The following is a 101,224-nucleotide window of genomic DNA, read 5'->3' as shown; positions in this document are numbered from 1 at the left end:
GATATGCGAAGCGGCCGCGGATCTTCGGATCCGCGGCCGCTTTCGTATGCGCGATGTCTCGTACAGGGTTTTCCGGCCACCGCACAGGCCGCGGCACCCTGACCTGACGTGCCGAATAGGGGTCGAAATCGGACAACTTGTCCTGGTCGCGTGGCGCGCGGACAAGGTCACCTTTATTGTTATCGGCGTTGTGTCGCTGATCTCTGTCTTGCGGTCTGGTTTGCGCATCTCATACGGGGCGGTTACTTCGGTTAACCCTGAGTGCACCGGATTGTCATCCGGCGACGACACCATGATCGGGAATCGGGATGGAGAAGTTATCCCGGGCAGGCGTGAACTGGAGCAGTAGTGCGGTTGAAAAGAATAGTCGCGGCTGCGGGGGCAGCGGCGAGCGTGCTCATAACTGGAATCGTGCTGGGCAGTGGTCCCGTTACGGCGGACCCCGGATGCCCGGTCATGTACACGGTGGCCATCCCCGGCACCTGGGAGACCGGTCACGACAAGACCCCCGGCCCCGGAATGCTGTCGCAGGTTACCAACGGGCTACCCGGCGAGGTGGACTACGTGACCTACGCGGCCACCGCCTTCCCCTGGGAGGGTGACGTCTACGGCGCCTCCAAGAAGGAAGCCACCGATAACGCGCGCGGCCTGGTGCAGGCCATGGGGGCGCGCTGCCCGGGCACCAAGATCTCCATCACCGGCTACAGCCAGGGCGCGGACGCCGCGGGCGATCTGGCCGCGGAGATCGGCTCCGGACTCGGCGTGGTGCCGCCGGATCGCATTGCGGCCGTGGCGCTCATCTCCGATCCGCGCCGTTCCATCACCGATGTGCAGGTCGGCCCGATCGCGCCCGGTGCGGGTGCGGGCGGTCCGCGCATGGGCGGCTTCGGCTTCATCTCCGATCGCGTGCGCACGGTCTGCGCGGTCGGCGATCTGTACTGCTCCACCGAGGAGAGCGACTTCGTCAGCCGGTTCGCCGGATTCCTGGCGCAGACCTCCGACCCGAACCCGGCCAACCTGTGGCGGTACCAGCTCGAGGTCGGCGCGATCATCAACGATCTGATGGCACAGGGCGGTATCCCCACCCTGCAGTCGCAGCTCAGCGAGGGTGCGAACGAGCAGCGCGCCCAGCAGTTCGAGCAGTTCTTCCGCACCGGACGGCACACCAGCTATGGCAGTTACGGCGTCGGCGGCGGTCAGACCGCATTGAGCTGGATGCACAACTGGCTCGCCAACGCGGCGTAAGTCGTTCGCTCACAACCGAATACGAAAAGGCCGCTCCCACCATTCCTGGGAGCGGCCTTTTCGTTGTCTCCCAAGGTTATCCGGCGGAGCCGGTGGCGGGCGGCTGCCAGGGCGCGGGCGGCGGGGTGTTGTCGCCCGGCTGGCCGCCCTGGTTCCAGTCGCGGTCACCGGGGTGGTCGCCGCGATTGCCGCGATGGTGGTGATCGCGATCGCCGTCGTTGTTCTGGCCGGGCCAGTTCTGATCGACCTGCACGGCGGTCGGGGTGTCGGGGGTGGCGGCGGTGGCGGGCAGGGCGACCAGGGCCAGCGGTACGGCGGCCAGGACACCGGCGGCGGCGATGCGCAGCGCCATGCGGCGGCGGGACTTGCGGGGTGACGAGGAGGCGGTCACGGTGGATCCTTTCGCGGGGGCCGGGCCGCGCTTGCGGCTCGTGGTCCCCATACAAGTGGCCGGGCCTGGGAGCGTGGTCCGACGACTCTGGGAATCGACTGCGAGGCCCCCGGGCGGCTCACTCGCGCGGCTGGCGATTCCTCGGCAACAGGTCGAAGACGTGCCCGTTCTCGTTCACCGTGGCGACCGTGCGGCGGCCGGTGCGGGAGTACAGGATTCGGGTGATCGAGCAGTAGTCGATCGGGAAGGTGAGCGGTCGTTCCAGTCCGAGCACGTCCTGGAGCAGCACATTGATGACGCCGCCGTGCGCGAAGGCGACCACGGTGTCGTCATGCTCGGCGGCAGCGGCGATGGCCGCCGCACTGCCGAGGACTCGGCCGCGGAAGGCGTCGCCGTCGATTTGCTCGGGCAGGTATCCGGCCTTGATGCGGTCGTAGACGGCGCGGAATTCCTGCTGCGCGTCCTCGATCGGAATGTAGGCGGGCAACTCGCGATCGTATTCGGCGAGGCCGTCGATGATTTCGGTGTCCAGGCCCAGCTTCTCGGCGGTGGGCCGGGCGGTGTCGCGGGCCCGCAATTGCGGACTGCTGACCACGCGGGCAATGCGATGGTGGGCTAGCGCGCCGGGTACCCGGGCCGCCTGCTCGACCCCGATCTCGGTGAGATCGGGGTCCGCCGGGCCGGTGAGCCCCTGGACGCGTCGCGGCTGGGCGTGGCGGACGAGGATCAACTGCACATCCCCACTCTGCCGCACGCCGCCGACGCGTTCCGTTCGGGGCGGGGAGGGCCTACTGTCCCTGGTTCTTCTTCTTGTTCTGCATCAGGTAGACGATGCCGAGAATCAGCACCACGATGCCGATGCAGCAGACCGCGCCGAAGATCCAGAAGCTGCCGCCCTTCTTGGACGACTTCTTCTTGGCGGCGTACTCCATGGTGGAGGTCCAGGTGTCCGGATTGGTCCATACCTGGTGGTCCAGCAGGTTGGCCTGGGTCATCAAGTCCAGGTAGTGCATGTGAAACCCCATCTCATCTATTCGGTAGTCCCCTCCCCGGGACTGCTCACAAGGTTAACGGGCAGTCCCGGTTCTGGGAGTCCACTGTGAATCGGCTGTGAACATCGAAACGTTCACAAGATCGCCGAGACTCTTCGAAACGGGTTACCCCGTACGGGGTTTCACAAGCGGGAAGGGCAGGGTTTCGCGAATACTGCGCCCGGTGATCAGCATGACCACGCGGTCCACGCCGACGCCGAGGCCACCGGTGGGCGGCATGGCGTGCTCGAGGGCCTGCAGGAAGTCCTCGTCGAGTTCCATCGCCTCCGGATCGCCGCCCGCGGCCAGCATGGACTGTTCGGTGAGGCGTTTGCGCTGCTCCACCGGATCGGTCAATTCGCTGTAGGCGGTGCCCAATTCGACGCCCCACGCGACCAGGTCCCAGCGTTCGGTGACCCCGGCGATATGCCGGTGCGCACGCGTCAGCGGGGAGACCGAGGTCGGGAAATCGATGTAGAACGTGGGTTCCTCGGTGCTCGCCTCGACCAGGTGCTCGTACATCTCCAGCACGATCTGCCCGGCGTCCCAGCCCAATTGCCAAGTGATACCGGCTTTATCGCAGAGCAGACGCAGGCGTTCGGCATCGGTCTCGGGACTGATGGTCTCGCCGAGTTTCTCCGATACCGCGCCGTGCACGGTCTTGACCGGCCAGTCGCCGGAGATGTCCACCTCGGTGAGTGTGCCGTCCGGTCCGGGCCGCATGGCCACCATCTTGCCGTTGGCGGCGAGGGCGGCCTCCTGGATGAGCTGGCGGCAGGCGTGCATCATGCGCTCGTAATCGCTGTGCGCCTCATAGGCTTCCAGAATGGTGAACTCGGGATTGTGGCTGTAGTCGACGCCTTCGTTGCGGAAGACGCGGCCGAGTTCGAACACCTTCTCCATACCGCCGACGCAGAGCCGCTTCAGGTAGAGCTCGGGTGCGATGCGCAGGTACAGGTCGAGATCGTAGGCATTGATGTGCGTGGTGAACGGGGTGGCGTTCGCGCCGCCATGTACCTGCTGCAGCACCGGGGTCTCGACTTCCAGGAATCCCCAGCCGTGCAAGGTGTCTCGCAGCGACCGCACCACGGCGCTGCGCTTGGCCATCACCTCGCGGATATCGGTGTTGATGGCCATGTCGACGTAGCGCTGCCGCACGCGCGCCTCGGGATCGGCCAGGCCCTTCCACTTGTCGGGTAGCGGGTGCAGGCATTTTCCGATCATGCGCCAGTCGGCGGCGAGCAGGGATAGCTCACCGCTGCGGCTGCGCCCGATCTGACCGCTGACCTCGATGAGATCGCCGAGATCGAAGTAGGTGTCGAAGTCGGCGCTGCGTTCCGCGCCCACCCGGCCGCGGTCGATGACCAGCTGGATCTCCCCGGACCAGTCGCGCAGCAGTGCGAAGCTGACGCCGCCGTAATCGCGAATCCGCAGGAGCCGTCCGCAGACTCGCACCGTGGTGCCCTGCGGGGAGCGGCGCGCGGCGGCGACGGTGTGGGTCGGGGGATAGGCGACCGGATAGGCGTCGACGCCGGAGTCATTGAGTTTGCGCAGTTTGTCCATGCGCACCCGCACCTGTTCGGGGCGGCGCGGTCCGGATTCGGCGAGATCCTCCGGCGGCAGATCGGGCATGCTGCCGTCGGCGTGCAGTCCGGTCATGGTGTCCGGCACCGAGGAGCGCAGACCGGTGTGCGCGGAAGCGTTCTGTTCCTTGCCGATTCGCGGCAGGAAGCCCTCGGCGAGCGCACTGGCGATGGCCACCCGCGGCAACTGGCGGCGTTCCTCGAACATGGAGAAGCGCGGCACCCAGTCCGGCTGATATTTCACATTGGAGCGGTACAGCGCCTCCAGCTGATACCAGCGCGAGAAGAACATCAGCACCGAACGCCACAGTCGCAGTACGGGTCCCGCGCCGATGCGGCTGCCCTCCTCGAAGACCGCGCGGAAGACCGCGAAGTTCAACGAGATTCGGGTGATGCCGTACTGGTCGGAGGTGAGCGCCAGTTTGGAGATCATCAATTCCATGACGCCATTGGGGCTTTGGCGATCGCGGCGCATCAGATCGAGTGAGACGCCGGTGCGGCCCCACGGCACCAGGGACAGCATGCCGAGCACGCGCTCGTTCGCATCGATGGCCTCGACCAGCAGACAGTCGCCGTCCAGGGGATCGCCGAGCCGGTCCAGGGCCATGGAGAAGCCGCGTTCGGTCTCGGTATCGCGCCAGAGTTCGGCGCGGTGCATGACCTCGCGCATCTCCTCCGGTTCGACTTCCTTGTGCCTGCGCACGCGAACGGTGATGCCCTGCTTGGCAAGCCGGTTCACGGCCTGGCGGACCTGTTTCATCTCCGGGCCCGCGAGCGAGAAGGTGCGGGTCTCCAGAATCGCCTCGTCGCCCAGGCGCAGCGCGGAGAGTCCGGCGCGCTTGTAGGCGGTCGCGCCGATCTCGCTGGCACCCATTACCGCGGGGGCCCAGCCGTATTGGTCGGCCAGTTTCAGCCAGGCGTCGATGGCGTGCGGCCACGCCTCCTTCAATCCGATGGGATCGCCCGAGGCCAGGCAGACGCCGAGTTCCACGCGATAGGTGACCGCGGCCTTACCGCTGGGCGCGAAGACGACGGCCTTATCGCGGCGGGTCGCGAAGTAGCCGAGCGAATCCTCCACATCCGAGCGTTCGATGAGCCCGCGCAGCGCGGATTCGTCGAGACCGGTGAGCGCGTTGGTGGCGCGCTGCGAACGGAACAGCACCATCACCGCGGCCAGCAACGCGATCGCGCCGAAGAGGCCGAGCAGCAGGTTCACCAGATGCGGCGGATGCCCGTCGAAGTCCTCGTTGCTGACCAGGATCGCTCCGGTGACCCTCGAGATGGCCCAGAGCGGCCGCTGCTCGTCCGAGGGCAGGCTGCCGGGGAAGAGTTCCACCAGACCCCAGCCGACCACGCAGCCGAGCGCCAGGCCGCCGAACAGCACGCCGAACGAGCGCAGGATGGTGCCGCCGCGCACCCGCGTGTAGAACTCGCTCCACGCCGCGAGCAGCACGCCCATCACACCGAGGTGCACGATCAGCGCGACGAGCGCGTTCACATCGCCCTCGGTGCCGAAGTCCAGGGCGTTGGCGAGCGCGTACGCCGCCATATAGCCGAACAGTAACCACCAGGCGATGCGCTTGCGGCTGGCGGTCGCGCCGGCGAGCAGGCCGACCACCAGCGCCCAGACGAGGGAGGTGTCGGGCGCGTCGAAGTAATAGGTGTCGACGTAGTGCCGCAAACCGGAGGTCAGATAGCGCAGACCGGGCGAAATACTCCACATGGCACACAGGACCGCGAAGACGCCCAGGACCAGCCCCGCAACGTGCGGGACTTCCCGGAGACGCCCGTGTCCGCGATGCGGCACTTCGGGCGACCGCGCGTCGGGTCTGTGTTCGAGTTCCCGGTGCTGCCGGTCCTGCGTCGAAGTCACCGCACCAGTGTGTATGTTGGCGTCGCTCCCGCGCACTCGGAACCCGGTTCGTGTCTTGTTGCGGGTGCCTTACCGACGGGTTGCGGGCCCGATATTTGGTCTCGGGGAACCCGCGGGTGAGGATGTAGCCATGTCGGATCCAGTCGATGTGCCGATCGAGGACGAAGTCATTCGACTCGGCCAATTCCTGAAGCTGGCGAACCTCATCGATTCCGGTTCGGAAGCCAAGAACGTCATCGCGGGCGGCCTCGTCCGGGTGAATGACGAGGTAGAGCTACGCCGCGGCCGCCAATTACAAGCGGGAGACGTGGTCACCATCGCGGGCCACAAAGCCCGCGTCGCCAACTACTGACCCGCTGATACAGAGCGACCCCATCCGCCCCGGAGCGACTGGCGCGTCGGGTGGCGAACAGGGTCGCTGAGAGTCTCCCCAGAGTCTCTCGAGACTGTCTCAGTCCTCGGAACGGACGACGACGCCGTCGTGGTCGCTGTAGAGCATGTCGCCCGGGGTGAAAGTGATGCCGCCGAACTCGACCGGCACATCCTTCTCGCCCGATCCGGTCTGGGTGCTCTTGCGCGGGTTGGTGCCCAGCGCCTTGACGCCGATGTCCAGCGTCCGCAGGATCGCCGAATCGCGCACCGCGCCGTTGACGATCACGCCGGACCAGCCGTTGTCGACGCCGCGGCCCGCGATGATGTCGCCGACCAGGGCGGTGTGAATGCTCGCGCCGCCGTCGACGACCAGCACCCGGCCGTTGCCCGGCTCGCCGAGGGTCTGCTTGACCAGCAGGTTGTCCTGGAAGCAGCGGATGGTCACGATGCGGCCGGCGAAGGCTTCGCGGCCGCCGAATTGAATGAACTGGGTGTCGCAGCTGCGGATCTCGGGGCCGATCTCATCGGCTAGGTCGGCGGTCGCCACGATGTTTGCTGATTCGGTCACCCGCTTATCTTGTCAGGGCGAAAATACGCAAATCACGCGCGGTGCGGTTCTTGTAGGCGGTGTACGCCTGGGTGGTCTCCTCGAATCGCGTGAAGATCTCGCCCTTGCGCGCCTCGTCCTCGATGAGGCTGGCGCGCACCGGAATCCGCTGTCCCGCGATGGTGACTTCGCCGTCCGGATTGACCAGCAGGTTCCCGGTCCAGGCCGGATGGTGTTCCTGTCCGAAATTGCTGCCGATCACGTACAGCGTGTCCCCGTCGTGCACGTACAGCAGCGGGGTGGTGCGCGGCTGCCCGGATTTGCGCCCGATGGTGGTGAGCAGGATGACGGGCGCGCCGATCGGCCCGAGCACGGTGTATTTGCCGCCGGTGCGCTCGAGTATCCGCCGATCCAGCGGCGTGAGCTTGCGTATCACCAGTGACCCGAGCTTGGTCGCGGCGAACGGACTGGCAACGCGGGAAAGAAGATTGGTGCGCGAACCCCAGATACGGTCCGGAAACTGCTCACTCATGTCCGGAACATTAGTGCCCGCGACGGTGTGCTGTCCGCCCGTCGCGACGGTTCCCGGCTCGTCGTGACGGCCTCCGCGACCGTGTCCGCGCAGGTAATTCGGTACGCCGGTACCGACTTGCGGGCGCATACTGAAGGCAGTGGCACTCCCGGAGGAGGACCGGTTGCCATGGTGTACGCGGAGGGCATGAGGTTGGAGTCTGCGATCGACTCGGACGCTGTCGGCGAGACCCGCTCGCTGCTCACGGCGGTCGCGGCACGCTTCGCCGCGGCCTGGGAGCAGGCGGGTCAGCCGCCGGAACTGTCCGAATTCCTGCCGCAGGCAACCCAATTCCGCCGCCTGTGCCTGATCGAGTTGATCAAGGTGGATCTGGAGTACCGCTGGATCCGCTACGACTTCCCGAAGCGCCTGGCCGAATATCGCCTGGAATACGACGAACTCCGCTCCGGTCCGCTGCCCCCCGATCTGGCCTACGAGGAATTCCACGCGCTGCGCCGTTCCGGTCGCGGTATCGACGAGAGCGGCTATCCGACCGAGGCCGCGCTCACCGAGGTCGCCTGGGGTGAACGCGACTATCGCAGCACCCTGATCGCCAGCCCGCGCGCCCGCGCCGCCCTGGAGGGCATCGAGGTCGGTGACCGCGTCGACGATTTCGATCTGCTGGTCGAATTGGGCGCGGGCGCGTTCGCGAGGGTCTTCCTGGCCCGGCAGCGTTCCATGCAGCGCCTGGTCGCGGTGAAGGTGTCGCAGAATCACGGCACCGAATCCGAGACCCTGGCCCAGCTGGATCACGAGAACATCGTGCGGGTTTTCGATCAGCGTCTGATGGATGAGCGCGAACTCAAACTCATGTACATGCAGTACCTGCCCGGCGGCACGCTGTCGAAGGTGCTGAGCCTGGTGCGCACCCGCCCCGAGGCGGAGCGCGATGGCGGGCTGCTGCTGGAAGCGGTCGATACGGCCATGCGCGACAAGGGCGGATTGGTGCCGAGCGAATCGGCGACCCGCACGGCCATCGCCGCGCACACCTGGCCGGAGACAGTGGCGTGGCTGGGCAGCAGACTGGCCCGCGCCCTCGACTATTCGGCGGACAACGGTGTGCTGCACCGGGATATCAAGCCCGCCAATGTATTGCTCACCGCGGACGGCATTCCCAAGCTCGCGGATTTCAATATCAGTTTCAGCCTGCACGTGGCGGGGACGAGCCCGCTCGCGTATTTCGGCGGTTCGCTGGCGTACATGTCGCCGGAGCAGCTGGCCGCCTGCCATCCGCAATTGCCGGATACCGCAGAGGATTTGGACGGCCGCTCCGATATCTTCGCGCTCGGCGTGGTGCTGTGGGAGCTGCTCACCGGTCATCGCCCCTTCGATGACGAGACCCGCGCGGGCGATTCGGAATCCTCGCTGGAACGCATGCTGCGCCTGCGGCAGCGCGAGATCGATCCGCAATACCTGGAACAGCTTCCGGCCGACTGCCCGCCAACCCTGCGCCGGGTACTGCTGAAATGTCTTGCCCCGCATCGTGACGACCGCTGGGTGAACGGCGCGGCGCTGGCCCAGCAGCTGGATCTGTGCCTGGATCACCGCGCCCGCGATCTGGTGGATCCGCCGCGAAACAGCCTGCGCGCCAGGGTCGGACCGTGGTCGCTGCTGCTGTTGGTGACGGCCGCGAGCTTCCTGGGCGATTTCCTCGGTATGGCGTACGCGAATCTGCACAACGGCCCGCTGTGGGATATCTGGTTCACCGAGACCGAGCGGCAGCATCTGCAAACGGTGGGTGCGGGTTTGGCGTTGTTCACCACGCCCGCCGCGATCATCGTCACCAATTACCTGTGCCGTCGCGCGTTCATCGTGTGGCGCGGTCTGCGCCGGGGCCGCAGCTATGACCCGGAGATTCTGGCTCGTGCGCGCCGGGACACCCTGGTCAATGGTGATCGGGTGGCGTTGCTGGCATTCCTGTGGTGGGTGGTGTCGGCGATCGTGGCGGCGATTTCGCTACTGGTCTATACCGATCTGTCGACGGGTCAGCTGGTGAATCTGACCGCGACCCTGCTGGTTTCGGGTGCGGTGGCCGTCGCGTACCCGTTCTTCCTGGTGACGTTCTTCGTGGTGCGCTGTTTCTATCCGCGTTTGCTGACGCACGGTGAGATGGCCGGTGATCAGGACGCGCTGCGCGCACTGGGTCGCCGCTGCACCCGTTATCTGGCGGTGGCCGTGGCGATTCCGCTGATCGGCGTGGTCACCAGTCTGCTGTTCCTGACCCCGCACGAGGTGTCCCTGGCGATCGGCCCGATCAAATGGCTGTGCCTGGCCGGTGTGCTCGGATTCCTCGGCGACTATTGGCTTTTCCGGCAATTGGAGGCGGATTTGCGGGCGTTCGAGCGCGCGGTGTCCTCGCATTCGGATTTCCGTTGAGCCGCTCGTCAGTTCAGCATGAGCAGTGCGAACAGCAGTAGCCAGAATCCGCCCGCGGCGACTCCGGCGATGGCGAAGCCCTTGTCCTGGCGTTTGGGGTCGATGGCGATCGCGGCCGCGCCCAGTGCGACCGCCGGGATGGCGGTGATACCGCAGACGAATCCGAAGAGGCCGAGCATGAACGCGGTGAGCCCCATGCCATTCCACTGCTGTTGCCGATGCTGGCGGTAGTACATCGGGGCATTGCCCGGAATCACCGACATACCCGGCATCGGCGGCCTGGGCCGCACCACGGGCAACCCCGTGAGCACCATATCGAGGTCGGCGAAGGTGCGGGCGTTGAAGGTCTGCCCTATTCGCTCGGAGAGTTCATCGGCGGTGATCCGGCCGTCGCTGAAACACTGATTCAGGCCCTCGATCACGCGTTCCCGGTCGGCATCGCCGGCTCGCAGTTGTGCGGGATTCCAATACGGTTGCATGTGGTTCTCCGTGAACCCGAAGCGGTATAGGTCTTCTCACCGAGATTAGGCCGGTATCCATGGATCGCACCGCATTCGAGACCGGAACCACAGGGAACGCTCAGGCTCGGCCGTGCCGTTGTTCGTACGACTGTCGTTCGGCGGCTTCACGATCGCGCCGATCGGCGTCCGCGAGCGCCGGATCGAGTCCGTGCTTGATGAGTTTGTTGCGCCGGAACACATAGGTGAGCGCGACCGTGAAATAGATCAGCGGCAGATACAGCAGCGCCATCATGGCCAGGCGCATCCAGAGCGGACCGGGGATGAGCAGGAACAGGCACAGCACCGGAATGATCGGGATCAGAATGCGGAGCAGATAGCGGCGGGTGGCTCCGGGACCGATGACATCGTCGCGCACCCAGTCCGTCATCGACGGCGGCAGCGTGCGGCCGCAGATATAGCCGAGGCGCTGCGCGAGGGTCGGGGTGCTGCGTTCGGGCATGTGCCCAGCATCCCCGCCGTGGCCGAATCGGACAAATATTCGGGGGGTCGGCGGCTTTGGCGACCCCGGGCGATCAGGCGCTGGTGCGTTCTTTGTGGAATGCGGCGACCTGCGTCACCAGGTTGTGCGTGGAGCTCTTCACGGCCAGTTTCACGAACGGCTCGATGGTCTTGCCGAGCAGTTTTCCGGCGATGCCGCCGGGCACCCGGTAGTCGACGATGGCGTCGATGGTGCAGGCTTCATCGCCCCGGTCGTGGAACAGGAAGGTGGATTCGATCTCGAAGCCCTTGATGGACTTCACCGCGATGGCTTTACCGGGTTCGTGCCGCACGATCTTGATCGTGGAATGCAGTGAGACCGGGCCCAGTCCGATGGTGCCGTCGAAGGTGGCGTCGACGCCCTCGGTCTGCTCGGTCAGCGGCTTGAAGCTGTTGATCTCATTGATGAATTTGGGCAGATTGTTGTAATCGTTGACGTAGGCGAAGGCGGATTCCGCCGAGGCGGTGCAGTCCGCGACGATCTTGACTTCGGTCATGCGCACGACAGTAACCTGTTGCAAATTCATGCGCGGATGATGAGGTGAGCGCCACATTCGGTCCGCGCCGCAGATTCCTACGCGGTCACCGCCAGCGTGCCCGCGACACCGAACACCACCGCCATCAACAGCACTTCGAAAATCGCACGGCGCAAAGAGGATTCCGCGTCCATGCGGTGATCGGCGGCCACCGGCACCCAGGTGCGCCGCCACCACCAGCCCAGCGCCAGCAGCGCGATGAGGATCACCGTCTTGGCCAGCAGCAGCCGCCCGTAGCCGGTGGTCGCCAATTCGGTGAGCCCGCCGACTCGAACCAGGCCGTTCACGATGCCCGTCAGGGTCACCGTGGCGGCCAGCGGCAGCGCCCAGCGCGAATAGCGGGGGAGCAGCACCGCCCACTCACCCCGGGTGCGCACGGTCAGCGCCAGTGCCAGCAGCACCCCGAACCAGGCCGAGGCGGCCAGCGCGTGCACCGCGCCCAGCACCGATCCGAAACTCTGCTGCGACATATGCCCGGTGATCGGGCGCAGTGCCAGGGTCACCGCGGTGAACACCAGCACCAGATCCGCCGTCACCCGATCCGGATTGCGAAAACCGAAGGCGCTGTACATCGCGACCGCGCCGCTGCCGATCAGCAGCGCGATACCGATCTGCCCGCCGCTCACCGTGGTGAGGTAGTCGCCGAACTGTCCCGCGCCCAGCTTCGCGACCCGAATGCCCTGTACTTCAGAGGCTTCCAGCACCAGCATCGCGAATTCCATGACCGCCCAGACCCCCGCGGCGACGGTGAGCAGCCGCCACGGCGGGGACAGGCGTTCGGACAGCCGTGGCAGCGCGGCCGCGCCGAGCACGATCGCGCCCGCGCAGTCGGCGAGCACCCGCACCGGCGCTTCCGCCTGTACGGGATCGTTCGCCGCGAGCGCCCAGGCCAGCGCCCAACCGCACAGTGCGAGCGGAATGACCAGCAGCAGTAGCCATCTCAGTGGACTGTCGCCGGTCGTCCCGCGCTCACGGCGGCGATCGGTGCCCTCGGACCGGTTCACTGACGCTGCTTGCCCCGCCCGCCCAGCAGTGCGAAGGCCAGCCCGCCGCCGAACAGCACCACCGCGCCCGCGATGAATACCCACAGCGGCACTCCGCCGCCACCGGAACCGCCCGATTTGGCCGAGGAGTCGGCCTTCGGACCGGGAGTTCCGTTGCCCGCCTTGGTGAGCGTGAACGTGCGGGTGCCACTGACCGGATGCCCGTCCGCCGAGGTGACCCGGTACGCGATCTTGTAATCGCCGGTCGGGCCGAGCTCACCGACCTCGATGCTGACCGTCGGGCCCTCCACCTTGGGCTGGCCCTTGGACCACAGGTTGCCGTCCGGTCCGGTGACCGTCATGGACGGGTAGCTCTCCTGCAGATTCTCATTGAAGGTGACGCTCGCCCGCGCGGGGGATACGTCGATCTGCGAGCCGTTCTCCGGACTGGAGCCGATGGCCGCCGAATGCGCATTCGCCACGCCGCCGCCCAGCAGGGCGAAACCGGTGATCAGCAGACCGGTGAGGACACCGGCGAAGAGCTTGCGGCTCATGACTTGCGACCGCGGATGACGCTGCCCAGACCCAGGGCCGCACCGAGCGCGCCCAGCACCAGGCCGATGCCGCCGAGCCAGCGGGCGGTGTTGTCGGTGCCCTTGTCTTCCTTGGCCTCGGTGGTGGTCGCGGCGTGATCGTCATCGCCGCCACCGGCCGCCAGGGTCAGTGCGGGAGCCGGGTGTTCCGGTTCGCTGCCGTCTGGGTTGTCCTTCTGATCCCAGACCACGACCTTGCCGTCGCTGTAGGTCTGGGTGGCGGGGAAGGCGACCTTCTCCTGCTTGGGCAGCGCGACCGACAGCACGAAGCGCTGGAACTGACCGGGCGCGACACCGGCATTGCCGGGATCGGCGGTCCAGGTGACGGCGACGGCCTCACCCTTGTCGTTCTTGTCCACCTTGGAGGTCCAGCCTGGCAACGGTTCGGTGCGGGCGCTCTTCAAATTCGGCAGCACCACACTGACTTTGGTGGTGGAGGCGGTATCGGATTCGGTCGGCACCTTGAAGGTGGCGACCGCGTACCCGCCCTGCGACGCGCCCGGCGCGTCGACGGTGACATGCGCGGACGCGATTCCGGTGCCCAGCAGCGTCAGACTCGCGGCCGCGACGACCGTGCCGAGCGCGCGCGAAGAGGAAATAAGCATGAGTGAATGGCCTTTTCTGGCAAAGGGTTACGGGTGCGAGGAAGTCACGCCGCAACCGGCGGTGCCCGAGACCCATTGGCCCCCACCGCGAGCCGCCCCAGCGACTCCGCCACCGCGGCCCAGCGAGCAGCCGCGCGCCCGATGACGGGAGCGGCGGGGCGGGTGAGCACCGCTCGAACCGCCTGCGAGACAAGCCCGTACAGCCGTTCGGCCGCCAGAATCAGCACCGCGAACAGCACGGCGGCCACGGCATGCGCCGCGAGCATGACGCCGTCGTTCACGAAATCCATTGCCCCCGAGACGTGCCCGTGATGGGCCGCGCCGCTCAACGCCAGATGGCAGGCCGGTTGCCCGAGCACCATCAGGACGGGCAGCGTGCCGGGGGAGTGCAGTACCGCCGCCGATGCCCCGATCGCGGCACTGACCAGCAGTAACAGGGTCGATCCGGCCGAATCCGGATAGCCGCCGCCCGCGATACCGTGCGCGGCGATCGCGAGCACGGCCATCGCGGCACCGGCAAGACTGCCGCGGAATGCCTTGTGCGGCACCCGCGATGCGGAACCGCGTACGAGGACAGTCCGCGGGTATGGTTCCCGGCTGCCTGCTCGTACGCGGTGCGTCATCGTGGGGTACTGATCAGTTCACGCCGAGGCGGGCGAGCACATCGGCTTCGATACCGGACAGCTCGTTCGAGATGGAGGCGTGCACGGCGCGCCGCCGCTGCACGGGCATCTGCGCGGCCGTGCGCACCGCGGTGGTCAGGCTCTCCAGCCGATCGCGCGTGGCGGCGACGAATTTCGCGGTATCGGAATCCTTCGGGTTCTTCTTCTCCAGATCGGTGAGCGTGCTCTCCACATTCGCCAGCCGGGCCTGCAATTTCGCGCCCGGACCGGCGAACTCGCCGAGCTGATTCACCCCGACGCCCAACTGCTGCGCCCGCCGCGTATCCAACTGCCCGCGCAACATGGTCGCGCCGCGATAGGCGAGCGGTGCCAGCACCGGCACCAGAATCCGAGCCACCCCCAGATACTTCCGCACCGAGGCCACGCTGAACGGATCCCGCTCGGCCTTGGCGGCCAGCTTCACCGCGGCCTTCTCCTCGGCCTGCAGCTTGGAGATCTCCGCATTGGCGATCTTCCGCTGCAACCGAGCCTCACCCCGATGCTTCTTCCGCTCATTGCGAGCCCCGAGCTTGGCCTCCATACCGGCCTTGTGCTTCAGCGCCTTGGCCTCAGCCCGCCGGCTGACCTTCTTCTTGCGCTTGGTGAACAACCCCATAGATGGCCTCCGTCATGCTGGTTCGCCATGGCAGCACAGGGCCGGGGGAATTGCCTGTCCGCCCATGAAACACAGTTTGACCGCCACCCTATCGTTTCCCCAGCCAACCGAGCGAACACCATGCCCAATCAACGAACCGCCCGCCTCCGCGGTTCGAGGAATGGGGGGACGCTGACGCTAGGTCTCGGGGGCTTCGCCCCCAAACCCCCGCAACGACGCCGAGCGCTGTCCGTCAACTCGCCGTACCCCGCAACGATGCCGAGCGCTGTTCGTCAACTCTCCGCCCGGCGGGGCGCGGATCCTGGGTCCGAGTTCGGACTCCTCTCCGCCGCCGGGGTCTGCTCACGTCCCTTCGTCATTGGGGGTTTGGGGGCGAAGCCCCCAAGACTCAGCGTCAGCGTCCCCCTTCCGTCTGTCGGGGGTTCGGGGGCGGAGCCCCCGACTGTTTCCGCACCACCCGGGGGTGCGGGGGTGCCCCCCGCATCTTCTTCTCTGCGCGCCGAGGGGCGCGGGGGTCGGAGTGTCGGGGGATAGCGCCATACTGCTATCCGTGTATTCGGGCATCGGTGACCATGGCGAGCGGGCCGCGTTTCTTGACGCGCGGGCCTTGATCGGCTGCCGGCACCGGCTGCTTTTGGACTCCTCGCATCCCCAGGTGCTGACCGGAGTTACCGAGGACGCCGGTGTGCAGCAGCGGCGGGATGCGGCGGCCGCGCATCGAATTCAGGTGCGGGACACGCTCGTCGGCGGCGATCCGGAGCGCTGGACCGTCATCGACCCCGCCCAGTCGGCGGGCCGTCGCGCGGAGGCGACGATGGCGGCGATGGCCGCGGGCGCGGACCGCATCTGGGGCGGCCTGCTGCCGCAGGAGACGGACACCGGCCGGCGCGGCGGCTGCGAAATCCTGTGGCGGGACGCGGATCGCGGCGGGTACATCCCGATCGTGGTGGTCAATCACAAGGTGACCGATCCGCGGCAACCGGATCCGGCGGACTTCCATCCGATCACCAGCGGCCTGTATTCCTGGACCCCGAAGCCGGACCGCTACGTCCGCACCCGCCCGCAACCGCGTGATCAGCAGCGCCTGGCGCACCTGTATCGCATGCTGCAGCGGCACGGCTTCGCCAGCCCCGCCCTGGTGGGCGGTGCGATCGGATATGCCTTCGACCGCATCCTGATTCACGATCTGGGCCCCATCCTGGACGATTACGACCGTCGCTACGCCGACCGCATCGCGGTGGTGCGCGGCGAACTCCCGACGGTCCCGTCCAAGGTCCCCGAATGCCGCCAATGCCCGTGGTGGACCCGCGCTCCCGAGGAGGGCGCGCTCAGCTGTGAGAAGTGGCTGGCCGAACACCGCGATATCAGCCTGGTAGCCCCGGGCGCGCGCGCCGAGGTGCTGCGCCGCCACGATGTGCACACCATCGACGATCTCGCCGCCTGGACGGGTGACGATCCGGACGACTGGCATTTCGAGCCGTTCACCGAAACCATTGTGACCGCGCGTGCTTGGGCCACCGGAGCCCCGCTGGTCCGCCGCGTCGACCAGGTTCGGGTGACCCGCGCCGATGTCGAGGTGGACGTCGATCTGGAGAGCTTCCAGGAGCACGGCGCGTACCTGTGGGGCACTCTGCTGGACGGCGTCTACCGCCCCTTCGTCACCTGGGATCCGCTGCCCACCGAGGATGAGGGCCGTTCCTTCGCCGAATTCTGGGCGTGGCTGATGGAAACCCGCGCGCAGGCCGCCGCGGACGGCAAAACCTTTGCCGCCTACTGCTATTCGCGCACCGCCGAGGACAAGTGGCTGTACGAGTCGGCCCGTCGTTTCGCGGGCATGCCCGGCATCCCCAGCGAGCGCGATATCCAGAAGTTCGTGGACAGCCCGCAGTGGGTGGACATGTTCCAGGCGGTGTCGGAGCAGTTCATCTGCCCGAACGGCAAGGGCCTGAAGAAGATCGCCCCGGTCGCCGGTTTCTCCTGGCGCGATCCGGAGGCGGGCGGTGAGGCGTCCATGAGCTGGTACCGCCTGGCCGTCGCCTACGACGGCGGCGAACCGGACATGTCGCAGCGCACCCGCATCCTGGAGTACAACGAGGACGATGTGCAGGCGACGAAGGTGCTGCGCGACTGGATGACCGATCGCGCGGATGCCGAGGTTCCCGCCATCGCGGATTTCGCGCGACGTAATATCGCGTCGTGACCGAACACGTCGAGCACCTGGAGTTTCAGGCCGAGACCCATCAGCTGCTGGAGCTGATGATTCACTCGGTGTATTCGAATAAAGACACGTTCCTGCGGGAGCTGATCTCGAATTCCTCGGACGCGCTGGACAAGCTGCGCCTGGAATCGTTCCGCGACAAGGATTTGCAGGCCGATATCTCGGATCTGCACATCGAGTTGTCGGTGGATCGGGATGAGCGCGTGCTGACCGTCCGCGACAACGGCATCGGCATGTCCCGTGCCGAGGTGGTGGATCTGATCGGCACGCTCGCCAAGTCGGGAACGGCCACGCTGCGCAAGCAGCTGTTGGAAACCAAATCCGATGCCGCCGCCGAGGAGCTGATCGGCCAGTTCGGCATCGGCTTCTATTCGACCTTCATGGTGGCCGACAAGGTCACCCTGACCACCCGCAAGGCGGGCGAAACCACCGGCACCCGTTGGGAATCCGCCGCGGGCAGCTCCACCTACACGATCGAGGAACTCGACGAGGCCCCGCAGGGCACGTCGGTATCGCTGCAGCTCAAGCCCGCCGATGACGAGGACCACCTCTTCGACTACACGATGGAGTGGAAGCTCCGCGAAATCGTGAAGAAGTACTCGGATTTCATCGCCTGGCCCATCCGCATGGATGTGGAACGCACCGTCATGGACGGTGAGGGCGAGGAGCAGACCGAGAAGACGCTCACCGAAACCCAGACCCTGAACTCCCAGAAGGCGCTGTGGACCCGCCCCAGGAGCGAGGTTACCGACGAGGAGTACAAGGAGTTCTACAAGCACGTCTCGCACGCCTGGGATGACCCGCTGGAGGTCATTCCGATGAAGGCGGAGGGCACGTTCGAATATCAGGCCCTGCTGTTCCTGCCCTCGACCGCGCCGTTCGACCTGTTCACCCGCGAGCACAAGCGCGGCGTGCAGCTGTACGTGCGCCGCGTGTTCATCATGGACAACTGCGAAGAGCTGATGCCGGAGTATCTGCGCTTCGTCAAGGGCGTGGTGGACGCACAGGACCTGTCGCTCAATGTCTCTCGCGAGATCCTGCAGCAGGACCGGCAGATCCGGATGATTCAGAAGCGCCTGGTGAAGAAGGTGCTGTCCACGGTCAAGGATTTGCAGAAGGCCGAGGATCAGTCGAAGTACCAGACGTTCTGGCGCGAGTTCGGCCGAGTTCTCAAGGAGGGCATGCTCTCCGACGCCGATAACCGCGAAACCATCCTGGGCGTCTCGTCTTTCGCGTCCACGCATTCGACCGAGGAGCTCACCACCCTCGCCCAGTACGTGGAGCGGATGCCGGAGACCCAGACGGCGATCTACTACATGACGGGCGAGTCCCGCGAGCAGATCGAGAACTCCCCGCATATGGAAGCCTTCAAGGCGAAGGGCCTCGAGGTGCTGGTGCTGACCGATCCGGTCGACGAGATGTGGGTCGGTTCGGTGCCCGAGTTCGCCGGTCAGCCACTGCAATCCATCGCCAAGGGCGAGGTGGATCTGGAGTCGGAGGACGAGAAGAAGGAGTCCGAAGCCCTGCGTGAGGCGCAGGACAAGGATTTCGCCGATCTGCTCGGCTGGCTGACCACCGCCCTGGACGAGAATGTGAAGGAGGTCCGCCTGACCTCCCGCCTCACCACCTCGCCCGCCTGCATCGTGGGTGACGTATTCGATTTCACGCCGCTGCTGGAACGCATGTACCGGGCCTCCGGTCAGGCGCTGCCCGAATCCAAGCGGATCCTGGAATTGAACCCCTCGCACCCCCTGGTCACCGGCCTGCGGGACGCGTTCGCCAAGGTCAAGGATGACGCGGACAAGCCCGCCGACCTCACCGAGACCGCCGAACTGCTCTACGGCACAGCGGTTCTGGCCGAGGGCGGCGAGCTCAAGGATCCGGCGCGATTCGCCCGAGTCCTCGCCGATCGCCTCACCAAAACCCTCTGACTGGCGGTTTTCGGTCATACCCGGTTCGGCGCGATTGTGACGCGCGCGATGATCCGCCGAACCGGGGAACTCGTCGGAACGCCATACGTTGTACTGCTTGGTCGTAAGTTTTTCGTGTTCGTGTCTCACATGCTCGCGCTGAACATCGTGCGGGCGCTTCTCTTGCCAGGCAAGCTGCAAGTCGCCTTCTGATTCGACCCGGTCGCCGTGACCGCGGCGGCCGATGCAACATCCAGCAGGAGAAAGTTATGGTTCAGGGCACCGTCAAGTGGTTCAACGCGGAGAAGGGCTACGGCTTCATCGCCCGCGAGGACGGCCCCGATGTGTTCGTTCACTACTCTGAAATCGAAGGCAACGGCTACCGCCAGCTCGAAGAGGGCCAGGCCGTGAGCTTCGAAATCACCGAGGGCAAGAAGGGTCCGCAAGCCGCGGCCGTCCGCCCCCACTGAGATTTCCGGCAGGGCGCTGAAGCCTCCGCGTCCGCCGACCTCGTGAAATAACAAGGCCCGCACGGTAATCCGTGCGGGCCTTGTGCCGTTTCAACGCTTAACGCGGGGCCATGCGGAGAGCGCCGTCCATGCGGATGGTTTCGCCGTTCAGATAGTCGTGCTCGGTGATGTACTGCGCGAGCTGCGCGTACTCATCCGGGCGGCCCAGGCGGGACGGGAAGGGAACGCCTGCCTCGAGGCCCTTGCGGTATTCCTCGGTGACACCGGCGAGCATCGGGGTGTCGATGATGCCGGGGGCGATGGTGTTGACGCGAATGCCGAACTGCGCCAGATCACGCGCGGCCGGGATGGTCATACCGGCGACGCCGCCCTTGGAGGCGGAGTAGGCGATCTGCCCGATCTGGCCTTCGAACGCCGCCACGGAGGCGGTGTTGATGATGACGCCGCGCTGGCCGTACTCGTCGACCGGCTCGGTCTTGGAGATGGCATCGGCGGCCAGCCGCATGACATTGAACGAGCCGAGCAGGTTCACGGTGATGACCGTGCGGAACAGCTCGAGATCGTGCGGTCCGTTCTTGGACAGGATGCGTCCCGCCCAGCCCACACCCGCGCAGTTGACGACGATGCGCAGCGGCACACCGGATTCCACGACCTTGGCGACCGCGGCGGCCACCTCGTCACCGCTGGTGACGTCGGTCGGGATCAGGGTGACACCGGCCGGGACGCTGTCGCCCGCGCGCTCGATCGACTGGGCCAGGTCCAGGCCGAACACAGTGGCGCCGGCGTCGGCGAGGCGCTTGGCGGTGGCCGCACCGAGGCCGGAAGCACCTCCGGTGACGATGGCGGCGGAGCCGGAAATCTCCACGGTGATTGGTCCTCTCGAACGTGGAGCGCCCTCTCACTGGCCCTCCGTCAATAGGCACTGTAATTTCCGCCCTCCGCTGCCTTCCGCGCGGGGGCTGCGGAAGAAGGTCGTCTGGTTTGCGCAGGCGAAAAGACAACTACCCCGTTTGCGAACATGGGTGTTCGTTGAGTGCTACTGTCGCTGCTATGAACGCCCACGCGGCCCGACGTTCGCGCCGTGGTCTCCTATCTCCCGCCCGGCAGGTCGCCGGGCAACGCATCCTGATCACCGGTGCCGCCCGCGGTATCGGGGCGGCTCTCGCCCGGCAGTTGCATGCCCGCGGCGCTTTCGTGGCGCTCCTGGGCATCGAAGAGGGACTGCTGGCCGAGGTCGCCGCCGACTGCGGTGACGCCCCCTGGCGCTACTGCGATGTCGGCGATCCCGCCCAGGTGCAGCGCGTGGTCAACTCGCTCACCGTCGAATTGGGCGGTTTGGACGCGGTGGTGGTGAATGCCGGTATCGCCCGGCAACTTTCGCTGCTGCACGGCGATCCGACGGTGCTGGAACAGACGCTCACCGTGAACGTGCTCGGCGCGTACTACACGCTGCGCGCGGCGGGCCCGCATATCGCGCATCCGGGCGGATACGTGCTGCTGGTGTCCTCACTGGCCGCCGCCATCCACCTACCCCTGGCCGGTGCGTACAGCGCGTCCAAGGCCGCGGTGGAAGCCCTCGGCGACACCCTGCGTATCGAGCTGCGCCACACCGGCGCGAAGGTCGGCATGGCCTACTTCGCCGAACTCGACACCGATATGACCAGTCGCGGTTTCGGCACCGATGCCGCGCGCAGCATTCTCGGCCGCAGCACGGTCTCGGGCATCGCACCGCTGGGCCCGGCCATCGACGCCATGGAACGCGCCCTGGCCCGCCGCTCCCGCCGGGTGTTCTCGCCGTACTGGGTGGGTGTGGTGCTGAGCTTCCGAGGGGTCGGGCAGCGGGTTGTCGACTACGCTCTGCGGCACGGTGTCGCACCGGGTCTGGAAGTGGCGCGCACCGAACCGGTGGCCTTCACCACCGAGCAGCCCGCCCGCCCGAGCAGAATGAGGAAGCTCGCCTGATGCCCGATTCGGCAGTCACCTCCCGCCAACTGCCCCGCGGCCGCCACGGCCTGCCGCGCGAGACCGTGGTCGCCGCGCAACGCGACCGCATCCTGCTGGCAATGGCCGAGGCGATGGCCGAAAACGGTTATGTCGGAACACCTGTCGCCGCGGTCATCAAACGCGCGGGTGTGTCGCGGGAAACCTTCTACGAGCAATTCCGTTCCAAGGAAGACTGTTTCGAGGCCGCGTACGAGCGCGCGGTGGAACTCATGCTCACCGGCATCCTCGCCGTCACGGGCGCGGAGTTCGACGGGGAAACCCAATCCGAGCGTATCGAACGCGTCCTGGGCGCGTATCTGGACGCCCTCGCCGCCGAACCCGCCTATGCCAGACTGTTTCTCGTCGAGGTGTACGCGGTCGGCCCCGAGGCCATCATCCGCCGCACCAGCCTGCAGGAAACCTTCGTCGCCATGGTCGCGGACATTCTGCGCGCCGATACCGAGGAACAGCGCTTCGCCTGCCAAACCCTGGTGGCCGCGCTCAGCGCCATGGTCACCAATCGCATCGCCGTCGGCGATATCGACGGCCTGCGCGCCCTGCGCGAACCTCTGACCAATCTGGTCCGCCGCGCGGGCGCGCTATTCGGCGAGAGTCCGCTCGACGACTGAATCGGTTGCCGGGGCGGAGTGCTTGCGCCGCAACAGCATCAGCACCGCACCGGCCGCCGCGGGCAGTACCGCGCCGAGGGCGATGTTGCCCAGCGTCCCCAGTTCCGGCGCCAGCGCGCCGAGCAGCGTGACCGCGCCGAAGTACAGGAACAGCAGTCCGGAGCAGAGCGCGATGGCCCGCTCGGGAATGTGCTTGCCGACCGTGACGCCGATCAGAATCGCGAGCCCGCCCGCCGCGACCATGCCCGCGACCGAGCCGATCCACACCGCGATCCAGCCGTTCTTGGTGGCCAATGCCATGGTCGCGAACATGGTGCGGTCGCCGAGTTCGGCGAGCAGGAACGCGGACAGCACCACCAGGAACGCCGACCGCGATTTGGTCTGCGGCGCGACCGTTTCGGCATCGTCCTCGGGCGCGTTGCCCGGCAGCAGTTCGCGCAGCGTCCACAGGCCGACCGCGATCAGGGTGGCGGCCGCGAAGAACGCGATGAGATCGGTGGGCAGTGCCGCACCGAGGAAGTGCCCGACGCCGACGGCGATGAGGTTCACCAGAATGCTGGCGACGGTGATGGCGCTGAGCACCACCCACCAGCGGTAGCGCAGCGCGAACGTCAGGGCCATCAACTGCGATTTATCGCCCAGTTCGGCGAGGAAGAGCGCGCCGAAGCTCAGCAAAATCGTGGTGATCATGAATGTCAGCTCCCAGGTCTCCGGCCTGTCGACTGAAATGCGGGGGCGCTTCAGCCGACATCCGCACCGTGATCGGTTTGGTTTGTCTCGGCCGAAGGTCTCGCCCACCGGTGGATCCCGGTTCGCGCAGCCGGATCCTGGAACGGATCAGTATGTCGACTACACGATTGGGGGCTACTCCCCTTCGCTGCCAACCACCTTATCCGGCAAACCCGGCATGTGCAAACACCTGTAGTCGAAATCGCAATGCGCACAATAAGTTTGGACGCACTGCCGAGAGGTTTCGGGAACCCTTACGCGGCCAGCAGCATAGCCAGAACCGCGGTGTCGGGATCACTGATCGGATCGACGCCCACCCGCGAAACCATCGAGGTCACCGCCCCGTCCATATCGGTTTCCACCCAGGCCGCCCGATGTTCGAGCCCCAGATGCGGCAGCCCCGGCAGCAGCAGCGTCCCGGATGCCGCGCCCGCGCATTCGGGCAGCGACGGCCGCGTCTCGCGCGGCGGATGCAACATGATCAATGCGGGCGGCACACGTTCGGCAAACCTGCCGGGAGCCAACGCGGCCTCCCCGAGCACGGTCCCCTCGGCGATCACCAGCCCCACCATCCCGGGTTGCGGATCATCGGGCAGCTCTTCCCGCGCCCCGAACACGGTGGTGGTCGGCAACAACCCGGGCAGACTGGCCACCCGCACCGCGAGTACCAGCAGCTGCGCCCATTCCTTGGTGGAGTCGGGCCAGCGCCCCGAAATTACGAACCCATGCAACGACCCATGAGCCTGAAACGGCAACACACCGATCTGATCGCTCATCGCGGCCTCCCGAAGTGAAGAAATCCGGGGCGGCTATGCCCGTCCTAGTAGTACCCGAGTTTGTACCCGGTTATGTCTGGCACACAAGTACCAAAGAGTGCCAGCACCCGACTGTCACGCCCCCGAACAACACAAAAGCCCCGCGAATCAATCGATTCGCGGGGCTGCTGCGTTGAAAATCCGGGGCTGCGTCCCAGGTTTTCTGCCCACCGGGTCCCCGAACCCGTGATCACGTCGGGCGTGTCTCGGGGCGTCCCGGCAGGGGTGTGGGAACCGGAGCCCCCACGAAGTCCCGGCCTATCAGCCGAAGATCAGGCCCTTGCCCTGGGTGACGGCGCGCGCGAAACGATCCTGCACGTCCGCCCAGTTGACGACGTTCCAGAACGCGGTCACGTAGTCGGCCTTGACGTTCTTGTACTGCAGGTAGAAGGCGTGCTCCCACATGTCGACCTGCAGCAGCGGGATGATGCCCAGCGGCACGTTGGCCTGCTGGTCGTACAGCTGGAAGGTGAGCAGCTTCTGGCCCAGGGTGTCGTAACCCAGGACGGCCCAGCCCGAACCCTGCAGACCGTTGGCCGCGGCGGTGAACTGCGCGCGGAACTTGTCGAACGACCCGAACTGGTCGTCGATGGCGGCTTCCAGGTCGCCGACCGGCTTGTCGCCACCGTTGGGGGAGAGGTTCTTCCACCAGATGGAGTGGTTGGCGTGGCCACCGAGGTGGAACGCGAGGTTCTTCTCGTTCAGGAAGATGCTGGCGTGATCGCCCGCCTCACGAGCGGCTTCCAGCTTCTCCAGCGCGGCGTTCGCGCCCGCGACGTAGGCGGCGTGATGCTTGCTGTGGTGGATCTCGTTGATCTGCCCGGAGATGTGGGGCTCCAGGGCGCTGTAGTCGTATTCCAGTTCTGGCAGCGTGTACTCAGCCACGATGTCCCTTCCTCAGTGTCGGGGCTGTGTGCCCTCGGCGATTGTGCCCGGCGCACCCAACCATCATTCGTACACCCGCTTCATGGCAACCGGGGTGTCTGCCCCCACATTCCGGTGTACAGCGGGTTATCCCAACCCTTGGACTGCCCGTGATCGCAATCGGGGGTGCGCATGGTGAGGGCCGCACCGCGAGTGACGGTGCGGCCCAGTTCTGCGCCGGGGGCTGTCCGGAAGTTACAGCGGCGGCACGATATTCGGCTTCATGGTGCGTGGATCGCCCGCGTCGTGCGCCTGCCACCAGCGCACTCCGCCCGCGATGAATTCGGTCAGCGGCAGTTCGGCGCCCTGCTGATCGGTGACGACCATGCCGTCGAACCACACCCGCACATCGAGTTCGCGCGGATCGATGCCTTCTTCCTGCGAGATTTCCAGCATGTGCGCGGCCGGGCGGTCATCGAGCACGGTGTCGAAGCTGAGCAGTTTGCGCCACTGGGTCCAGGCCCGGTCGCTGAGGTCGAAGAATTCCCAGCCGTGCAGCGCGCCGCCGCCGAAGCTGCTGACGGCGTCGTGCAGGCCGTCGAGTTCCAGGGGCAGTACGACCGGTTCGAGGTCGTCCCAGCGCTGCCTGCGCAGTGAGGCGGCGACGCGGGTGACCCCGGTCAGGGTCAGGTACAGATCGCAGTCGGCGGGCGGTGGCCCGCTTTCCGGGAGGGTCAGAACGTCGAGTTCCAGCCGTAGTGTTCCGGCCGCCGCGTCGACGTCGATTCCGAGGCAGGTCGCCTCGGACAGTGCGGTGTTGAGTCCGGTGATGTCCAGTCCGTCGAGTAGCCCCCTGCTCACAGTCATAGCGCCAGGCTACCGATCTTGCCTGTACCGGCTGAGGATTTCCGATTTTCTGTAGTGTTGTCGTTTTTTTCGGGAGCGAACGGAACCGATCGGGATCCGCCGCCGTCCAACCAGTTGTCGGGTCGGCCGCTCCGAGACGTGGAGGGGACATTTCGGAACGGTTGACCCGGCATTACGAACCGCACGGCTGGAGATTCCGGACAGTTCTCAACCTGTGGATCAGGTTGTGGATTATGTGGATAACTCGGGACGGAACTCCACGTCCCCCGCGTGCCCGTGGCAGGATCGAAGGCGTGACCAGTCCCCATATTCCCTCGGTTCCGATCGAGGAGGTGCCCGCGGAGTTCGACGCCGCCGAGCCCTGGGCGACCACCGCATCCGCACCCGCGCTGCTGGTGGATGTGCGCGAGGACGATGAATGGCGGCTCGGCCACGCGCCCGGCGCCCTGCACATCCCCCTCGTCGACCTGCCCCCGCGCCTGGACGAATTGGATTACGACGCCCAGATCTACGTGATCTGCCGGCAGGGCGGCCGTTCGGTTCAGGCGGTGCAGTACCTGGAGAGTGTCGGTTTCGAAGCGGTCATGGTCTCCGGCGGCATGGTCGCGTGGCAGCAGGCCGGGCGTGCCCTCACGGGTGACGATCCGGCCGCGGCGAAGATCTACTAGTGAGGTGCAGCCGATGAACGGGGGGAATGTGGCGAATCAGCGATCCACGGTGGTTCAGCCGTGTGCCCGTTGCGGGGCCCGCTGGGCCGTGCAGGGCAAACCGCTGCACTGGTGCCCGCGCTGCCACGGCGTACTGCTCTCGCCCGCGGCCGTGGACGCGCCGCCCGCCCGCCGCAATTACCGCTGGGTGGCCCGCCCGCCCGGCCGCAAAACGCAACCGGCGCAGCCCGTTCGGCAGCCGGTGGCGGCGCAGACCCCGCACTACACGCAGATTCCGCGCTGGGGACTGCAGGATCGCGTCCCCGAGGCGACCACCACCACACCGGTGGGCAGGCTCGAGGCCCTGGCCGCGCGCGTACCGCGGCTATTGCTCACCACCGCGATCGTTTTCGGTCTGGCCGCGCTCGCCGAACTGGGCCGGTACGGCATTCTGCTGCGCAATCGCACCCGCCTGATCCCGCCCTGGCAGCTGTGGGTTTCCGATGGGGCGGTGACGGTTTCCGCGATCGCGGCCGCCCTGGTGGCGCTGCTGACCGCGGTCGCACTGGTCGGCTGGCTGGTGCAGGTGCGCCGCACCGCGTATGCCGGTGTGCGCCGGACGGATCCGCGACATCCCGCCGAATTGTTCCTCGGCTCTTTGATTCCCGGCGTGAATCTGCTGTGGCCGGGTGTTTTCCTCACCGAGACGGTCCGCGCGGGCGAGTTGGAGCCGCGGCTGCTGCGCGTGGTCCGGATCTGGTGGGCGGGTTGGATTCTCAATGGCGTGCTGGTTGTCGCGGTGACGCTGTACCGGTTCGCGGCCTCCCTGCAGGTGCGGGCGGACGGCGTACTGGTGAGCATGTGGGCCGATCTGGTCGCCGCCGGTGTCGCGGTGCTGACGCTGTGGCTGGTGCGCGCGTTCGCGGGCCTGGACCTGCGCGGTAATCCGCATACGGTCAAGCGCTGGCTGCCCGCGACCACGCCCGCGGTCCCGGTGATCGCGCCGGTGCGGCCCGCGGCCGAGCGGGCTTCGGGTTCCGCCGGGCGCGCGCCGCTGGACGCGGTCGGGAATGATGAGGCGACCGCACCGAATCCGGCGACCGCGAACGCGGCGGCCGACGGCGCGCCGGAATCGAAGCATGAGGAGGTATTGGCGAAGTGAGCCGGGAGAGCCGCGCACCATTCGTGGTGGCGCACCGGGGGGCGTCGGCGGCGCGACCCGAACACACCCTCGCCGCATACGATCTCGCGCTGCAGGAGGGCGCCGACGGCGTCGAATGCGATATCCGACTGACCAAGGACGGTCAGCTGGTGTGCGTGCACGATCGCACCGTCGACCGCACCTCCAATGGGGTCGGCGCGGTCAGCGAGATGACCCTGGAGGAACTCCGCGCCCTGAACTTCGGCACCGCCGAGGAACCGTCCCCGGTGCTGACGCTGTCCGAACTCATTGAGCTGGTGCTGGATTGGAAGAGCCGCCCCACCAAGCTCTTCATCGAGACCAAACATCCGGTCCGCTACGGCGCGCTGGTGGAAACCACCCTGCTCACCGAATTGCAGCGCTACGGCATCGCAGCCCCGGCCTCGGCGGACCATTCCCGTGCCGTGGTCATCTCCTTCGCCGCCACCGCGGTGTGGCGCATCCGCCGCGCGGCGCCGCTGCTGCCGACGGTCCTGCTCGGCGAATCCTCCCTCTACCTCTCGGGCGGCGCGGCCACCACGGTCGGCGCGACCGCCATCGGCCCCTCGGTCCGCACCCTGCGCGAACATCCGGACCTGGTCGACAAGGCCGCCGCCGCGGGCCGCGCCACCTACGTCTGGACCGTCGACGACCCCGAGGACGTCCGCCTCTGCGCCGACCTCGGCGTCAGCTGGATAGCCACCAACCACCCCGGCCGCACCAAGGGCCTGCTCCCCGTCGCCTGATTCGATAAGCCGCACCGCAGCCCGCTCAATCGGACACGGTACGTTTGCCAGCTATGGGTAAGAGCAAGCGCAACAGTCCCAAGCCGGACAGTAACCGGGCGCAGAAGCTGGCCGAGCGCCGCGCCGCGCAGGAGGCGGCGTCGCAGGTCGTGACGCGCCCGTTCGAGGGCTTGGCCGCCGAGTGTGATCTGGTGGCGCTCCGGGAGTTCGTGCCTTCCGCCACCGCGACGCTGAAGTTGTCGCCGAGTGTGGCCGCCGAGCGCGCGGTGACGCTGTCGACGGTGCTGCCGGGCGCGGTGGCCGCGCTGGTGCGCGCCGGTGATGAGCCGGTCGGGTTCGTCGGCACGCAGGTGCAGTTCCAGTCGGATAATCCGGCCGCCGATCTCGCCACCGCGATTCTGTGGACGCAGTCCGCGGAGCCGGGCGATTCGCTCGCGGCCGCGAGCGTCGAAGGCGCGCCGAGCCTTTCGGACGTGCTCGACAACGCCGCGCTGGATCTGACCGTGCATCAGGACTTCAACTGGTGGGTGCCGGAGGGCGTCACCCCGGATCCGCAGGTGGCCGCCACCATCGAGCAGGCCAATCAGGCGATCATGCCGTCGGCCCGCCTGAACCTGGGCGCGGACGCCATCGGCGCGGCCTGGTGGGTGGACGCCGGTGAGAAGGCGCACCTGCGCTGGGTGCGCCCCGAGGACGAGGACGCGCTCATGGTGGCGCTGGCGCGGCTGCACGCGGCCGGTGAACTGAACCTGGGTGAGGGTTCGCGCTTCGCGGGCTCGTTCCGCACCCACGGTTTGCTGGTGCCGGTGTTCGATCTGGATCCGGAGCGCCACCCCACCGAATGGGAGCCCGCCGCAAAGGAATTCGGCGCCCGCCTGGCGGCCGCGCTGAAGAACGACGAGCCGATGACCTCGGATATCCGCCGTTCCCGCGACGGCCTGCGCTCGCGCCAGGTCACCCTGCGCTGATAGCGAAAGGCCCGGTCCCACAGGGGAACCGGGCCTTTTCGTATGTCCTTAGAGCGAACCGCCCGCGGTGTGCGGCGAGCCGGACGCGTCCTTCGGCGAGCTCATCTCGCGCGAGACGAAGTTCTCCAGGTCGAACATGTTGGCGCTGGCGCGCTCGGCGACGGTGAGGAGGGTCTTCATGGTCGCCACCTCCTCGACCTGCTCCTTCAGGAACCACTGCATGAACTGCTCGCCCTGGTAGTCGCCCTCTTCGCGGGCGGTCTTGGCGAGCGCCACGATCTGCTCGGTGACCGTCTGCTCCTGGGAGAGCGCGAGCGCGATCGGCTCCTTGGCGTTCTCGAAGCTGGACTTGGCGGCGCTGTTGTCGGCCACCTCGACCACGAAATCCTGATCGAGCAGGTACTGCGCGATCATCAGCGCGTGATTGCGCTCTTCGACGGCCTGCTTGTAGAAGTACTTGGCCAGGACCGGCAGATCGGCGTGATCGAACCACAATGCGATGGCGATGTACTGACGCTCGGCATTGAATTCGTTGCGGATCTGATCCTGCAGCAGGGCGTGGAACTTGCTGCTCTTGGTTTGGGTTCGGCTGGACATGCGGATGACATTAACCCTGGTCAGAGCGTGTGTCATCCAAGTGCAGCCTTATTGAGTACAGCCTTATTGAGGCAATACTTGCCTAATTTCGCTAATTTCCGACGGTGGTGATCAAATCGCTCGGGATGGGTTTATCCGCGGCCAGGGCGTCGAAGAACTGACCCGCCCGGGTCTTGTCCCACAGCAGTACATTGCCGCTGCCGTCCACATCCTCGAACCCACCGACCGGCACGGTTGTCGCTATCGGATTGCCCGCCATCGCCTTGCCGAGCAGGGCGAGGTTCCAGACGTGCGAGCCCTCGTCGACCTTCAAGGTTTTCGTCAAGCCCTGTATCAGCGGCCAGGACCGGAACGGGTTGGCGAGCGTGCCCACGCTGGTCGCCTTTTTCAACAGGGCGCTGAGGAATTTGCGCTGGTTGAGCATGCGATCCAGATCGGCGCGGGCGGTGGCGCGCGAGCGCACGAAACCCAGTGCTTCCGCTCCGTTGAGATGCTGACAGCCCGCCTGCAGGTCGATACCCGCCAGCGGATCGTTGATCGCCTGGTCCAGGCACATATCGATACCGCCGACCGCGTCGACGATATCGGCGAACCCGCCGAAGCCGATCTGCGCGTAATGGTCGATGCGCAGTCCGGTGGCGAGTTCGACGGTCTGCGTCAGCAGCGGTGCGCCGCCGAACGCGAAAGACGCGTTGAGCTTGTCTTTTCCATGCCCCGGAATGGCCACGTAGGAATCGCGCGGGAGGCTGACCAGCGTCGGCTGCCCGGATTTGGGCAGGTGCACCAGGATGATGGTGTCGGTCCGCTCGGAGCCGACCTCACCGCCGGTGGCGAGCTCCTGTTCCTGCTCCGCGGTGAGCCCGGTGCGGCTGTCCGAGCCGACCAGAAGCCAATTCGTCCCGGGCGTGTCGCCGATCCGCCCGGAGTAGCCGGGCAGCGCGTCGATCCGGGTCAGATGCGTATCCACGTAGATGCCCGCCACGATCGGCGTGAGCAGCACGATCAGCAGCAGCGCCGTGATCCACCGGAACCAGTGCCGCTTGCGCTTCGGCTTGGGCCCGCGCGGCGGACGGTCACCGCCGCCTTTACCGCCACCGCGCTTGGGCGGCAGCGCGGGCGGTGGTGGTGGCGGTGAATCCTCGCGGAAGGGTTGCGGAGTCTGCGTGGGTGCGTGCCCCATGGGCGCGGCCACGCGTGTCCGCTCGTACTGGGATGCCCCGCGCTGTCCCGCGCCGGGTGGCTGATTGCGTTGTCCCGCAGCCTGTTCCCGCGGTGCCGGTTGATTGCGCTGTGCCGCACCCGGTTCGCGCCGGGGTGGCTGATTGCCCGGTGCCGCACCCGGATTCCGCTGCGGCGGCTGATTGCGCTGCGGCGGCCGGTTCATGGTGGGCGGGACTTCCGACCAGGCCAGTGCTGGTCTCGGCTCGTCACGCGAGATCTTGTGGGTGGGGCCGTGTGCTCCGGCGGCCGGATCACCCTGGCGCGGATTCGGATTCGGCCGCGCACCCGGATCGCGTGCCGCCGGACCCTGGTTCCGCTGCGGTGGCTGTCCCGCGCGCGGTGGTCCGCCCGGCTGCGCCCGCGGAGGTTGCGGCTGGTTTGCTCCGGGCCGCGCGGGTCCGGCCGGGGGCTGGCTCGCACGATTCGGCGGCGGCTCCCGGCGCATCCGTGCGTGTTGCTGGGGGTCGTCGCCGTTCATCACCGGAACTCTACTGATTCCACCCGCTCGAGGGTTCATTCCAATCGCATTACGGCAGCCAGGAGACGTGTCCGCGCAGTACGGAATAGCCGATGTAGGCGACGGTGTCGATCAGCGCGTGCGCCAGCAGCAGTGGCCAGAGCCGGTTGGTGCGCTGCCAGTAGCGCCCGAATATGAGTCCCATCACCAGGTTTCCGATACCGCCACCGAGTCCCTGATACAGGTGGTAGCTGCCGCGCAGCAGCGCCGAGGCCAGCAGCGACCGGTTCTCGGACCAGCCCAGCGCCCGCAATCGGGTGATCAGATAGGCGACCACCAGCACTTCCTCGGCCGCCGAATTCGCCCAGGCGTTCAGCACCAGCACCGGCAGCCGCCACCAATGATCCAGTGAGCCGGGCACGATCGTGACGCTCACCCCGAGCGCGTGTGCCACCAGATACAGTCCGAGCCCGGGAATCCCGATGATCGCGGCCAAGGCCAGCCCCGGCAGCACATCGGCCCGCCACCGCATACGGGCGATGCCGATCAGGCGCGGCCCGATTCCACTGCGCCACAACAGGTACAGCCCGAGCGCCGCCCATCCGAGCAGCCGCGCCACGCTCAACAGCTGGAACAGCAGATCGATGGCGGATTGCGCGGCCCGCGACGGATTCAGCGCAACGGTCTGCCCGCCCACCCCGCCCGGCGCGAGCGCGCTCTCGAGCAGTGACAGCGCCGCATTGGCCCCACTCAGCCCGAACGTGACGACCAGGACGATCGCGATCTCGATCCGGATCGCCCGCCGTTCGGCGTCGGTCGATGCGGGTGCGGGCCACGTGGCCGAGGTCTCGGCTCCCGAATTCATGCCGCCAATCTATGCGCGCGACCGAAACCACCTGCGCCAAGCGGGCGGGCGGGGTTCCGTCGTCCCAGCGTGGTTCCGGCCGGGAGTCGGGCCCGGTGAACCGAATTCGGCTAGATGCGGTGCAGGCCGTGCTCGAAAGGGTTGGCCGCCAGGGCCTGTACGGCGCGGCTGAGCGATTCGACATCGTGCGCGGGGGTGGGGAAGGGGATGCGGATGTCGTGGTCGGCCTCGACGGCTTCCACGCGCAGCGTTACCCCGTACCGGTCGATGGCGAGCGGATGCACGAGCGCGCCGCGCCGCAGTGCGGGCGGCAGATGCCGGGCGAGCCGGTCGATGACGTCGGCGTGGTCGGCGTGCAGGTGTTGCAGCCAGGCGCCTTCCATGGCGCAGAACGGGTCCGGGTGCGCCTGCCGGAGTTGTTCGCGTGTCACCGAATCCGCGCCGGAGGTGTCCGCGACGACGGCGGAGTCGACGACCAGCCGCAGCAGGGTGGCGGTGTGGCCGATGTCGAGCAGTGCCGGATGCGGGTGGTCCTCGGCGACGGCGGCGGCGAGCGCGCGCTGGGTGTTGCTGGGGACCGCGTGCACCCAGCCGCGCAGCCAGACCAGGGCGCGGACGGGTTCGCGCAGCGGCAGCGGGGCGTGGTCGGTGAGTTCGAGCACGGCGGGCGAGCCGGTGTTGCCGCAGGTCATAACCAGTACGGCCGCAACCGAATTGGACGGTACGGCGATGACGATGTCGCCGCACTGGCGCAGCAGGTGCACCGAGGTCGGTACCGGGTCGAGGCCGGGCACGGCCAGCATCGCGCTCTCGGCGTGGGCGCAGGCGCTGTGCACGCGCTCGGCGGTGTGGGGCGCGACGACCGGAGCCGTGTTGGTCATGCCTACCTCCATGATGAATTAGGTAAACCTAAGCTAAGTCAGAGTGTGATCTTGCGCAACCCATCGACTCAGTACGGTTGACCCCGTGCCGCATGATTCCGCCCCCGCCCCCGAACCGGTCATCCTGCAATTGAGCGTCCCCGGGAAACCCGCCGTGCAGGGCATAACGGACGGCCTTATCCGTCCCATCAGCGCGAATCCGGCCCCGGCCGAGGTGCTCGACCTGAGCGTCGGCGATGTGGCGGTCGCGGAATTCCTGGTCCGAATCGCGCACGGCGACACCGGTTTCGTGGCCCGCACCGATTCCGGCGAACGCGCCCTGGCGATCGTCGCCGCCACCGTCGCGGCGCTCATGGGCGAGGACATACCGACCGCTCTCGCCGCCCCGGACCTCCCCTTCCTGTCGGGTCTGAAACAGCCCGCCGTCGAAGCGCTGCGCACCGTGCTGCTCGCCATCGAGACATCGGATCCGGACGCCGTCACCGCGGGACTGCGCGCGCTCCAGCCTTAGGGGTAGGTAAGGGAGTGATTCAAAATAGGGAGTTGCTCAGCGTGCGCAAGTAGTGTCTAGACCGTGCCGCGCATCGCCTATTTCGGGCCGTCGGGAACCTTCACGGAGATGGCCCTCGCAAAACTCGAGTCCACCGGAACCTTCGGCGGGCCGGTCGAGCGTGTCCCCGCCCCGAGTCAGGGCGCGACCATCGAACTGGTGCGCGCCGGGCAGGTCGACGGTGCGGTGGTGCCGATCGAATCCTCGGTGGACGGGTCGATCGCGCCGACGCTGGACGCGCTGGCGCTGGGTCCCCGCTTGCAGATCATCGCCGAGACCGAACTGAATGTGGCGTTCACGATCCTGGCGCGGCCGGGTATCGAACTCTCGCAGGTGCGGCGGATCGCCGCCTATCCGGTCGCGGCCGCGCAGGTGCGCATCTGGTTGGCGCATCGGTTGCCGGAGGCGGAGATGTTCACCTCGGCCTCCAATGCCGCCGCCGCCGAGGATGTGGTGGCCGGGCACGCGGACGCGGCCGTCTCGACCGCGCTCGCCGGTGAGCGCCTGGGTTTGACCGCGCTGGCGACCGATGTCGCCGATGTGGATTCGGCGGTGACCCGTTTCGTGCTGGTCGCGCCGCCGCAGCCCGCGCCGCCGCGCACCGGGGTGGACCGCACCTCGATCGTGCTGGAACTGGCGAACGAACCGGGTTCGCTCATGCGCGCGTTCGCCGAATTCGCCACCCGCGGAATCGATCTCACCCGTATCGAATCCCGCCCGACGCGAACGGGCATGGGCACGTACCGCTTCTACCTGGACTGCGTCGGCCATATCGATGACACCGCGGTCGCCGAGGCGTTGAAGGCGTTGCACCGCACCGCCGCCCGGATCCGGTTCCTCGGCTCCTGGCCCGCGACCTCGGCCACCGGTGCTCCGCCGCCCGCCGATGAACCCGCGGCGGCCTGGCTGGCAGACCTGAAGAAAGGGGTGGCCGACCTGTGACCGGCAAGCTCATCCTGGTGCGACACGGCGAGACCGAAGGCAATGTCGCCAAGATCCTGGACACCAGGCTTCCCGGCCTGCCGCTCACCGAACGTGGTGTGGCGCAGGCGAAAACCTTCGGCGCGAACCTGTCGACGCCGCCGCGCCGCCTCTTCTCCTCCGAGGCCCTGCGCGCCCGCCAGACCGGCGGCCATATCGCCGACGCCACCGGCGTGAAGCTGGAGACCCTGGAGGGTATGCAGGAGGTCCAGCTCGGCGACCTCGAGGGCCTGAACACCCGCGAAGCGCACGAAACCTTCCAGGACGTCTACCACGCCTGGCATTTCGGCGATCTGAGCCAGCGCGTCCCCGGCGGCGAGACCGGCATGGAAGTGCTGGACCGCTACGTCCCCACCCTGGAACGCCTACGCGACGAGTACCTCTCCGACGATGACTCCGGCGACATCATCCTGGTCAGCCACGGCGCCGTAATGCGCCTGGTCTCCCGCGAACTAGCCTCGGTCCCAAGGCTTTTCGCCGCCAACAACCACCTCGACAACACCGACACCATCGAACTCCTGCCGCACTCCGACGGCACCTGGGAATGCACCCGCTGGGGCCGCTACCTCCCACCCTTCGGCGAGGACACCGCCCCCACCGGCGACGACCCCATGGGCTGACCGCCTGCCCCGACCGGCCGCGAGGGCGCAGACACCCCCCGACTGGATTGAGGGCGCAGACACCCCCCGACAGGGTTGAGGGCGCAGACACCCCCGTCATCCCGGCGCGTTTTTGGCCGGGATCCACACGCCGCAGCGCTGTCCCGAGCGCTGTGGATCCCGGCCAAAAGCATGCCGGGATGACGGGGTGGGGCGACGGGGTGGACTAGCTGGGTGCCCGGAACTTCGGAAACTCCTGGCGCAGAGGCAAACCGGCGATCAGATCGTGTAGCGCTGTGCGCAGGCGGGCCGGTGTGCCCGTTGCCAGCGATGTCCATTTGGTGCCGTCGTCGGCGATGCTGGCGGTGGCGAGGAATCTGCCGTGCCGGGTGTTGAAGACGGCGATGTGATTGTCGGCGGTGTCGCGGGTGCCGTCACCGTAGATGACGCCGGCGATCTCGGCGTGCGAGTCGACCTGAACCAGTGCGGAGGCAAGGGTTTTCGAGTCGCGCGGCGGTTTGCCCACCTCGGCGAGGCGGTTCGCGGTGGTGGTGACATCACCCGCATCGTCGAAGACGGGGGCCAATTCGGCTGTGGGCGCGTTCATTCCGTCGAGCTCGAGCGGGTCCGCGGGCCCGAGGGCGGCCATGACCGTGCCCGGCAGATCGTGTCCGGCGGTATCGATGACGTAGGAGTGCGGGCCGCGCAGCGCGACGACTTCGATATCGTCGCCCTTGGCCAGGCAGAACCGGTTGACCTGGCCGTTCACGTACCAGCGCAGGGCGATCACCCAGTGCGGGCGGTAGAGCACGCGCAGCCGCTCGGCGAGTTCCGGATGCACCTGGTCACCGTCGAGCAGATCGCGTTCGGCCAATGCCGTCGCCGCGGCATGCATGGCCGTGTCGTGATCGGCGGCATTGTCGTATCGCCCCATGGCATTCAGCACCACGGGCAGCTCATCGAACTCCAAAGCCTCCTGGAGATACTGCATTTCGTCGAGCGACAGCGTGACCGACCGCAATAGCGACGGCCCGTGCCCCGCGCCGAGCACGGTCACCGCTTCGCCGAACGGTCGCCCGAGACGGCCGCCGAGGCTGTGCGCGCTGCTTCGCCGAAGATGCTCACCGGCTCTCCATCGCATCGCCGCCGATCACCGCGGGCGCGATGACCCGGCCGTCGGCGAAGTGTTCCACGGAGCGCCCGTAGTCATGCCCGTCGTAGGTCTCGTCCTCATCGCGCTGTGCCTGATTGCCCAGCAGCGGATTGGAATTCGAGGCGCGCACGGGTGCGGCGGATTGCGCGGCGGGCGCGACGCTCACCGGCTCGGCGACAGCCACGGGAGCCGCCGGTGCGCCACTCGGCATTCCGGTGCCCGCGCCCCAGCCTTCGGGCAATTTCAGTGTGCCGCCACCGTTTCCGATGCTCACGCTCGTACCGCCGCCACCGAAGGAAACCGCGCTGGTGCTCACTCCGGTCACGCCCGCGCCCACGGTGGCAAGGCCCGCATCGCCGACGCCGGGCACGGCGGTCCCGATATGGCCCGGCGCGAGCCCATTGGCCACGGCTGTGATCGCGGTGCTCGCGACATTGCCGACGGTGGTCGCACCGGAGGTGGCCACGGTCCCGGCCACCTCGGCCGCCTGGCTCATGGCGCTGAGGACCGCGGGGTTGTTCGCCAGCCCGGCCGCGGCGGCCAGCGCGGCCTGCACCGGATCACCGGAGCCGTCGCCGAAACCGCTTGCGCCATTGACGGATCCGGCCCCCATGGCGATGGCGGGCGGCAGGAAGAATTCGCCGGGCGTGGTGACGAGCGCGGTGGTGGCGGCCTCGTAGGTCTCCATGACCAGCGCGGCCCGGATATCGAGCGCGAGTTTCGCGGCCTCGGCGGCTTCGGCGGTGCCGTTGAGCGCGCCACCGGTGGAATGCGCCGCCACCCGCGCGGCTTCGACGACCGCGATCTCGGGCAGGCTCGGCATGACGATCGACGCCACGGTGTACGCGGTCACATTGGCGGCGGCCTTGGCGGCCATGGCCGCGGCGAGCACACTCTGCTGTTCGGACCACAGGGTGAATCCGGTGAGGCGGCCCAGCACGTTCAACCCGTTGATGCCCTGAAGCCCGACCCCGACCTCGGCCATAACCCGGGCGACGGTGGTGGTGGCGTCGACCCAGGCGGCGGTGAGCCCGCCCCAGGCGGTGCCCGCGGCCGCGATCGGTATTGCGTGCGCCCCGGCGTTCAAGGTGACGGAGTTCAGTTCGGCCATGCGGGGGAGCCAGAAGACCCCGGTGATGCCCAATGTCATTCGAGTGTTCCCCTCTACACCTGGATGGCGGCGATACCGGCCGCGCGCACCGCGTCCTGCACCAGGTACTGGGCGAGCTGGGTGCGCAGGGTGGCGGCGGCGTGATGCAGTTCGAGTACGGCCTGGGCGGTTGCCCGATCGTGGCTGAATGCCGCCTGATTGAAGTGTGCGGCGGCCAGGAAGGAGACTTCCTCGGTGCCGGAGGGCAGTACGTGGGTGGCGGGCGCGGTGAAAGCGGATGCCGCCGAGAGTCGTTCGGCGAGCAGGTCGAGCTCGAGAGCAGCGGCGAGAATGACCTCGGGCTGCACGAGGACGTGGCCGACCATGAAGCGACTCCCCTCCTGGTGTGTGGAACAGACAGCGGTACCGGCTATGAATTCTTGGACGCACCGGTTAGCTGAATGGTTCCCCGCAACCCCGGATCAGCCCCATCCCAGCTGATGGAGGCGGTCGTCGTCAATCCCGAAGTAGTGCGCGATCTCGTGAATCACTGTGATTGCCACCTCTTCCACCACCTCTTCTTCGCTGTGGCACATGCCGAGGATGGCCTCGCGATAGATGGTGATGGTGTCGGGTAATGCGCCCCCGTAGTGGCTGAAGTCCCGTTCGGTGAGCGCTATCCCGTGATAGAGCCCGAGCAGGTGCGGATCCTCGTCGCTGCGCGGTTCGATGAGAACCACCACATTGTCGATGGCCTTGGCCAGCTCGGCCGGAATCAGGTCCAGTGCGTCACCGACGAGCTCTTCGAAGCGCTCGTCGGACATGGTTACCGACACGGTGCGCCGTTCTGTTCGATCACCGCGGCTGCGGGATGACCGGCGGCGCCGCGCCCGGTAGCGGCGGCGGGGTGTAGCGGCCGTTGTTCGGCGGCGGCACGGGGGCCTGGCCGTCGATGAGCAGATCGCCGCGCGCGGAACCGGTGATGGTGGCGAAGCCCTCCTGGTCCGCGCCCTTGCCGATCAGGCAGTTGAGGCTCTGACTACCGGCCAGCCAGCTGCGGGTGTCCAGGAAATCCCAGAACAGCGTGAGGGTCTTGTTGCGCAACGCGTCCGGTGAGCCGAGGTAGTCGGTGGAGTCCTTGGCGCACTGGTCCTCCATGACCTTGTCCTGATCGTCCTTGCTGGGCGCGCCGTTCGGGAAGCGCGCGCCGAGGTCGACGGTGGAGACGATCTCGAAGGCGTGCGGTTGCGCGCAGTCGACCGGATCGGTGGGCAGGTTGCGAGCGATGCCCACGCACGTGCCGACGTCGAACACCTTGGACTGATTGACGTTCCGCACGCTGCCGGAGATGGGATGCGTCGCGGTGCCCGCGCTGCCGGTGACCTGCAGGCCGCAGCGCAGCGTGCGCTCGCCCGCCTTCCAGCCCGCTTCGCCCGGATTGATCAGGCCGACGACGAATTTGCCGCGCGGATCGAATTTGCCGCCGAGGTAGCTCTGCGCGGCGCTGACGCAGTGCTCATCGCGCAGTTCGGAGAAGCGCAACGAATCGGGAAAGCGTGAGCCCGGCCCGAATTCGCGGCCCGGGTACTTGCTCAGATCGACATCGGCGGTGACCTCGAACAGGTGCTTGCTGCCGCAGTCGACCTTCACCAGATCGCTGGCATTGCTCTTGCTCCAGCTCAGGCAGTCGCCCTGTTTGGCGGTGCCGAAGGCCGCGCCCGCGACCGCCCCGGTGGGCTGCGCCCCGCCCGGCGTATGCGCCTCCACCCGCCCGGAGTCGAACCCCGAGACGACCATGGTGATGAGCGCGGCGACCACCGCACCCACCGCGACGGCGAGCAGCCCCCAGCGCAGCGTGGGCGCGGACAGCGGACCGTCCGTACTCAGCTTCGATCGCAGCCCGGCCAGCGGCCCCGACCGCCCAACCGACGAACCTGACCGACCGGAGGGACCCGGCCGCCCGGAGGGATCCGGCTGACCGTACGGATCCGGCTGACCGGACGATGGACCCGACCTGCCCGCCCGCCGTGACCCCCCTTTTCGGGGACCAGCGGGTGGCCACGCGGGCTGCTTCTGCGGAGGCACTCGTTCGTCGGACATCGCCGTCCATCATGTCAGCGCGGCATCGCCCCCGCCATGTCCCACTGAACTTCGCACCCCGACGCGCCGGTTCCCGGCGTGGGAACCGGCGCAGCACACCGTATTTACCCCGCGATCGCTATCCCGCGATGAGGTCGGCGGCCTTCTCACCGATCAGCACCGCGGGCGCGTGGGTATGCCCGCGCGTGATGATCGGCATGACCGACGTATCGGCGATACGCAGCCCTTCGACCCCGCGCACCCGCAGTTCCGGATCGACGACGCCGGTGGAGTCCGAACTCATCCGGCAGGTGCCGACCGGGTGGTAGAGCGTGTGCGAATGCGCGTCCAAACACCGCTTGAGCACCTCGTCCATCGGCGTGCTCGCGGACATCTCGGGCTGCATGAGCTCCCCGATGTGCTCCTTGAGCGCGGGCTGCGAGGCGATTTCGACGCAGGTGCGCAGTCCGGCCATGAGCGTGATGCGGTCGTTGATCTCCGAGACGTACTTGGGATCGATGCGTGGCGCGACGAACGGATCGGTGGAGGTCAGCGTGATCTCGCCGAGTGATTCGGGCTTGAGCAGCACCGCCGCGAAGGTCAGCGCGTGCCCGTCGGGTTCGCCGAGCCCCTCGCCGATGTAGGGCGCGGGCGCGAAGATCAATTCCAGGTCCGGCAGGTCCAGATCCGGGCGGCTGCGCACGAATCCGTATGCCTCACCGACATTGGAGGTGAGCTGTCCGCGTCGCCGCAGCAGGTAATTACCCAGTTCGAGCAGGTTCTTGTCCGCGCCGTAGAGGCTGCCCGCCTTGGTGCGATACACGATGGGCGCGGCCAGGTGATCGCGCAGATTGCGCCCGATCTCCGGATTGTGGTGCCGCACCGGGATTCCCAGCGCGGTCAGCTGATCCACGGGTCCGATACCGGACAGCATGAGCAGCTGCGGTGTGTTGATCGCCCCGCCGGACAGGATGACCTCGCGTTTGGCGTGCAGCTGTTTGGTCTCGCCGCCGATCCGGTATTCGACGCCGACCGCGCGATTGCCTTCGAACAGCACCTGCGTGACATGCGCGTCGGTGATCAGCGTCAGATCCCGGTGCCGTTGCAGGGCGGGCCGCAGGTAGGCGTCGGCCGTGCTCCACCGCGCCCCGCGCTTCTGGCTCACCATGGTCTGCGTGAACCCTTGCGGCACATCGGCATTCGCGGTCTCGAGGGTGAATCCGGCCTGGGTCGCGGCGGTCAGGTACTCCTGAGTGATGGCGCGCGGGCTGCGCTGCGGCGAGATGTACAGCGGTCCCTCGCCGACGTTGCCCTCCGGCCCCTCGACGGTTTCCATGCGCTGGAAATAGGGCAGCACCTGCTCGAATGACCATCCGGGCCCGGCGTGCTCGGCCCATTCGTCGTAGTCGGCGGCGAAACCGCGCACCCACATCATGGCGTTCATCGATGAGGAGCCGCCGAGCATTTTGCCGCGCGGCCAGTACACCTGGCGGTCGTGCAGTTCGGTTTGCGGTTCGGTGCGGTAGTTCCAGTCGTTCTCGCCCTGGAAGAGCTTGGAGAATCCGGCGGGGATGTGCACGAATTTATCGCGGTCGGCGCTGCCCGCTTCGACGACGGCGACGCTGACGCCGGGCCGGTCACTGAGCCGAGCGGCCACGGCCGCCCCGGCGGATCCGGCGCCGACGACGATGAAATCGACTGTGCTCGGCGTGTATTGGGGCATGGGGACTCCTCGGGAGGTCTGGCGAGGGATACGTGCGCGGGCGCAGCGGCGTTCCGGCCGTACCCATGACCCAACTCTGGTCGATCCTGTGAATGAGGGCGACCGGAACGCGGGAATCGGGCGGAAACTGGCGCTGACGTATTTGTCCGGTCCTGGACCTAAGGGAAATTCGCTGGCCCCGCCCCGATAGGCTGGGCCGCATGATCGACCTTCGATTCCTGCGGGAGAACCCGGACGTGGTCCGCGCGTCGCAGCGGGCTCGCGGCGAGGACCCGGCCCTGGTGGATGCCCTGCTCGCGGCCGATACGGCGCGGCGCGCGGCCGTCGCCAATGCCGATGGTCTGCGCGCCGAGCACAAGGCGCTGGGCAAGAAGGTCGGCAAGGCGTCTCCGGAGGAGCGCCCGGTGCTGCTGGCGCAGGGGCAGGAGTTGTCGGCGAAGGTCAAGGAGGCCGAGGTCGCCGAGAATGCCGCCGATGCCGTGCTCGATGCCGCGCAGCGCGCGCTGTCGAATGTGGTGCAGGAGGGCGCGCCGGCGGGCGGCGAGGACGATTACGTCGTGCTCGAGCATGTCGGCACCCCGCGCGAATTCGATTTCACCCCGAAGGATCACCTGGAATTGGGTGAATCGCTGGGCATCATCGATATGGAACGCGGTGCGAAGGTTTCGGGCGCGCGCTTCTATTTCCTTACCGGTTATGGCGCGCTGTTGCAGCTGGGCCTGTTGCAGCTGGCGGCGCAGCGGGCCACCCGGAATGGTTTCACCATGATGATTCCGCCGGTGCTGGTGCGCCCGGAGATCATGGCGGGCACCGGTTTCCTGGGTCAGCACGCGGCGGAGATCTATCACCTGGAAGAGGACGACCTGTACCTGGTCGGCACCTCGGAGGTTCCGCTGGCGGGCTATCACTCGGGCGAGATCCTGGATCTGGGCGCGGCGAACGCCAAGCGCTACGCGGGCTGGTCATCGTGTTTCCGGCGCGAGGCGGGCAGCTACGGCAAGGACACCCGCGGCATTATTCGCGTGCATCAGTTCGACAAGGTGGAGATGTTCGTCTACACCCGCCCCGAGGACGCGGACGCCGAGCACAAGCGCCTGCTGGCGTGGGAGCAGGAGATGCTCGCCGCCATCGAGGTGCCGTATCGAGTCATCGATGTGGCCGCCGGTGATCTGGGCAGCTCGGCCGCGCGCAAATTCGACTGCGAGGCTTGGGTTCCGACCCAGGAGACCTATCGCGAGCTCACCTCGACCTCGAATTGCACGACATTCCAGGCGCGCCGCCTCAATGTCCGCTACCGCGATGAGAACAACAAGCCGCAAACCGCCGCCACCCTGAATGGCACGCTCGCCACCACCCGCTGGATCGTCGCGCTGCTGGAGAATCATCAGCAAGCCGACGGCTCGGTCCGGGTCCCGGCGGCGTTGGTCCCGTTCGTGGGTGTCGAAGTGCTCGAGCCGATCCGGTGAGCAAATATCAACTCACCGTTTAGGCTGGGCAGCGTGCGAGGAATCGGGTCTCGCGGCGATACCCGAACGCGGGTGCGGACGGCTTCGGCGCTGGCGACGGCAATGGTCATGGCTCGAACGACCGGTGCGTTCTACGTCATGGGTGGTGTGCTCGGTCTGGTGATCACGGCCGTCGCTCCGGGTGATGAGGGCAATCGGCCGCTGGTGGGTAGTGCGGCGCTGGTGGCATTGCTGCTCGGGGTGAGTCTGCTGTTCTGGGGCCCGCGCATGCCGCACTACGTGCATCACGGATATGTGGCGGTGGCCACGGTGCTGGTGACCGTTGCGGTGCATTGGTTTCCGAATACCGTGGGCGCGATCAGTCTGGCCGCGTTCTATGTGTTCGTAGCGTGTGATGCCGCGATTTTCTTCGCCTGGAAATGGCTCGGCGCGCATCTGGTTTTCGCGGTGCTGTGTTGTTTGTGGGTGGTGCCCTCGCGCGGTCTGCCGTGGTGGTCGGGTTTGATTCCGGCGGGTATCACCATCGGAATCGGCATTGTGGTCGGCATTCTCACCCGGATGGCGTCGGACGCGGATATCGATGTGCTGACGGGTCTGCTGAATCGCCGCGGTTTCGATCGCGCGCTGGCCAATGCCATCGGGCACGCGCAGCGCACCGGTCAGGCATTGTCGCTGGTGCTGGTGGACCTGGATCGTTTTCAGAAGATCAATGATCATCTCGGGCATCGCGCGGGTGACGCGGTCTTGCAGCGGGTGGGTGACACCTGGCAGAAATTGCTGACCCCGGAGCAGCGGCTGGCCCGCTACGGCGGTGACGCTTTCGCACTGTTGCTGCCGAATTCGACCGAGCAGGCCGCGATTCTGCTGACCGAGCAATTGCGTGCGGCGGTGACTACGGGTTGTTCCGCGGGTGTCACCTCGTGGCAGCCGGGTGAGTCGGGTTCGCTGCTGGTGAGCCGCGCGGACGTGGGCCTGTATCGGGCCAAGCAGGCGGGCCGCAATCGCACGGTGCTGGAGTCGTCGCGGCAGTTGCCGCTGGCGGTGGAGCTACGCGAGGCGATCGATCGCGGCACCCTGGATGTGCAGTATCAGCCGATCGTGAGCCTGTCCGACGGTGCGACCCGCGCGGTCGGGGTGGAGGCGCTGCTGCGCTGGTCCTCGCACGCGCAACCGGATGTGACCACCGAGGGCCTGATCCGGGTGGCGGAGGAATACGACCTCATCTCCGATCTGGACGAGCTGGTGTTGCGCCGGGCGTGCGCCGACGCGATGCGGTTGCAGGAGACGTTCGCCCAGCTGGATCTGACGCTGAACGTGAATGTGAGCGGCCTGGAATTGGCCGAATCCGCCTATGCCGACCGGGTTTCCGGAATTCTGGCCGATACCGGCTGGCCCGCGGATCAATTGGTCCTGGAAGTGACCGAGAGCGAGATCGCCGCCGAATCCGAGACCGCCATCGCGAATCTGCACAAGCTGCGCGAGACCGGCGTCCGCATCGCCATCGACGATTTCGGCACCGGCTATTCGTCCTTGAGCCGCCTGGCCACGCTGCCCAGCGACATCCTGAAGGTGGATCAGTCCTTCGTGGCCGCCATCCGCTCCGATTCCCCGGCCCCGCCGCTGCTGGGAGTCATTGCGGCGCTGAGCAAGTCATTGGACCTGCAGGTGATCGCGGAGGGTGTGGAGACCGAATACCAGGCCGCGGTGCTCACCGAACTGGGTTTCGCGCTGGCGCAGGGTTACCACTACAGCGATTCGCATCCGGTGTCCGAGCTCATCAACGATCTCAATGACCGGCACGGTCTGGTCGGGGTGGGCCGCACCGAGCACGAGGTGAACACCAACGGCTGGATTCCGGTCGACAATCCGTTTGACGGGGGAGCGCCGGGCGCGCAGAGTTGATCTCATGCGCATGCTCGTCTACGCCTGTTGATCCCGGCTCGCACTTCTAGGTAGTCGCCGCGCCGATCCGGTGCGCGGTCTCACGCTGCGCGCGGTGCTGTTCGCGCTGACGGCGGATCTGATTCCGTATTACGCGCTGTACGCGCTGCTGTTCGCCGACCACGGTCTGAGCACGGCGCAGATCTCCTCGCTGCTGGCCATCTGGTCGGCGACCTCGTTCCTGCTGGAGGTCCCGTCTGGCGCGTGGGCCGATACGGTGTCGCGCCGGGGCCTGCTCATACTTTCCGGCGTCCTGCTCACGGCCGGTTTCCTGGTCTGGACGCTGTTGCCGTCGTATGCGGGTTTCGCGGCGGGCTTCGTGCTCTGGGGCACCGCGGGCGCACTGCGTTCGGGCACCTTCGAGGCGCTGATCTATGACGATCTCGCCGCCCGTGCCGCGACCTCGGCGTATCCCCGGCTGATGGGTTACACCCGTGCCGCCGCCGAATCCGCCGCTCTCGCAGGCATTCTCGCGGCCGCGCCGCTGTACGCGTGGGGCGGTTACGCCCTGGTCGGCTGGTCGAGCGTGGTGCTGGCAGGCATCCACGTGCTGTCGGCGGTGGCACTACCGAGTGCGCCGAAGGTGGTATCCGCTTCGGACGTAGAGGAATTGGAGGAGGAGCCCGATGCCGCGCCTGCCGCGCTTTCAGCAGCGTCGACTCCGGCCGGTATATCGCGATATGCGCACATGTTGCGTTCCGGACTTCGAGAGTCACTGCATGTCAGGGTGATTCGGCGCGGTGTGATCCTGGTAGCGCTGTTGAACGGCATCACCGCGTTCGACGAGTACTTCGCGCTGCTCGCCGACCACGCCGGTGTCTCGCCGTCGATATCGGCGGTGCTGGTCGGTGTGACCGTCGCGGGCGCGCTGGCCGGAGCCGCTCTCGCCGGTCGCACCGAAAGCGTTTCGGCGCGGGCCTTTTCGATCGCGATGGGCATCGCCGGCGTGCTGTTCATCGGCGGCGCGCTGCTGTGCGGTCTCGCCACCGCGCATCCCGGTGTCGTCTATTCCCTTGTCGCGGTGGGTTTCACCGCCATCGCGATCGCGTACGGCATCGATTACAACGCCGACGTGCTGGCCTCGGCCCGGCTCCAGGACGCCATCGAGGGTCCGGCCCGGGCCACCGTCACCTCGGTGTCCGGCCTGGTCACCGAGGTGATCGCGCTGATCGTCTTCATCTTCGTCGGTGTGGCGGCGGCCTGGCTGCCCATTCCGGTGCTGGTGGCGGCGCTGGGCACCCCGCTGCTGCTGATCGCCGCGCTGCTGCCGACCTGGCTGCCGGGTGGGGAGGGGGTCAGACCACCGACGGCCGATTGATGCTGGACCGCAGCACGTCGCCCTGTTCGGCGAAGCGCCGGGCGAGTTCGTGGCGCGCGTCGGCGTCGCCCATCGAATTGTTCACGCAGAAGCGTCCTTCGGCGACGGTCAGCAGCTTCACATTGACCAGCCGGATCGGTGACAGCGGTCCGGGTACGGTGCCGGGTAGCTCATCGCCGATCAGGCCGAGCATGACCACCAGCGCACCGTCCTCATCGAGATAGGTTCCGGTGGCGGCGCGCGGCAATTGCGCGTTCTCCAGTTGAATGGTGATGACCCCGTACTGCTCCAGCATGTCCGAAACCCGGAATCCATACTGCGCCACCAGATTCGACACCGTCATCACGGTCTGCCCCAACCAGGAGGTCGCCACCGAAATGGTATCGCTGTCGGCGGGAATGTCCGGCGATATCCCGAACACCTCCAATTCGTACCCATTCGTCGGATCCGAGTTCTCCCATTCGGTGGGGTCCGCCAGCCCGCTACTGGCGACCAGCAGCGCGTCATCGCGCCGCGAAATGGCGTGTGCCTGCCGCAATGCGGGCCACTGCGGCCCGCCCATGAACGCGGGATTGATCAAATGCGCGATCACATCACTATCGAGCCGCCCCCAGGAATTCCACGCTTCATCAAGTACCCGATAGGTTTCGGCGTCGTGCGTATCGCCGATTGTTGATTCGGTCACGCAACGACCGTAACCGACCCACCCCACCCCGGGCCATTCTCAGCTTCGTTCCCGCGCAACACATCTCGCCATTCCGGCCGGGCTGTGGAAAAGCCGGGCGGTCGGCACGGGGAGGATTGAAGTGTGACTGGGCGACGGCGAGCGGGATTGGTGTTCGGGGGTTGCATCGGCGCGGGTGTGGCGGTGCAGGCGCGCGTGAACGGTGAGTTGGGGGAGCGCCTGGGCGATGGTGTCGCCGCCGCGGTCATCAGTTTCGGGTCCGGGTTGCTGGTGGTGGGTGCGATCGTCGTGCTGAGCGCGCGGGGGCGCGACGGGCTGCGGCGGGTGTGGGATGCGCTGCGCGCGGGGGAACTGCGCTGGTGGCAGCTATTGGGCGGCTTGTGCGGCGCGTTCTTCGTGGCCTGCCAGGGGCTCACGGTGGCGGCGATCGGGGTCACGGCCTTCACCGTCGCGGTGGTGGCCGGGCAGTTGACGAGCAGTCTGCTGGTGGATCGGGTGGGGCTGGGTCCGCGCGGGCGGACGCCGGTGACCCTATTGCGTTCCGTGGGAGCGGGATTGGCGCTGGTCGCGGTCGCGCTGTCGGTGGCGGGGCGCTCAGGTGAGCGGGGCGGGCTGTCGGTGCCGGAGGGGTTGCGCGGCGGGCCGCAGCTATTGCTGATCGTATTGCCGCTGGTGGCGGGCTTCGGGGTGGCCTGGCAGCAGGCGGTGAACGGCCGGGTGGGCGCGGTGGGCGGACCGCGATCGGCGACGCTGGCGAACTTCGCGACCGGCCTGGCGGGTCTGCTGGTCGTCGAGGCCGTCGTGATCTCGGGAAGTGGTTGGCCGCATGGATTTCCCAGTGCCCCCTGGTTGTACCTGGGTGGCGTGATCGGCGTGGTGTTCATCGCGCTGGCGGTACTGGTGGTGCGCTGGATCGGGGTGCTGCTGCTCGGCCTGACCTCGGTGGCGGGTCAGTTGTTGATGTCGCTTGCTCTCGATGTGGTCGCCCCGACCGGGGCCGGAGTGTCGACCTTGGCGGTCATCGGCTGTGCTCTCACCTTTGTGGCGGTGGCTATCGCCGCGCGTGAGTGACCGACCACCGGCCGCGAGGTCCGGCCCGGTGCACGCTCGGGTGACCGAACGGTCGGTGTTCTTCGCCCCGGCACATGTCGAAATTCGTTCCGCCCATTACGGATTGGGCTCCCATCGCGCTGTGTGATGGTTGATCGATGACCATCGAATACGGGGTGTGGGGGCTGCGGCTGGCGCTCGGTGTGGTGTTCGGGCTGGCGGCGGCGGGTAAGTTCGCCGATCCGGCCGGGACGCGGAAGGCGGTGGGGGAGTTCGGGGTTCCGATCCGCTGGACTCCGCTGGTGAGCCGGAGCTTGCCCATTGCGGAGACGCTGGTCGTCGTGCTGCTGGTATCGCCGTGGACCGGGTTCGCGGGCGCCCTGTTCGGCCTGGCGTTGCTGCTGGCGTTCACCGCCGCGGTGGCCCGGCTGCTGCGACAGGGAAAGCATCCGTCCTGCGCGTGTTTCGGCGCGGCGAGCACCGCGCCGATCGGCCGGGCCACGCTGCTGCGCAATGCGGCGCTGATCGCCTTCGCGCTGGTCACCGGGGTGGGCGTGCTGGCCGAACCCGATGTGCCGGGCTCGCTTCCGGTGGATCACGCGATCGGGATGGTGGTGATCGCGGTCTTCGCCGCGCTGTTCACCCGGCTGACGGGCGAACTGCGCGCGGTGCGGCGGCGACTGGACGAACAGGCCCTGTCCACACTCGGCGCGGAGGGTCTCCCGGTGGGTGCGGTGGCCCCGGAGTTCGAACTGCTGAATGTGACCGGCGGCCGCACCGGTCTGGAAGCACTGCTCGCGCAGGGCGGTTCACTGCTCCTGGTGTTCGTGCACCCGGGCTGTGAGATGTGCGCGGCACTGGCGCGCGAGCTGCCGCGCTGGCGGCAGCGTGCGGCCGGAGCCCTCACCATCGCGATGGTCGGCAATGGTGACCTGGACGAACACGCGGCCTGGGCGCGCACCCAGGACCTCGGCGATATCCCGGTGCTGGTGCAGCAGGGCAATGAGGCGGCGCTGCGCTATCGCGTGCGCGGTACGCCGTCGGGTGTGCTGATCGGTGCGGACGGCCGGGTGCTGGCTCCGGTGGCACGCGGGGCCATGGCCATTCGTGACCTGATCGCACAGGCGAAACATGTTGGTGCCCAGTATGTTTCCGGAAGAAACGGTCAGTCGGTCTCGAACACCGGCTAGCTGATCTTCCGGCTGCCGTTTCCCCTGCGACAAACGGCCCGGTCCCGCAATTCCTTTGCCCCGCAATCGAATTCGAGGAAATAGCGAGCTCGGTCAACCTACCATCGAAGGGCAGGTTTCTTTCGATCCGATCGCATCGTCGAGAGGGAATGTCATGGCCTACTTCGCATTCACCGACTATTCCGGCAAAGAATTCGTCATTCAGCTGAACAATGACCAGCGCATCGCGGAGGCCCGCCGGATTCTGTCCGGTGAGGAACAGATGTCGATTCACGTGATGGGGCGCATCAGGAAGCGGCGGGAGGCGTACAACCCCGGCTGGGATTTCGCGCTGGATCCGGACACCATCACGTTCTTCACGGTGGCCATCGAGGTGTGCGATTCCAGCATCGACTACCTCAATGACAATCTCGACGAGGCGTGCGGGGCCTTCCTGCCCGGTTGTTTCTGGTGTCCGTGGTCATCCCGGCTGACCCGTGAATTGAAGGATTCCGAAGTTCAGAAGTGATTCGGCCCGGAAGTGTCTCCTGAGTTCCAGGTCCGGCCGGAGTCCCTCGGGCTCCGGCCGGAAACCGCTGGTCAGGCGGGTGTGTCCAGCTTCCGCGAGCGCAGCTCATGTCCCTTGGAGGTCTTGCAGCGACCGGATTCCAGATCCCACTGCCAGCCGTGCAGATTGCAGGTGAGGGTATTGCCCTCGACCACACCGAATTTCGACAGGTCCGCCTTCAAATGCGGGCAGCGGCGCTGAATTTCCCAGCCGTCGAGTTCGGTGGAGGCGGAATCGTCGTGCGCCTCGGAGAACCAGCCGTCGGCGTAGGCGATGCGCTCATCGGTGAGGCATTTGAAGAAGGTGTAGAGGAATTCGTTGTATCCGCCGATGCGCCAGGTGGTGAAGCGCGTGGACAGGAAGATGGTGTTCACCCAGTCGGGTTCGTTATCGCGCAGGACGGTGCGCACCAGGGTGGGGTCGATGCGGAAGCCGTAGCGCTGCTTGCCTTCTCCGTCGATGGGCGCGCGCACGATCCGCTTGGGGAAATCGAGCACGACGGTCTCATCGCCCATGACCAGCGCGACCGAATAGCCGATGCCGTCGCAGATGAGATCGCTCTGCGCCATGATCGGTTCGAAGAGATCCTTCAGGCGCGGCAGCAGCGGTCCATCGGATTCGCTTGCCCAGGAAGCCTTTTCGGCCGCGATGACGGGCGCGAAGCGCTGTGCCATGGCCTCGATGTAGGCGGCCTTGTCCCCGTACACGGTGTCCGGGTCGACCGGATGCTCGAGCTGGAGTTCCTTACCGCGCACATCGGCGACCGAGCCCGGGATCATCAGGATCCCGCCCTCGTTGCCGTGGATCCGCATCTGCTCCAGGAAGACGACCTGGTCGGGGAAGATATTGCCTTCGTCCCCGCGATCGTCGTTGAGGTAGCGCAGTTCGTCGTCGAGGAAGACCGGCGGCCCGGCGGACGGCACCACCCAGGTCGCGCCGACCTGTTCGATATAGGAGCGTGCCCGGTCCATACCGCGTTGGCGCTTCTGCTTACCGAAGTTGGCCTTGGTCTTGGTGGGGATGTCGTACACCATCGGGTACCAGATGGCCCCGGAGTACTGCAGCAGGTGAATGTCGATGTGCCCGAACGCATCGTGCAGCACATCCATATCGACCGGCCGCGCGTCGTTCATGTTGAAGCACACGGTCTCACCGTCGGAGACGATGATGCCGGAGTCGCCGATGGGTCCGTCGGCGGGCGCGCGCAGCGCGATGATCATGATCTCGAGGTCGCCGCCCGGTCCGGTGACGGTGTGCTTGACCGAATCCTCGGTTTCGAAGAATTTGGTGAAGCCGAGCTGTTCCAGTTCGCGGCGCAGGTCCGGCACGGGATAGTCGGGCAGCAGGACGGTGGCGTCCTTATTGATCTTGTCGGCGAGGTGCTTCGCGTCGAAGTGATCGCGGTGCAGATGCGAGACGTAGAGGAAATCGCAATTGCCGAGCGCGTCCCAATCCAGCTGGGTGTTATCGGGGAAGGGAACCCATGAAGCGAAATATGCCGGGTTGACCCACGGATCGCACAGGATCGTCCCCGCTGCGGTGGAGATGTGGAACCCGGCGTGTCCGACGCTGGTGATCTGCACGAGCTTCTTCCTCCTCGACCGTTACCAGCCACCCAGGGTACTTGCTACCCCGAAACGTCGCCTATGCAGGAACCCCTCCCGCCGGAGTTCAGGGTGAATGTCTGTTTTCAGCGAATGGCTGTTACCTGGATCACTGGTAGCCGCGCGAGCAGCGACTACGCTGACGCAACTGTGGAACCCGTCTACTTCCCGATCATCGGGCTGGCCCGTACCGTCTTCGCGGCGCAGGGCCTGAAGTTCACTGTCACCGGCGACGAAAACATCCCGGCGAGCGGTGGCGCTGTCGTCGCCATCAATCACACCGGGTACATGGACTTCACGTATGCGGGCCTGCCTGCGCGTACGACGAAGCGCTATGTGCGTTTTATGGCGAAGAAGGAGGTATTCGACAACTCGATCACCGGGCCGATCATGCGGGCGCTCAAACATATCCCGGTGGATCGCGCCGCGGGCGCGGACTCGTACCACGAGGCCGTGAATCGGCTGCGCTCCGGCGAATTGGTCGGCGTCTACCCGGAGGCCACCATCAGCCGCAGTTTCGAGTTGAAGGAATTCAAGTCGGGCGCGGCGCGCATGGCGATCGAGGCGAATGTGCCGATCATCCCGATGGTGATCTGGGGCGCGCAGCGCGTCTGGACCAAGGGGCATCCGAAGCGCCTGGGCCGTACCAACACCCCCATCTCCATCGAGGTGGGCGCGCCGATTCAGCCGTTCGAACCGGCTGCGGAGCTGACCGATCAGCTGCACAAGACCATGGAAGCCATGCTGCTCAACGTGCAGAAGGATTATGCGCACGAGCCGGGCGCGTACTGGGTGCCCGCCCGATTGGGCGGCGGCGCACCGACTTTGGACGAGGCGAACGAGCTCGATCGCGCCGAGGCGGCGGAGAAGGCCGCGCGTCGCGCCGAGCAGTAACGCGCACAGGCCCCTTCCGGCCTCGATGAGGAGGGTGAGAGTCCGGAAGGGGCTGCGTGCCGCGGTTATTCGACCGCCGCGGCTGCCTTGGTGGTGATGGCCTCGGCGGCCGTCACCGCGTCCGCCGGTTCGTGCTTGGCGACCGGAACGGTGAGATGGTCCAGCACATAGGCGGTTTCACCGTGCACGGCCAGATCCAGTCCGGCGTCCTCGGCCTCGTCATCGGCGCGAATGCCGCCGAACAGCTGCATGACCTTGGCGATGGCGAAGGTGACCACGAAGGTGTAGGTCAGCACCGCCAGCACCGCGACGGTCTGCCGCCACAACTGATCCAGTCCGCCGCCGTAGAACAGTCCGGCCACGCCATTGGGCGCGGAGCCGTCGGCCAGGAAGCCGATCAGCAGCGTGCCGAGAATGCCGCCCGCCAGGTGGATGCCCACCACGTCGAGCGAATCATCCAGTCCGAAGCGGTATTTCAGCGAGACCGCGAGGCAGCACACCGCACCGCAGGCCGCGCCGACGATGAGCGCGCCCATCGGTGACACCGCACCGCAGGCGGGGGTGATGCCGACCAGGGCGGCGATGAGCCCGGAGGCCGCGCCCAGCGAGGTGGCGTGTCCCTCCTTGAACTTCTCCACCACGATCCAGCCGATCATGCCCGCGCAGGACGCGGCGATGGTGTTGAGCACCACCACCGACGCGGCGTTCCCGGCGGCCAGCGCCGAACCGCCGTTGAACCCGAACCAGCCGAAGAACAGGATGCCCGCGCCCAGCATGGTCAGCGGAAGGCTGTGCGGCCGTGGGGCGTTCGGGAACACCTTGCGCTTGCCGAGGATGAGCGCCAGTGCCAGCCCGGCGATGCCGGCGTTGATGTGCACCGCGGTGCCGCCCGCGAAGTCGATGGCCTTTAGCTTGTTGGCGATCCAGCCGCCGTGCACCGAACCGTCCTTGCTGTCGAAGGCGAAAACCCAGTGCGCGACGGGGAAGTACACCAGCAGCGCCCAGATGCCCGCGAAGGTCATCCAGGAGCCGAACTTCATCCGGTCGGCGACCGCGCCCGCGATGAGCGCGACCGTCAGTGCGGCGAACAGTAATTGGAAGGCCGAGAAGATGGCCGGTGGCAGTCCCGGCGTGCTCGGCGCGTCCAGCAGTTTGGACGATCCGAGGTATTCGAGCGGATCACCGAGGATGCCCGCGCCGCCCAGCGAATCGCCGAAGGACGCCGAGTAGCCGACGATGATCCAGAGCACGCCCACCACCGCGAGCGCGCCGAAGACCATCATGGCCATGTTCAGGGTGTTCTTGACGCTGACCATGCCGCCGTAGAACAGCGCCAGTCCCGCCACCATGAGCGACACGGCGGCGAAGGCGGCGAGCATCCACGCGGTATCGGCCGCGGCTACTGCTTGTTCCATGTATCACCTGACTTAGAAGCGAATCCATACCAACGGTGTCCCTTGATAGGAATCGCCGTTGCGTGACAGTGGACCATCGCCGATGTTGCGTCGTGGTACGCCACTGTGAAAGATGCGTAAACCGCTGGGCTGCCCGGTCACCGCTATGGTTTCATATCAATCAACAGTGATTCACTGTAGAAGACACCTGAACCCGAAGGATGGACATGACCGACACCGCGGAGTTCCTGATCATCGGCGGTGGCCTGGAGGGGCTCGCCATCGCCTGGTCCCTGGCCGACCGCGGTGCCGCCGACGTCCTGGTGCTCGAGCGCGCCACCCTCTGCTCCGGTATGACCGGCAAATCCAGCGGGGTGGTCCGATGCCATTACGGCGCACCGTCATTGGCCGCCATGTCCTGGTGGTCGGTGCCGTTCTTCGAGAACGCGTCCGAGATCCTCGGCGATGACCTGGGATTCCGGCAGTGCGGGTACGCGGTCGGCGTCGGCGCGGACAATCTGGATCCGCTGCTCGCCAATGTGGCCATGCAGCAGGCGCTCGGTATCGAGGTGGAACTGCTCGGCCACGATGAGATGGCAACGCTGTGGCCGGGTTTGCGCGTCGACGATTTCGCGGGGTTCGCCTATGAACCGCGCGGCGGACGCGGTGAGGCGTATCTGACGGGTATGGCCTTCGGTGCGGCGGCGCGCGGGCGCGGCGTCCGGATCCGCCAGCAGTCACCTGTCCTGGAGCTGATCGTCAAGGGCGACAACGTCATCGGCGCACGCCTTGCCGACGGCACGGAGGTGCATGCCGCGAATGTGGTGCTGGCCACCGGACCGTGGACGCCGGATCTCGCCGCCACCGCCGGGGTCGAGGTAGACGTGAAAGCCCAACGCGCCCAGCTACTCATGATCGATCAGGGTGATCCGCTGCCGCCGGTCCCGGTGCTCTCGGATCTGGTCAGCCTGCAATACCTGTGCCGCGAACCCAATGGCGAACTGCTCGCGGGCAATAGCGATCACGCCGTTCCCGAGTACATCGATCCCGATGATTTCGTGAATCGCGCCGACGATTCGACCGTCGAGAAGGTGGTCGGGCGGCTGGAACATCGCCTGCCGGATATGCCGGACCCCCGGATCACCGGCAGTTATGTCGGTGCGTACGACGTCACCCCCGACTACAACCCGATCATCGGTCCCGCGCCGGTGCCCGGACTTTTCCTGGCCACCGGTTTCTCCGGTCACGGTTTCAAGATCTCCCCTGCGGTCGGCCGCCTGGTGGCGGATCTGCTGCTGGACGGCCGCACCGACCTGCCGAATGTCGAGGCCGCCGACTTCCGCTACGCCCGGTTCGCCGAGGGCCAGCCCCTGATCAGCCCGCACCCGTATCTCGGTGCCGGTGAAATGCGCTGAAGCACAACCACATCCGTACCTCTGTTCCAGGAGCCGATATGGCGATAGACACCACCACCGCGACGGTAACGCCGATCTCCCCGGCCATGCCGTCGACCGGCCACCGCACGCTCTCCGAGCTGGCGCGGGCCACCGACACCACCTTCATCCTGGCGTTGTTCACCACGCTGTCCGGCAAACCGTGCGCGAAACTCGTTCCGGTACAGGCGGTCGGGCAGCTCGAACAGGACGGCGTCGGGTTCGCCGGATACGCCGCCGGAATGATGGGGCAGCAGCCTCGCGATCCGGATCTGGTCGCGATTCCGGACCCGGAGACGTTCACGCCGATTCCGTTCGTGCGCCCCGGTCTGGCGCTGGTGCACTGCACCCCGCACGTGGAGGGCAAGCCGTGGCCGTTCGCGCCGCGAGTCATCCTGCAGCGCACGCTGGCTCGCGCCGCCGAGCGCGGGTACACGGTGAATGTCGGCACGGAGATCGAATACTTCCTGGTGGACAAGGGTCCGAACGGTCTGGCACCCGCCGATACCGCCGATCTCAGCCTGCAACCCTGTTATGACGCCCGCGACGTGACCCGCATGTACGACCATCTGGCCGAGGTCTCGCAGGCCATGAATTCACTCGGCTGGGGCAACTACGCCAGTGATCACGAGGACGGCAACGGCCAGTTCGAGCAGAACTTCGATTACGCGGACGCGCTCACCACCGCCGACCGCGTGATCACCGCCCGCTACCTGCTCTCGGTGATCGCCGAAAAGCGCGGTATGAAGGCAACTTTCATGCCCAAACCGTTCACCGACCGCACCGGCACCGGTATGCATATGCACCTGTCGGTGTGGAACGGCGATCAACCGCTCTTCCCCGATGCCGACGACCCGCGCGGCCTGGGCCTGTCCGCGACCGCCTACGGTTTCCTCGCCGGAATGCTCGACCACGCCTGCGCTCTGCAAGGCGTGATCGCGCCAACGGTGAACTCCTACAAGCGAACCGGGGCCACCAGCACCGCGAGCGGTGCGACCTGGTCACCGCGCTACGCCACCTACGGCGGTAACGACCGCACGCACTATCTGCGGGTGCCCGATCAGCATCGGGTGGAACTGCGCGGCGCGGACGGTTCCGCGAACCCCTATCTCGCCACGGCCGCCGCCATCGCCGCCGGACTCGACGGCATCGATCGCGCCCTCGATCCCGGCCTGCCCGGTGAGCAGCGCGGCGACATGCTCCCCATGACCCTGGTGCACGCCATGGACGCCCTGGAATCGGATCCGGTGGTGACGGCCGCGCTCGATATCGCCGGTCCGGGCGTCGCGGCCTACTTCGCCGAGCGCAAGCGCGAGGAGTTCTTCACCTGGCACAACACGGTTTCCAGCTGGGAGATCGACAACTATCTGACGGCGTTCTGACGTCCCTGACTTCGAAAGGAGGGTGATTTCGATGTGTGGAATCGTGGGCTTGCACCTTCGAGACCCGGCGCTGTATCCACGCCTGGGTTCCCTGCTGACCGGCATGCTGGACCAAATGTGCGACCGCGGCCCGGATTCGGCGGGTATGGCGGTCTACGGCGATCCGGTGTGGTCGCCACCGGGCACGATCACCGTGTCACTGTTGGACAGTCCGCTGTCGGCGGCCGAACTCGCCGAAAGGCTCACCGCCGCACTGGGTATGGAGGTCACCGCGATAGCGCTGGACCCGACCATCGTGCTGCATGCCGCTCTCCCCGCCGAGGGCGGATCGGATGTGCTGGTGCGTGCGGTGCGGGATATCGCGCCCGATGCACGGGTCATCGGCTTCGGCTCGGATCTGGCCGTGCTCAAGGGGATCGGCAACCCCACCGAGCTGGCGCATCGATTCGGCCTGCCGCGGGCGCAGGGCTGGCAGGGCGTGGCGCACACCCGGATGGCCACCGAATCCGCTGTGACAGCGGAGGGTTCGCACCCCTTTTCCGTCGGCCCGGGCCAATGCCTGGTGCACAACGGCTCGTTCAGCAATCACATGAGCATCAAGCACGAATTGCAGCGCGCGGGAGTCGAATTCGACAGCGAGAACGACACCGAGGTGGGCGCGCGCTTCGTCGCCCGGCAGCTGGCCCAGGGCGCGGACCTCGAAAAGTCATTGCTGCTGCTCAATGACGCTTTCGACGGTTTCTACACGCTGCTGGTGTCGACGAGCGATTCGTTCGCCGTCGTACGCGATGCCATCGCGTGCAAGCCCGCGATCATCGCCGAGACCGATCGCTGGGTGGCGATGGCCTCGGAGTATCGCGCACTGGCGGATCTGCCGGGTGTGGCACAGGCCCGAATCTTCGAACCGGAACCGGAAGAGGTGTATGTATGGCGGCGATCGTGAGTGAGCGCACCGTGCTCGATGTGGCCGAATCCGGCACGCGCGCGGTGAATTCCGTCCTCATGGCGGCGGAGCCCCCCGCCGTGTTCGGCCTCGCCAATCCGCGCGGCGCGCACGCGCTGGCCTGCGGTCTGGACCGTGAGATCGAGGTCGGCATCGACGGCCATGTCGGCTACTACTGCGCGGGCATGAATCAGCGCGCGGCGGTGACGATCAATGGCAGCGCGGGGGTCGGCGTCGCGGAGAACATGATGTCCGGCACCGTCCGGGTGCGCGGTGACGCTTCGCAGTCGGCGGGCGCGACCGCGCACGGCGGACTGCTGGTCATCGAGGGCAATGCCGGTGCGCGCTGCGGTATTTCGATGAAGGGCGTCGATATCGTGGTGGGCGGCAGCATCGGCCATATGAGCGCCTTCATGGGGCAGGCCGGTCGCCTGGTGGTGCTCGGCGATGCCGGTGAGGCACTGGGTGATTCGCTGTACGAGGCGCGCATCTACGTGCGCGGCACGGTGGCGTCGCTGGGCGCGGACTGCATTCGCAAACCGATGCGCCCCGAACATCTCGCCGAACTGCGCGAACTGCTCGACGCTGCCGGATTCGACGCCGACCCCGCGGATTTCACCCGCTACGGCTCGGCCCGCGAGCTCTATCACTTCCATGTCGACAACGCCGCCGCGTACTGATCAGCCAGGAGGCCACACCATGACTTCCCCGAATCCCGTGCTGCGCGAATCGGCGACCTTCGATCGCCGGGCCATCGCGGAAATCCAGCGCGCCGCCGACACCGGTATCTACGATATTCGCGGCTGGGGCGCCAAACGCCCACTGCCGCACTTCGACGACCTGCTGTTCCTCGGTGCGTCCATGTCCCGGTATCCCCTCGAGGGGTATCGCGAACGCTGCGACACCGATGTGGTGCTCGGCGACCGGCACGCGAAACATCCACTGCACCTGGATATCCCGGTCACCATCGCGGGCATGAGCTTCGGCGCGCTGTCCGGCCAAGCCAAGGAGGCGCTGGGCCGTGGCGCGAGCGCGGTCGGCACGTCGACCACGACCGGTGACGGCGGTATGACGCCCGAGGAGCGCGGTCAGTCCAAATACCTGGTGTACCAATACCTTCCGTCACGATACGGAATGAATCCGGACGATCTGCGCAAGGCCGACGCCATTGAAATCGTGCTCGGTCAGGGTGCGAAGCCGGGTGGCGGCGGCATGCTGCTCGGTCAGAAGATCAGCGAGCGCGTTGCCGGAATGCGCACCCTCCCACAGGGTATCGATCAGCGCAGCGCCTGCCGCCATCCGGACTGGACCGGTCCGGACGATCTCGCCATCAAAATCCTGGAACTGCGCGAGATCACGCGCTGGGAGAAGCCGATCTACATCAAGGTCGGCGCGACCCGCACCTACTACGACGTCAAGCTGGCCGTGAAGGCGGGCGCGGACGTGGTGGTGGTCGACGGTATGCAGGGCGGCACCGCCGCCACCCAGGACGTCTTCATCGAACACGTCGGCATCCCCACCCTGGCCGCCATTCCGCAGGCCGTACAGGCGCTTCAGGAACTCGGGGTGCACCGCAAGGTGCAGCTCATCATCTCCGGCGGTATCCGCACGGGCGCGGACGTGGCCAAGGCCATGGCCCTCGGCGCGGACGCGGTGGCCATCGGCACCGCGGCCCTGATCGCCCTGGGCGACAACAGCCCCCGCTACGCCGCCGATTACGAGGAACTCGGTTCCGCCCCCGGCTTCTACGACGATTTCCAGGACGGCCGCGATCCGGCGGGCATCACCACCCAGGACCCCGAACTCGCTGCCCGCTTCGACCCAGTCGAGGGCGGCCGCCGCCTCGCCAACTACCTGCGCGTCCTCACCATGGAGGCGCAAACCCTGGCCCGCGCCTGCGGTAAATCCCACCTGCGCAACCTCGAACCGGAAGACCTGGTCGCCCTGACCATCGAAGCCGCCGCCATGGCCCGCGTGCCACTGGCGGGCACCAGCTGGGTTCCGGGAGCCCCGCTATGAGCCTGCCGGACAGTGAATCAGCTACGGCAGGAGCGGTTTTCGATCCGCTCTGGGCGGAGATTCTCGAGGTCGGCCGCGACGGCGGTTCCGGCGGTTATCGCCGCTATGCCTGGTCGGACGCGGATCTCACACTGCGCGAATGGTTTCGGGGCTGTGCCGCCGCGCGCTCGATGGAGCTGGAGCAGGATCGCAACGGCAATCTCTGGGCCTGGTGGTTTCCCCGCGATTGGCTCGGCGATCCCAAGGGCGCGTTCGTCACCGGCTCACACTTGGATTCGGTACCCGACGGCGGCGCGTTCGACGGCCCGCTCGGCATAGTCTCGGCCTTCGCGGCGGTGGACCTGCTCCGGGCTCGCGGTATCGAGCCCACGATTCCCATTGCGGTGGTGGCCTTCTCGGACGAGGAGGGCGCACGCTTCGGCGTCGCCTGCATAGGTTCCCAGCTCTCGACCGGCGTGCTGGCCCCGGAACGCGCTTTAGGCCTGCGGGATATCGACGGAATCACTTTGGCGGAGGCGCTGATTCGCGCGGGCCGCCGCCCCGAGGACCTCGGCGCGGACACCACCCTCACCGAGCGCGTCGGCGTCTTCGTCGAACTGCATATCGAACAGGGTCGCGCCTTGGACCTGGTGGATTCCCCACTGGCCCTGGCCTCTTCGATCTGGCCGCACGGCCGCTGGGAGTTCGATTTCACCGGCGAGGCCAATCACGCGGGCGCGACCAGATTGGTCGACCGCCACGACCCCATGCTGGCCTTCGCCTCCACCGTGCACACTGCGCGCACGGAAGCCGCCGCACTGTCGGCCGTGGCGACCTTCGGCAAGGTGCTGGTATCGCCGAACGGCACCAATGCGATTCCATCCCGCGTTCGAGCGTGGCTCGATGCCCGGGCCGCCGATCAGCCCACCCTCGAAGTGCTGGTCGCGCACATCACGGCGGCCGCGCGCGGGCACGCCGCGGTGGACGGCATCGACCTGAACGTGCTGGCCGAATCCATCACGCCCATCGTCGATTTCCCCGCAGAACCGCGTAATCGCCTGGCGGCCGCGCTATCCCATCTCGGTGAGATCCCGGTCATCCCCACGGCGGCGGGCCACGATGCGGGCATCCTCTCCGACAGCGTCCCAACCGCAATGCTTTTCGTCCGTAACCCCACCGGCGTCTCGCATTCCCCGGCCGAGCACGCGGATCCGGTCGACTGTCACGCGGGCGCGACCGCGCTGGCGGAGGTGATGGCGGCCTGGGTCGCCTGACTACTCCTCGACGTGGTTATCCGGATACGCGGTGATGGCGAGGAAGCGAATCGGCAACCGCACCAGCTCATTCGGCCCGTGCGGTCCCTCACCGTCGAGCAGCAGCGCATCGCCGGGCCGCAGCGTGTATTCGGAATCCCCGTGCCCGTAGACCATCACGCCTTCGAGCATGTACAGCAGTTCGGTCCCCGCGTGCTGGAACAGCGGAAAGGTCTCGCTGGCCTCGGTGAGCGTGACGAGCACCGGCTCCAGCCGCTTGTGCTGTCCGCGCAATGCCCCGAGCAATTCGTAGTGGTGCCCCACCCTGGTGCCGCGCCCCACGATCCGCGCACCGTGTCCCGCCGGGGTGAACACCGCCTCGCGCGCGGCGTCCGCCCCCCGGAACAGCGAGGTCACCGGCACATCCAGCCCGGCGGCCAGCCGCGCCAAAGTCGAAAGGCTGCACGAGGTCTGCGCATTCTCGATCTTGGACAACATGGCCTTGGAGATCCCCACCCTGGCCGCCATATCCCCGACCGACAGCCCGCTGGCCAGCCGCAGCGACCGCACCTGCTTACCGATGATCCGTTCCAGATCAACCCCGGTGGGCGTATCCGCCGCGATCTCCCGCTGCACCGGAGCCGGATCGCCGGTATCGCGAATTTCGGTGCGCCCTGTCATAACCCGATCCTAGCCTGGCCGTTTCCTCCCAGTTGACAACGGCTACAGCTACCGGCGTCAGCTGGGATCGGACCCGCGCACCGCCGACAGCCAGACGGCCGCCGCCGCCCCCACGGTGGTCCCCGTCGCGAAAGCCGTTGGCCCGCCGCCCGCCACGTACACCCACAGCAGCCCGATGAACGGTCCCGCGATGGCGGCCTGCGCGTCCAGCAGCAGCCGCCGTCCATACTTCGCGGCGGTCGCCGCCATGACCGTGGCATTGTCATCCGGCCGCGCCGGATTGTCGATGAGCCTCCCCGCCGGTTCGGTACTGCGCATCCGCCCCGAGGGGTACACCCGCACCCCGTCGACGGTGATCGCGCGCCCGGCCATCGCGGCGTTCCCCTGCGTCAGCGTCACCAGACCGGGATCGAAATACACCGGCAGCCACCGCGTCCGCCCACCCGTGGTGAACTCCAGCCACGACCGGCTCACCAGCCGATGCTGCTGTCGTACCCGCCGCACCCCCACATCCCGGCACCCCTCACCGCGCGGCAGCCCGACCGGCAGCACACCCAGCGCCCCGGCGAATTGAAAAGCGCTGTACCCCAGGATGATCACCGCGACCGTCCCGAGCAACGCACCCTGCTCCGAACCGCCGAACGGCGCCCACGCGAGGCAAATCGCGAGGGCGCCGATCGTCATAACGGCCGGATAGGTCAGCGGATGACCCGTCCGGAGAATCACTTGAGGAAGCCGACCTTGGTGTAGTCGGCGCTGGCCAGACCGAACGCACCCCAGTTGGCGAGGTTCGCGCGCACGGCATGGGTGCCGGAGGCCTGGTTGAGGGGCAGCGAATGCACCTCGTTGAAGATCATCAGATCGGCCTTGTTGGCGAGTTCGCGGGCCTTGGCCGGATCGAGCTCGGACAGGGTCTGATCGATGAGGGTGTTCAGTTCCGGCGATCCGACGCGGGCCTTGTTGCCCTGCCAGTTGGCCGGATCGTAGTAGTAGAACTGGCGCAGCGCCTGCAGCGGCAGTGTGGAGCCGGAGATGCCGGACTGGGCGATATCGAAGTTGCCCGGGTTGATCACATTGGTGAAAAGTCCGGTGCCCGGGACGGTTTGGATGATCATCTTGACGCCGACCTTGGCCAGGTTGGCCTGGATGATCTTGGCGGTATCCACCCATCCGGCCTGGTCGTACATGACGTCGCGCAATTCCAGCTTGCGCCCGTCCTTTTCGCGGACATCACCCTTGAGCACCCAGCCGGCCGCGTCGAGTTCCTTGGCGGCGGCATCCGGATCGAAGGCGACAACCGCTGAATTGTCCTGGTACCCGGTCTGTCCCGCGATGAAGACGTGGTTGTTCACCACCTGCGGCTGATCTACGATGCCGTGCTGGCTGGTGTTGACGATGTTCTGCCGGTCGATGGCCTTGGCGATGGCCCGGCGCACCGCCGGATCCTCCAGCAGACCACCGGGCGCGCCGTTGAAGGTCAGGATATTGACGCTCGGCTCCGAGGTGCGCCGGATCTCCACGCCGGGGGCATTGCGCGCCGCGGTGACGTTCTCCAGACCGGCGACGTACGCCTCATCCAGCTCGTTGTTCTGGATGGCGGGCACCACCGCGGTGCTGTCCAGCACGCTGAAGGTGATGTTGGCCAGTACCGGCTGATCACCCCACCATTTCGGGTTGCGGCTCAGGGTGATCCGGTTCTGCGTCCGGTCCAGATTGGTGATGATGAACGGCCCGGAGCTGACCGGCAGCGAATTGCGCGCCCAGTCGTTGAACGCCTGCGGGGATTCGGTGTCGGCCTTCGGGTACAACCCGCCGAACAGGCCCTGCCATTCGCCGTACGACTTGTCGAAGGTGACGACCACCTGCCGGTCGTCCGTGCCGCGTTCCACCTTGCCGATGGCGTTGTAGCCGCTGGAGGAGGCGACCTGGTAATCCGGGTTCCTGCCGTTCATGGCCTGCCACTGCGAGCGGAAATCCTCCCAGGTGATGGGGGAGCCGTCGGACCACACGGCCTTCGGGTTGATCGTGTAGGTGACGACCTGCTGCGGGCTGGTGCTGGTCAGCTGGATATCGGTGTAGTAGTTGTTGTCGACGCTGAGCTCACCGGCCGCATTGCTCTTGAACGTCTGCGGCAGTGTCGGACTCACCACATCGTTGGTATCGGTGGTGTTGCCGTCCACGTGCAAGCCGTTGAACGACTCCGGGTACGCGCTCAGCGACAGCCGCAGATTGCCGCCGTCGGCCAGATCCGACACCGGGTGCGGATTGATCGCATTGGTCGCGCCGAGTGCGGCGGTACCGCCCTCCGTGCTGTCGCCGGCGCTACAGCCGGACACGATCACGCCCAGGGCGACCATGGGGATCGCGAGTCGTGTCACTGTCGAACGTATCCGCATGGACCGCTCCTTCCGCCGAGACGGCTGTAGTTACTTCAGGAACCCGATCAAGGTGTAGTCGTACGTGGCCAGTCCGGGTGCACCGTAATTGGCCAGCTCGGACCGTACCCCGTAGTTGCCCTCGGACTGGGTCAGCGGAAGTGAATGGCCCTCTTCGAAGACCTTGCGGTCGACCTGATTGGCCAGTTCGATCGCCTTCTGCGGATCCAGTTCCGAGAGTGTCTTGTCGATCAGCTCATTGAGTTCGGGTGAGCCGATGCGCCCGTAATTGGCCTGCACGTCGTCGGGGTAGTAGCCCCAGATCTGCGGGACGCTGCCGAGCGGGAAGGCGTCGCCCTGGAAGGTGAACTGGCAGACGTCGAAATCGCCGGGCTGAATGACATCGGTGAAATACCGTGCGCCGGGCCGGGTGTCGATGGTGAGCCCGACGCCGATCTTGGCCAGATCCGCCTGGATCATCTTGGCGATGTCGACCCAGGTGGGGTCGTTGTACATGACATCGCGGATGACCAGCTTCTTGCCGTCCTTGCTGCGGGTGCCGTCACCGTCGCGCCGCCAGCCGATGGCATCGAGTTCGCGCGCGGCGGCATCGGGATCGAAGCCGAGCGAGTTGTCCTGATATCCGTTCTGGCCCTGCAGATATACGTGATTGTTCAGCGCCTGCGGATTCGCGGACAGTCCGTTCTGCACGGTGACGGCGATGCGCTGCCGGTCGATCGCCTTCGAGATGGCCACGCGCAGTGCGGGATCGGCGAGGATGGAACCCGGAGCGCCGTTGAAGGTGAAGTGCCGCCAGCGATTACCGGGCGCGTGCCGCAGATCCATACCGGGGGTATTGCGCACATTCTGCACATCGTTGATATCGCCGAGCAGCGCGGCGTCGAGTTCCTTGTTCTGCAGTGCGGGTACCCAGGCGGTGCGGTCCAGCACGCTGACGGTGATGGTGTCCAGCTTCGGGGTGTTACCCCACCACTTCGGATTGCGGGCCAGCACGATTCGGCCCTGCGTCTTATCGGTGGACTGCACGACGAACGGTCCCGCGGTCAGCCCGATGCCGTTGAGCAGTGAGGTGTTGAACGAATCCGGGTCGCGCGTCACCTGTTTCGGGAACAGCGTGGCATTGCCCGCGAATTGTCCGCGCCAGTCGGCGAAATGCTTGGCGAAGGTGATGACGGCCTGCCGGTCGTCCACCCCGCGCTCGACCTTCTCGACCCGGTCGAAGCCATTGGAGATGGCGATCAGGAAGCGTTTGTCCTTGCCGCTCAGCGCATTCGCCTCGGCGGCGATGTCCTCCCAGGTGATGGGGCTGCCGTCGGACCACACCGCCTTGGGATTGATGGTGTAGGTGACCACCTGCGGATCGGTGGAGGTCAGCTGCACATCGGTGAAGTAGTCGTGATTGACGGTGAGGTTGCCCGCGGCGTCGGTATCGAAGGCGCGCGGCATGAGCGGCCGGATACTGTCCATGATCTCGCCGTCATTGCCGTCCACCTGGAGCGTATTCCAGTTGACCGGGAACGAGGTGACGGCGAGCCGCAGATTCCCGCCGTCGCGCAGGTCGTCGCGGGGATGCGGATTGATCTCGGCGCTACTGCCGATGATCGCGGAACCGGTGGGGGCCTCGGTGCTGCCACCGCAGCCCGCAACCAGTAGTCCGGCGGTGAGAAGTAGTGCGGCGCACCGTATTTTCCGCATCGCATCGCTCCTATCGGGTGGTCGCCGGAACCGGTACCGCGTCGATCAGCGCGCGGGTGTACTCGTGTTCGGGAGCGGCGAAAATGCGTTCCGCCGGGCCGTATTCGACGATCTGTCCGCGATACATCACCGCGATGTCGTGCGCCAGATTACGCACCACGGACAGGTCGTGTGAGACGAACAGATACGAGAGCCCGCGCTCGGCCTGCAGGTCGCGCAGCAGATTCAGCACACCCGCCTGAATCGAGACGTCCAGCGAGGACACGGGTTCGTCCAGCACCAGCAGTTCGGGATCCAGCGCCAGGGCACGCGCGATATTGATGCGCTGCTTCTGCCCGCCGGAGAAATCCGCGGGGTAGCGGTCGGCGTGCTCCGGCCGTAATCCGACCTGCCGCAACAACTCCGGCACCCGCCGGTTGATCTCCTCGCGGGAGCGGCCGTCGATGCGCAGCGGTTCGGCCAGTACATCGGAGATGGGCAGGCGCGGGTCCAGCGAGGACGACGGGTCCTGGAACACGATCTGCATCTTGCGCCGGATATCGCGCCGCTGCTGTTTGGTCAGCGCGGTCACGTCATTGCCGAGGATTTCGATGCTGCCGCTCTCCGGCTTCACCAGATCCATGATCTGGGTCAGCGTGGTCGACTTGCCCGAACCCGATTCACCGACCAGCGCCAGCGTGCGGCCCGCGCGCACCTCGAAGCTGATTCCGTCCACGGCCTTCACCTCGCCGGTGCGCCGCTGGAAGATGACGCCCTTGGTGATGGGGAAGGTCTTGCGCAGTTCCTTGACCTTCAGCACCACCTGCGAGGCGTCGACCTCGGTCTCCTCGGGTGGTGCGTCGATCTCCCTGCGGTAGGCGGTGAACAGCGCGTCACTGCCCACCTCCTCGGTGCGGATGCACGCGGCCCGATGTCCGGGGCCGGTATCGCGCAGCGGCGGTTCGGCGGCCAGGCAGTCCTCGACCGAGACCGGGCAGCGCGGTTCGAACGGGCAGCCCGCCGGAAGGTCGTGCATGGCGGGCGGGGTGCCGACGATGGGAATCAGCGGTGCGCGCGGCGGACCGTCGATGCGCGGAATCGAGCCGAGCAGCCCGACCGTGTACGGCATCCGCGGTGCGTGGAAAAGCTCTGCGGCCGGGGCGGTTTCGACGACCCGTCCGGCGTACATGACGGCAACGCGATCGGCGAGGGTGGCGGCGATGCCCATATCGTGGGTGATGAAGATGACGCCCGCACCGGTGATATCGCGTGCCTTGCGCAGCAGGTTCAGAATCTGTGCCTGCACGGTGACATCGAGCGCGGTGGTCGGCTCATCGCAGATGATGAGTTCGGGATCGTTGGCGATGGCCATGGCGATGACCACGCGCTGGCGCATACCGCCGGAGAACTCGTGCGGAAAAGCCTTGGCGCGCACCGTCGGATCCGGAATGCCGACGAGCTCGAGCAGTTCGATCGCCTTGGCGGCCGCCTCCTGCTTACTCATCTTGCGGTGTGCGAGCAGGGCTTCCGCGATCTGATCGCCGACGCGATAGACCGGCGTCAGCGCGGACAGCGGGTCCTGGAACACCATGGAGACGCGGCTGCCGCGCAGCTCGGACATCTGCTTATCGCCGAGCCCCAGCAATTCTCGCCCGCGCAGCCGGATCGAACCGCGCACCCGCGCCTGTTCCGGCAGCAGGCCCATGATCGCCATGGAGGACACCGATTTACCGGAACCGGATTCACCGACGATGGCGACGACCTCGCCGTCGTTGACGGTGAAGTTCACCCCGCGTACGGCATCCACCCGGCCTTCCTCGCCGGGAAAGGACACCTTCAGATCGGAGACTTCCAGAAGCGGTGCGGTGGTGCGCCGCTCGGTCGACTCCGGGGCGGTCTCGCTCATGCCTCGGCCTTTCGGTCGGCGCGCTTGCCACGCTGTTTGGCGCGCGCCCGCTTGGCGCTCGGATCGAACGCATCGCGCAGGCCGTCACCGATGAGGTTGGTGCACAACACGATCGTGACCAGGAACGCGCCGGAGAATACGAAGGTCCACGGATAGTTCAGCGCCGACGAGCTGTACCGGCCGATCAGCGAGCCCAGCGAGATGTCCGGCGGCTGCACACCGAAACCCAGGAAGCTCAAACCGGTTTCGGCCATGACCGCGCCGCCGACCGCGAGGGTGGTGTCGATGATCAGGATGGACGCGATGTTCGGCACCACGTGCGTGGTGATCACCGTCCAGGTCGACGCGCCCATATACCGTGCGGCGCGCACGAATTCGCGTTCCCGCAGACTCATCGAGAGCCCGCGGATGATGCGCGCGCTGATCATCCAGCCGAAGAAGGCGATCAGCACGGTGAGCAGCAGTAGTGAGCTGTTGCCCTTCGTCTTCGGCGCGAACAGCGCGATCATGATGAAGCTGGGGATGACCAGCAGCAGGTCGACCAGCCACATGATGGCCCGATCGGTCCAGCCGCCCAGCAGACCCGCGAGCGAACCCGCGATGGTCGCGATCACCGCGGACAGGAACGCCGCGCAGAAACCGATGATCAGCGACTTCTGCAAACCGTGCAGGGTCTGCGCCAGCACGTCCTCACCGGAGAGCGTGGTGCCGAACCAGTGCTTGGAGCTCGGCGGCTTCAGCTTCTGATTGAGGTCCGGATCCATATCGGTGTACGAGTACGGCACGAAATGCGGCAGCACGAACGCGGCTACGAACACCAGCGCCAGCACGATCAATGCCGCCACCGACACCTTGTTGCGCAGGAACCGGCGGATCACCAGCTTGCGGCGTCCCACCGGGTTCGGCGCACCCTGGATGATGGTCTCGACTTCGGTCATCCCACACGCACCCGGGGGTCGAGCAGCGCGTACGCGATATCGGACAGCAGGCCCGACAGCAGCACCACGATGCCGGTGAACAGGGTGGAGGCGAGCACGATATTGATGTCCTGCGCGCCGATGCCGTTGACGATCCACTCACCGACGCCGTGCCAGCCGAAGATCTTCTCGGTGAAGGTCGCGCCGGTGATGAGTCCGCCGAGGCTGTAGGCGAACAGGGTGGCCATGGGTATCAGCGCGGTGCGCAGCCCGTGTTTGTAGAGGGCGCGGGACCGGGTGAGGCCCTTGGCCCGCGCGGTGCGAATGAAATCGCTGCTCAGCACATCCAGCATGGCATTGCGCTGATACCGGCTGTATCCGGCCATCGCGCCCAGTGCCAGGCCGAGGGTGGGGATGAACAGGTGCTGCGCGCGATCGACCAGCTGATTCCACAGGCCGTGGATCTGCGTCGCGGAGGTCTCACCGGTATAGAGGAAGATCTGCTCGCCGGTGGCCTGATTGATCTGCAGCGCACCGAATTTCAACAGGGTCGCGAGCAGGAACACCGGTGTGGACAGCAGTAGCAGCGACACTATGGTGCTGAAATAATCGCTGAACTTGTACTGCCGGATGGCATTCGCGGCTCCTATCAGCACACCGAGCACGCTGCCCACGATCGATCCGATGAGCAGCAGTCGCAGACTGACGCCGATGCGCCGCGGCAACTCCTCGCTGACCGGCTGTCCCGGCAGCGTCTTGCCGAAGTCGCCGTGCACGACCCCGCCCGCCCAGGCCAGATATCGCTGCGGGATCGGATCATCGAGATGCAACTCGGCGCGTTTGGCGTCGATGACCGATTGCGGCGGTCGCGGATTCCGCTGTTCCAGGTAGTCCAGCGGCGTGAATGTGAGTGACGCCACGGTGAAAACCAGGAACGACGCCAGCACGAGCAGCACGACATAGTTCAGTGCGCGTCGCAGGAGAAAGCCGGCCATCAGTCCCTCTCGGGTCGAGTTCTTGTGCAGATCATAGGGAGTCCTGTGGATAACCGTGCGTTACGGAGCGCAGTGGCGGATAACGAGCAGGGCATCGGGGCGGTAACGAGGATCAGCCAATGCCGGGCAATTCACCCGGGCTGCACATTCCGGGCTCGGATTTCAGGCAGGATGGACTAGGTGACTCTCTTCCACCTGCCCAAACCCAAGATGGTCGCGACCGATGTCGATGGGACCCTCATCGACAATGGTGAGCAGGTGACACCGCGCACCAAAGCCGCGATCGACGCCCTCATCGCGGACGGCGTGCCCTTCGTCCTGGCGACCGGTCGCCCGCCCCGGTGGATCGATCCGGTGGTGGACGGACTCGGTTACGCGCCGCTGTGCGTATGCGGGAACGGCGCGGTCATCTACGACAGCGCGCAGGATCGAATCCTGGCGAGCCGAACCCTCGATGTGGAGACCCTGGCCTGGGCGGCGGATCTGGCCGAAACCCTGCTTCCCGGTTGCGGACTCGCCGCCGAGCGGGTCGGCGCGACCGCCCACGACGCCGCCACCCCGCAATTCGTGAGCTCCCCCGAATATGAGCATGCCTGGCTGAACCCGGATGACACCGAGGTCTCGCGCGCGGAAGTGATCGCGTCCCCCGCGATCAAAATGCTCATCCGCCTGCCCCGCATGACCAGCGGCGACATGCGCGCCATCCTGGAACCCCACCTCACCGGCCGCGCCGACCTCACCTACTCCACGGACAACGGCCTGATCGAACTGTCCGCCCCCGGCGTCACCAAGGCCACCGGCCTGGCCGGCGTCGCCCAGCGACTCGGCGTCCAGCACGCCACCATCATCGCCTTCGGCGATATGCCCAACGACGTCCCCATGCTCAAAATGGCAGGCCACGGCGTCGCCATGGGCAACGCCCACCCCGAAGCCAAAGCCGCCGCCGACGAAGTCGCCCCCGCCAATCACGAAGACGGCGTAGCCCAAATCCTCGAACGCTGGTGGCTCTGACCCTTCCGGCGAGTGCAGCCCTCCCGTCATCCCGGCATGCTTTTGGCCGGGATCCACACCTGTCGCGTGGAAACCCGGCCAATCGCATCAATCCCTGAAACCTACTGCCCCGCAGCAGCTTCCGGTATGGCAGCAGCCGGAATCGGATCCGCCTGCTGCCCATTGCCCAGCATCGCCGGAATCGGCGCGGGCCCCTGACCCTGTCCGGCGCCGAGGTTCTTCAGCACCGTCGTGACGATCCCGGTGATCTGACTGAAAATCAGCGACCCGTTCTGGAAGTCGGTGCGCACCCCATCCTGCACCGGGTACTCCCCGCTGGTCGGCAGCCCGAGCGCCCCGGTCCCCGCTCCCAATTGCAGGAACCGTTCCAGGATCTTCCCGACCACCGCGAACGCCTGCCCATCCGGCGTCGAGTACACGTATCCGTTCACGAATTGCGCGTACTGCCCGCCGTTCGCGGTCGCGATCGGCTCCGACTTCGCCTGTCCCATAGGACCGTTCGGCCCACCGGACGCCTCGTAGTACTTGGCCACCGGACTGGTCTCGAGCATCCCGAGCAGCTTGGTGGTCAGATCCGCGAGCGTCGCCAGATCGGCCTCACTGCTCGGATTGCTTTGCGGTTGTTGCTGATTCCCCGCATTGCGCTGCGGCCGAGTCTGCGTCGGCCGTTGCTGCTGCGGGGGCGGGGGACCGCTCGGCTTGCCCGCGACATTCTCCGCGAGCGAGCGAATCCGGTCCATCAGGTCGTATGCCATATCGCCCGGGCACGTGGTGTTGCCGACATCCCTGTGCGCGAACACATTCGGCAGTTTCACGGCCTGTCCGAGCGGATAGCGCGTGTAATCGCTGCCCTCGGAGTACATGGTGGTCTTGCCCTCGGGATCGATCCCGGCCACCTTGGCGCGCCAGCCGATGAAATTGCCCATGGCCTGCATGGCTTCCTCGGTGGGCGCTTCCTCCTCGTGATTGCCCATGAACGCCACACCGGCGGTGTTGATATTGAATCCACCCGCGTGCGCGCCCTCGACGGGCCGATCCAGTCCGCCGAAGCGGCCTTCGAAGATCTGCCCGTACTTGTCGACCAGCGCGTTGTAGCCGATATCGCACCAGCCCAAGGTCTTCGCGTGATACGCGTAGATCGATCGCACGATGCCCGCGGATTCCGAGGCGGTGTAGTCATTGCGCCCGGCCGTGTGGTGCACGGTGATGGCGTTGACGGCGTCGTCGTAGGTGGGTTCCTCGCAGCGCAGCGATTCGTCCGCACCCCATTGCGCGCGGCTGATCACCTTGGGTCCGCCGCCGGGCAGCGGCGCGGCCACCCGATTGAGGTTCTCATCGGCCGCGCCGCGGCCCGGATCGATGAGGATGGCGGCGAGTTTCTCCAGGTTGATCTGGGCCGGATCACCGTGATCGGTGAATGGCGCGACCTCCGGCTGCGCGGGCGTGGCCAGCGTGTCCGGGTTCGCGGGAGCGTTCGGCACCGGCTGCGCGTCGGGGTTGGCCGCGGGCGCGGGCTGAGCCTCCGGATTGGCGGGCGCGTTGGGCGCGGGCTCCGGGGCGGCCTGGGCTCCGGGGGCGGCCTCGGGTGCCGGATTCGCCGGAACATCCTGTGCCGCAGGCGGATCCACGGGAGCCGCCACCGCGCGCCCGGTGTTCTTCTTGGTCACCAGGATCTGCACGGATTTTGTCTTGCCGACGTAGATCGGTTCGGTGCCGGTGCGCCCCGGCTTCTTGGCGGGGGTGTCGACGGCTTCACTGTCGTACCAGGGTCCCCAGCCGCCATCGGAGCGTTTGGCGCGAATGTACGCGGTGGTCCCCACGAGTTCGGGCGCGGTGAGCGCCACCATGCTGAACGGGGTGTCCCGGCTGAGTTCCTTGACCTGCGCCCCGACCTTGTTGACCAGCTCGTTCGGCACGGCATTGGGGGCCAGGGCGGGAGTATTGAGATCGCCGGTGAGGTCCGGCTTCTGCACCGGTTTCGGTGCGGGGGAGGGGTTTCCGGTATCGGCGCCCGGTACCTCGGGGCCGGGGGCGGCGATGAATCCTGGTGCGCCGCCGGGGTTTACATAGTTTCCTGCGCCCGGCATACCGGGCCTGCCTAGTCGCGGTAACGGTATCTCGCTGGGTAAGCCGAGCCCCGGCGCGAGCCCGGGCGGAATGTGGATCGACGCCGGCAGCGGCAGCATGCGCAGATCGGAGAGATGCAGATCGGGCAGGTTCATCCCGGTCAGTTCACGGAGCGGCAGCACCAGATCGGGTGCGGAGGCGAGTGCGACCTCGGCCATTTCCGCTGGTATTGCTGCCGGATTGCTTGCGTCGGTGGGCATGATGTCCCGAGAGTCTCCCAGCGCCAGAATGCCGAGCGGCGTCGTGATCGCCAGGATGGTGACAACCGGGAGAACATACGAGTGTTTCGTTCGGCGGTACGGCACGAGCAGCTCCCATTCGACGTAAAACCGTTGCGGATCGCCGGGGCCCGGGGTTGCTTCCCGGCGAACCAACGATCACACTAGTCCCAACTGTCACAATCCCTGAACGTGTGGTTGAGGATTAGCTTTCGGTAACTCGAATGTAGCTTCGGCTATCGACAGAATGGGTATGACATGCCGAACGGGCATCTACATCAACGCCGGAGACGGCGCCGCCTACTAGCCTTATCGGTCGCCGCGTGCACCCTGGGTGGCGCGACCGCGGGCCTGCTCTGGGCCTGGCCGGACGAGGAGTACGAATTCGTCAACAGTCCGGGTCACGGCCGCGGGCTGAGTCAGAACGGCGCGTTCGATCGCGCCGTCGGCGGCAATACCGCCGAGACGATCCTGGCGCACTACTACCCGGGCGCGCAGCTCGACACCCTCGCCTCGGTGCCGGTCCGCGTCCGGCTCATGGGTTTGGACGACAAGACCCTCGATGTCGAATCCGAGACGGGTCTCTATGTCGCGGGCCGCCGGGTGGTTCCGGGCCAGGCCGCGCATCTCACGCCGACCGCCGCGGGCGCGGACGTCACCATCACCCAGGGCTGCGATGGCGCGGTGCTGTGGGAGGGAACGACCGACGATCCGTACGCGTATCCGCTGGAGAACGGCAGTAACCGGCCCAAGGACGAACACCTCGAGCTCTGCGAGGGATCCAACTACCGTGGCGTGCTCGGTGTCACGCTGGACGGCAATTCCAGTCGCGTGGTCAACGAGGTCGACCTCGAGGATTACCTGCTCGGGGTCGTGCCCGCCGAGATGGTGCCCAATTGGGCGGATGAGGGCGGCTCGGAAGCCCTTCGCGCACAGGCGATCGCGGCCCGGTCCTATGTGCTGGCCGAACAGCGGTACTCGTATGCGCAAACCTGCGATACCACCGACTGCCAGGCATATCCGGGCACCGATAAGGAAGACGCGCGCACCACGGCGGCCGTGCAGTCCACGGCCGGGCAGGTGCTGGTGCACGACAATCATGTCCTGCGCGCCGAGTACTCCGCCGCGCCCGATGGCGGCATTCCCAGTATCGACAATCTCGAAGTCGGCCCCGCGCTGAGCGAATTCCAATCCGCCCCAACACTTATCGACCCGACGGTGCCCACCTACACCGACCCGTCGTACACCGATCCGACCCTCGGTAATCCGTCCGGCACGGACCCGGGCTACTCCAACCCGGCCGCGCCGCACGATCCGGCGGGCGCGATCCTGCGAAGCCTCGCCGATATGCTCGCACCGCAGCCCCGCCCGAACCGCGGCCTTTCCCCCGCAAGCCATTTCGGTGTTCCGGGAACCCTGGGGCCGACCACCGGACCCGTCATCCCCGGCAACACCATCGCCCCCAGCACCGCCTCCACCCCGACCCCACCCGCGGCGCCCTTCTGACCCGCTACTCCGCCGCCAGTTCACCGGCCACCGGGTCGGCCCCCAGCGGCACCAGCCAGCCGAGGCCCGCGTCCGGCGCGAATTCCGCCATGCGGCTGGACAATTCGTCCTTCTGCGCGTCGGTGAGCGAATCCGCTCCGTCGCGCAGTCGGTCAACGGCCTCGCGGTACGCCACCAGGTATTTCCGCTGCTCGGCGAGAATCCCGATATCCCCGGCGGGTCCGTGTCCGGGGTACAGCGTCAGCCCGCCCAGTTCGGTGCTCAGTCGCTCCAGCGCCGCCAGCCATTCGGCCGAATGCCCGTCGGTCATATAGGAGTGCACACCGCAGAACGCGAGATCCCCGATGAACGCGACCCGCTGCTCCCCGCTCTCCACGAGAATCCAACTGTCGGAATGGCTTTCACCCGGACCGATCTCGTGCACGGTCACGCGCACGCCGCCGATCTCGATGGCAGATCCGCTCTCGACCAGGGTTTCCGGCACCCGGTACCGATCCGGCCATTCCGCCCCGTAGGTCGGACCCCACTGCGCCCGCTTGGCATCGGCGCTGTCCGCGATCACCTTGGCCACGGCGGCGGTCGAGTACACCGGCGTCTCCTCGGCCACCACGTACGGCAGCCCATTGAAGTGGTCCGGATGCGGATGCGTCACGAACGCCGCCGCCACCGGCTTGCCGATCGCCGCGATCTTCTCCTTCAGCGCGTGCGCATCGGAGACCAGCAGCGTGGAGTCGATCAGCACGACCGCCTCCGCCGTCTCCACCAGGTATCCATTCACGAAAATGCCGTTCTCCCCGGCCGTGAACGTGTGCACCTGAAATTCCTGCGACATGGTGTTCTTCCCTTCTCCACTACGGTGAAGACGAAGTTAGAACCGCCCACCACCCGCCGCCAGAAGGCACTTTCAAGTGCCCATACCCCGGGAGCCCCCATGCCCCTGGTGATACCGGATGTCCTCGAAGAATCCTGCGCCACCCGCCAAGCCCTGGAACGCCTCTCGTCCAAATGGCGAATCCTGCTGATCTACGCCCTCCTCGACGGCCCGCACCGCCACGCCCACCTCCGCCGCCGCCTCCCCGGCATCACCCAGAAAATGCTCACCGAAACCCTGCGCTCGATGGAGTCCGACGGTTTGGTCGAACGGCACGTCTACAAGGAGACGGCTCCCCAGCACATCGAATACGCCCTGACCACCCTCGGCAAATCCCTGGAACAACCCCTCGCCGCGATCTGCGATTGGGCGGTGCAGAACCAGGTGGGCGAGTAACCGCCAAACGACAGTCACCACGACGCTTCTCGTGTCAGCTGAGTGTCAGAGGCATGTCAGTTCGCCCGGACAAAGTGTGTACATCGAACAAGACGACCTGAACAACAGGGTTCCGGTCAGCCACAACAGCTTTCGAGGAGTACACCATGTCGAACACCACCATCGCCTCCGTCGCCCTGACCGACGAAGCCAAGAGCACTCTTCGCACCGCCGCCTACGGTGCGGTCTCCCTTCTCGCCGCCGCCGGCGCCCCGCACAAGGGCAACGCCCAGGCCGCCATCGCCCTCACCTCGGCCACCGGCCTGGTGGGCCACACCCTCTCCGCCAAGTCCAAGGACATCCACCTCACCGGAAAGACGGTCGCCGACCTGGCCGACCAGGTCCTCCCCGCGCTGACCGCCGCCATGTCCCTCCTGGAACGCCAGTCCCCGGCCGAGGCCGACAACTTCCGTGCCACCGTTCTGGTAGCCGTCGAAGCCGCCCTCCACGCCGGCAAGTCCGTCCCGGCCCCCGCCGTCATCGCCATGGCGAACAAGATCACCGAGGCTCTCGACGCATAACAAAACTCGTTGCGGCACAACATAAGCCGGTCATGCGGTCCTTCCGGACCCATGGCCGGCTTTCCTGCTGTCCGAAGCCGTCGTCGCCTCGAAGCCGATCAATCGATGTCATCGAAGGTTTCGATCGCGGTTCTGAAGGATTGCCCGGCGGCGGGTTCGATCAGGACGACGAAATCGGGAAGCGCGGATGGGGTGGCATCACCCTCGTCATCCATCGCCCCGGGCTCCGCCTCCCAATCGAGAAGGTGCACGGTCACTGCGTAATCCCCTGCGGGAAGGTCGATTTCGGTAGGGACTATATCCGCCACCGACGCCTCGGTGTCATCGAAAGCGCCGACACTCTCGATCCCACTTACCTTGGCGGTCCCCGTGGACCGGAACAGATACGGCTCCGAAGACTCCTGCAGATACTTGCGCTCCCGCGCGGTGAGCTCGGCCGCACCGGTCGCGTCCACCCGCACCAGCACCCCGAATCGCCCGTCGGCCAAGATGTTCAGCGGAACCAGCTTCCCAGTCTGAATATGCTCCCCAACCGGCTCATCCTCGAGCAACTCCACCTCCCACCCGTCGTAATCCACGACGTGCGCGAAGCTGACCGGATCCCAAAGCGCGAGCATCCCCGACCCGGTAACCGCCGTGAACACACTGCTGCCCGCCACATCCGCAGACGATCCTGAACTCATGCCAGAGAGCTTCTCAGAAGGGTCCGACAACCCGGAATCCCGTTGTGCCATAACCGCTCCTGTGTCGCCGGGTACCGGACTCCGCGGTGTCAGTGGACGTGTCAGCCGTGCGTCAGGGCGGTGTCAGGTGGGTCGGACAAAGTAGGTACATCGAACAAAGCAGCCCGGGCCGAACCGGTTCGGGTAAGCGCCACAACGATTTCGAGGAGTACACGAAATGTCTGTCACCACCGTCGCCACCGTCACCCTGACCGATCAGGACAAGAGCGTTCTTCGCAGTGCCGCGTACGGTGCGGTTTCCCTGCTGGCCGCTGCCGGTGCGAAGGGCAATGCGCAGGCTTCGATCGCGCTGACCTCGGCTACCGGGGTCGTCGGCCACGTGCTGTCGGCCAAGTCCCGGGACATCGTGCTGCCGGGCAAGACCGTAGCCGAATTCGCCGAGCATGTGTTCCCCAACCTGACCGCGGCGATGGCCATCCTCGAGCGGCAGTCACCGGCCGAGGCCGACAACTTCCGCAGCACCGTCCTGGTCGCGGTCGAGGCCGCGACTCACGCGCGCAAGGGTGCGCCGAGTCCCGTCGTCACCGCGATGGCGCGTAAGATCGCCGAGGCGCTCGACGCCGTGTAAAGGCCGTCCTTCCAGGTGTTTTCAGGTGAGGGAGGTGTCGCCGAGGGAGATTGCGAGGGTGCGGAGGAGGGGGTTGAGGTGGTCTCGGTCGGTGGGGGAGAGGGCGGCGAGTAGGCGTTCCTCGTTGATCATGTGGAGGGGGAGGACCTTGTCGACCAGGGCCAGGCCCTCGGGGGTGAGGTTTACGCGGATGGCGCGGCGGTCGTCGGGGTCGGGGATGCGGGCTACCAGGCCCTTGGCGGTGAGGCGGTCGATGCGGTTGGTGATTGCGCCGGAGGTGCGCATGGCGGCCTTGTTCAATGCCCCCGCGGTCAGGCCGCGGGGGTCGTTGGAGCGGCGGAGGGTGGCCAGGACGTCGAATTCCCAGAACTCGAGGCCGTGATCGCGGAAGAACTCGGCCAGTTCGCGCTCCAGCAGGTGGGACAGCCGGTTGATGCGGGCCACGATCTCCATGGGGGAAACGTCCACGTCGGGGCGTACTTCTCGCCAGGCGGCGGTGATCTGGTCGACGGCGTCGGGCACCGGCGCTCCTCTCAATGGAAATAATCTCAACGTGAAGATACTTGACGCTGAGGTATCTCAGTGGTTTTATTTCAACGTTGAGATTATCAATGAGGAGCTAGAGATGACCATCGTGACCCGCCCCAGCGTCTCCGGAACCGCCGCGACCCTGGCTCTGACCGGGCTCGCCCCGCTGGTGTGGGGCTCCACCTATGCGATAACCACCGAATTCCTGCCGCCGGACCGGCCCATGTTCACCGCGCTCATGCGCGTGCTGCCCGCCGGACTGCTGTTGCTCGCGATCACCCGCAAGCTGCCGCACGGCGAATGGGTATGGAAGGCAGGGATTCTCGGCGTGCTGAACATGGGTGCGTTCATGCCGCTGCTCTTCCTCGCCGCCTACCGGCTGCCGGGTGGTGTGGCCGGGGTACTGGGCGCGGCCGCGCCGCTGGTCGCGCTCGGCTTCGCCGCCCTGGCATTGAACGAGCGGCTGACCGTCCGGAAAATCCTTGCGGCCGTTATCGGTATGGCGGGCGTCGGACTGGTGGTGCTGCGCGCCACCGCCGCACTCGACACCATCGGCGTCATCGCCGGACTCGGCGGCGCGGCCTCCATGGCGGCGGGCACCGTCATGACCAAGCGCTGGGGCCGCCCCGAAGGCGTGAAACCGCTGGCCATGACCGCGTGGCAGCTCATCGCCGGCGGCATCATGCTGCTGCCGATCGCCTTCGCCATCGAAGGTATGCCGCCCGCCATGGACGCCCGCGCCATCGGCGGCTACCTGTACCTCGTACTCATCGGAACCGCTCTGGCATACGCGATTTGGTTCCGCGGACTGGCCCGCGCCAATGCCACCTCGGTCGCATTCCTCGGCCTGCTGAGCCCGCTCTCGGCCACCATCATCGGCTGGATCGCCCTCGGGCAGTCACTCGCACCGCTGCAGGTGCTCGGCATGGTCATCGCACTCGGCGGCACCCTGCTCGGGCAGACCGCCGGCGCTCCCAAGCCCGTCACCGAACCGGTCAAGGAAACCGCGCGCGTCGCGGCCTGATCCACCACCCATCGAAGGAGTTCAGCAGCCATGCGTATCACCGTTTTCGGAGCCACCGGCGGAGTCGGCAGCCGCGTCGTGGCCGAGGCGATCAACCGCGGACATCAGGTCACCGCCGTCTCCCGCGATCCGGGCAAAGTGCGCGGACTGCCCGCGGCGGCCACGATCATCGCGGGTGACGCCACCAACCCCGAGGACATCGAAACCGCCGTCGCCGGAAGCGATCTGGTGATCAGCGCGACCCGGCCCGGCCTCGGCGATGAACAGCAGCTGCCCAAGGTCGCCGCCGCACTGCTGGAAGCTTTGGCAGACAAGGATATTCGCCTGCTGGTCGTCGGCGGCGCGGGCAGCCTCATCGTCCCCGGCACCGATGCCATCCTCACCGAACAGCCCGGCTTCCCCGCCGAACTCATGCCGATCGCCACCGCCTGCAATGATCAGCTCGCCGTCTTCCAACAGGCCGACACCGAGGTCGACTGGGTCTACGTCAGCCCCTCGGCCCTGCTCGAACCGGGCGAGCGCACCGGCGCGTACCGGATCGGAGCGGGTGAACTGCTACAGGATCACGAAGGCAATTCGGTGATCTCGATGGAAGACCTCGCGGTCGTCCTGCTCGACGAGGCCGAGAATCCCAAGCATCACCGCATCCGGTTCACGGCCGGATACTGAAGTCCCCCAACGAAAGCGCGGCCCCCGGTCATGAGACCGGGGGCCGCGCTTCGCATTTCGAGATCAGAAGGGGCGGAAGCCCGCACCCGCACCGCCGCGACGGTCGATATCGGCCAGCACCATGGAAATGGTGGTGGACAGCTCCGGCTCGTGGATCAGATCGCCCGCGCCCTTGCAGGCGGGGAGTTCGATCGAGATCGGCCCGGCGTCGAAATCGGTTCCGGCGACGACCATTCCGACCAGGCGATCACCCAGGATCACCGGTGCGCCGGAGTCACCGTGGTTGGCACACACCTGGCTGCGGAACCAGTTCGGGGTGGACTGCCAGACCGGGCCACAGGTGTAACCGGTGGTGCGGCCGTTCTTGCACGGGATATCGCCGACATTCGGCGGGCCGCCGACGGTGTTGATCACCGACTGTGCGACCTGCTTGGTCGGGTTCACCCGGGACGGGTCGAAAACGATTACCGCCCAATCGTTTCCGGCGCTCTTGTTCGCGATCACGCCGATTCCGCCGCTGCGGGTGTACTCGGCGGCGATCCGCGCGCCGACCTCACCGCAGTGCCCGGCGGTCAATCCGACCAGCCGTCCGTCCCGGTCGTAACCGATGGTGGTGAGCGTGCAGTCGGCCGTGCTGTTCGGATCGTCGAGCTGCTCGACATAGATACCCGAGCCCCCGCCGAGCGTCACCGGGGGAGCGGCGTCGGCCGTCCCGGTGAACAGTACGGAGGCGCTCAGCGCGGTCACGACCGCGGCAGCCCAGGACAGCATTCGGGCGCGGCCCGTTACCTTCATTGATTCCTCATCCCCCGGAAAAGAATTCGAGCGACGCGATGTATACCGGTCTCCGCCATCACGCCGGGCGATCGTGTCATGCGCCGGATCACTGAAGCAAGTTCGTTCCTGACTTAGGCTTGACCTTGACGCTACGTCAACTTGCATGCTGAATTCATCGAGGTGAACAAGGGAGGACGGGATGGCTACCGAATGGTCTATCCAGGATCTGGCCAAAGCCGCCGGGACCACCAGTCGCACGCTGCGGCATTACGGTGAGCTCGGGCTGCTGACGCCGACCCGGGTGGGGGCCAATGGGTATCGCTATTACGGCCAGGAATCTCTCGTTCGATTGCAGCGGATCCTGCTGCTTCGCGAGCTCGGGCTGGGATTACCGGCCATTGGCGAAGTGCTCGCGGGAGAGAAGGACACCGCCGCCGCATTGCGGACCCATCTGGAATTGCTGAAACAGGAGCAGGACCGGATCGCACGGCAAATCGCCTCGGTGCACACCACATTGCGGAAAACGGAAGCGGGTGAGCCACTCATGGCTGACGAAGTGTTCGACGGATTCGACAACAGCAAGTACAAGGACGAGGTCATCGAGAGGTGGGGAAAGGACGCCTGGGAGAGCGGCGACCGCTGGTGGCGGTCCATGAGCGACGCCGACAAGAAGGCGCATATGCGGGCCCACCTCGATATCGCCGCCGATTACGGCCGGGCGCGCGCCGCCGGGCTGACGGTCGACAGCGACGAGGTGCAGGCCATCGTGCAGCGCCACTTCGACTGGGTCACCATCGGCTGGCAGGGTAAGCGGCCGAACGCGGAGTACTTCACCAATCTCGGTGAAATGTATGTCGCGGACCCGCGATTCGCGGAGAACTACGACCGGCACGGCGCGGGCACCACCGAGTTCGTCCGGGACGCGATGGTCGCGTATGCCGCCGCGCGACTGTAATCAGGTAATACCGCAACCCCTTTCGGTGTCATGGCATCGGAAGGGGTTGCTGCTTTACAGGTCACACGCACCGAATATGGCATCGCCGGTGTCGGTGCCGCGCGGTAGAGTTCCCGCCATCGAAATGGGGAGGGACCATGAGTTATCCGTACGGACCGCCGGAGAATCCGTGGCAGGGGGAGCCCGGATATGAGCAGCCGGGATATCCACAGCCGACCTATCAGCAGCCGGGTTATGCACAGCCCGCTTATCCCCAACCGGGTTATCCCCAACAGGGTTACGCGTATCCACAGCCGGGATATCCCGGCTATCAGCCGCCGCCCAGTGGCGCGACCGCCATTGCCGCCGCGGTGCTGTCGATCCTTGTCGCGGTGCTGGCCGGACTGGCCGGCCTCGGCATCATTCTCATCGGCGCGACCTTCGGATCAAGCCACTACAACACGGACTACGAGAGCTCATCGTTCGACGACGACGTCACCGTCGCGATCGGCCTGGGGGTCCTCGTCCTGGTGATGGGCGTGCTGTGGTTCGTCGCCGCGCTACTACTGCTCGCCCGCAAGACGGCCGGGCGCGTCATGCTGATCGCCATCACCTCGCTCGCACTGATCGGCGGCCTCGTCGGCCTGGCCGAGAGCCCGGAGAGCCCCGATCTCATCGGGCTCGCGATCGGCCTGCTGATCCTCGTACTCGCCGCGGTACCGCCCACCGGCCGCTGGATCGCCGCGGCGAAGAATCCGCCGCCGGCGATCCCGCAGGGCTATATGCCCTACCCCTACGCCTGAAGGATCACGCCTGAATGATCAAGCGGCGCACATGGACTGCATGACGCCGCGCAGGATCGGCATACCGTACGTGGTCGGCGCGAACGCGAGGGTCTGCGCGATGCCCAGCGGGGTGGTGATGGTGGAGGCCACACCGGTGAAACCGGCGATGGTGCTGCCCACGGTGATGAGCAGGCTGGTGGTGTCCAGGGTCAGCGTGATCAGGTCGAAGGCGTTCTCCACCTTCACATCCGCCAGCGAGACCGTATTGAGCGCCTTGCCCTCGTAGATGTCGAAACCGAGGTTCGCCAGGAACGTCAGTGGGCCGTAGTCCATGGCGTTCACCAGCGGGCCGAGCTGTTCGATGCGGCGCATGGTGACGATGTCCGCGACCCGGTTGTCCCGCAGGAACCCCTGCAGCGCATCGGCATTGGCCTGTACGGCGGCGGGATCGACCGGCAGTCCGGCGGTCTGGGTCAGGAAGGCGCGCGAACGCTCGACCAGATCGGAGGTCTTGAGCTCGGCCAGCGGGGTGCAGGCGCCGTCGGCCTTGACCAGCTGATTCGCCAGATCCAGCAGCGGCTGCGGCACGGCGACGTGCTCATCGGGCAGTTCCAGCCGCAACTTCTCATAGGCGTTGGGCGCGTCGCAGTTTCGCACCAGCTGCGCCTGTACGGCACGGGCCAGGGACTTCACGCCGTTGAAGATCGCGCCGACGATCGGCTTGAGAATGAAGCCCGCGGTCGGGACCAGGCTGGCGGCCAGCTGCGCCGGAATCTTCACGATGCGGGTGCCGAGGATGAACACCTCGACCACATCGGCGACGGTCACCTGGGAGAGCGAGACCGTCTTGTCGATGGTGCCGGTGCGGATCGCGTCAAGGCTGTTGACCAGGTAGGACACGATCGGATCATCGAGGAATTCGAGCCGGTCGCCCGCGCCCACCGGGCTGCTGGGCAGTCCGCGCCGGTGCACATGGACATCGGCGATGGTCTGCCGGAAATCATTCACCTGCTGATCGAATGCGGTCAGCTGACCTGCGGGAACGACGGTGCGGATCGCGGTGGCGGCATTGGTGGCGATGTCGTCGAAGCTTGCCGCCCCGTTGCCACACAGGCCGGGGGATGCGGCGACCGGCATGGTCGCGAGGGTTTCGGTATCGGCGTGCGCCGGAGCGGCGGCCGGAATCAGGGCGGCGGTGCCCAATACGGCCGAGAGGGTGAGTGCGCCCACGAAGGGGGCGAGGCGATGAAACCGCATGTGGATAGGTCTTCCGGGTCGAGCGTATGGGCACGGCCGCTGATGCGCTCACGGCAACAAACTGGACGGGCGTTCAGTCTGGTGCGTATGTAATACAGCGCCGGTGAAGCGCCTGTCCCTACTTCGGTGAATATTGAGCAAATACCTCGACAACCCATCCCGATCACCGGGATGACCACCGCCCATTTCGGTCGTATCCTCGGAGCCCCCCGAACCCCGCATACCGGAGCCCACGCACGGCAATACCTTCTTCCACTACGCTGGGCTCCCGTGACCGTCGCATCCCCCTTCGATCTCATCGTCGTCGGCTCCGGCTTCTTCGGGCTGACCATCGCCGAACGCACCGCCAACCTGCTGGGCAAGCGGGTCCTGGTGGTCGAACGCCGCTACCACCTGGGTGGTAACGCTTATTCGGAGGCGGAGCCTGAGACCGGCATCGAAATCCACAAGTACGGTGCCCACCTTTTCCACACCTCCAACAAGCGGGTGTGGGACTACGTGAATCAGTTCACCGAGTTCACCGGCTACCAGCACCGCGTCTTCGCACTGCACAAGGGCCAGGCCTACCAATTCCCGATGGGACTGGGCCTGATCTCCCAGTTCTACGGCCGCTACTTCAGCCCGCAGGAAGCCCGCGCGCTGATCGCCGAGCAGGCCGCCGAAATCGACACCAAGAACGCCGCCAATCTCGAGGAGAAGGCGATCTCCCTGATCGGCCGTCCCCTCTACGAGGCGTTCATTCGCGACTACACCGCCAAGCAGTGGCAGACCGACCCCAAGAACCTGCCCGCCGGCAATATCACCCGACTGCCCGTGCGCTACAACTTCGACAACCGGTACTTCAACGACGCCTACGAGGGTCTGCCCAAGGACGGGTACACCGCCTGGCTGACCAAGATGGCCGAGAGCGATCTCATCGAGGTGCGCGTCGACACCGATTGGTTCGACGTCCGCGACGAGATCCGCGCACAGAACCCGGACGCCCCGGTCATCTACACCGGACCGCTGGACGCCTACTTCGACTACGCCGAAGGCGAACTCGGCTGGCGCACCATCGATTTCGAGACCGAGGTCTTGGAAACCGGTGACTTCCAGGGCACCTCGGTGATGAACTACAACGACGGCGACGTGTCCTACACCCGCATCATCGAGCCGCGCCACTTCCACCCCGAGCGTGACTACCCCACGGACAAGACGGTCATCATGCGCGAATACTCGCGCTTCGCCCAGACCGGCGATGAACCGTACTACCCGATCAACACCCCCGAGGACCGCGCCAAGGTGCTCGCCTACCGCGAGCGCGCCAAGGCCGAAACCGCTTCCGCCAAGGTGCTTTTCGGTGGACGCCTGGGCACCTACCAGTACCTGGACATGCATATGGCCATCGGTGCCGCGCTCAGCATGTTCGACAATGTGCTGCGCCCGCACCTGGAGTCCGGCGCACCCCTGGTGGACACCGCCGAATGACCGCACAAGCGACGCTGGAAGAGATGACCCCGGAAGAGTCCAACACCGCGACCCGCGCCAAATCGCTGCTGCAGCGCATCATCCTGCCGCGGCCGGGTGAGCCCCTCGATGTGCGCAAGCTGTACCTCGAGGAATCCGACACCAATGCCAAGCGGGCGCACGCGCCCACCCGGACCTCGCTGTCCATCGGCGCGGAGTCCGAGGTGTCGTTCTGCACCTACTTCAACGCCGTGCCCGCCAGTTACTGGCGGCGCTGGAGCATTCTCGAATCCGTGGTGCTGCGGCTGGAACTGTCCGGCCACGGCCGCGTGGACGTGTACCGCTCCAAGGCGGACGGTTCCCGAATCCACGTGCAGGGCTCTGAGTTCGGGGTGGATCCCGGCCAGAACCATGCCGGGATGACGGATGCTGATTTCGGTGCGCACGGGACCGGAGCCGTCGAGTTCGAGGTGGATCTGGGCCCGTTCGAGGACGGCGGCTGGATCTGGTTCGACATCACCACCGACAGCGCGGTCGAGGTGCGCAGCGGTGGCTGGTACGCGCCCATCGAGGCTCCGGGCGAGGGCAGCATCGCCGTCGGCATGCCCACCTTCAACCGGCCCACCGATGCGGTGAAAACCATTGCCGCGCTTGGCAATGACCCGCTCGTGCTGGAGAAGATCAAGGCCGTCATCATTCCGGATCAGGGCAATCGCAAGGTTGTCGACGAGCCCGGATTCGCCGAAGCCGCACTGCCCCTTGGTGATCGGCTCGCCATCCACAATCAGCCCAACCTGGGCGGGTCCGGTGGCTACAGCCGCGTCATGTACGAAGCGCTCAAGACCACCGATGCCGAGTACATCGTCTACATGGACGATGACATCGAGATCGAGCCGGACAGCATTCTGCGCGCGCTCGCGTTCTCGCGATTCGCCAAGTCCCCCATCCTGACCGGTGGGCAGATGCTCAACCTGCAGGAACGCTCGCACCTGCACGTCATGGGCGAGATCGTGGATCGGTCCATCTTCATGTGGACCGCGGCCCCGAATGTCGAGTACGACCACGACTTCTCGAAGAATCCGCTCAGCGACCGCGACAACTCCAAGTTGCTGCACCGCCGCATCGACGTGGACTTCAACGGCTGGTGGACCTGCGTCATCCCGCGTCAGGTCGCCGAGGAGCTCGGGCAGCCGCTGCCGCTGTTCCTCAAGTGGGACGATGCCGAATACGGTTTGCGCGCAAGGGATCACGGTTACCCGACCGTCACCCTGCCGGGCGCGGCCGTATGGCATATGGCGTGGAGCGACAAGGACGACGCCATCGACTGGCAGGCGTATTTCCACCTGCGCAATCGCCTGGTCGTAGCCTCGCTGCACCTGCCCAACGACGGCCGTCCGATGGTCATCAACACCATCAAGGCGACGCTGAAACACCTGCTGTGCCTGGAGTATTCGACGGTCGCCATTCAGAACGAGGCGATCCGCGACTACCTCGCCGGTCCGGACAAGCTGTTCGAACTGCTGCCGACCGCGCTCGGCAAGGTGCATGCCATGCGCAAGGAATACCCGGACGCGGTGGTCGTGCCGTCGTCGACCGATCTGCCGATGGCCAGCCGCGCCGAGGTCGGTGCGGTCGGCGAACCGGGCAACCCGCTCGCCAAGATCGTCCGCCTCGGCAAGGGCGTGGTGCACAACTTCCGCAAGGCCAACACCGCGCACCATGAGACCCCGCAGCTGAACGTCCCCACCCTGGACGCGCGCTGGTTCCTGCTGTCCCAGGTGGACGGCGTCACCGTCACCACCGCCGACGGCCGCGGCGTCGTCTACCGCAAGCGCGATCCGCGCAAGGCCGCCGAACTCTTCAAGGAGGCCATGCGCCTGCGCAAGGAGCTGGCCGAGCGCTTCCCCGAGGTGCGCGAGCAGTATCGTGCGGCGCATTCGCATCTCACCAGTAAGTCCGCGTGGGAGAACACCTTCGGGATCGACAACTCAGGGAACGGGAGCAAATGACCGCCAGCCAGGCCGCCGAGTCCGACCGCGGATTGCATGTGGTTCCGGACGCTCCGGCTCCGGCCGCCCCGCCCGAGGTGAAGATCCTGAACCTGGTGCAGGGCACCATCGGCCGCAATCCGGCGGTCATCAAGGCCGCGCGCGGTATGTCGCATTTCGGTGAGCATTCGCTCGGCTGGATCGGCATCGCCGCGGTCGGCGCGCTCGTGGACAAGCCGCGCCGCCGCGAATGGGCCGGGGTCGCCGTCGGCGCGTTCGGTGCGCACGCCGCCTCGGTGGTGATCAAGCGGGTTGTTCGCCGTCCGCGCCCGAATGATCCATCCGTGCAGGTCAACGTGTCGACGCCGAGCAAGCTGAGCTTCCCGTCCTCGCACGCGACATCAACGACGGCAGCGGCTGTGTTGCTCGGCAGGCTCACCGGGTTACCCTTGCCCGCGGTGCTCGTCCCGCCGATGCTGCTGTCCCGGGTCGTCCTCGGGGTGCATTACCCATCCGACGTGCTCGCCGGTTCCGCGCTGGGCGCCGCATCAGCCGCTGTAGTGCTTGCCGCCGAAAAGAGACTCGCGAAGTGACCGCGCAGGAAGAAAGAGCCCTTGTTGACATGAGCGAAGAGCCGACCAGCACCGAGCTGGACGAGGCGGTCGTCAAGGGACCGCCGAAGACGCTGGGCGGCGGCCTGATCAAGGCCATGCGCCCGCGTCAATGGGTCAAGAACGTGCTGGTGCTCGCCGCACCGCTGGCCGCGGGCAAGACCGCGGCCGGTGATCTGGTGCTCACCGACGCGTCCGTGCTCGGCCACGTCGCCATCGCGTTCGTGGTGTTCTGTATGGCGGCGTCGGGTATCTACCTGGTCAACGACGCGCTGGACGTGGAGGCCGACCGGGCCCACCCGACCAAGCGCTACCGGCCCATCGCCGCCGGTGTGGTGCCGGTGAATCTGGCCTACGGCCTGTCCGCGGTGCTGCTGGTGGCATCCATCGCGGGTTCGTTCCTCGCGTCCTGGCATCTGGCCGTGGTGATGTCGGTGTACATCGCCATCCAGCTCGCCTACTGCTTCGGCCTCAAGCATCAGGCCGTGCTCGATATCTGCATCGTCTCCTCCGGCTTCCTGCTGCGCGCGGTGGCCGGCGGCGCGGCCGCGGATATCAAGCTGTCCCAATGGTTCCTGCTCATCATGGCGTTCGGCTCGCTGTTCATGGCGGCCGGAAAGCGCTATGCGGAGCTGAAGATCGCGCTCGACACCGGCGCGAAGATCCGCAAGTCGCTGCAGTACTACACCGCGACCTACCTGCGTTTCGTCTGGACCGTCTCGGCCACCGCGGTGGTCGTGTTCTACGGGCTGTGGGCGTTCGAACAGGGCCGGGTCAAGGACACCGATTGGTTCGCGATCTCCATGATCCCGTTCACCATCGCGGTCCTGCGCTACGCGGTGGATGTGGACGGCGGCGAAGCCGGTGAACCCGAAGAGATCGCCCTGGGGGACCGGGTCCTCCAGTTCCTCGCAATCGCCTGGATCGGAGCGGTAGGTGTCGCTGTCTATCTCACCTGACGTGGTAGAGGGAGAAGAGCGAGAGGGGGGCGCGCCTACGGCACAATTGCCGCTCGGGCGCGCCCATCGGCGTGCGACGGATCCGTCCGCGCGCAGATTCTCGCGACTATCCCGCACCGTTTTCGTCGGTGGGATCGTGCTGACCGCGACCCTATTCGCGGCCGGAGGCTGGCAGCGGCGCTGGATCGCCGATGACGGCCTCATCGTGCTGCGCACGGTGCGAAACCTGATGGCGGGCAACGGCCCGGTATTCAATGCGGGTGAACGCGTCGAAACCAATACCAGCACCGCCTGGACCTATCTGGTCTGGTTCTTCAGCTGGCTGACCGATCTGCGGCTGGAGTACGTGGTGCTCGGCATCGCGCTCACGCTGTCGGTGCTGGCCATCGTCTTCGCCATGCTCGGTGCGGCCCGGTTGTGGGGCGGCACCGGATCGGCGCTGCTGCTTCCGGCCGGTGCGCTGGTCTACATCGCGGTGCCCCCGGCCCGCGACTACGCCACCTCGGGTCTGGAGTCCAGCCTGGTCATCGCCTATCTGGCGGTGCTGTGGTACTTGCTGATTCGCTGGAGTCAGGCCGAACGGGTCCGGCTGCCAGGGTTTTTCGGCCTGGTGTTCTTCGCCGGGTTGGCGCCGCTGATCCGCCCGGAGATGACCCTGGTTGGCGCGCTGGCGCTGCTGATGATCTTCTGCGCGCCGCTGCCGGAGACCCGGCTGCGGCCGATCGTGTTCCGCGCGCTCATCGTCGCGGTCGCGGGGCTGGTGCCGATCGTCTACCAGGTGTGGCGGATGGGCTATTACGGTCTGCCGTACCCGAATACGGCCGTGGCCAAGGACGCGGGCGGCGCGAAGTGGAAGCAGGGTTTCGTCTACCTGTGGAATTTCGCCGGACCGTATTGGCTGCTGATTCCGCTGGCGCTGCTCGCGGTCGCCGCGGCGTTCGCGGTGTGGTCGGGACGCGCAGACGACGAGACCGGTCGGCACGCCGTTGATGACGACGAGACGGCCGGAACGCCGGACAAGAGCTGGCGCACTCGGATTCACCGCTTCAGCGTATGGCTGCACACCCCCGCCGCCGTGGTCGCGCTCATGGTCGGCAGCGGTCTGCTGCTGACCGTCTACGAGATCCGCGTCGGTGGCGACTTCATGCACGGCCGCATGCTGCTGCCGCAGCTGTTCTGCCTCATCCTGCCGGTGGCCGTGCTGCCGATTCGGATACCGCGCGGCCTGTTCGCCGGTACCCGCGAAATGCGCCGCCGGGATTGGGCTTTCGTGGTGGTGCTGGCCGGATTCCTGGGTACGGCGGGCTGGGCGCTGTTCGCGGCCAACACCACCGCCATCACCACCGGAACCAAGATCAGCTCCACCGGCATCGTGGACGAGCGGATCTACTACGTCCTCAATACCGGTCACGATCATCCGATCCGCGCCGAGGACTACCTGGACTATCCGCGCATGCGCGCCATGGTCCGCGATATCGCCAACACCCCCGACGGCGGCCTGCTGCTGAATTCGCCGTCCTTCATGTTCTGGTACATCGCACCGCCGCCGGAGCCCATCGCCCCGGGCGGCAACGGACATACCGTGTTCTTCCTGAATCTCGGCATGACCAGCATGAACGTTCCGCTGAGCGTGCGCGTCATCGATCAGATGGGGCTGGCGTATCCGCTTGCGGCGCATACCGAACGGCTCGAGGACGGCCGCATCGGCCATGACAAGAACCTCTACCCGGACTGGGTCGTGGTGGACGCGGGCATGGTGGATAGGCATCCGTGGCTGCCCTGGTACATGGACGACAAGTGGGTGGCGCAGGCGCGGGTCGCGCTGAGCTGCCCGGCCACCCAGGACCTGCTGTCCTCCTCGCGATCGCCGCTGACCTTCGATCGCTGGCGGCACAATGTGATGCAGTCGCTGGGCTTCTCGAAGTACCGGATCGATCGGGTGCCCAAGTACGAGATCGAACGGTGCGGTCTGGTCGATCCGACGTTGCCGCCGCGATAGTACCGGCGGTTGAACACGGTTCGACGGCAGTGGAATAACACAGTTCCGCGGTCTAAGTGACCGGTTTGCAACGTTTTTGAGTTAAGCCATCTCGTTTTGGTAACGCCGGCAGGGCCGTTCCGCGATACGCTCATCGAGTACACGCGGAGCGGCCCATTTTGTTGTGTCGCAACGATTGTCGCTGGACGCGTTCGGGCATCTCCGGCTCAGGGGGGCTCGGGTGCATGGACGAAAGGCCGGACGGAGTATGCGAGGCTTGACTGTGCGTGGAACGCGGCCGATTCGGGCGCAGCGGAGACGTTCGAGATCTTCCGGCTGGCTGAGAAGATCGGCGCTGGGCCTGGCCATAGCGGCATTGCTACCGTTCGGGGTGTCGGTGGCAGGAGTCCAGGGAATCGAGGGAACCGCGCAGGCCGCGTTCAATCCCGACGGCTTCGATTTCTGGGTCGAGTCCAGCGCCGGCATGGGTCCGATAAAGAACCGCATCTTCCGTGCGGCGGACGGCAATACGAGTCGAGTGGTGTACATGCTCGACGGCGAGCGGGCGCGTGACGATCTCAACGGCTGGGAGGTCGACACCAATGTGTCGCGAGCGCTGACCGCCGCCAATATCAATGTGGTCATGCCGATCGGTGGCCAATCCAGCTGGTACGCGGACTGGAACGCACCCAGCACCGTCGCCGGTGTACCCGCGGGCACCGGATCCACCACCGGTTCGGGCGCGTTCGATCTGTTCAACGGCGGCCCGGGCAAGAGCTACCGCTACACCTGGGAAACCTTCCTGACCAAGGATCTTCGCAACGCGCTGAGTGGCCGTCTCGGTTTCCAGACCACCCGAATGGGTGTCGTCGGACTGTCCATGAGTGGTTCCGCCGCATTGACCCTGGCCGCGTACTACCCGGACATGTTCCGCTATGCCGGGTCGTTCTCCGGTCTGCTGAATCTGTCCGCTCCCGGTATGCGGGAGGCGGTCCGCGTCGCCATGCTCGATGCGGGCGGGTACAACGTCGATGCCATGGCGCCGCCGTGGGGTCCGCAGTGGTTGCGGATGGATCCCTTCGTCTCCGCACCGCGGTTGAAGGCCAACAACACTCGGCTCTGGATCGCGGCGGCCAGTGGTCTCCCGGGCGCCGGTGACATCACCGGGCTCATGTCGATCGTGCAGGGCATGCCGATCGAGACCATCGCGATGATCAACACGCGGTCGTTCCAGGTGCGAATGGCCAGTCTCGGCTACGGCAATGTGACGTACGACTTCCCGATTCTGGGTGTACACAATTGGAAGAACTGGGAGAACGAGCTCAACCGGATGCTTCCGGATCTCTCGGCCAATATCGGCTGATTTCGTTTCCAGCACGAAACCTTCGGGGCCCCACGGTGATTCACCGTGGGGCCTTCGTCATGTCCCCGGCATCTCGATGCCCCCGGATGCTGAAGGTGTGCGAGGGGTTCGTGCGGCTGATGGTGATGAGCGATACCGGTGATCAGCAGCGTGAAACTTTGTGCCTCTCCTTGTATTGACCAGCGGGTATTCGACATAAATCGCGATTCAGTGGTCCCGGTCACATATATATCGATCTGATAACGCCTGGTTAGCCAACGCACGATAGGGTGCCCGAGACGCCCACCGCGGTCACAAGCACGCCGTGGACACGACAATGCGAAAGGCCGTACGGGAATATGCGAGGCGAGCAGGATAGACGTCGGAGATCGAGCGGCGGATGGTTGAAGAAGTCGGTACTCGGAGTGTCGATGGCTCTGCTGCTGCCGTTCGGGGTGTCGGCGGCAGGCGTGGGGGCGGGCACGGCGAACGCCGCGTTCGATCCGTCCGCCTTCGATTTCTGGGTCGATTCGTCCACCGGTATGGGTCCGATCAAGTCCCGCATCTTCCGTGCGGCTGACGGCAACACCTCGCGCGTCGTGTACGCGCTCGACGGTATGCGTGCCCGCACGGACCTCAATGGCTGGGAGAACGACACCGATGTCGCGCGTGCGCTCACCGCCGCGAACATCAATGTCGTCATGCCGGTTGGCGGCGAGTCGAGCTTCTACGCCGATTGGGCCGCGCCGAGCACCTTCCTCGGCGTCCCCGGCGGCACCGGCTCGGGGTCGCTGTCCTCCTCCGGTTCCGCCGCGGGCTCCTCATCGGGTTCGGGCGCCTTCCAGCTCATGGCCGGTGGTCCGGGCAAGAGCTACCGCTACACCTGGGAGACCTTCCTCACCCGGGATCTGCGCAACGCGCTGCGCGACCGCTTGGGCTTCAGTACGACCCGCAACGGTGTCTTCGGTCTGTCCATGGGCGGCTCTGCCGCGCTAACCCTGGCCGCCTACAACCCGGACCAGTTCAGCTATGCGGGTTCCTTCTCCGGCTACCTGAACGTTTCCGCGCCCGGCATGCGCGAGGCGCTGCGCCTGGCCATGGTGGACGCCGGCGGCTACAACATCGACTCGATGGCGCTGCCGTGGAGCCCGGCGTGGTTGCGCATGGACCCGTTCGTGTTCGCGCCGCTGCTCAAGAACAACAACACCCGGCTGTGGGTGTCCGCCGCCAGTGCCATCCCGGGTCCGGGTGATGTCTCGGGTGTCATGTCGGTTATCCAGGGCATGCCGCTCGAGGCGCTGGCGCTGGCCAACACCCGGGCCTTCCAGGTGCGGATGGCCTCCATCGGCGCGGGCAATGTCACCTTCGACTTTCCCGCCACCGGTGTCCACAACTGGAATAATTGGGCCGCCGAGGTCTATCGGATGATTCCGGACCTCTCCAACAACATCGGTTAGATCGCGACACACCCTTAACACGCCCGGTTGGTCATCCGATAGTTGCCTCGCATCGAAGAAGATCAGTTGTTCAAGGATCGGTTGTGCTCCAACGAGAGGGCTAGGTCGATGCGAGGTACGGGCGTTAAAAGGGTGGTCCTGGCAGTAGCGTCGATACTTTTGCTGCCTTTGGGCGTGACAGTGGTCGGATCCCCGCCCGCTACCGCGGCCTTCACGCCGGCGGCTTTCGACTTCTGGGTCGACTCTCCGGTCATGGGTCCGATCAAGACGCGGGTTCTGCGCGCGGCCGACGGCAATACCGATCGGGTGGTCTACGCCCTGGACGGGCAGCGTGCCACCGAGCTCCTGAACGGCTGGGAGAACGACACCAACGTCGCCGACGTGCTGGCGAGCTGGAATATCAATGTGGTCATGCCGGTCGGCGGCGAGTCCAGTTTCTACGCCGACTGGGCCGCGCCGAGTTCGTTCTTCGGTCTTCCGGCGGGAGCGGGTTCCTCGGCGCCCAATACCGGTTCGGGCGCGACCGAGGCGCTGGGCGGGGGTCCGGGGAAGAGCTACCGGTACGACTGGGAGACCTTCCTGACCGATCAGCTGCGCTGGGCATTGCGTGATCGATTGGGCTTCAACCCCAATCGCAATGGCGTCTTCGGTCTTTCCATGGGCGGCTCGGCGGCTCTGACGCTGGCCGCGTATCACCCCGATCAGTTCAGCTATGCGGGCTCGTTCTCCGGCTATCTGAACATCTCGGCACCGAGCATGCGTGAGCTCATTCGAGTCGCCATGGTCGATGCGGGCGGATACAACGTCGACTCCATGGCGCCGCCGTGGGGTCCGCAGTGGCTGCATATGGACCCGTTCGTCTTCGCCCCGACCCTGATCGCCAACAACACCCGTCTGTGGATCGCGGCCGGCAGTGGTACACCGATGGACGCGGATCTGAACATTCCGATCGGTGCCGCCGCCGATCGCCTGGTCCGAGGTGCGCCGCTGGAAACGTTGGCGCTGGCCAACACCCGCGCATTCCAGGCCCAGATGAATTTCCTCGGGGCCCGGAATGTCGTCTACTCCTTCCCGCCCCAGGGCTTGCACGCCTGGACCAACTGGCAGGAAGAGGCGTATCGCATGATTCCGGATATGTCCGCGAATATCGGCTGATCGCACCGCGATCAGGGTTCAGTGCCCGGGCGCCCAATCGATCGACACCTTCAAACTGGTGTAACCCTGTACGAGATTCGACCGCATCCAGGTCGGCGGAGTCGCGACCTGGATGCGGTCGATCTGTTCCCGCAGGCCGCCCAGCAGCGAGGCCAGTTCCAGGCGGGCCATCGCGGCACCGAGGCAGTGGTGCGGGCCGGTGCCGAAACCCAGGTGCCGGTTGGGCTTTCGATCCGGCACCAGCGCGTTCGCATTGTCGAAGACGCGTGCGTCGCGATTGGCGGCGGGCAGCCACACCACCACGGCCTCGCCTTCGCGGATCGGCTGGGCGCCGATCGTGGTGTCTTCGGTGGCGACGCGGAGCACGTGGGCGGCGGGGGTGATCCAGCGGATCAATTCCTCCACGGTCGGGGCAATCGAATCGGGTTCGTCGCGCAGCGCGTGCCAGGCTTCCGGATGCGTTCCGAGGGCATGGAACAGGCCGGTCACCGCGTGCCGGGTGGTCTCGTTGCCGCCGATGAGGACGTTATCGCAATTGATGACGATATCGTCGGCGCCGAGTCCGCTCGACAGCAGCGCGCTGATCAGATCGTCGGCGGGGTGGTCCTCGCGGTCGGCGATCAATTGATAGAAGTAGAAGAGAATCTCGGTGTGAGCTTCGGACGAGGTCATCTTATCGAACGTCGGTTCGTGCCCGCCGAAGGCGTGATTGGTGAGCTTGATCAGGAATTCGCGGTCGCTCTCTGGAACGCCGATGATTTCGCAGACCACCGCGGCCGGTAGCCGCGGGCCGATATCGATCGCGATATCGGTGGCCGAGTCGTCACGCAATCGCTCGATGATATGGGTGATCTCTTGTCCCAGTACCGATTCCAGCGACGGTTCGCGCAGCCTGGACATAAACGGCGTGATCAGCCTGCGCAGATCGGTGTGTTTCGGCCCGTCGGTCGTCACCAGCATGCGGCCGCCGGAATTATCGCGGTGAGTGGCGTCGAATCCGATCATCATGCCGTACTCGGAGGTGAAAGGCGCTTTGGGCGACAGCACGGCAGCACTGTCGCGGTGGGAGAACACCGACCAGAATCCGCTGGGAGACAGGCCGGGCTCGCTCCATACGACCGCGTCGGACTGCGAATACTCGTGCCACATGGTGTAGCGATCGGTGCTGGTGTAGAGGTCCGGATTTGCCAGGTCCATCTTCGGGAAGGTCTCCAATCGGATTCAACTGCCGACCCGGCTGCACCGGTCGGCGGGGATCGTACCCCCGTTCCGGAAACAGGGGCCAGCCTGCAGAAGGCGAATCATGGTCCACTGCAAGAGAAATCGTGTGGTAGGCGGTTAAGTCCATGGTGCCCAAGGTATTCCGATCCAGCTGGATCAAACCGTTGTTCTGATAGGTACGTCACCGGCGGGTGACTTCTCGTAGGTTGCCGGAGGTTTTCGGAGCCGCCGCGATTTGGCCCCGGAGCGATCCGATCTCGGAATACGCAGTGGCTGAGATGAATTCAGCACCCCTCCAGCTACCGGTAGCTGGAGGGTTCCGGCTAGGTGGCGGACCGCCCCGGGCCCTCGTCGATGTTGGCAGGAGCGGAGTGCTGGGCTACGGTGGGGTGCAGTTTGAAGGGAGTGGGGAATGCTGTGGATCTGAGCCTGTTCTATTTCAGTAGCGCTACAGGCGGTACTGATGGCTACAGATTGCTGCTGGATGGCGCGCGATTCGCAGATAGCAATGGGCTATCGGCAGTATGGACACCGGAACGGCACTTCCATAGTTTCGGGGGGATCTTTCCGAATCCAGCGGTGACTTCGGCGGCAGTCGCGGCCATTACCGAACGTATCGCGGTGCGGGCGGGCAGCGTTATCGCGCCATTGCACAATCCGCTGCGCATTGCCGAAGACTGGGCAATGATCGACAATCTGTCCAATGGTCGAGCCGGGGTGGCTTTCGCATCCGGCTGGCATGCACAAGATTTCATTATCAACCCCGGCGCGTATGCGGATCGCAGAGAATCCGTCACCGCTACCGCCGATAAAGTCCGGCGGTTGTGGAGCGGGGAGCCCGCAACCGGAATCGATGGTGTCGGTACCGACATCGAGGTCATCGTCCACCCCGATCCGATACAGCGGGACATTCCCATCTGGCTCACCAGCGGCGGCAGCGTGGAAACGTTCGCGGCCGCGGGCAAGCACGGGTACGGCGTCCTGACACATCTGATCGGCCAGAACCTGACCGGGCTGGCGGAGAAGATCGCGGTCTATCGGGAGGGGCTCGCACAGTGCGAGTCCGAGCAGCGTAACGCCAGTGTTGTGGTTATGCTGCACACCTTTCTGGGCGATGACCGGGACACTGTCCGCGAGCTCGTGCGCGAACCGTTCAGCGTGTATCTGCTGGACTCCTTCGATCTGATCGCCCGCGCGGTGCAACTGGCCGGCGGTGCGGAATTCTCCCGGGATATCGACTCGCTGTCGCCCGATGACATCGCGAGCATGGTCGATTTCGCTTTCGACCGTTACTTCGACAGCAGCGCATTGTTCGGGACCATCGACGACGCCGTGGATATGTGCGACCAGCTGGCCGACATAGGCGTCGATGAGGTCGCCTGTCTGGTCGATTTCGGGGTGGATCCCGCGCTCGTGCGCGATTCCTTCGGCTATATCGCCGATCTCAACAAAATCATTCAATCCTGATAGTAGGCAAGCGCTGTCCCGGCCGGCCTCGATAGTCGGCGACCGCCTCCCTTGCCACCTGCCCGGTGCGGCTCGAGTGCGAAGTCGTGCGTCTTTGAGGAATTAGCGTGAAGCGTACTGAGAACGCGGACATCGACCTATCGGCACTGCAGCAGGAACTCTGGCTCCGTCAGATCATGCAGCCTGACACCGCAATTACGATAGCCCAGTATCTCGATATCGAGGGCGAATTCGAGATATCGCTGTTGGAACGGGCGCTGTTGTTGTCCGCCGAGGAATTCGGCTCATTCCGTATGTCTTTGCGTTTTCCGGGGGCGGATCAGGACCCGGACGCGGCGCCGCGAGTGGTGCTCGGCGAGCACGCGACCTACCGGTTCGAGGTGGTCGATCTCGCGGCCGAGGACGATCCAGCGACCGCCGCGCAATCATTTATGCGCGCGAGAGTCGTTGCGGGACTGGATGTTCGGGGAACCGACGTGGTCGACATGGTGGTACTGCGGCTGGGTGCGCAGCGCTGGTTCTGGTTCATGCAGGCGCACCACATCGCGCTCGACGGTTATGCGGGTATGACGGTGGCGACCCGGGTGGCCGAGATCTACCGGCGGATTGCCGCCGGAGAAGAAGTGACGACGACCCGGCGTGATGATCTGCGCGTTCTGCTCGAGTCCGAGCAGACCTATGCCGGCACCGCCGCACAGGAGCGCGATCGGCGCTACTGGCAGGATCGGGCCGCTGATATCCGTACTGCGGTGTCCGCCTTGCCTATTCCCGGCGACACCACCCCGGATCCGCTCGCCAGCGTCGCGACCGCGGAATTCTCGGCCGCGGTGCTGCCGACGCGTGCGGACGCCGAACGCAGCGGCGCGGCCCGGCTGCTGTCCACCGAATCGACCCTGGTGTCCGCGGTCGGCTTGTACCTGGCGGCGTTGTCCGGGGAGCCCGCGTTCCGATTCAGCGTGCCGGTCACGGCCCGGCTGTCCCCGACGGCCAAGAAATCCTCCGGGGCCACCTCGAATGTGCTCCCCGTACTGGTCCAGCGGGATCCGGTGGCGACCGTTTCCGAAGCCTTCGGTGCTGTCGAGACCGAGCTCTTTTCCGGGCTGATGCATCAGCGGCTGCGCGCCGCGGAGATCCTGTCGCAGTTGGGGATCGAGGACGGCGGCTTCGGATCGGTGTACGGGCCGATCGTCAATGTGCTGCTGGTGGATTCGGCCCTGGATCTCGGCATGGCGCGGGGTGAGTTCAATATTCTGACCACGGGTCCGGTGGGTGGGCTCTCGGTCGTGGTCACCTACTGCGACCATCGGAACTCGGTTCGCCTGGTACTGGAGGCGAATTCGTCGGTGGTGGCCGCGGCGGATCTGCAGGGCCTGGCCGACGGTTGCGCCGATTTCATCGTGCGGCTGCTGAAATCGGTGGTGACAACGCCGGATCGGCCGATGTCCGAACTATTACCGCTGTCTTCCGAGCAGTGGCGGCAGGTGGTGCTGGGCTGGAACGACACCACCCGGGAGGTGCCGCCGCGCACCCTGCCGGAGCTGATCGGCGCGCAGATCGAGCGTGTCCCCGAGTCCGTGGCGATCGAATACGCCGGCGGGCGGCTGACCTACGGCGAACTGGACGACGCTTCGAATCGGTTGGCGCGCTTGCTGATAGCGCGCGGGATCGGTCCGGAATCATTCGTAGCCCTGTTGCTGCCCAGGTCAGACCGGCTGATCGTGGCCATGCTGGCGGTGCTAAAGGCCGGCGGGGCGTACCTGCCCGTCGATCCGGAGTATCCGGTGGACCGGATCGGATTCATGCTCACCGATGCCGCGCCGCGGCTGGCGCTCACCGACATCGGTACCGCGCGACTGGGCGCCGGAACCGGCGTCGAGGCGATCGTGCTCGATGCCCCCGAGGTGATTTCCGAACTGGCAGCGGCGAGTTCGGTGCCACTCGGCGCCGTCGACCTGCGTGCGCCGCTTGATCCGGACCATCCCGCCTACGTCATCTACACCTCGGGTTCCACGGGCGTGCCGAAGGGCGTCGTCATCACGCATGGGAATATCGTCAACAACCTGGTCTGGGCGCGGAATACGCTGGGCGACGGGTTCTTCGAGCGTGCGCTGGCCGCGACGTCGGTGAGTTTCGACATGTCGTCGTTCGAGATCTGGGGGCCGCTGACCACCGGCGGCCGCGCCCATCTGGTTCCGAACATCCTCGCTCTCGGGGACGGAACCACCGAGGATCTCGAGTTCACCTTCGTCAATGCCGTGCCCTCGGCTTTCGGTCAGCTGGGGGAGCGGGGACCGCGGGCCCGCCGCATCGGCAATTTCGTCTTCGCGGGTGAGGCATTGCCGCGCGCCCTGGCCGATGATGTGCTGCGGCGTGCCCCGGGCGCCCGGATCGTCAATGCCTACGGTCCGACCGAAGCGTTCATCGACACCGCGGCCGTGATTACGCAACCGCTGGTCGGCGCCCCGGTCACGATCGGCGCACCGGTGTGGAATACCCGGACCTACGTGCTCGATACCGCGCTGCGCCCGGTGCCGCCTGGTGTGGTGGGTGAGCTGTACATCGGTGGCGCGCAGGTGGCGCGCGGCTATCTCGGCCGCGCCGCGCTGACCGCGGCGCGATTCGTGGCCGATCCGTTCGGTACGGGCGGCCGACTGTACCGAACCGGTGATCTGGTGCGCTGGAACACTTCCGGCGAGCTCGAGTATCTGGGCCGTGGCGATGATCAGGTCAAGATTCGCGGCGTCCGAATCGAACTCGGCGAGGTCGAGGCGGCCTTGGGCGCCTGCTCGGGAGTGGCACGGGCGGTCGTGGCGGTGCGCGCCGACGGTGACGGCGCCCGGCGGTTGGTCGGATACGTCCTCGCCGAGAGCGGTGTGGTGCTCGACGGTGCACGTCTGCGCACCGAGCTGAGCGGGGTGCTGCCGGGGCATATGGTTCCCGCGGTCGTGCTGCCGCTGGATCTGCTGCCGCTGACACCCAATGGGAAGGTCGATCGCCGGGCGCTGCCCGATCCCGACTTCGGGGCGCTGGTGTCCGCACGCGCGCCGCGTACCGCGCACGAGGAATTGCTGTGCGACCTGTTCGCGGAGATCCTGGGCTTGGCGCGGGTCGGCATCGACGATTCGTTCTTCGATCTCGGCGGGCAGTCTCTGCTCGGCGCGCGACTTATCGGCCGTGTGCGGTCGGTGCTCGGGGTGGCGCTGACAGTTCGTGATCTCTTCGACGCGCCGACGGTGGTCGCGCTGGCCGCGCGCCTGGGTGCCGGCGCACGCGCGACTGGATGGCCCGCATTGACCCCGACGGTGCGCCGGGACCCGGTACCGCTGTCGTTCGGGCAGAACCGGCTGTGGGTGCTGAACCGACTCGAAACCGATTCCGCCGCATACAATCTGCCGATTGTGCTGCGTCTGCGCGGTGCGCTGGACGCGGAGTCGCTGGAGCGGGCGCTGCTGGATTTGGTCGGCAGGCACGAATCGTTGCGGTCGGTCTTCCCGGAGTCCGACGGCACACCCCGGCAGCAGGTGGTGTCGCTGCCGGAACTGGTCGGCTGGTGGGAGTTCGCCACCGAGCGCCTGCCCGCGGACCGAATCGAGGCGTGGGTAGCCGATTTCGCGGCTCGTGGCTTCGATCTGACCCGCGAATTGCCGGTGCGGCTCGGTGCCGCGGAGGTATCACCGTCCGCCGAATCGGGCACCGGAACAAGGGAATTCGTTCTTGTCGCGGTACTGCACCATATTGCCGCCGACGGCTGGTCCATGGCGCCCTTCGCGCGCGATCTGACAACGGCGCTGGCGGCACGGCTGGCCGGCACCGCACCGGACTGGCATGAATTGCCGGTGCAGTACCCGGATTTCGCGCTGTGGCAGCGTCAGGTGCTGGGTTCCGGTCACGATTCCGGCAGCGAGATGTTCCGGCAGCTGGCGTATTGGCGGAACGCGCTGGCCGATCTTCCGGTCGAATCGGTATTGCCCACCGATCGGCTACGTCCGGCCACACCGTCCTACCGGGGCGCGGAGGTGAGCATCGAGCTCACGGCGCCGGTGCATCGGGAGTTGCTGGCGCTGGCTCGATCCCGTGGAACGACCGCGTTCATGGTCTTGCACGCGGCGGTGTCGGTGCTGCTGTCCAAGCTGGGTGCGGGTGCCGATGTCGTGGTGGGCACGCCGATCGCGGGCCGTGGTGACGCGGCGCTCGACGATCTGGTCGGCTTCTTCCTGAACATGCTGGTATTGCGGACCGATCTATCCGGTGATCCGTCCTTCGATGAGTTGCTGGCGCGTACCAGGGTGGTGGATCTGGCCGCCTACGAGCATTCGGATGTGCCCTTCGAACTGCTGGTGGAGACGCTGAATCCGGAGCGTTCGCTGCACCGGCACCCGCTGTTCCAGACCATGCTGGTGCTGCAGAACAACGCCGAGCCGGAGCTGTCGCTGCCGGGCGTTGACATCGCGGTGGAGCCGGTGCGGGCGCATACCACCAAGCTCGATCTGGAATTCGATCTCACCGAACGGTTCGACGCGGACCGCTCCTGCCGGGGCATTACCGGTGTGCTGCGGTACTCGTCGGACCTGTTCGACGCGCAGACCGCGGAACTGCTCGCAGCGCGCCTGGTGCGCGTGGTGGAAGCGGTGATCGCGGCGCCGGATACGCCGCTCTCCCGGGTGTCGCTGTTGTCCGCGGTGGAGCGGCATCGTGTGTTGGAGGTGTGGAACGATACGCGGCGTCCGGTGGTGGGGGGGTTGTTGCCGGAGTTGT

At 66.4% G+C, this 101,224-nt stretch carries 94 protein-coding genes; 48 read left to right on the top strand and 46 right to left on the bottom strand.

Annotation, left to right across the window (positions count from 1 at the left end; all coding sequences use genetic code 11):
- Together ACFC4D_RS44945 and ACFC4D_RS44940 are read left to right on the top strand one after the other, a co-directional pair.
- Positions 1-349 (top strand): hypothetical protein (locus tag ACFC4D_RS44945; RefSeq protein WP_376072907.1); only part of this gene is annotated, 349 nt, incomplete at its 5' end.
- Between the two features lie 50 nt (positions 350-399).
- Positions 400-1,245, top strand: a complete 846-nt coding sequence (locus tag ACFC4D_RS44940) for a cutinase family protein (protein ID WP_364637952.1) — start codon at positions 400-402, stop codon at positions 1,243-1,245.
- 76 nt (positions 1,246-1,321) lie between these two features.
- Here ACFC4D_RS44940 and ACFC4D_RS44935 read toward each other — a convergent pair whose 3' ends face one another.
- The 4 genes from ACFC4D_RS44935 to lysX form a co-directional block, all read right to left on the bottom strand.
- Positions 1,322-1,636 carry a hypothetical protein gene (locus ACFC4D_RS44935; RefSeq protein WP_375961580.1) on the bottom strand — a complete coding sequence of 105 codons (315 nt, stop codon included), beginning with the start codon at positions 1,634-1,636 and terminating at the stop codon, positions 1,322-1,324.
- A 118-nt stretch (positions 1,637-1,754) separates the two neighbouring features.
- A complete protein-coding gene (locus tag ACFC4D_RS44930) occupies positions 1,755-2,372 on the bottom strand; it encodes a histidine phosphatase family protein (protein WP_375961582.1) in 618 nt (205 codons plus the stop codon).
- 52 nt (positions 2,373-2,424) lie between these two features.
- Complete coding sequence (locus ACFC4D_RS44925) at positions 2,425-2,649, bottom strand: hypothetical protein (RefSeq protein WP_364636896.1); 225 nt, start codon at positions 2,647-2,649, stop codon at positions 2,425-2,427.
- A 144-nt stretch (positions 2,650-2,793) separates the two neighbouring features.
- On the bottom strand, positions 2,794-6,123 hold the full coding sequence (gene lysX / locus ACFC4D_RS44920) for a bifunctional lysylphosphatidylglycerol synthetase/lysine--tRNA ligase LysX (protein ID WP_376072903.1): 3,330 nt from the start codon (positions 6,121-6,123) through the stop codon (positions 2,794-2,796).
- Positions 6,124-6,253: 130 nt separating this feature from the next.
- On the opposite strand from lysX, the gene ACFC4D_RS44915 reads away from it, so the two are divergent.
- The gene (locus tag ACFC4D_RS44915; RefSeq protein ID WP_364636898.1) at positions 6,254-6,475 is read left to right on the top strand and encodes an RNA-binding S4 domain-containing protein; all 222 of its coding nucleotides are present in this window, start codon (positions 6,254-6,256) and stop codon (positions 6,473-6,475) included.
- A gap of 99 nt (positions 6,476-6,574) precedes the next feature.
- On the opposite strand, the gene rraA is transcribed toward ACFC4D_RS44915, so the two are convergent.
- Together rraA and ACFC4D_RS44905 are read right to left on the bottom strand one after the other, a co-directional pair.
- Positions 6,575-7,063 (bottom strand): ribonuclease E activity regulator RraA, encoded by a 489-nt coding sequence (rraA, locus tag ACFC4D_RS44910; protein ID WP_364636900.1) that lies wholly within the window; start codon positions 7,061-7,063, stop codon positions 6,575-6,577.
- A 4-nt stretch (positions 7,064-7,067) separates the two neighbouring features.
- A complete protein-coding gene (locus ACFC4D_RS44905; protein WP_364636902.1) occupies positions 7,068-7,574 on the bottom strand; it encodes a nitroreductase family deazaflavin-dependent oxidoreductase in 507 nt (168 codons plus the stop codon).
- Between the two features lie 186 nt (positions 7,575-7,760).
- Here ACFC4D_RS44905 and ACFC4D_RS44900 point away from each other — a divergent pair, with 186 nt between their 5' ends.
- On the top strand, positions 7,761-9,989 hold the full coding sequence (locus tag ACFC4D_RS44900) for a serine/threonine-protein kinase (protein ID WP_376072900.1): 2,229 nt from the start codon (positions 7,761-7,763) through the stop codon (positions 9,987-9,989).
- Positions 9,990-9,997: 8 nt separating this feature from the next.
- Here the strand turns inward: ACFC4D_RS44900 and ACFC4D_RS44895 are convergent, their stop codons facing one another.
- The 8 genes from ACFC4D_RS44895 to ACFC4D_RS44860 form a co-directional block, all read right to left on the bottom strand.
- The gene (locus ACFC4D_RS44895) at positions 9,998-10,468 is read right to left on the bottom strand and encodes a DUF1707 domain-containing protein (RefSeq protein ID WP_375961594.1); all 471 of its coding nucleotides are present in this window, start codon (positions 10,466-10,468) and stop codon (positions 9,998-10,000) included.
- A gap of 100 nt (positions 10,469-10,568) precedes the next feature.
- Positions 10,569-10,949, bottom strand: coding sequence for a DUF5313 family protein (locus ACFC4D_RS44890; protein WP_364636908.1), 381 nt, complete (start codon positions 10,947-10,949; stop codon positions 10,569-10,571).
- A 73-nt stretch (positions 10,950-11,022) separates the two neighbouring features.
- Entirely contained in the window at positions 11,023-11,484 is a 462-nt protein-coding gene (locus ACFC4D_RS44885; protein ID WP_364636910.1) for an SRPBCC family protein, read from the bottom strand.
- A gap of 77 nt (positions 11,485-11,561) precedes the next feature.
- The gene (locus ACFC4D_RS44880; RefSeq protein ID WP_376072897.1) at positions 11,562-12,527 is read right to left on the bottom strand and encodes a copper resistance D family protein; all 966 of its coding nucleotides are present in this window, start codon (positions 12,525-12,527) and stop codon (positions 11,562-11,564) included.
- Positions 12,524-13,060 carry a copper resistance protein CopC gene (locus tag ACFC4D_RS44875; RefSeq protein WP_376072894.1) on the bottom strand — a complete coding sequence of 179 codons (537 nt, stop codon included), beginning with the start codon at positions 13,058-13,060 and terminating at the stop codon, positions 12,524-12,526. The genes ACFC4D_RS44880 and ACFC4D_RS44875 overlap by 4 nt, the downstream gene beginning before the upstream one ends.
- Positions 13,057-13,704, bottom strand: a complete 648-nt coding sequence (locus ACFC4D_RS44870) for a YcnI family protein (RefSeq protein WP_376072891.1) — start codon at positions 13,702-13,704, stop codon at positions 13,057-13,059. Before ACFC4D_RS44870 ends, ACFC4D_RS44875 begins: the two co-directional genes overlap by 4 nt.
- 44 nt (positions 13,705-13,748) lie before the next feature.
- Positions 13,749-14,210 carry a hypothetical protein gene (locus ACFC4D_RS44865; protein ID WP_376072888.1) on the bottom strand — a complete coding sequence of 154 codons (462 nt, stop codon included), beginning with the start codon at positions 14,208-14,210 and terminating at the stop codon, positions 13,749-13,751.
- Positions 14,211-14,340: 130 nt separating this feature from the next.
- Entirely contained in the window at positions 14,341-14,982 is a 642-nt protein-coding gene (locus ACFC4D_RS44860; protein WP_375961609.1) for a DUF6474 family protein, read from the bottom strand.
- A 550-nt stretch (positions 14,983-15,532) separates the two neighbouring features.
- Here ACFC4D_RS44860 and ACFC4D_RS44855 point away from each other — a divergent pair.
- The 3 genes from ACFC4D_RS44855 to ACFC4D_RS44845 all read left to right on the top strand — a co-directional run bounded on the left by ACFC4D_RS44855 (position 15,533) and on the right by ACFC4D_RS44845 (position 19,580).
- Complete coding sequence (locus ACFC4D_RS44855) at positions 15,533-17,182, top strand: TM0106 family RecB-like putative nuclease (RefSeq protein ID WP_376072885.1); 1,650 nt, start codon at positions 15,533-15,535, stop codon at positions 17,180-17,182.
- Complete coding sequence (htpG, locus tag ACFC4D_RS44850) at positions 17,179-19,131, top strand: molecular chaperone HtpG (RefSeq protein ID WP_376072882.1); 1,953 nt, start codon at positions 17,179-17,181, stop codon at positions 19,129-19,131. Before ACFC4D_RS44855 ends, htpG begins: the two co-directional genes overlap by 4 nt.
- A gap of 248 nt (positions 19,132-19,379) precedes the next feature.
- A complete protein-coding gene (locus tag ACFC4D_RS44845; RefSeq protein ID WP_033085228.1) occupies positions 19,380-19,580 on the top strand; it encodes a cold-shock protein in 201 nt (66 codons plus the stop codon).
- 97 nt (positions 19,581-19,677) lie between these two features.
- Here the strand turns inward: ACFC4D_RS44845 and ACFC4D_RS44840 are convergent, their stop codons facing one another.
- Positions 19,678-20,445, bottom strand: a complete 768-nt coding sequence (locus ACFC4D_RS44840; RefSeq protein ID WP_364636926.1) for an SDR family NAD(P)-dependent oxidoreductase — start codon at positions 20,443-20,445, stop codon at positions 19,678-19,680.
- Positions 20,446-20,630: 185 nt separating this feature from the next.
- Here ACFC4D_RS44840 and ACFC4D_RS44835 point away from each other — a divergent pair, with 185 nt between their 5' ends.
- Together ACFC4D_RS44835 and ACFC4D_RS44830 are read left to right on the top strand one after the other, a co-directional pair.
- Complete coding sequence (locus tag ACFC4D_RS44835; protein ID WP_376072879.1) at positions 20,631-21,542, top strand: SDR family NAD(P)-dependent oxidoreductase; 912 nt, start codon at positions 20,631-20,633, stop codon at positions 21,540-21,542.
- The gene (locus ACFC4D_RS44830; protein ID WP_364636930.1) at positions 21,542-22,192 is read left to right on the top strand and encodes a TetR/AcrR family transcriptional regulator; all 651 of its coding nucleotides are present in this window, start codon (positions 21,542-21,544) and stop codon (positions 22,190-22,192) included. The genes ACFC4D_RS44835 and ACFC4D_RS44830 overlap by 1 nt, the downstream gene beginning before the upstream one ends.
- Here the strand turns inward: ACFC4D_RS44830 and ACFC4D_RS44825 are convergent.
- The 4 genes from ACFC4D_RS44825 to ACFC4D_RS44810 form a co-directional block, all read right to left on the bottom strand.
- Entirely contained in the window at positions 22,163-22,882 is a 720-nt protein-coding gene (locus ACFC4D_RS44825; protein ID WP_375961620.1) for a TMEM165/GDT1 family protein, read from the bottom strand. The genes ACFC4D_RS44830 and ACFC4D_RS44825 overlap by 30 nt on opposite strands.
- A 293-nt stretch (positions 22,883-23,175) precedes the next feature.
- Positions 23,176-23,697 (bottom strand): peptidase, encoded by a 522-nt coding sequence (locus ACFC4D_RS44820; protein ID WP_375961622.1) that lies wholly within the window; start codon positions 23,695-23,697, stop codon positions 23,176-23,178.
- 300 nt (positions 23,698-23,997) lie between these two features.
- Positions 23,998-24,621 (bottom strand): superoxide dismutase, encoded by a 624-nt coding sequence (locus ACFC4D_RS44815; RefSeq protein ID WP_364636936.1) that lies wholly within the window; start codon positions 24,619-24,621, stop codon positions 23,998-24,000.
- Positions 24,622-24,855: 234 nt separating this feature from the next.
- Positions 24,856-25,467 carry a hypothetical protein gene (locus tag ACFC4D_RS44810; RefSeq protein ID WP_364636938.1) on the bottom strand — a complete coding sequence of 204 codons (612 nt, stop codon included), beginning with the start codon at positions 25,465-25,467 and terminating at the stop codon, positions 24,856-24,858.
- 293 nt (positions 25,468-25,760) lie between these two features.
- On the opposite strand from ACFC4D_RS44810, the gene ACFC4D_RS44805 reads away from it, so the two are divergent.
- From ACFC4D_RS44805 to ACFC4D_RS44790, 4 genes are read left to right on the top strand one after another with little or no spacing between them, the layout of a single operon-like run.
- Positions 25,761-26,135: a rhodanese-like domain-containing protein gene (locus ACFC4D_RS44805; RefSeq protein ID WP_364636940.1), complete on the top strand. Its 375-nt coding sequence runs from the start codon at positions 25,761-25,763 to the stop codon at positions 26,133-26,135.
- 13 nt (positions 26,136-26,148) lie between these two features.
- The gene (locus tag ACFC4D_RS44800) at positions 26,149-27,276 is read left to right on the top strand and encodes a DUF4328 domain-containing protein (RefSeq protein ID WP_376072876.1); all 1,128 of its coding nucleotides are present in this window, start codon (positions 26,149-26,151) and stop codon (positions 27,274-27,276) included.
- Entirely contained in the window at positions 27,273-28,040 is a 768-nt protein-coding gene (locus ACFC4D_RS44795; RefSeq protein WP_376072874.1) for a glycerophosphodiester phosphodiesterase, read from the top strand. Before ACFC4D_RS44800 ends, ACFC4D_RS44795 begins: the two co-directional genes overlap by 4 nt.
- 53 nt (positions 28,041-28,093) lie before the next feature.
- Complete coding sequence (locus ACFC4D_RS44790) at positions 28,094-29,008, top strand: DUF5926 family protein (protein WP_375961630.1); 915 nt, start codon at positions 28,094-28,096, stop codon at positions 29,006-29,008.
- Positions 29,009-29,056: 48 nt separating this feature from the next.
- Here the strand turns inward: ACFC4D_RS44790 and ACFC4D_RS44785 are convergent, their stop codons facing one another.
- The 4 genes from ACFC4D_RS44785 to ACFC4D_RS44770 form a co-directional block, all read right to left on the bottom strand.
- A complete protein-coding gene (locus tag ACFC4D_RS44785; RefSeq protein WP_375961632.1) occupies positions 29,057-29,605 on the bottom strand; it encodes a ferritin in 549 nt (182 codons plus the stop codon).
- Between the two features lie 91 nt (positions 29,606-29,696).
- Complete coding sequence (locus ACFC4D_RS44780) at positions 29,697-31,304, bottom strand: LCP family protein (RefSeq protein WP_376072871.1); 1,608 nt, start codon at positions 31,302-31,304, stop codon at positions 29,697-29,699.
- Between the two features lie 49 nt (positions 31,305-31,353).
- The gene (locus ACFC4D_RS44775; RefSeq protein WP_376072868.1) at positions 31,354-32,148 is read right to left on the bottom strand and encodes a CPBP family intramembrane glutamic endopeptidase; all 795 of its coding nucleotides are present in this window, start codon (positions 32,146-32,148) and stop codon (positions 31,354-31,356) included.
- Positions 32,149-32,258: 110 nt separating this feature from the next.
- Positions 32,259-33,029, bottom strand: a complete 771-nt coding sequence (locus tag ACFC4D_RS44770; RefSeq protein ID WP_375961639.1) for a DUF2470 domain-containing protein — start codon at positions 33,027-33,029, stop codon at positions 32,259-32,261.
- A gap of 85 nt (positions 33,030-33,114) precedes the next feature.
- Between ACFC4D_RS44770 and ACFC4D_RS44765 the strand changes: the two genes are divergently transcribed.
- From ACFC4D_RS44765 to ACFC4D_RS44755, 3 genes are all read left to right on the top strand, one after another.
- Positions 33,115-33,540 carry a hypothetical protein gene (locus ACFC4D_RS44765; protein WP_376072865.1) on the top strand — a complete coding sequence of 142 codons (426 nt, stop codon included), beginning with the start codon at positions 33,115-33,117 and terminating at the stop codon, positions 33,538-33,540.
- Positions 33,541-33,603: 63 nt separating this feature from the next.
- Complete coding sequence (gene pheA, locus ACFC4D_RS44760) at positions 33,604-34,521, top strand: prephenate dehydratase (protein WP_376072862.1); 918 nt, start codon at positions 33,604-33,606, stop codon at positions 34,519-34,521.
- On the top strand, positions 34,518-35,180 hold the full coding sequence (locus ACFC4D_RS44755; RefSeq protein ID WP_376072859.1) for a histidine phosphatase family protein: 663 nt from the start codon (positions 34,518-34,520) through the stop codon (positions 35,178-35,180). Before pheA ends, ACFC4D_RS44755 begins: the two co-directional genes overlap by 4 nt.
- A gap of 205 nt (positions 35,181-35,385) precedes the next feature.
- Here the strand turns inward: ACFC4D_RS44755 and ACFC4D_RS44750 are convergent, their stop codons facing one another.
- The 6 genes from ACFC4D_RS44750 to ACFC4D_RS44725 all read right to left on the bottom strand — a co-directional run bounded on the left by ACFC4D_RS44750 (position 35,386) and on the right by ACFC4D_RS44725 (position 41,204).
- Positions 35,386-36,300 (bottom strand): ESX secretion-associated protein EspG, encoded by a 915-nt coding sequence (locus ACFC4D_RS44750; RefSeq protein ID WP_376072856.1) that lies wholly within the window; start codon positions 36,298-36,300, stop codon positions 35,386-35,388.
- Positions 36,281-37,462, bottom strand: coding sequence for a PPE domain-containing protein (locus ACFC4D_RS44745; protein WP_376072853.1), 1,182 nt, complete (start codon positions 37,460-37,462; stop codon positions 36,281-36,283). Before ACFC4D_RS44745 ends, ACFC4D_RS44750 begins: the two co-directional genes overlap by 20 nt.
- Before the next feature lie 14 nt (positions 37,463-37,476).
- Positions 37,477-37,788 carry a PE family protein gene (locus ACFC4D_RS44740; RefSeq protein ID WP_364636966.1) on the bottom strand — a complete coding sequence of 104 codons (312 nt, stop codon included), beginning with the start codon at positions 37,786-37,788 and terminating at the stop codon, positions 37,477-37,479.
- Positions 37,789-37,884: 96 nt separating this feature from the next.
- Positions 37,885-38,226 (bottom strand): metallopeptidase family protein, encoded by a 342-nt coding sequence (locus ACFC4D_RS44735; protein WP_375961656.1) that lies wholly within the window; start codon positions 38,224-38,226, stop codon positions 37,885-37,887.
- Between the two features lie 31 nt (positions 38,227-38,257).
- Complete coding sequence (locus tag ACFC4D_RS44730; protein WP_376072850.1) at positions 38,258-39,502, bottom strand: septum formation family protein; 1,245 nt, start codon at positions 39,500-39,502, stop codon at positions 38,258-38,260.
- A gap of 118 nt (positions 39,503-39,620) precedes the next feature.
- Positions 39,621-41,204 carry a GMC family oxidoreductase gene (locus ACFC4D_RS44725; RefSeq protein WP_376072847.1) on the bottom strand — a complete coding sequence of 528 codons (1,584 nt, stop codon included), beginning with the start codon at positions 41,202-41,204 and terminating at the stop codon, positions 39,621-39,623.
- Between the two features lie 200 nt (positions 41,205-41,404).
- On the opposite strand from ACFC4D_RS44725, the gene serS reads away from it, so the two are divergent.
- From serS to ACFC4D_RS44710, 3 genes are all read left to right on the top strand, one after another.
- Entirely contained in the window at positions 41,405-42,670 is a 1,266-nt protein-coding gene (gene serS / locus ACFC4D_RS44720) for a serine--tRNA ligase (RefSeq protein ID WP_375961665.1), read from the top strand.
- Positions 42,671-42,778: 108 nt separating this feature from the next.
- A complete protein-coding gene (locus ACFC4D_RS44715) occupies positions 42,779-44,572 on the top strand; it encodes a putative bifunctional diguanylate cyclase/phosphodiesterase (protein WP_376072844.1) in 1,794 nt (597 codons plus the stop codon).
- Positions 44,573-44,642: 70 nt separating this feature from the next.
- Complete coding sequence (locus ACFC4D_RS44710; protein ID WP_376072841.1) at positions 44,643-45,929, top strand: MFS transporter; 1,287 nt, start codon at positions 44,643-44,645, stop codon at positions 45,927-45,929.
- Here the strand turns inward: ACFC4D_RS44710 and ACFC4D_RS44705 are convergent.
- Positions 45,907-46,614, bottom strand: coding sequence for a hypothetical protein (locus tag ACFC4D_RS44705; protein ID WP_364636978.1), 708 nt, complete (start codon positions 46,612-46,614; stop codon positions 45,907-45,909). The two genes, ACFC4D_RS44710 and ACFC4D_RS44705, sit on opposite strands and share 23 nt — an antisense overlap.
- A gap of 123 nt (positions 46,615-46,737) precedes the next feature.
- On the opposite strand from ACFC4D_RS44705, the gene ACFC4D_RS44700 reads away from it, so the two are divergent.
- From ACFC4D_RS44700 to ACFC4D_RS44690, 3 genes are all read left to right on the top strand, one after another.
- Positions 46,738-47,685, top strand: coding sequence for a DMT family transporter (locus tag ACFC4D_RS44700; RefSeq protein WP_376072838.1), 948 nt, complete (start codon positions 46,738-46,740; stop codon positions 47,683-47,685).
- 137 nt (positions 47,686-47,822) lie between these two features.
- On the top strand, positions 47,823-48,854 hold the full coding sequence (locus tag ACFC4D_RS44695) for a peroxiredoxin family protein (RefSeq protein ID WP_376072835.1): 1,032 nt from the start codon (positions 47,823-47,825) through the stop codon (positions 48,852-48,854).
- Between the two features lie 154 nt (positions 48,855-49,008).
- Positions 49,009-49,362: a calmodulin gene (locus ACFC4D_RS44690; protein WP_375961678.1), complete on the top strand. Its 354-nt coding sequence runs from the start codon at positions 49,009-49,011 to the stop codon at positions 49,360-49,362.
- A 71-nt stretch (positions 49,363-49,433) separates the two neighbouring features.
- Here ACFC4D_RS44690 and ACFC4D_RS44685 read toward each other — a convergent pair whose 3' ends face one another.
- Positions 49,434-50,984, bottom strand: coding sequence for a Rieske 2Fe-2S domain-containing protein (locus tag ACFC4D_RS44685; protein WP_376072832.1), 1,551 nt, complete (start codon positions 50,982-50,984; stop codon positions 49,434-49,436).
- A 171-nt stretch (positions 50,985-51,155) separates the two neighbouring features.
- Here ACFC4D_RS44685 and ACFC4D_RS44680 point away from each other — a divergent pair, with 171 nt between their 5' ends.
- Positions 51,156-51,899: a lysophospholipid acyltransferase family protein gene (locus ACFC4D_RS44680; protein WP_375961683.1), complete on the top strand. Its 744-nt coding sequence runs from the start codon at positions 51,156-51,158 to the stop codon at positions 51,897-51,899.
- Between the two features lie 65 nt (positions 51,900-51,964).
- Here the strand turns inward: ACFC4D_RS44680 and ACFC4D_RS44675 are convergent, their stop codons facing one another.
- Positions 51,965-53,314, bottom strand: a complete 1,350-nt coding sequence (locus tag ACFC4D_RS44675) for an ammonium transporter (RefSeq protein WP_376072829.1) — start codon at positions 53,312-53,314, stop codon at positions 51,965-51,967.
- Positions 53,315-53,520: 206 nt separating this feature from the next.
- Between ACFC4D_RS44675 and ACFC4D_RS44670 the strand changes: the two genes are divergently transcribed.
- The 6 genes from ACFC4D_RS44670 to ACFC4D_RS44645 are packed head-to-tail and all read left to right on the top strand — an operon-like array spanning position 53,521 to position 60,323.
- Positions 53,521-54,708: an NAD(P)/FAD-dependent oxidoreductase gene (locus tag ACFC4D_RS44670; RefSeq protein ID WP_376072826.1), complete on the top strand. Its 1,188-nt coding sequence runs from the start codon at positions 53,521-53,523 to the stop codon at positions 54,706-54,708.
- 38 nt (positions 54,709-54,746) lie between these two features.
- A complete protein-coding gene (glnT, locus tag ACFC4D_RS44665; protein WP_375961690.1) occupies positions 54,747-56,108 on the top strand; it encodes a type III glutamate--ammonia ligase in 1,362 nt (453 codons plus the stop codon).
- Between the two features lie 31 nt (positions 56,109-56,139).
- Positions 56,140-57,051 (top strand): glutamine amidotransferase family protein, encoded by a 912-nt coding sequence (locus tag ACFC4D_RS44660; RefSeq protein WP_376072823.1) that lies wholly within the window; start codon positions 56,140-56,142, stop codon positions 57,049-57,051.
- The gene (locus ACFC4D_RS44655; RefSeq protein ID WP_376072820.1) at positions 57,036-57,731 is read left to right on the top strand and encodes a protein glxC; all 696 of its coding nucleotides are present in this window, start codon (positions 57,036-57,038) and stop codon (positions 57,729-57,731) included. Before ACFC4D_RS44660 ends, ACFC4D_RS44655 begins: the two co-directional genes overlap by 16 nt.
- A 19-nt stretch (positions 57,732-57,750) precedes the next feature.
- A complete protein-coding gene (locus ACFC4D_RS44650) occupies positions 57,751-59,070 on the top strand; it encodes an FMN-binding glutamate synthase family protein (protein WP_364637000.1) in 1,320 nt (439 codons plus the stop codon).
- Entirely contained in the window at positions 59,067-60,323 is a 1,257-nt protein-coding gene (locus ACFC4D_RS44645) for an allantoate amidohydrolase (RefSeq protein WP_376072818.1), read from the top strand. The genes ACFC4D_RS44650 and ACFC4D_RS44645 overlap by 4 nt, the downstream gene beginning before the upstream one ends.
- On the opposite strand, the gene ACFC4D_RS44640 is transcribed toward ACFC4D_RS44645, so the two are convergent.
- The 7 genes from ACFC4D_RS44640 to ACFC4D_RS44610 are packed head-to-tail and all read right to left on the bottom strand — an operon-like array spanning position 60,324 to position 68,871.
- On the bottom strand, positions 60,324-60,983 hold the full coding sequence (locus ACFC4D_RS44640; protein WP_364637004.1) for an XRE family transcriptional regulator: 660 nt from the start codon (positions 60,981-60,983) through the stop codon (positions 60,324-60,326).
- A 57-nt stretch (positions 60,984-61,040) separates the two neighbouring features.
- On the bottom strand, positions 61,041-61,709 hold the full coding sequence (locus ACFC4D_RS44635; protein ID WP_376072815.1) for a hypothetical protein: 669 nt from the start codon (positions 61,707-61,709) through the stop codon (positions 61,041-61,043).
- Positions 61,706-63,379, bottom strand: coding sequence for an ABC transporter family substrate-binding protein (locus tag ACFC4D_RS44630; protein ID WP_375961703.1), 1,674 nt, complete (start codon positions 63,377-63,379; stop codon positions 61,706-61,708). The genes ACFC4D_RS44635 and ACFC4D_RS44630 overlap by 4 nt, the downstream gene beginning before the upstream one ends.
- Before the next feature lie 30 nt (positions 63,380-63,409).
- On the bottom strand, positions 63,410-65,074 hold the full coding sequence (locus ACFC4D_RS44625; protein WP_376072812.1) for an ABC transporter family substrate-binding protein: 1,665 nt from the start codon (positions 65,072-65,074) through the stop codon (positions 63,410-63,412).
- A 10-nt stretch (positions 65,075-65,084) separates the two neighbouring features.
- Complete coding sequence (locus tag ACFC4D_RS44620; protein ID WP_376072809.1) at positions 65,085-66,959, bottom strand: dipeptide ABC transporter ATP-binding protein; 1,875 nt, start codon at positions 66,957-66,959, stop codon at positions 65,085-65,087.
- A complete protein-coding gene (locus ACFC4D_RS44615; protein ID WP_375961710.1) occupies positions 66,956-67,897 on the bottom strand; it encodes an ABC transporter permease in 942 nt (313 codons plus the stop codon). The genes ACFC4D_RS44620 and ACFC4D_RS44615 overlap by 4 nt, the downstream gene beginning before the upstream one ends.
- Positions 67,894-68,871: an ABC transporter permease gene (locus ACFC4D_RS44610; protein ID WP_375961712.1), complete on the bottom strand. Its 978-nt coding sequence runs from the start codon at positions 68,869-68,871 to the stop codon at positions 67,894-67,896. The genes ACFC4D_RS44615 and ACFC4D_RS44610 overlap by 4 nt, the downstream gene beginning before the upstream one ends.
- A gap of 210 nt (positions 68,872-69,081) precedes the next feature.
- Here ACFC4D_RS44610 and ACFC4D_RS44605 point away from each other — a divergent pair, with 210 nt between their 5' ends.
- A complete protein-coding gene (locus tag ACFC4D_RS44605; protein ID WP_376072912.1) occupies positions 69,082-69,882 on the top strand; it encodes an HAD family hydrolase in 801 nt (266 codons plus the stop codon).
- 101 nt (positions 69,883-69,983) lie between these two features.
- On the opposite strand, the gene ACFC4D_RS44600 is transcribed toward ACFC4D_RS44605, so the two are convergent.
- Complete coding sequence (locus ACFC4D_RS44600; protein WP_376072806.1) at positions 69,984-72,314, bottom strand: N-acetylmuramoyl-L-alanine amidase; 2,331 nt, start codon at positions 72,312-72,314, stop codon at positions 69,984-69,986.
- 171 nt (positions 72,315-72,485) lie between these two features.
- On the opposite strand from ACFC4D_RS44600, the gene ACFC4D_RS44595 reads away from it, so the two are divergent.
- Complete coding sequence (locus ACFC4D_RS44595; RefSeq protein WP_376072803.1) at positions 72,486-73,733, top strand: SpoIID/LytB domain-containing protein; 1,248 nt, start codon at positions 72,486-72,488, stop codon at positions 73,731-73,733.
- Between the two features lie 4 nt (positions 73,734-73,737).
- Here ACFC4D_RS44595 and ACFC4D_RS44590 read toward each other — a convergent pair whose 3' ends face one another.
- Positions 73,738-74,565, bottom strand: a complete 828-nt coding sequence (locus ACFC4D_RS44590) for an MBL fold metallo-hydrolase (protein WP_376072800.1) — start codon at positions 74,563-74,565, stop codon at positions 73,738-73,740.
- Between the two features lie 99 nt (positions 74,566-74,664).
- Here ACFC4D_RS44590 and ACFC4D_RS44585 point away from each other — a divergent pair, with 99 nt between their 5' ends.
- Both ACFC4D_RS44585 and ACFC4D_RS44580 read left to right on the top strand, forming a co-directional pair.
- Complete coding sequence (locus ACFC4D_RS44585) at positions 74,665-75,000, top strand: winged helix-turn-helix transcriptional regulator (protein ID WP_375961723.1); 336 nt, start codon at positions 74,665-74,667, stop codon at positions 74,998-75,000.
- A 146-nt stretch (positions 75,001-75,146) separates the two neighbouring features.
- Positions 75,147-75,560 (top strand): hypothetical protein, encoded by a 414-nt coding sequence (locus tag ACFC4D_RS44580; protein ID WP_376072797.1) that lies wholly within the window; start codon positions 75,147-75,149, stop codon positions 75,558-75,560.
- A 98-nt stretch (positions 75,561-75,658) separates the two neighbouring features.
- Here ACFC4D_RS44580 and ACFC4D_RS44575 read toward each other — a convergent pair whose 3' ends face one another.
- The gene (locus tag ACFC4D_RS44575) at positions 75,659-76,243 is read right to left on the bottom strand and encodes a hypothetical protein (protein WP_376072794.1); all 585 of its coding nucleotides are present in this window, start codon (positions 76,241-76,243) and stop codon (positions 75,659-75,661) included.
- Between the two features lie 217 nt (positions 76,244-76,460).
- Between ACFC4D_RS44575 and ACFC4D_RS44570 the strand changes: the two genes are divergently transcribed.
- Positions 76,461-76,871, top strand: a complete 411-nt coding sequence (locus ACFC4D_RS44570) for a hypothetical protein (RefSeq protein WP_376072791.1) — start codon at positions 76,461-76,463, stop codon at positions 76,869-76,871.
- 21 nt (positions 76,872-76,892) lie between these two features.
- On the opposite strand, the gene ACFC4D_RS44565 is transcribed toward ACFC4D_RS44570, so the two are convergent.
- A complete protein-coding gene (locus ACFC4D_RS44565; RefSeq protein WP_376072788.1) occupies positions 76,893-77,393 on the bottom strand; it encodes a MarR family winged helix-turn-helix transcriptional regulator in 501 nt (166 codons plus the stop codon).
- Positions 77,394-77,496: 103 nt separating this feature from the next.
- On the opposite strand from ACFC4D_RS44565, the gene ACFC4D_RS44560 reads away from it, so the two are divergent.
- The gene (locus tag ACFC4D_RS44560; protein WP_376072785.1) at positions 77,497-78,423 is read left to right on the top strand and encodes an EamA family transporter; all 927 of its coding nucleotides are present in this window, start codon (positions 77,497-77,499) and stop codon (positions 78,421-78,423) included.
- 30 nt (positions 78,424-78,453) lie between these two features.
- Entirely contained in the window at positions 78,454-79,092 is a 639-nt protein-coding gene (locus tag ACFC4D_RS44555) for an NAD(P)-dependent oxidoreductase (RefSeq protein ID WP_376072782.1), read from the top strand.
- A 63-nt stretch (positions 79,093-79,155) separates the two neighbouring features.
- On the opposite strand, the gene ACFC4D_RS44550 is transcribed toward ACFC4D_RS44555, so the two are convergent.
- The gene (locus ACFC4D_RS44550) at positions 79,156-79,887 is read right to left on the bottom strand and encodes a S1 family peptidase (protein ID WP_375961801.1); all 732 of its coding nucleotides are present in this window, start codon (positions 79,885-79,887) and stop codon (positions 79,156-79,158) included.
- A gap of 181 nt (positions 79,888-80,068) precedes the next feature.
- Between ACFC4D_RS44550 and ACFC4D_RS44545 the strand changes: the two genes are divergently transcribed.
- Together ACFC4D_RS44545 and ACFC4D_RS44540 are read left to right on the top strand one after the other, a co-directional pair.
- Positions 80,069-80,824, top strand: a complete 756-nt coding sequence (locus ACFC4D_RS44545) for a MerR family transcriptional regulator (RefSeq protein ID WP_376072779.1) — start codon at positions 80,069-80,071, stop codon at positions 80,822-80,824.
- Positions 80,825-80,961: 137 nt separating this feature from the next.
- The gene (locus ACFC4D_RS44540; RefSeq protein ID WP_376072776.1) at positions 80,962-81,606 is read left to right on the top strand and encodes a hypothetical protein; all 645 of its coding nucleotides are present in this window, start codon (positions 80,962-80,964) and stop codon (positions 81,604-81,606) included.
- 18 nt (positions 81,607-81,624) lie between these two features.
- Here the strand turns inward: ACFC4D_RS44540 and ACFC4D_RS44535 are convergent, their stop codons facing one another.
- Entirely contained in the window at positions 81,625-82,845 is a 1,221-nt protein-coding gene (locus tag ACFC4D_RS44535; protein ID WP_376072773.1) for a hypothetical protein, read from the bottom strand.
- A 270-nt stretch (positions 82,846-83,115) separates the two neighbouring features.
- Between ACFC4D_RS44535 and glf the strand changes: the two genes are divergently transcribed.
- From glf to ACFC4D_RS44495, 8 genes are all read left to right on the top strand, one after another.
- On the top strand, positions 83,116-84,312 hold the full coding sequence (glf, locus tag ACFC4D_RS44530) for a UDP-galactopyranose mutase (RefSeq protein ID WP_375961812.1): 1,197 nt from the start codon (positions 83,116-83,118) through the stop codon (positions 84,310-84,312).
- 23 nt (positions 84,313-84,335) lie between these two features.
- Positions 84,336-86,300, top strand: coding sequence for a glycosyltransferase (locus ACFC4D_RS44525; protein WP_376072909.1), 1,965 nt, complete (start codon positions 84,336-84,338; stop codon positions 86,298-86,300).
- Positions 86,297-86,872, top strand: coding sequence for a phosphatase PAP2 family protein (locus tag ACFC4D_RS44520; RefSeq protein WP_364637108.1), 576 nt, complete (start codon positions 86,297-86,299; stop codon positions 86,870-86,872). The genes ACFC4D_RS44525 and ACFC4D_RS44520 overlap by 4 nt, the downstream gene beginning before the upstream one ends.
- 29 nt (positions 86,873-86,901) lie before the next feature.
- Positions 86,902-87,849: a decaprenyl-phosphate phosphoribosyltransferase gene (locus ACFC4D_RS44515; RefSeq protein WP_364637111.1), complete on the top strand. Its 948-nt coding sequence runs from the start codon at positions 86,902-86,904 to the stop codon at positions 87,847-87,849.
- On the top strand, positions 87,827-89,848 hold the full coding sequence (zomB, locus tag ACFC4D_RS44510) for a flagellar motor control protein ZomB (protein WP_376072769.1): 2,022 nt from the start codon (positions 87,827-87,829) through the stop codon (positions 89,846-89,848). Before ACFC4D_RS44515 ends, zomB begins: the two co-directional genes overlap by 23 nt.
- A 247-nt stretch (positions 89,849-90,095) precedes the next feature.
- Positions 90,096-91,190 (top strand): alpha/beta hydrolase, encoded by a 1,095-nt coding sequence (locus tag ACFC4D_RS44505; protein ID WP_376072766.1) that lies wholly within the window; start codon positions 90,096-90,098, stop codon positions 91,188-91,190.
- 410 nt (positions 91,191-91,600) lie between these two features.
- Positions 91,601-92,626 (top strand): alpha/beta hydrolase, encoded by a 1,026-nt coding sequence (locus ACFC4D_RS44500; RefSeq protein WP_376072763.1) that lies wholly within the window; start codon positions 91,601-91,603, stop codon positions 92,624-92,626.
- A 108-nt stretch (positions 92,627-92,734) separates the two neighbouring features.
- Complete coding sequence (locus ACFC4D_RS44495; protein WP_376072760.1) at positions 92,735-93,781, top strand: alpha/beta hydrolase; 1,047 nt, start codon at positions 92,735-92,737, stop codon at positions 93,779-93,781.
- Between the two features lie 18 nt (positions 93,782-93,799).
- On the opposite strand, the gene ACFC4D_RS44490 is transcribed toward ACFC4D_RS44495, so the two are convergent.
- Entirely contained in the window at positions 93,800-94,978 is a 1,179-nt protein-coding gene (locus ACFC4D_RS44490) for a cytochrome P450 (protein ID WP_376072757.1), read from the bottom strand.
- Between the two features lie 441 nt (positions 94,979-95,419).
- Between ACFC4D_RS44490 and ACFC4D_RS44485 the strand changes: the two genes are divergently transcribed.
- Both ACFC4D_RS44485 and ACFC4D_RS44480 read left to right on the top strand, forming a co-directional pair.
- Positions 95,420-96,469 carry a MupA/Atu3671 family FMN-dependent luciferase-like monooxygenase gene (locus ACFC4D_RS44485; protein WP_376072754.1) on the top strand — a complete coding sequence of 350 codons (1,050 nt, stop codon included), beginning with the start codon at positions 95,420-95,422 and terminating at the stop codon, positions 96,467-96,469.
- Between the two features lie 107 nt (positions 96,470-96,576).
- On the top strand, positions 96,577-101,224 hold a 4,648-nt coding region (locus tag ACFC4D_RS44480; RefSeq protein ID WP_376072751.1), incomplete at its 3' end, for an amino acid adenylation domain-containing protein.

It is taken from the genome of Nocardia sp. NPDC056000 (genome assembly GCF_042269265.1).
Lineage (GTDB): Bacteria > Actinomycetota > Actinomycetes > Mycobacteriales > Mycobacteriaceae > Nocardia.
Note: the sequence above shows the minus strand (reverse complement) of the source record. Positions and strands in the feature narration are given on the sequence as shown.

What these genes read in the sequence shown, in the direction of transcription:
- ACFC4D_RS44575 (WP_376072794.1), bottom strand. Translation starts at nt 76,243, where the DNA reads ATGAGTTCAGGATCGTCTGCGGATGTGGCGGGCAGCAGTGTGTTCACG.
- ACFC4D_RS44775 (WP_376072868.1), bottom strand. Translation starts at nt 32,148, where the DNA reads ATGAATTCGGGAGCCGAGACCTCGGCCACGTGGCCCGCACCCGCATCG.
- ACFC4D_RS44650 (WP_364637000.1), top strand. Translation starts at nt 57,751, where the DNA reads ATGACTTCCCCGAATCCCGTGCTGCGCGAATCGGCGACCTTCGATCGC.
- ACFC4D_RS44605 (WP_376072912.1), top strand. Translation starts at nt 69,082, where the DNA reads ATGGTCGCGACCGATGTCGATGGGACCCTCATCGACAATGGTGAGCAG.
- ACFC4D_RS44690 (WP_375961678.1), top strand. Translation starts at nt 49,009, where the DNA reads ATGGCCTACTTCGCATTCACCGACTATTCCGGCAAAGAATTCGTCATT.
- ACFC4D_RS44540 (WP_376072776.1), top strand. Translation starts at nt 80,962, where the DNA reads ATGAGTTATCCGTACGGACCGCCGGAGAATCCGTGGCAGGGGGAGCCC.
- ACFC4D_RS44740 (WP_364636966.1), bottom strand. Translation starts at nt 37,788, where the DNA reads ATGGTCGGCCACGTCCTCGTGCAGCCCGAGGTCATTCTCGCCGCTGCT.
- ACFC4D_RS44745 (WP_376072853.1), bottom strand. Translation starts at nt 37,462, where the DNA reads ATGACATTGGGCATCACCGGGGTCTTCTGGCTCCCCCGCATGGCCGAA.
- ACFC4D_RS44535 (WP_376072773.1), bottom strand. Translation starts at nt 82,845, where the DNA reads ATGCGGTTTCATCGCCTCGCCCCCTTCGTGGGCGCACTCACCCTCTCG.
- ACFC4D_RS44695 (WP_376072835.1), top strand. Translation starts at nt 47,823, where the DNA reads ATGACCATCGAATACGGGGTGTGGGGGCTGCGGCTGGCGCTCGGTGTG.
- ACFC4D_RS44610 (WP_375961712.1), bottom strand. Translation starts at nt 68,871, where the DNA reads ATGGCCGGCTTTCTCCTGCGACGCGCACTGAACTATGTCGTGCTGCTC.
- ACFC4D_RS44500 (WP_376072763.1), top strand. Translation starts at nt 91,601, where the DNA reads ATGGCTCTGCTGCTGCCGTTCGGGGTGTCGGCGGCAGGCGTGGGGGCG.
- ACFC4D_RS44560 (WP_376072785.1), top strand. Translation starts at nt 77,497, where the DNA reads ATGACCATCGTGACCCGCCCCAGCGTCTCCGGAACCGCCGCGACCCTG.
- ACFC4D_RS44800 (WP_376072876.1), top strand. Translation starts at nt 26,149, where the DNA reads ATGAACGGGGGGAATGTGGCGAATCAGCGATCCACGGTGGTTCAGCCG.
- ACFC4D_RS44495 (WP_376072760.1), top strand. Translation starts at nt 92,735, where the DNA reads ATGCGAGGTACGGGCGTTAAAAGGGTGGTCCTGGCAGTAGCGTCGATA.
- ACFC4D_RS44895 (WP_375961594.1), bottom strand. Translation starts at nt 10,468, where the DNA reads ATGCAACCGTATTGGAATCCCGCACAACTGCGAGCCGGCGATGCCGAC.
- ACFC4D_RS44655 (WP_376072820.1), top strand. Translation starts at nt 57,036, where the DNA reads ATGGCGGCGATCGTGAGTGAGCGCACCGTGCTCGATGTGGCCGAATCC.
- ACFC4D_RS44790 (WP_375961630.1), top strand. Translation starts at nt 28,094, where the DNA reads ATGGGTAAGAGCAAGCGCAACAGTCCCAAGCCGGACAGTAACCGGGCG.
- ACFC4D_RS44905 (WP_364636902.1), bottom strand. Translation starts at nt 7,574, where the DNA reads ATGAGTGAGCAGTTTCCGGACCGTATCTGGGGTTCGCGCACCAATCTT.
- ACFC4D_RS44580 (WP_376072797.1), top strand. Translation starts at nt 75,147, where the DNA reads ATGTCGAACACCACCATCGCCTCCGTCGCCCTGACCGACGAAGCCAAG.
- ACFC4D_RS44735 (WP_375961656.1), bottom strand. Translation starts at nt 38,226, where the DNA reads ATGTCCGACGAGCGCTTCGAAGAGCTCGTCGGTGACGCACTGGACCTG.
- ACFC4D_RS44770 (WP_375961639.1), bottom strand. Translation starts at nt 33,029, where the DNA reads ATGACCAACACGGCTCCGGTCGTCGCGCCCCACACCGCCGAGCGCGTG.
- ACFC4D_RS44515 (WP_364637111.1), top strand. Translation starts at nt 86,902, where the DNA reads ATGAGCGAAGAGCCGACCAGCACCGAGCTGGACGAGGCGGTCGTCAAG.
- ACFC4D_RS44870 (WP_376072891.1), bottom strand. Translation starts at nt 13,704, where the DNA reads ATGCTTATTTCCTCTTCGCGCGCGCTCGGCACGGTCGTCGCGGCCGCG.
- ACFC4D_RS44550 (WP_375961801.1), bottom strand. Translation starts at nt 79,887, where the DNA reads ATGAAGGTAACGGGCCGCGCCCGAATGCTGTCCTGGGCTGCCGCGGTC.
- ACFC4D_RS44810 (WP_364636938.1), bottom strand. Translation starts at nt 25,467, where the DNA reads ATGACTGTGAGCAGGGGGCTACTCGACGGACTGGACATCACCGGACTC.
- ACFC4D_RS44725 (WP_376072847.1), bottom strand. Translation starts at nt 41,204, where the DNA reads ATGCCCCAATACACGCCGAGCACAGTCGATTTCATCGTCGTCGGCGCC.
- ACFC4D_RS44520 (WP_364637108.1), top strand. Translation starts at nt 86,297, where the DNA reads ATGACCGCCAGCCAGGCCGCCGAGTCCGACCGCGGATTGCATGTGGTT.
- ACFC4D_RS44730 (WP_376072850.1), bottom strand. Translation starts at nt 39,502, where the DNA reads ATGTCCGACGAACGAGTGCCTCCGCAGAAGCAGCCCGCGTGGCCACCC.
- ACFC4D_RS44615 (WP_375961710.1), bottom strand. Translation starts at nt 67,897, where the DNA reads ATGACCGAAGTCGAGACCATCATCCAGGGTGCGCCGAACCCGGTGGGA.
- ACFC4D_RS44490 (WP_376072757.1), bottom strand. Translation starts at nt 94,978, where the DNA reads ATGGACCTGGCAAATCCGGACCTCTACACCAGCACCGATCGCTACACC.
- ACFC4D_RS44545 (WP_376072779.1), top strand. Translation starts at nt 80,069, where the DNA reads ATGGCTACCGAATGGTCTATCCAGGATCTGGCCAAAGCCGCCGGGACC.
- ACFC4D_RS44675 (WP_376072829.1), bottom strand. Translation starts at nt 53,314, where the DNA reads ATGGAACAAGCAGTAGCCGCGGCCGATACCGCGTGGATGCTCGCCGCC.
- ACFC4D_RS44780 (WP_376072871.1), bottom strand. Translation starts at nt 31,304, where the DNA reads ATGAACGGCGACGACCCCCAGCAACACGCACGGATGCGCCGGGAGCCG.
- ACFC4D_RS44885 (WP_364636910.1), bottom strand. Translation starts at nt 11,484, where the DNA reads ATGACCGAAGTCAAGATCGTCGCGGACTGCACCGCCTCGGCGGAATCC.
- ACFC4D_RS44900 (WP_376072900.1), top strand. Translation starts at nt 7,761, where the DNA reads ATGAGGTTGGAGTCTGCGATCGACTCGGACGCTGTCGGCGAGACCCGC.
- ACFC4D_RS44505 (WP_376072766.1), top strand. Translation starts at nt 90,096, where the DNA reads ATGCGAGGCTTGACTGTGCGTGGAACGCGGCCGATTCGGGCGCAGCGG.
- glnT (WP_375961690.1), top strand. Translation starts at nt 54,747, where the DNA reads ATGGCGATAGACACCACCACCGCGACGGTAACGCCGATCTCCCCGGCC.
- ACFC4D_RS44825 (WP_375961620.1), bottom strand. Translation starts at nt 22,882, where the DNA reads ATGATCACCACGATTTTGCTGAGCTTCGGCGCGCTCTTCCTCGCCGAA.
- ACFC4D_RS44670 (WP_376072826.1), top strand. Translation starts at nt 53,521, where the DNA reads ATGACCGACACCGCGGAGTTCCTGATCATCGGCGGTGGCCTGGAGGGG.
- serS (WP_375961665.1), top strand. Translation starts at nt 41,405, where the DNA reads ATGATCGACCTTCGATTCCTGCGGGAGAACCCGGACGTGGTCCGCGCG.
- ACFC4D_RS44865 (WP_376072888.1), bottom strand. Translation starts at nt 14,210, where the DNA reads ATGGCCGTGCTCGCGATCGCCGCGCACGGTATCGCGGGCGGCGGCTAT.
- ACFC4D_RS44570 (WP_376072791.1), top strand. Translation starts at nt 76,461, where the DNA reads ATGTCTGTCACCACCGTCGCCACCGTCACCCTGACCGATCAGGACAAG.
- ACFC4D_RS44875 (WP_376072894.1), bottom strand. Translation starts at nt 13,060, where the DNA reads ATGAGCCGCAAGCTCTTCGCCGGTGTCCTCACCGGTCTGCTGATCACC.
- ACFC4D_RS44640 (WP_364637004.1), bottom strand. Translation starts at nt 60,983, where the DNA reads ATGACAGGGCGCACCGAAATTCGCGATACCGGCGATCCGGCTCCGGTG.
- ACFC4D_RS44820 (WP_375961622.1), bottom strand. Translation starts at nt 23,697, where the DNA reads ATGAGCGATCAGATCGGTGTGTTGCCGTTTCAGGCTCATGGGTCGTTG.
- ACFC4D_RS44785 (WP_375961632.1), bottom strand. Translation starts at nt 29,605, where the DNA reads ATGTCCAGCCGAACCCAAACCAAGAGCAGCAAGTTCCACGCCCTGCTG.
- ACFC4D_RS44860 (WP_375961609.1), bottom strand. Translation starts at nt 14,982, where the DNA reads ATGGGGTTGTTCACCAAGCGCAAGAAGAAGGTCAGCCGGCGGGCTGAG.
- ACFC4D_RS44925 (WP_364636896.1), bottom strand. Translation starts at nt 2,649, where the DNA reads ATGCACTACCTGGACTTGATGACCCAGGCCAACCTGCTGGACCACCAG.
- ACFC4D_RS44890 (WP_364636908.1), bottom strand. Translation starts at nt 10,949, where the DNA reads ATGCCCGAACGCAGCACCCCGACCCTCGCGCAGCGCCTCGGCTATATC.
- ACFC4D_RS44835 (WP_376072879.1), top strand. Translation starts at nt 20,631, where the DNA reads ATGAACGCCCACGCGGCCCGACGTTCGCGCCGTGGTCTCCTATCTCCC.
- ACFC4D_RS44715 (WP_376072844.1), top strand. Translation starts at nt 42,779, where the DNA reads ATGGCTCGAACGACCGGTGCGTTCTACGTCATGGGTGGTGTGCTCGGT.
- ACFC4D_RS44585 (WP_375961723.1), top strand. Translation starts at nt 74,665, where the DNA reads ATGCCCCTGGTGATACCGGATGTCCTCGAAGAATCCTGCGCCACCCGC.
- ACFC4D_RS44525 (WP_376072909.1), top strand. Translation starts at nt 84,336, where the DNA reads ATGACCCCGGAAGAGTCCAACACCGCGACCCGCGCCAAATCGCTGCTG.
- ACFC4D_RS44915 (WP_364636898.1), top strand. Translation starts at nt 6,254, where the DNA reads ATGTCGGATCCAGTCGATGTGCCGATCGAGGACGAAGTCATTCGACTC.
- ACFC4D_RS44645 (WP_376072818.1), top strand. Translation starts at nt 59,067, where the DNA reads ATGAGCCTGCCGGACAGTGAATCAGCTACGGCAGGAGCGGTTTTCGAT.
- ACFC4D_RS44620 (WP_376072809.1), bottom strand. Translation starts at nt 66,959, where the DNA reads ATGAGCGAGACCGCCCCGGAGTCGACCGAGCGGCGCACCACCGCACCG.
- ACFC4D_RS44625 (WP_376072812.1), bottom strand. Translation starts at nt 65,074, where the DNA reads ATGCGGAAAATACGGTGCGCCGCACTACTTCTCACCGCCGGACTACTG.
- ACFC4D_RS44660 (WP_376072823.1), top strand. Translation starts at nt 56,140, where the DNA reads ATGTGTGGAATCGTGGGCTTGCACCTTCGAGACCCGGCGCTGTATCCA.
- ACFC4D_RS44845 (WP_033085228.1), top strand. Translation starts at nt 19,380, where the DNA reads ATGGTTCAGGGCACCGTCAAGTGGTTCAACGCGGAGAAGGGCTACGGC.
- ACFC4D_RS44595 (WP_376072803.1), top strand. Translation starts at nt 72,486, where the DNA reads ATGCCGAACGGGCATCTACATCAACGCCGGAGACGGCGCCGCCTACTA.
- ACFC4D_RS44750 (WP_376072856.1), bottom strand. Translation starts at nt 36,300, where the DNA reads ATGCGATGGAGAGCCGGTGAGCATCTTCGGCGAAGCAGCGCGCACAGC.
- ACFC4D_RS44630 (WP_375961703.1), bottom strand. Translation starts at nt 63,379, where the DNA reads ATGCGGATACGTTCGACAGTGACACGACTCGCGATCCCCATGGTCGCC.
- ACFC4D_RS44555 (WP_376072782.1), top strand. Translation starts at nt 78,454, where the DNA reads ATGCGTATCACCGTTTTCGGAGCCACCGGCGGAGTCGGCAGCCGCGTC.
- ACFC4D_RS44830 (WP_364636930.1), top strand. Translation starts at nt 21,542, where the DNA reads ATGCCCGATTCGGCAGTCACCTCCCGCCAACTGCCCCGCGGCCGCCAC.
- ACFC4D_RS44590 (WP_376072800.1), bottom strand. Translation starts at nt 74,565, where the DNA reads ATGTCGCAGGAATTTCAGGTGCACACGTTCACGGCCGGGGAGAACGGC.